We start from the raw sequence: 115,343 nt of genomic DNA on the forward strand, positions 1-115,343 counted from the left end.
CTCAGCTGTATATTCATCAGATGCTTGTTGTGGAGTTTGATGGCTAAACATAACGATAGTCCATGAAAATAATAAAATCTTCATTAAAGCTAAAGCCCCTACTGAACTAGGGGCTGCTTGTTATTCTGAATCAAAAGCTATACGGTTGATTGAGAATGGGGGAGATCGTATGATTAAAAAAATAAAATCGCACAAATGGAACATTGTTGTTCAATTTTTAGTTCCTTACCTAATCATTTTAGCCATACCCGTAGGTATGGGTGTGTTTATTTATGAGAAAAGCTCCCAGATGATTACTGATGAAATATTGGCGCAGAATGTTACAGATTTACGGCATAGTCGGGATCTAGTGGATCAAAGCCTGGAGGAAGTAGAACGCTTAGGGCAGGAAATTATCGAAAATAATAAAGTAAGCGCTTACAAATATGAAGATGACCCATTTACAGGTTCTAATATTTATAAAATTCTAGAGTTGCGGCAGCAGTTGAAGGATTATCGGTGGGTGAGCTCCACCATATCCGGATACTATTTAGTGTTTCTCCGCAGTGAGCTGGCCTTGCATCATGACTCGACGTATCGTCTGGAAGCTTTTTTCAACGATATTTACCCTCTCCATGAAGACCAACAGCATGATTTACTATATTCCTATCATCATAAACAATATTTTCCGGCACAGAATGTGAAAATTCAAGGCCGAACACAACGCGTCATTCCCTATTTTCAAACCTTGGGGCATGCTGATCAAGAGCTGGGAACACTGGTGATTTTCTTGGATCACCAAAAGGTACAGGAGCTACTAGGCGGGATGAACGTGTCGGAGGGAGGCTCCGCTTACATTATGAATTCTGACGGCAAACTCATTGCCGGCTTAACGGAGGATGCAGAGCCTGCAATAATATTCACTTCGGAGACTGAGGGCATGCTAATGCCTTCCGACTCGACGCAGAACATGCTTGTGACATACACCACCTCCTCTCGAAATGGATGGAAATACATATTAGTGCAGCCAAAAGAAGTAATTTGGAAGAAAATTGATTTTATTCGGAATACAACCGGGATTGTCCTTATCCTTGGCCTGGTTATAGGTATCTTTGTTTCGCTATTGTTAGCCTATCGAAGCAGTAAACCGGTATCTAGGTTGCTCATTCACCGCGATCAGATGCAAGACCAGTTGATGAAACAGCAGGTGGTTTTGCGAAGTCACGTGGTGGAGCGATTGCTCCGTGGAGAACTGGAGGAAGAAGAAATACCGAGAATGATCGAGCATTACAAGCTCGAGCTCTTGGGACCTTGCTTTCAAGTAATTATTCTGGACTGTAACCCAGATGAGGATAGCCTCGTGAAGTCGTCTTTATTGGAGAGCGAGGAAAGGAGAATTATTGCGAAGAAGCTCGTGGAGCGAATTGCAGGTCAGTCCATTCTATTTCACGACACGGAAGGAGGAAAGGTTGCCTGTCTGCTGTCGGGAACACAGGAATCACTGGCCTTGATCCAGAATCAACGGGATGAGCTTTTTTACGATTGGGATCAGGTAACGGCTTCTTCCCGCTTATTGATTGCCGTTGGCGGTCAATATGAAAGTTACATGGAGCTTTCCCGCTCCTATGAAGAAGCTAAAGATGCTCTGTTTATGAAAAGATGGCATCCGGACCACAGGTTTTTTATTTACGGGGAGTTTAAGCGATCCTTTGTTGGATTTGACTTTCCATTGGACATTGAGCAACGGCTGAATCATCTCACTAAAGAAGGGAAGGGATTAGAGGCCACAGAAGTGCTCGATCAATTATTTCGAAAAAATATAGAGGAACTACAGCAGCCGCCGGACAGTCATCGCTTATTTGTTTATCATTTGTGGGGCAGCTTTATTAAAAACCTCCAGCATAATTTTATTTTGTCAGACGACGAACTTAAGGAAATTCAAACTGAGCTTAACGATCTTCACCTAAATGAAGATCTAGAACCTCTATTTCAGAAGATCAAGGCATTGTACGTCAAGGTTGCAGAGCAAGCGCTGCTGGATAAGAAAAATCGTCAGGAGCAAGTGAAGCTTCGGATGCTTGATTTTATTCATGAGACTTATGGTCAATCGGAATTATCATTACGTACCTTTGCAGAGCAGTTCTCTATGTCTGAAGGTTATGCTTCACAGGTATTTAAAGAATTAGTCGGAATGAATTTTTTTGAATTTGTAGAAGAAAAACGAATGGAGCGAGCAAGAGCATTGCTCACAAATACCGATGATACTGTGAATGATATTGCTTCTCAGACAGGGTATATGTCGTCTAATACCTTTACTCGTGCATTCAAGCGAAAGCATGCTCAAAGTCCGACAGAATACCGGAAACAGCACCACTGCAAGTAAAAATTGTCCCCATGCATTTCTTTAGAAGCCATATTCATGAAGGATTGCAGGTTGAATAAACGACCTTGCGATATTATATTTTAGCTACCTCGAGGGGAATGTGTTGAAAAGGCTTTCATTAAATTAAAAATGAGAAAGGGGGAAAAGAATGAAGCAGAAAATCATGAATTCCTGGCAGCTATATGTGTTGTTGCTGCTTCCGTTAATCCACTTGTTTCTCTTTAAGTATTATCCCATGTATGGAGCGGTCATTTCCTTTCAGGATTTCTCGGCCGTTCGTGGAATTGGGGGCAGTGAGTGGGTGGGCTTCAAGCATTTTATACGTTTTTTTGAGTCTTATGATTTCTGGAACATTATGTGGAACACAATCAGTCTTAGCTTGTACCAGCTGATTGCAGGCACGCCGTTCCCAATCATCTTGGCGTTAGCGCTGAATTATGTTCGAAACAAAGCATTTAAAAATACAGTTCAAATGGTATCTTACGCACCACATTTCATATCAGTCGTCGTTATGGTCGGGATTATGCTTCAATTTCTCTCGCCTAGAACTGGTATTATCAGCAATATTGCAGGTGTTTTGGGATTTGACATCGGCAACTGGATGGGCGTTCCTGAATATTTCCAGTCCCTCTATGTATGGTCCGGGATCTGGCAGAATGTCGGGTTCTCTTGCATCATCTATCTAGCTGCATTATCCAGTATCGATCCTTCGCTCCATGAAGCGGCAGTTGTTGATGGCGCCTCCAAGCTGAGAAGAATGTGGCATATTGATCTTCCGGGTATTATGCCGATCGTCGTTATACTGTTGATTCTGAATGTGGGTAACATGCTGGATATCGGATTTGAAAAAGTTTTGTTGATGCAGAATCCTTTAAATATTCGTACGTCGGAAATACTGGATACCTATGTTTATAAAGTGGGCTTAGTTTCATCGATACCTAACTTTTCATATTCATCCGCGATTGGATTATTCAAGAACGTTATTAACCTCATTTTATTAGTTGCTGTTAATAACCTAGCACGGAAAACAAAACAGTCCAGCTTATGGTAGGAGGTGTTAATTTCACTTGGAAAACTCAGCCATTAAAGAATCGTCTAAAGACCGTATATTTACGGTAGTGAATTATGTAATACTAAGCATTTTCCTGATCATCGTGTTGTATCCATTGCTGTATATTGTCAGCGCTTCCTTTAGTTCTTCTGAAGCTCTTGTATCTGGAAGGGTGTGGCTTTGGCCGGTAGAGCCTACATTAGAGGGATATAAAGCGGTGTTCGGACACAAGAAAATAACAGCAGGTTTCTATAATTCGTTCATTTACACATTGTTTGGGACCATTATAAGTGTAATATTAACAATTTTGGCTGCTTATCCGTTATCACGTAAAGATTTGGCTGGAAAAAATATCATCATGTTTCTCTTCGTATTTACAATGCTCTTCAGCGGCGGATTAATTCCAACCTACTTGCTGATCAAGGATCTAGGAATGCTGGATACCCGCTGGGCCATCCTTCTTCCATCGGCCTTATCGGTCTGGAATATTATCATTACAAGGACGTATTTCATGATGAGCATCCCGGATGAATTGCTGGAGGCGTCCAGGATTGACGGCTGTGACGATTTTAGATTTGTATCCCGGATTGTGTTACCGCTTTCAGCACCCATACTGGCGGTCATTTCCTTGTTCTATGCGGTTGGACAGTGGAATTCTTTCTTTACCGCTTTGATTTATCTGAAGGATCCAGGCTTGTACCCGTTGCAGCTTGTTCTACGTGAAATTTTGGTGCAGAATCAGCTGGATCTGGAAATGATTAATGACGTTCAGGAGCACGCTTCAAAGATCGGGCTGGCTGAGAAGCTGAAATACTCGTTGATCCTCGTAGCCAGCTTGCCAGTTCTCATCATTTATCCGTTTGTACAAAAGCACTTTGTCAAGGGGGTGATGATCGGCTCATTGAAAGGATAGTATCGTAAATACGCTCAACTACTTTGTTTCATTTGGAGGGGTTCAATTGAAAAGATCATTGATGTTCACTCTTGCATTCATCTTACTCATGACCAGTGTTCTGTTAAGCGCATGCTCCAGCGAAAGCGGGAATCCTGAGACAACGTCGAAAGACTCGGAAGCAGAATCTCTAGTATCTGAAAATGGCGTATATCCAATTACAGAAGAGAAGGTCACCCTCAGGGTGATGGTCGGTGCCCGCGAATTTGTTGAGAATTATGAAACGAATGAATTTACGAAATGGTATGAGGAATTGACCAATGTCCATATTGAATGGGATGTCGTACCGGCGAACAGTGTACCTGAGAAGCTTAATCTGATGCTTGCGAGCGGGGATTATCCTGATGTGGTATTAAATATGTTTGTATCTAATGAGCAGCAAATGGTATACGGCGAACAAGGTGTCTTTCTTCCACTAAATGATTTGATCGAGGCCTATGGACCGAATATTAAACAGACTTTTGCAGAGCTTCCAGAAATTAAAGATGTAATCACAGCACCGAACGGAAACATCTACGCGCTTCCGCAAATCGAGCAATGCTTTCACTGTACAATGTCGCAGAAGCAATGGATTTATAAGCCGTGGCTAGATCAGTTGGGACTGGAAGTTCCCACGACGACAGAAGAGTACTACCAGGTATTGAAAGCTTTTAAAGAGCAGGATCCGAATGGAAACGGGGTTCAAGATGAGATTCCTTTAGCTGGCTCTTCTAAAGGCTGGAACACCAGGGTATACGATTTCTTAATGAATGGATTCATTCACAACAATACAGTGATTGCAAACCATCATATGTATGTAGATGAGGGGCAAATCAATGTTGCTTATGACAAGCCAGAGTGGCGCCAAGGACTTGAGTATTTAAATACTCTGTATAAGGAAGGGCTGCTGTCGGCAGAATCCTTCACACAAGATGGAAGTCAACTACGGCAAATGGGCGAGCAGGCGGGTGACCATATTCTAGGATCGGCACCAGGGGGGTCTGTCGGAGCCCTGACTCAGCTGTTAGGAGAGAGTGGCAAATGGCTGGAGTATGTTGCCGTTCCTCCGCTAAAAGGACCGAATGGCGTTCAGGTAGCCGGATACAATCCATACGGTGGCAGCATGTTCGGGAAATTTTTGATTACCAAGGAAGCCAAGCATCCGGAAATTGCCATGCGGTGGGTCGACGGTTTCTACAGCAAATGGGACGATCCAAATGAAATTATGATGCGTTCTTTGTTTGGTGTGCCTGAAAAGGATTGGGTAAAAGCAGAAGCTGATATGATTGGCATTAACGGGGAACCCGCATGGTACAAAACGATTACTAATCCAGAGAGCAGCAATCAAAATACACATTGGTCTCAGACCGCGCCGACGGTGCGTACTTCTGATTTCCGGCTAGCGGCAGCCATTGACAAGGAAACGATGGACGAAAACATTGAAGTGCTTCTCTATGAAGCCACTACACTATATGATCCTTTCAAGCCGGAAATTGATGAAGTTCTTCCTCCATTGTTCCTGACTGAAGAGCAAAGCGCTGAGCTTGCAGACCTTCAGAAAACCATTAGTGAGTATGTGGAACAGATGGTTGCCAGGTTTGTAACGGGCGACGCCGATCTAGGCACTGAATGGGACAAATATCTTGAAACCCTGAATGGGATGAATTTAAAGCGGTACCTGGAAATATATCAAGAAGCGTACGACAAGCGGTAGCATCTTGAAACGATACTCGTCAGATGGAGTTTTCGTCTGACGAGTGTTTGCTAATACTCTGCATCAGGGGGAGGAAATCTTGAACTTTCGAAATTGGGTGAATGTGATCGAATGCTTCCTTGAAGATGGCTCTGCCTTAAATTTGTATGTATTAGAGGGAGAGAAGCTTGTACTCATTGACAGCGGAATGGCTACAACACCGAAGCAATATATATTTCCCTACTTGTATGCCAGAAATAGAACCCCGGAAGATCTGTCTGCCCTAGTCATTACTCATGCACACGTGGATCATTTTGGAGGAAATGCATCTATATATGCTGCTAATCCATCTGTTTCTTTATTCATCCATCGAGAGGATTGGGAATGGGCGGAGGATCGACAGAAGCATCTTGCAGAACTGTATGATGTTTACCCAGATCAGTGGAGACTATCGGATCATGCCAGGAGCGAGTTGCTTCGAATGTGCGGGAGTGACGTTCCCATCACCAATGTGTTGGAAGATGGCGAGATTGTAAGTACGGGAGACGTCGCATGGACCTGTTTACACCTGCCAGGGCATTCTCCGGGGCACATCGTGCTGCATCAGGCCGATCTCAGAGCAGCGATCTGCGGTGATGTCATCCAGCAGCGAGGGACGGTGCCTCAAGGAACGATGGTGTTTCCACTGTATAACCATGTGGGCAAATATTTAGAGTCGCTGCAGAAGATACACGATTTACAGCTGGATACAGCAGCAACTTCTCACTTTGGTGTATTAGAGGATGAAGAGGTTGGCCGGGCTCTCTTCGTTTCACGGAACTTCGTTACTCAGCATGATGAGATCATAGTAGAACATCTTCGAAAAGCAAAAGAGCCTTTAACACTGAATGAGCTTGTATTCCAAATTCATGCCCTTTACTATCCTCAATACGAACGTGAGTTCCAAATACATGCAACAACTCATGCGCACTGTATGCATCTGCGGGAGCAGAAGGAGGTTGCAAGAGTACTTCACAATAATCAACTTAAGTGGTGTATAGGAGATTAGCTAAAGTGATAAGGAGTGTGGACAAAGGATGCCAAGTATTTATTACGAGGATTATAAGCTTGAAGCTAGCAGGACGACCGGTGGCCGTACGCTTACAGAAACCGATATTGTTATTCATGCGGGACAGACCGGGGATTTCTATCCCCATCATATGGACGCAGAGTGGTGCAAGACGCAACCATTTAAACAGCGAATTGCTCACGGTACACTTACCTTCAGTGTTGGCATTGGCTTGACAGCGGGTGAGTTAAATCCTGAAGCGTTCTCTTACGGTTATGACCGGCTTCGATTCATTAAACCGGTGTTTATTGGGGACACGATTCATGCTGACGTCACCATTATAGAGAAACGGGATCATCCGAAAAAGTCTGACATGGGCTTCGTTGTAGAGCAGGTTCGCATTATTAATCAGCATGATGATGTTGTGCTGGCTTGTGAACATCTGCTGCTCGTGAACAAGAAAGAAGGTGAGTCAGCTTGCTAGAGAAGCTCGAGCTAAGCTATAAACCGAGACTGCCCCATAACCGTTCAAGAGGGATTGGCATCATTGGTGCTGGAGAAATTGTGAGAGAGGCGCATCTGCCGGCGTATCGCATGGCCGGGTTTAATGTAGTCGGGATTACAAATCGTAATGCTGCCCGTGCAGAAGAGCTCGCCAGCGCTTTTCAAATCCCCAAAGTTTATGAAACGGTTGAGGAATTGCTGTCCGATCCGGATATTGAAATTGTAGATATTGCCCTCACTGCTGAGCTGCAGCCGGAGATAGTGAGGCAGGCTACCCTTGCAGGGAAGCATGTATTATGTCAGAAGCCACTTGGAGCAAGCTATGAAACAGCCAAAAGCATCGTAGATATGTGTGCAGCCGCACAGGTTGTCGGTGCGATTAATCAGCAGATGAGGTGGGCTCCAGGAATTCGAGCGAGTCACGATTTGATTACGAAAGGGTTGCTAGGTGAGTTAACTCAGGCCTCAATCCAGGTTAACATCAAAACCAAATTTGAAAACTGGCCGTTTCTGCAATCTATTGAAACCCTCGAAATTATGTACCACAGCATTCACTACATGGATTCAATTAGGTTTCTGGTAGGGGATCCAATTGCGATTTATGCAGATGGCGTGAAATATCCGGGGCAAGCCTGTACAGGAGAAACCAGAACTTTAATCCATATGATTTTTCCCGGTGAAACGCGAGGCCTGATTCATGACAACCATAACAATTGGGCTGCGCAGGACGATTGGTATGCAACGTTCCGTTTTGAAGGCACTAAGGGCATCATCAAGGGTACGAACGGTGCACTGTACAATTATCCGCAAGGTCGAGAGGATACGCTTCAATTCATGTCCAAGGATATAGTGTCTGATTGCTGGATTGCACCCAAGCTGGAGGGCAAATGGTTTCCGCATGCTTTTATGGGAACGATGGGCGAATTAATGTGTGCAATTGAAGAAGGACGGGAGCCGGAAAATAGTGTAGCAGATAATCTAAAAACACTGCAGATGGTGTTCGCAGCATATCGCTCGATGAAGGAGGGGCGGCTAGTTGCCCTCGACGAAATTCAATGAAAATGGAGACAACGTGCATGAAACGCTACGGCAGTGTGATTCGCGTTCGACCCGAGAAGCTAGATGAATATAAGCAACTCCATACTAATGTGTGGCCCGGTGTAAGGCAGACCATTCAAGATTGTAATATTCGGAATTATTCTATTTTCTATAAAGACGGATATCTGTTTAGCTACTTCGAATATTTCGGTGAAGATCTAGAGCGGGATTTTGAAAGGATGGCAGCCGATCCGATTACACAGGAGTGGTGGAGTCTCTGTAAACCATGCCAGGAACCGCTGGAGACAAGAGCGTCAGGGGAGTGGTGGGCCGTCATGGAAGAGTTATTCTATCAAGAATGAAGCATATAGCTTTCGCGCAAATAAATTACAGCCAGCAGCTTCGCTAATATTCTTCCAACGTTAATGCACAAAAACAGCATTGACGCCCACTAGGTTCAGCAGTATAATCATTAAAAAATGGAACAGTATTCCGAAAAGAATATTATTTTGTTTTTTTATGATTATTAGTTTTGATTTTTAAATTATATCATAGTGGAGGTCGGAAGATGTCTCGAATCGTAAAGGATTTAAGCGGCAAGCTATGGCAAATGGAAAAAATGAGAGTTGGTGAAGGAGAGCGGGAAGGATTTCATATCCTGCCTGCGGAACGTCAAGGCGTCATCTTCAGCTGGAATTATGCGAGCGTTCCTGGGGATGTGTATACCGATCTTCAGCGTGCAGGTGAATTGGAAGATCCCTATTATGGGCGCAATATGCATAAAGCGAAATGGGTACAGGAATATGAATGGTGGTATATTCGCAGCTTCAACGTTTCTCCGGAAATGAAGGGGAAGAAGATTCACCTGGAGTTCGAAGGCGTTGATTATAGCTGCACCGTGTGGCTGAATGGTCAGCTGCTGGGAAGTCATGAGGGTATGTTCTCCCCATTTTCTTTCGAGGTCAGTGAGTTTCTGAATTTTGATCATTGGTCGGGCGGCTCGAATCAGCTCGCTGTCAAGCTGGACCCGCCTCCTAAGAATTTCCGCAACGTGGGCGGCAAGAAAGTGAATTTCTCCGGTGATTATTTTACGGGCCTGGTGCCCTTCGGGATCTGGCGTCCGGTACGCCTGATTGCAACAGACCATGTACGCATCGTGAACTATCGCAGTGAGTCGGAGCTGAAAGAAGGAGGCGCTGCTGTTCATTTGCAGATTGAACTGGACAATATGACGGCAGAGTCTCAAACGGTTCAGATCGAGGTTGCAATGAAAGGCCACAACTTTGATTCAGACACCATCACCCAGACGGTGGAGGTAGAGGTTCCCGCCGGCACTCAGATGGCCAATGCCGTCGTGGACGTTTCAGACGCGAAGCTGTGGTGGCCTTGGGACATGGGAACGCCGAATCTGTATCATCTGGAGATGAAGGTGCTGAATAGCGGCACGGTGCTGGATCGAGTAGAGGATGTAATCGGGATTCGGACCCTTGAAATGGAGAAGAACCCGGGCTTCACGGATGAGGAATGTGAATACCCATGGACCTTTGTAATTAATGGAAAACGTCAGTTTCTGCGCTCTGCATGCTGGGGTGGACAGCCGTCCTTCTTCTACGGCCGGAACAGCACGAGTAAATATGAGCATCTTCTGACTCAGGTGAAAGAAGCTAACATAAACAATCTGCGAATTTTCGGCTGGCACCCGCCAGAGATTCCGACCTTCTATAAGCTGTGCGACGAGCTCGGTATTACCGTATGGACGAACTTTACGTTCTCTACACAAGCATTTTCCAATGATCCCGCATTTGTAGAATCTGTAGAGAAGGAATGTATTGAAATTGTGAAGCTGCGGCGCAATCATCCCTCGAATATTTTTTGGATGGGCGGAGAAGAGGTTTTCTTCACAGACGCTCACATCGAAAGCGGTAACAAAGAGCTGATGGAGGCAATTGGGGTAGCCATTGAAGATTACACATCGACGCCTTACGGACTGGCATCCCCGCTCAGCAATGAGTTCGGCCAGAGCATGGGCTTCAAGCCTAAAGAGTCACAGCATGCGAATGACCATTACTACGGCGGCGGCCACAGTTTTATGGAGGAATATTATCCGGCTCTGGATTGCTCCATCATTCCTGAATTAACGGCTGCATCAGCCCCATCGATCGAGAGTCTCAAAAAATTCATTCCAGAAAATGAGCTATGGCCGATGGGACCCAGCTGGGGCTATCATTGGGCAGATATTCATATCCTTCAAGGACTGAATATCGAGGTGTTTGGAGACAAAAGAATGGATTCTCTGGAGCAGTTTGTAGAATCGACTCAGATTGCGCACGGAACGATTTTGCAATTTGCGCTTGAGCTGTACCGTCGACGGAAGCCGCGGATGAGCGGGGTATCTCTTTGTCACTTCATTACACACTGGCCAGACATCAAGTGGGGCCTGATTGACTATTACGGTCAGAAGAAGATTAGCTTTGATTATGTAAAGAGAAGCTACCAGCCGCTTCTACCAAGCTTGGCCTTCACTAAGAGAAGATGGAATTCGGGCGAAGCCTTCCAAGGCGAGCTGTGGATCGTTAATGATTATCATGAGGATTATCATGATGCGGTGCTGGAATGGACGTTAGCAGATGCTGGAGGCGAGGTTGTCAAGAGTGGGATTCTGCACGCTTCCGTGGCTTCCAACAGCTCCGCCCGATTCGGCGAGATTGACTGGAAGGTCCATGCAAATGCTGCAGGCCAGTTCACGATTACACTTACGCTGAAGCAAGGCGGCGTGGAATTAGCCAGCAATGAATATCTGCTGCTGATCGGTGATCAGGCAGAAGCAAAGCGTCAATGCCTCAAGCATCTCCAGGAGAGCAATACGCTGCGTGAAGAATACGGACATAGCTATTATCGATATAACCCGGAGCTCTGGGAACTAGAATAGTTGCGGGTAACATAGCTTGATCAACAAAATACGACCGCATTATCGCTAAGGAGGGATCCATTGCTTCCATTAGAAGGGATACTCGTTGTGGAGCATAGTATGGGGCTCGCAGGACCCTTTGCCGGCGTAAGACTCGCGGATCTTGGAGCCCGTGTCATCCGGATTGAGCAGGCAGAGGAAGGCTCACTGCCTCTGATCAGCTTGTATCGTAACAAGGAACGCTTTCTGTACAATGCTGCCTGTGACCAGGATACCCGCAAGCTGAACCAGCTGATTGCTGCAGCTGATATTTATTTAGACGGTCCTTCTCTTCAGGCGTTACCTTTCGGAGGGGCTTTCAGGGAGAAGTGGCGCTCCAATCATCCCCAGCTCATTCACGCTATGATTACGAGCTGCGGTGGCCGGGACATGGAAGACACCAAGGCCTATGATGACCTCTTTATTCAGGCCTTGACCGGTATGCCTTGGCTCAACGGGAATGCAGATGATCCACCAATTCCCTTTCCGCTGTCCACGGTAGAAATGTTTGCAAGCGCTAATCTCGTGCAGGGGATTCTGGCTGCGCTTGTACATCGTGCCCATACCCGCTTGGGGATGCTCGTTGAGGTTAGCCTGCTGGAATCTGCAATTGATGTTCAGTTCGAGGTGCTGACTACGCACTTGAATGATGGTGGACTGCAGCCGCAAAGAAGTGCTGTCAGCAATGCGCATGCTTACCTTGCAGCGCCTTACGGAGTGTATGAGACGAGTGACGGATATTTGGCGCTGGCCATGGGCTCTGTATTAGAGCTGGGAAAGCTGCTGCACTGCGATGCATTAGCGAAATATAAAGATCCTGCGAGCTGGTTTGTTCATCGGGACGAAATCAAGCTTAATCTGACGGAGCATCTCAAGAGCAGGCCCGCTTCGGCCTGGAAGAAGGATTTGGAAGCTGGCGGGTACTGGTGTGCTGAGGTGCAGACTACTCAGGAGCTTCTTCAACATGAAGGGTTTCGGGCTCTGCAGCATCTGCAGCAGATTGAGGTGGAGGATCAGGGCTTATTTGTAACTCCACACTGCCCGATAAAGATCGACAGCACTCACCTGAACAGTCGCCGCGGCATTCTCCGGGCCGGTGAGGATAATGCAGCCATTGAAGAGGAATTCAAGCTGATTTAGCTGCGTCACCGCAGAATACCATGAAGCGAGAGTGGAGTGTCATGATGCCAAGACCGTTAGAAGGCTTGCTTGTGCTGGATTTCAGTCAATTTCTTTCGGGCCCATACGCCGGGCTGCGATTAGCTGATTTAGGCGCGAGAGTCATTAAGATTGAACGCACCGACGGCGGAGATCTATGCAGAAGGCTGTACATATCCAACCTGGAGCTGGACGGTGACAGCACGCTGTTTCATTCCATTAATCGAAATAAGGAGAGCTACGCGGTGGACTTGAAGTCGGAAGCAGGCAAGATCAAGGTGCGCAAGCTATTGCAGCATGCGGACATCATGATCCAGAACTTTCGACCAGGTGTCATTGAAAAGCTGGGGTTCGGGTATGAAGAGGTCAAGCAGATCAACCCGCGGCTCATTTACGGCTCCATTAGTGGATACGGAAAAGAAACACCTCTGCGCAGCAGACCCGGACAGGATTTGCTGCTGCAGGCACTGACCGGACTTCCGTGGCTGCATGGCGGCAATCACCGGCGGCGGCCAATCCCGTTTGGCTTGGCAATAGCAGATATGATAAGCGGTGCACATCTGGTTCAGGGCATTCTGGCGGCTCTAGTAAGACGATCTGCTCAAGGTAAGGGTGCGCTGGTGGAGGTCAATATGCTGGAGTCTACGCTGGATGTGATGCAGGAGGTATGGGATGAGCTGTGGATGCCAGCCGCCCATGCTCATGCATCCTCGGGGCGGATTCAATTCAGGCGCACTGTCAAAGGGCTGTATCCAACAGCAACGGAATATATCGCTCTAAAAGATATGCCTTTAGAGGTGCTCGCGGCTGCACTTGATGTGGAGCTGGCATCCTCGATGAGCGGAGATGAAGCGGTCATCTTCATGCAAGAGAGGCTGTTGACACAGCCTGCAGACTACTGGGTGGATATCTTCATAAAGCATGGCATTGCCTGTGAGAAGCTGCTGAACTGGGAGCAGCTGCGGAGCCAAGACGTATTTCACAAGCTTCAGATGACGCAAAACATAAAGAGAGATCCTGACATCGACATGATCGCATTAGCGTGTCCTATTCGATTCAATGGGTATCGCCTCCAATACGCCAAAGGGGCTCCACGGATTGGAGAGCATAATACTTGGATCGAATCCGAAGCGTGTTCTCTGAATACAGCTGACCATCATCGTAATATTTGAGTAAAGAGAAGGTGCTGATATGCAATTAAAAGGAATGACCTGGTCTCACGAGCGAGGCCTAAACCCGCTGCTGGCCGCCTCCGAAGCATTCCGCAAGCTGGAGCCTGACGTTGAAATACAATGGGACGCCCGTTCTCTGGCGGACTTTGAGCTTTATCCGCTGGAGCTGCTGGCAGAAACCTATGATCTCATCATGATTGATCATCCCCATATCGGGACGGCTGTGGACAAAGAGCTCCTACTGCCCTTGAATGATCTCATGGAAGCCTCGTTTCTGCAGGATCAGGAGCTTCACTCCACGGGTCAAAGCTATGCCAGCTATACGTATGAAGGAAAGCAATGGGCGCTGCCTGTAGATGCAGCAGCTCAAGTGAGCGCTTACCGCCAGGACCTGCTGGATAAGGCAGGACTGGAGCCGGCTCGTAGCTGGGAGGATGTTCTCACCCTGGCCAGGACGCTGCCGAAGGGGCAGCAGATCGGTCTGCCGCTTGTGCCGGTACATGCCTACTCCACTTTTTTCACATTGTGTGCCCAGCTGTCAAACCGGGCGTACTGGAGTGAGGGGCTGGATCTTCCATTAGAGGTTGGCATACAGGCACTTGAGCTCATGGAAAGCTGGATGCCTTATGTACTCCAAGAGTCTCTCTATCAGGATCCCATCCAGATGCTGGACCGAATGGGGAGCAGTGAAGAGATCGCCTACATTCCGCTCATTTACGGCTACTCCAACTATGCAAGGGCAGGCTTCAGGCCATTTGTGACGAGCTTCGGAAATATTCCATCGGATCGCAGCAACCCTTGCGGCAGTATGATCGGCGGCGTAGGGCTTGCCATCTCTTCACAATGTCAGTATGCCGAGCTTGCGGCAAAATTTGCTGTCATGGTTGCGTCTGCGGATTTTCAGCGGACTTCATTTTTTCAACATGGAGGTCAGCCGGGCCACCGGATGGCATGGCTGGACCCGGAGGTGAACCGGCTGTCCGGCGATTTTTTCAAAAATACGCTGGATACCTTAACCCATGGCTCCATGCGCCCACGATATCCCGGATATATCGACTTTCAGGAGCAGGCCGGACATTTGATTCGTAATCGACTGATGAATGCATTGCCAGACCGAAGCAAAGTGATTCAAGACTTAAATGAAATGCAGCGCCAAAGCAGGGGAAATGATGCAAGAGTCAGGGGGGAGATGAGATGAAGCTGCTGGAAGGCATTGTTGTATTGGATTTCAGTCAATATCTTGCAGGTCCTGTATCTGCGCTGCGCCTGGCAGATTTGGGAGCCCGCGTTATTAAGATCGAGAGACCGAATGCAGGGGATGGCAGCCGTCAGTTAACCCTGTCGAATCTGCGGGTCGACGGTGAGAGCACGGTGTTTCAATCCATGAATCGGAACAAGGAAAGCTATGCCGCTAACCTCAAGGACCCAGACGATCTGGCCAAAATAAAGAAACTGATTCAGCAGGCGGATATCATGATTGAGAACTTTCGTCCCGGCTCGATGCACAAGCTTGGTCTCGATTATGAGTCGATGAAGGCATTAAATCCCGGTATTATTTACGGAAGCATTACCGGCTATGGCACAGAAGGTCCCTGGAAGAACAAGCCGGGGCAGGATCTGCTCGTACAGTCGATGTCCGGTCTGACCTGGCTGAATGGAGACGGAGATCAGCCGCCCGTTCCTTTTGGCCTCGCGACCATTGATCTTCATACAAGCTCCATGTTTGTTCAAGCCGTGCTCGGACTGTTGTACCAGCGCGAAAAGACCGGTGTCGGGGGGCAGGTGGAAATCAGCCTGATGGAGGCTGCCCTGGATTTCCAGTTTGAAGTGTTGAGCGCTTATATAAACAAGGAGCCCAGAGAGCTTCAAGGACGCAGTCAGTTCCGCAATGCCCATGCTTATTTAGGCGCACCGTACGGTATTTACGAAACACAGGATGGTCACCTTGCTCTGGCTATGGGCTCGATAATCGCTTTAGGTGAGCTGCTGGGGTGTGCAGATCTGCTGCAATACACCGACCAGACCTCCTGGTTTCATGAACGGGATGAAATCAAGCAGCGATTGAATGAGCATCTAAAGACGAGAACGACACAGCACTGGCTGGATATTCTGGAGCCGGCTGATTATTGGTGTGCGGAAGTGCTGGATTGGGAGCGGGCTCTCCAGCATGAGGGTATTCAAGCCCTGGACATGTTTCAGGAGGTCGTAAGGCCGAGCGGTGCTGTGTTTAAGACGACCCGATACCCCGCAAGAGTGAACGGCCATCTGCTCAAGCATGGCAAGGGCGCGCCTCCAATCGGCGAGGACACGTCTGCTATTAATAGAGATTTTGGTCTTGAGCGCGCAGCAGAAAACGCTGGCGGGAGCTAGGTCGATGGAGCATTCGGGGATCAGATATGAGCTGTCCAATCACATCGGAACGATTACTCTAGACAGACCCGGGAAGCTGAATACGGTCACCCGGGCGATGGGGATACGCCTTAACGAGCTTTGCCAAGAGATCAATCAGGACCAGAACGTCAGGGTCGTCGTGCTGACGGGGGAAGGGGAAAAGAGCTTCTCAGCGGGCAGCGATATTGAGGTGCTGGACGATTACGGAAGTCCCTGGGAGCTGAGCAATCGCGAGGATTATTGCATGGCCGTTCGCAGCATTCGCAAGCCAGTGATAGCGATGATCCGTGGATATGCTATTGGCGGAGGGCTGGAGCTTGCCTTGCATGCAGACATCCGGTACGCCTCCTTAAGTGCCAGGTTCGGCGCGGGGGAAATCAAGCTGGGCTGGATTGGAGGCAGCGGGAGCACACAGCTGCTTCCTCGAATTGTGGGTCCGGGAAAAGCAGCTGAAATGGTGCTGACAGGCAGGCTGCTAAGTGCCGCAGAGGCCTTGAGCTACGGCTTAGTGGAGCAGGTTGCAGAGCAAGGGGAGCTGCAGAAGCTGGTCTATGAAACGGCTGAAGCCATTGCCGCCCACAGTCCTATTGCGGTCCAGCATGCCAAGCTCGCGCTGCGCGCAGCGATGAACATGCCGCTGGATGCCGGATTGCAATATGAGAACAGTCTCTTCTCCTTCTGCTTTACCACAGAGGATGCACAGGAGGGCAAGGCGGCTTTTCAAGAGAAGAGGGCTCCAAAGTTTAAAGGGTGTTGAGTGCTGAGAAATGAAATGCTGGATATATTCATGAAATGAAGCCTGTGGTCCTATGGGACTGCAGGTTTTTTTAATGAGTCTAAAATATTGGGATACAGAATTTCATGTTCTTCCCGCGAGGAATCTAACCCCGATGACGACGTCGAAACGCTGTCGGAGACAAACCATAGGTTTTAGTAAATTTGAATGAGAAATAGTGAATGGACTCGTATCCAAGCTGCTCTGCGATGAGTGTAACTGAAAGATTGCTTTCTAGCAGCATAGAAACAGCTTTCCTCATCCTTACGTTAAAAGCATACCCCTGTGGCGTTGTACCTGTTTGCTGTCTAAATAATTTATGCAAATGCGACTTCTCTAAACCACTGATCTCTGACAGCATCCGATTGTCATATCGACGTTCCGGATAACGCTCCATCTCAGCGATGACCTTCCCGATTCGAGAATCTTCAATCGTCGGGTTTTGCAGGACGTTATACCATTTCAGCATCCATACAAGCAACATACTGTCAAGGAGTAAGCGTTTGAACACGGATTCCAATGGTTGGTTGCAGGTACGGTTCATGTCGATGATCATGTCTGATAAATAAGGGTAGCCATTAAGAGAATGAACCGTTGGTAGCGCATCTACTTGTGGGCATGGTTCTATAGCAGTGAGCAATTCTTTCTCCATCATCACCGGCAGAAAGGTGAAGCGCGGCATGGCGGGAAGCTGCGGCGTATTAGAGGCTTTCGGCCATAAATCAAAGTAAAAGTTATATGAAGGGGATTGTTGCTTCTTGTCAAAATGAAAGCTATGTATCTGGCCTGGTCGAATGAATACGAGCATACTCGATTTTACTGGAAAGGTCGTGTTCTCTACCTTAATAGAGCCTTGCTCTTGCAAAAAAAAGTGAAGACTATACAAATTACATTGTCTCTTGGCATCTGAAGGCGCCCCATGGTAATTGTAATAATCAGAGTAGCGTAAATGCGGTTGAACACTTGGGTCTATACTGGAGGTAAGTATGATTCTAATGCCAGGGCAGTCGTTGCCAGCATGGATCAACTTATGAAATTTGCAGTCATGGAATACAATAAGACTTTTGACGACATACAGGGGAATTGGGCTCAAGCTTATATTGAAGATTTGGCATCAAGGCACATCATTAACGGACAAGGCTCTGATCATTTATTTAAACCCGAGAGTGCGGTGACGAGAGCGGAGTTTACAGCAATGATGGCGCTTGCTTTAAATCTAGAAACAGAAGGCTACACAGGAACATTTATAGATAGCGCTAAAGGAAAATGGTATACACCTTATGTAGAGGCAGCAGCAAGAGCAGGTATTGTGCATGGAACCGGAAACGGAGAATTTGCTCCGGAGGCAGAGATTAACAGACAAGCATTAGCTAAAATGAGTGCTTTGGCATTCGCCAAGTATAGCGGAACAGAACTGTCTGATTTAGGAAAATTAAACAGGGTATATGCTGATCTCGATGCTATTGATGATTGGGCAGTTCCGTACGTTGAAGCAGTGACAAGGCTCGGATTAATGAATGGTGTGCCGGATGGAAGATTTCTGCCTAAGGAAAGTACGAAGAGAAACGAGGCCGCTGCAGTTATATATCTGCTTCTCGTGGAATTGGATTTGCTATAACGAAGACATTTTAAAGGGCTGTTCCAAAAATAGTTTTTTGAATGACGAGACAATTCCCTTTATGAAAAATTAAGCCAGAAATGAAGAAATGGTGATGTTGGGGAGGTTATCCCTGCATCGCCATTTCTGACTTTTGGTCTATTGCCGCCTTCTTAAGCAAATTATGGGCGAGCGAAAGCCATCCGACCTCAAGGCTTACTTTTGGCAGGCCTCGAAGCAAAAAGCGCCGGATTCCCCGGCAGCTGCTACGGCTGCCTTTCACTCAGGATATGCCAATTCTATCGATTACTCGTGAAGGAAGCAATAAGTCGAGATCTGAACATTGGATGTCGATATTGCTCCTTATCTATGAAGCTCTATCGCGATATGATGTGCGAAAGAGCAACTCCGTTCTTAATATGAATACGTTTCCAATATAAATTTAAGGAGGTGAATGTATGCTCATCGGAATCCCCGGCGTTTTGCCGCCAAAGCTGCTCAAGGTCATGTGTGAGATGGGACATGGGGATGAACTGGTGCTGGCCGATGCTCATTTTCCGGCTGCAAGCCATGCTCAGCGGTTAGTCAGATGTGACGGTCAAGGTACTGTAGAGTTGCTCGAAGCTATTTTGCAGCTGCTACCGCTGGACGACTATGTAGATCAGCCCGTAGCGGTCATGAGTGTTGTTCCAGGCGATCCTGTTGTACCCACCATATGGGATTCATACGCATCAGTCATAAAGCAGAAAACGGAATTAACAGTTTCCTTGGAAAAGATAGAGAGATTCAGCTTCTACGAGCGAAGTGCAAAGGCTTATGCTATTGCCACAACGGGAGAATGTGCACAATATGGGAATCTGATTTTGAAAAAAGGAATCGTTCGATAAAAGCAAAGCCGCAATGATGGAAAAAACAATAACGAACATGAAGGAGTAGATGGAACATAATGATGGACATAAAGCAGATCGATAAGGTCATAAACCAGGGGCCGTTTCAGGACAATTGGGAATCCTTAAGCAGCTATTCCATACCGCAATGGTACAAGAATGCCAAATTCGGTGTTTTTATTCACTGGGGAGTATACTCCGTTCCCGCTTACGGGAATGAATGGTATGCTCGGGAAATGTACTTGAAAGACAGTGCGAATCGGGAGAATAAACAGGTGGTGAGCATTTTTGATCATCACCTTCAGACTTACGGGCCGCAGCATGAATTCGGATATAAGGATTTCATTCCCCTGTTTAAAGCAGAGAAGTTTGACCCCATGGCATGGGCAGCACTGTTCAGCAAAGCGGGAGCACGATATGTAATGCCTGTTGCTGAGCATCATGATGGCTTCCAAATGTATAACAGCAAACTGTCACCATGGAATGCCGTGCAGATGGGACCGCAGCGGGACGTGATCGGGGAACTGAAGAACGCTGTAGAAGCTAAGGATATAAATTTTGCGGTCTCTTCACATCGGGCTGAGAACTGGTGGTTCTTTGACGGGGGCATGGCGTTTCAATCTGACGTACAGGATGACAGCTACCGGGGCTTATACGGACCGGCACAGCCGCGAGACCCGGAATGGACCATTCACGGGGAAGGGCCGGACGAGGCCTTCCTTACCGATTGGCTGCTTCGCACCTGTGAGCTTGTGGATCTCTACCAGCCCTCAATTGTATGGTTCGATTGGTGGATCATGAACGTCCGTTTCAAGCCGTATCTCAAAAAGTTTGCTGCGTATTACTACAACCGCGCTGCCCAATGGGGAAGTGAGGTTGCAATCAATTACAAGCTGGACGCCTTTATGCACGGGACGGCAGTCTTTGACATTGAGCGGGGGCAACTGAATGATATTCGGCCTCAGCTTTGGCAGACCGACACCTCGGTCGCGCGTAACTCCTGGTCGTACAGCGTGAACAATCAATATAAGGACCCCGCAGACATCGTATGTGATCTGATCGATATTGTAAGCAAGAACGGCTGCTTGTTATTAAATGTGGGACCCAAGGCAGATGGAACCATCCCGGAGGAGGATGAGTCGATTCTGCTCGCTATAGGTGAATGGCTGGCGGTGAACGGAGAAGGCATTTTTGATACTACGCATTGGAAAATCTATGGGGAGGGCCCCACACAGTCGGGCGAAGAGATGCATACGGAAGGGAATCGCAGTCCCTACACGGAAAAAGATATCCGCTTTACCTTCAAGGGAGGGACGTTATATGCCTATGTCTTGAAGCTGCCAAGCCATGGAAAAGTGGTCATATCATCCTTATCTCTGGATTCACGGCATTTTCGGAGCGTGATTAAAAACGTAGCCGTGCTGGGACAAGGAGGAGTGGCATGGCAGCTTTCTGAGGATGGTCTTGTGATCGACACCTCCAATATCCCACCCACCCCATATCCGGTAGGCTTTGCAATCACGATGGATTAACAGCTGCGGCCACGGAAGAGGTCCTTTTATGGTATGGAACCAGGCGCAGAGCATAAACAAAATCTGATTCAAAAGGCTTAAGGCGAGACCTCTCATCGAATTGGTGTTGTAGCGACTCCATCTTTCATGAGTAGGTCTTCCTTTTGCTATTAACACAAATTGTTTTTCTCTTCATATGTGCAACATTTAAATATATATCGATATTGACATATTACATTTTGGGTTAATGAATTGTGAATGTTAGATAATATGGAAAAATGGAAAAGTTGTACTGAAAGGAGAAGTTCAGGTTATGTGGATGGCGCTCATGTGGGGCAGTATTGCCGGATCCTCGGTTGTAATCGGGGCTTTGGCATCTTTGTTTATTCGGATTCCCAAGCAAGTTATCGGCTGGATTATGGCATTTGGAACAGGCACCCTGATTGGAGCGGCAGTTTATGAACTGCTCGAGAATGCGCTGGACCGTGGAGGAGCACTGGCTTCAGCTGTAGGCTTTACCGGGGGGGCTATTGTTTTTACGGCAATTGATCTATACATTTCAAAAAAAGGGGGGGCTAATCGGAAGCGATCCGGAAGCAGGGATAATAAGGGTCAGAACCAGCAGTCTCAAAGTGGACTCGGTATTTTTGTAGGTAGTGTGATGGATGCCATTCCGGAATCAATTATGCTCGGTGCCAGCCTTTTGACAGGGAATGGAGTCAGTATCGTTCTTGCCGTTTCCATTTTCCTCAGCAATATTTCAGAAGGGATATCCAGTACAGACGGCTTAGTCAAAAGTGGCTTTTCCCGCCGCAAAATCCTGTTGATGTGGGGCGCTGTGTTCCTGTGTGCCTCTCTATCCTCCATGGGAGGATTTTTGTTTCTCGAACAGCTCACAGATGAAATGGAGGCCGTCCTGGGAGCTTTTGCGGGAGGAGGTATCATTGCCATGATCTGCTCCACGATGATGCCTGAAGCATTTGAGGAGGGAGGCCCTGTGGTTGGTTTTATCGCTTCAATGGGATTGCTTGTCTCTCTGCTCCTCGACCTCTAATAAGAACCGCACCTGTCTCATTTCAGTATTGGTACGGTTTCTTATATAATAGTGTCAAACAGATCAAGGAAGGAAGAGCTGTATCATGAATGCACCGTATCCCATCGACCAATTCAAGAAATTCAAATATGACATTACGCGATTTCTAATGACGTATAAATTTGCACTCGATCACATGGAGACGAAAATTGATGTGCTGAAGGAGGAATTTCAGTCCCTCCATGACTACAATCCGATCGAGCATACCAAGTCCAGGCTCAAGACCCCGGAGAGCATCATGAACAAAATGTTCCGCAAAAACCACGAGCTCTCCTTCGACAGCATCAAGCATCACATCAAGGATATCGCCGGGCTCCGGATCACCTGCTCCTTCATCTCCGACATCTATCGTGTCCAGGAGCTGCTGTGCGGGCAAAGTGATCTGCGGGTGCTGGAGGTCAAGGATTATATCAAGAACCCGAAGCCTAATGGCTATCAGAGCCTGCATGTTCTGGTTGATGTTCCGGTCTATATGTCCGATGGTGAGCAGCGGGCCTGCGTAGAAATTCAGATTCGTACGATTGCGATGGATTTCTGGGCTTCCTTGGAGCATAAAATATTTTATAAATACAACAAAGAGGTGCCGGAGCGGCTGACCCAGGAACTGAAATGTGCCGCAGACGCCGCGAATGCACTGGATCTTCAGATGGAGCGGCTGCACCGTGAAATCCAGGAGATTAAGGATGCGGATGATGCGGCAGAGCAGGAGCTTCAGCGAATCGTCATCCAGAATCAGCAGTTTGCGCTTCCGAGCAACCTTCTCAAGCTGCTTGGCGGCGGGGGAGGAGACTAAGATCTTCTAGCAGCCTCGGCCGAGCTTGCCCCGAAACAGTCTCTTGCATTCAACAGAGGGAAAATCCTAAAAAATTTATGTTTTATTAAAAAACTAGCAGGATTCGACAATATGTTATCGAACTATTATACTAGGTCTATAAGATCATATTGTCGGTATACTTAGAATTTGTTGAATGAAAGAGGTGTTTCAATCGTATGAAGCCGGCCGGTGTTGTACGTAAAGTGGATCAGTTGGGGAGAATTGTGCTGCCAAAGTCTCTGCGTAAGAGATATCAGATGAATGAAGGAGACCCTGTCGAAATTCTGGTTCAGGGTGACCATATTATTCTGGAGCGCTACCGCCCGAAATGTGTATTCTGCGGCTCGATGGATGGAGTCAGCGAGTTCAAGGATCGTTATATCTGCTCTTCCTGCATGAATGAGATGACCCAGCTTCCGAAGCACGGTTAATAGAGCAGCCACGGCACCGCAGAAGCGGTGCTTTTTTATATATAAGGGCCTGAAATAACTGCTCCATGACATGAAAAAAAGCTTCCCCGATTGAGGAAGCCGCGCCTTACAGGCCGTTGGTTTTGTCTTCATTGTATGCGGCGGTCAGAATACCGACGGTATACAGTGCAAACACCAGCATGATAATCCAGAACGTTAATGAAAAGGACATTTAAGGCCACCTCCTGCTAAGCTACTCTCTATTATACCCAGCATGCCCCAAAAAAGAAATGGCAATATGCATGTAAGTTCATGCTACCTGTGTGCTATTTAAAAAAGAGAAAGTGTGTCGGTACCGGGCGAAGCTGTCCATCCGAAGGTCGGTTTACTACCCGGCCGTTCAGAATGAGGGAGGAGGAGCCTCCTCCATCCAGATTGTAAGCGTCCTTCACGCCGAGCTGCTCCAGCTTTCGTTGAAGCTCCTGCAGGGTTGCACCTGAATTTCCGGTTTCATTATATCCTTCCGTGACGAGAATCAGCAGCTGATCATCCTTGTAGTTGCCAATCACAGTGCGGGGCGCGCGCGTAGGATCGGTCTTCCACTTCGCCGGAATTGGCGTTTTCACCCCGTTTTTCATAAGGACAGGCACGAAGGTTGCGCCATATTTCGGCTTCAGTCGATCCAGCTCATCCCGGCTCTTGAACTTCCCGCCGATGAGCTTGCCGTCTTCATTCAAGCCGACAAAGGCAAGATCCTTGAAGCTGGGCTGAAATCCGGTAACATAGCTTCCGTTGATGAAGGTGGTGCTTAAAGGGTGGCGTCCGCCATTACCATCCGCATACCCGCCAGCATTAATGCCGGCCACCGCTCCATGATTTCGTACCGCCTGCAGGGTGGTGATGGCTTTGCCCGGCTGGCCGTTGCCGAGAACCATGGTCATGGCGTTCGGATCCTTCAGCTTGATCTTCAGTGCATGTCCCTGATAATAGCCCGGATTCACCTTATACAGCTCCAGCGTGATCCGTTCGGTATTCACCGTTTCGATGGGACGCCCCAGCTTGCTCGTAATCCGGCGGTTATAAATGTATTCCGGTAATCCGGCCTGAGACTCCGCCTGGGCCCGGATGCTGTTCATGGCAGAGGTGGTCTGACGATATAGCTGACCTGTTCTTTCAATAGAAGCAATCGTCTGATCGACTGTAGCACTGGCAAGCTCCAGCCCTCGACTGACGTTTCCGGTCTGCGTCTCCAGGCTCTGCTGCGGAGTATAGCTCGAAATATCCAGCTGCAGCCGCGGAGGCTCGCTCAAGAGCCAGATGCTCAGCCCGATCCCGATAAAAGGGGCCAGCACCAGCAGGAACAACCGGTTGACTTGCTTGGGTGTCATCTGAATCATAGATCTCATTTCAACAGCTCCAGCTTCTTCTCCAGCTTGGAGAGCTGCTGCCTGACATCATTCAGCTGTGTATACAGCTTGTTGCTATTGTCCGTCTCCCCGGTGGCCTGATCCTTCGTAAAGGTAAGCAGCTCATTAAACGACTGCACCTTGCTGTCAATCTCACTCATCTGTGCTGAAAGCTCTGCAAAACGGCTGTCGTACTGAGCTTTCAATGCTGCCATTTCTCGCTGTGTATCCTGTTGAAGCCCCAGCATCATCTCCTGCTGCAGATGATTACTGTAATAGTAGGCGGCAGCCACTCCCGCTCCGATCATGAATAGCCAAAACAACCAAAAGTAACGCGCTTTCGGGCTCTTTCTGGAAGCTTCGCGGGATGGATAGGGAGATTCATTCTCTGTTTGCAGTATTGGCATCTCTTCACCCCTTGTAATTCCTATCAATTTTTCCAATCATCATTCTATCACGCGTGCATATATTTCGCAAAGACGAACAAAAAATGACATTTGACGAAAAAGAGATTGCCTATAATAACAAGAATAGGATACAATCTGTATAGATTTGCTAGCAAAGAGAGATACATATAAGCCATTTGCCATGTTATAGATGCATGAACTGAGCCTAATGCCTTACTCTGCCTGCGCTGGATAGGATCTCTTCGTGTCTGATACGCCAAAGCGGCAAACAACCGGAATTCGTGCGAAGGCGGCTCGGAGATCTGCTGGTTTTAGGGCACACTACATTGTTTAACGAAAATTACCACGTGTTGAAACAGGAAACAGGGGGGTTAACATGAGTCAGGTTTGGAAGATCGCCATCATTGGAAGTCATCCTACGAGTATGCTGGGCACCAAGTTGATTCTGGAGGAACAAAAGGACTTGCAGGTGATCGGAATGATACAGAATGGCCAGGAGGGTGTGAAATTTGTCGAAGACCACAGGCCGAATCTCGTGCTGCTGGATTATCGTCTGGGCGAGCAATCCGCAGAGCAGGTGCTGGAGAAAATGAAGCAGGTGTCTCCACAAAGTCATGTCGTGATGATGACCGATCATGATGGCTTATCGCTTCTCCAGGGCCTGATCAGCCGGGGGGCAAGCGGGATGCTGTCCAAGCAGGCATCGCCCTTTCAGCTCATTCATTTGATTGCCGGCCTGCGCGAAGATGTCACTGCACTGCCTTTGGAGTGGGTCAAGCAGGCCATCTGGCCGCTCCCTGCCTCGCCGATCGCCGAGGGCAATCTGCCGTTAACTGAAACAGAGACCTTCATTATGGAACGAATCGTGCAGGGCATTACGTATGATAAAATCGCAGTTGAAATCGAGGTCAGCCGCCGTTCTATCGACAACTATCTGCGTAAAATTTACGTCAAGCTGGGTGTGAATACGAGAGCTCAAGCGATCGAGAAATACGCTCTTTACACCCGCAAGGGGCGACAGCAGTATGCCTAGGTGCTTCGCTGAGTTATAATCTGGATGGTCCAAGAATAGTCTTAGTGGGTGTGATATTCACGTATTCACGTATTCACGGATGAAGGAGGAGGCCTAGATGCAGTATTCCTTTGCTTCCCGTACACATTCTCTACTAACCTCCCCGCTGCGCAGTGTCCAGAAGCTTGCGAAGCGGGATTCTTTGATTTCTCTGGCGGAAGAGCTGCCAGCGGAGGAGCTGTTTCCGGTATCCGCCTTGGCGGAGGCCGCCGGCTCTGTGCTTTCCGCCGATCCCCGCTCCCTGCAATACGGGGAGGCGGAGGGCTACGGACCGCTGCGGCAGTGGCTCAGCGAGAGCTGGAGCCGGCGCAAGGGACTGCATATGGAGCCGGACCGCATTCTGCTGACGACGGGAACCCAGCAGGCGATGGATCTGCTGGTCCGCTCCTGCACGAACCCCGAAGACACCGTACTGGTCGAGAATCCGACATCGCCGGGCCTCCTGCAGGTGCTGCGCCTTCATGGTGTCCGCATGATCCCCGTTCCCGGCGACCATGACGGTGTGCTGCCGAAGCAGCTGGCCGAGCTGCTGCTTAAGCATCAGCCGAAGCTGTTCTTTGCGGCCCCGAACTTCAATAATCCGACAGGTGCCCTCTGGTCGCTGGAACGGCGCCTTGAGGTGCTCAAGGTCATCGCCGGAACTTCTCTGCTGGTCGTAGAGGATGATTCCCTCGGCGAGCTTTGCTTTCCCGGCAGTCCTGCGGCCCAGCCTCTTCCGCCGCTGGCGGCGCTGGAGGAAAGGCAGGGCGAGCAGGTGCTGTATGTCGGCTCCTTTAGTAAGACGGTGGCGCCGGCGCTGCGTACGGGCTGGGCAGCGGGGCCAAGCGAGGTCATCTCCATGATGACGGCTGTCAAGCTTATGGCAGACTGGCAGTCCAGCATGCTCATCCACCGGATGCTGCATCATTTGCTGTTATCCCGGCACTTCCATCTGGAGGAGCATCTCAGCGCTCTGAACCGGGAGTATGTCACCCGCCTGAAGCTGATGGATCAGCTCCTGCGGCGCAGTGCCTGGAGCGGTGCTTCCTATGAGCTGCCGAAGGGCGGCATGTTCCTGTGGGTCAGGCTGCCGGGCGGACTGAGCGGCGATGTCCTGCTCAAGGCTGCGGCCTTGAAGGGGGTCAGCTTCCTGCCGGGCTCCATGTGCTCGCCGGACGGAGAGAATCATGATTATATCCGCCTCAATTTCACCCATCCCGGCCGGGATGAGCTCATGCTCGGCATGAATCTGATCAGCGAAGCGCTGAGAGAGTTTACGGCCCGCAGCTAGAGATCAGAGAAATCAGAGAGATCAGGCCTTCGGGGCAGGGAGCACCGCAGCATACTTGTCCAGCGCCGCAAAGCCTTCGGAGGTCAGGACGTACCGGCCCCGGCCAGTCCGCTCAAACCACCCGTAATAATTGCGCTGCAATATAGCGGCGGCATTCCCGATGCCGCTCGCCTCTTTGGCCGCCGCCGGAGACGTCCCCTTCAGGCTGTCTGCCGCGTCCTCTGCATGGGCATTCAAGGCGGCAACGGCTTGCGCGACGCGCAGCGCCTTCTCGCGGTAGGCGGTAATCAGCTTGGCGCGCGTGACGCCGCCGGTGTTATAATCTCCGCTCCGCTCGTGAAACTCCAGCAGCAGCCGGTCCCGCTTGCGGACAGAGCCCCGCGGGGACGGAGGCTCCTCGGCAGGACGGCACAGCTTCTCGACAAAGGGCGGCTTTGTTTTGTAGAAGGTGACCGTCACGAGCCCCAGTCCCAGCCGCCGGCACAGAGCCGTAAGCTCGCCCCAGCGCTGGTTGACGGCCCCCTTCTTGGCGCGGGACTTTTCCACCGCCAAATACACAAACGGACTCATCTTCAGGCGTTCGACGCCCTGCAGCAGCAGAGCGAGGTTGAACGTTTTTTTCATTTCTACAATGAGCAGCTCCCCGCTGCCTTCCTTTATGCCCACCAGATCACAGTGGCGTACCTCACCCTTGACAGCATACCCTTCTTCCTCAAAAAAAGCCTTTAATGGAGCATACAGCTCGGCTTCGTGCTGAATCGCCATGGCTTCTCTCCTTTATGTCCATACATAGTCTGTTTAGGCCGCTTGTGCCGCGAAATATTTGTTCCATCAGTATAACATGCTGGGAACAGGTGCGGGTCTCCTTGCCGCAAATCCGGAGGCTCTAGGCGAAAAAAGAGCGGCTTTCCTATGAAATGAGGTCAACTATTCCGCGCCTGCCGCATAGGTATGTAATACACTTTTTTCGGTGGCTGAAGGCGTGAAGGAGTCTTGGGAAGCGAAAAGAACCAATCCTCAAAGTTTGAAGTCATAGGAGGTCATGGGATGGATATTTTTGAACGCATCGCATCGTATCAGGCAGAAAGCGACCGCTTGGCATGGAAAGGTACATTCAAAGATTATATAGAATTGTTGAAAACAAACCCGGCGCCGGCGAAAACCGCCCATGCGCGGGTCTATGACATGATTGAATCCTACGGCGTGGAGGAGAGCGGCGGACGCAAAAAATACAAGTTTTTTGAGCAGGAAATCTTCGGGCTGGACCGTGCGGTGGAAAAGCTTGTGGAGGAATATTTTCATTCTGCGGCCCGGCGACTGGACGTTAGAAAACGGATTCTTTTGCTGATGGGACCTGTCAGCGGCGGCAAATCGACACTCGTTACACTGCTGAAGCGAGGACTGGAGAAGTATTCCCGAACGCCCGGCGGTGCAGTATATGCGATTGCGGGCTGTCCCATGCACGAGGAGCCGCTGCATCTGATCCCGCTGGAGCTAAGGCCCGAGGTGGAGCAGGAGCTCGGCGTCAGAATTGAAGGCAATCTCTGTCCCTCCTGCCAGATGAGGCTAAGAACCGAATACGGCGGTGACATCCAGTCTGTGATGGTAGAGCGCGTGCTGATCTCGGAGGAAGGCCGCACCGGCATCGGCACATTCAGTCCTTCCGATCCCAAATCACAGGACATTGCCGATCTGACGGGCAGCATTGATTTCTCAACGATTACTGAATTCGGCTCGGAATCAGATCCCCGGGCGTACCGCTTTGATGGAGAGCTGAATAAGGCGAACCGCGGCCTGATGGAATTTCAGGAGATGCTGAAGTGTGACGAGAAGTTTCTGTGGAACCTGCTGTCCCTGACACAGGAGGGTAATTTCAAAGCCGGCCGCTTTGCACTGATCAGCGCGGATGAGCTCATCATTGCCCATACGAACGAGTCCGAGTACAAGGCCTTTATTGCGAACAAAAAGAACGAGGCGCTGCAGTCCCGAATGATCGTGATGCCGATCCCGTACAATCTGCGCGTCACCGATGAGGAAAAAATATATGAGAAGCTGATCGGCCAAAGTGATATGCGCCATATCCATGTGGCTCCCCATGCACTGCGGTCGGCTGCGATTTTTACCATTTTGACAAGATTAAAGGAAACGAAGAAGCAGGGCATGGACCTCATCAAGAAAATGCGTATGTATGACGGCGAGGAAATTGAGGGCTACAAGGAAGCAGATTTGAAGGAAATGCAGAATGAGTTCCTGGAGGAGGGGATGTCAGGCGTCGATCCGCGATATGTCATCAACCGGATCTCAAGCGCACTGATCAAGCAGGACCTTCAATGCATCAATGCGCTGGATATGCTCAGAGCGATCAAGGACGGTCTGGACCAGCATCCTTCCATTACCAAGGAGGAGCGGGAGAGGTACCTCAACTTTATTTCGGCAGCCCGCAAGGAGTATGACGAATTGGCCAAAAAAGAAGTGCAGAAGGCGTTTGTATACTCTTTTGAGGAGTCGGCCAAGACGCTGTTCGAGAACTATCTCGACAATATTGAAGCGTTCTGCAACTGGACCAAAATCCGCGATCCGCTGACCGATGAGGAGATGGATCCGGATGAGCGCCTGATGCGTTCCATCGAGGAACAGATCGGCGTGTCTGAAAATGCCAAGAAAGCATTCCGCGAGGAAATTATGATTCGAATCTCCGCGTATTCCCGCAAGGGCAAAAAATTCGACTATTCCAATCACGAGCGTCTGCGGGAAGCGATTGAGAAGAAGCTGTTTGCAGATCTGAAGGATATTGTCAAAATTACGACATCCACGAAAACTCCGGATGCCGTCCAGCTGAAGCGGATCAATGAGGTCAGTACTCGCCTGATTGATGAGCATGGCTACTGTCCGGTCTGTGCCAATGAGCTGCTGCGGTATGTCGGCAGTCTGCTGAACCGGTAAATTCATTTCCATAGCCATCTCCCTAACGGCCTCTCAAGAGGCCGTTTTTGGCATGTTCTGGTGCATATGTACGACCAATTAGGTCTTTAGGCTTGGGAAATTCAGGGTATCTTGGTCTATAATGAACCGGGGGACGAGGTAAAGAATGTAAGAGAAGGACTACCGGACTACAGCCTTAGGAGATGAGTGGATGATGATTAATGTTTCGCCGGAGAGACTTCAGCAATTGAGCTACATGGGTCTGCAGGAGAAGGAGCTCCAGCTTCTTACGGATCACAAGCAGGTATTTGAGAAGATTGTCAACGAGGTCGTGGACCGGCTGTATCAGCAGATGGCAAGCCGGCAGGAGCTGAAGGCGATTATTGAGCGCCACTCCAGTCTGGAGCGTCTGAAGGAAACGCAGCGTCAGTACTGGATGTCTCTGGCGGCAGGTATGATTGATGAGGCCTATATTAACAACCGGATTTTCGTGGGTCAGATTCATTCACGGATCGGGCTGACGACGGACTATTATCTCGGTTCATATATGATATATCTGGATATTGCAGCGGAGCTGCTTCAGCGGGAAGCGCCCGGAAGCTGGATGCAGGTCGTGCATGCACTTAGTAAAATGTTTAACCTGGATTCCCAGCTGGTGCTGGAAGCTTATGAATTAAAGGAGAAGGAGCATATTCAGCAGCTGGCGGACGAGCAGCAGCATATGCTGGAAACCATTACGGCGGCAGTTCAGGAGCTCAGCGCGATGATTGTGGAGCTGGATCAGAGTGCAGCGGTCATGGCAGATAATGCAGCCCGGGCCGCTGAAGCGCAGGACAAAGCCTATGAGCTGACGGGAGAGCTGAACCAGGAGGTCCGCCAGATTGACGAAATGGGCATCCTGATCCGGGAAATTGCCGATCAGAGCCATCTGGTGGGCTTGAATGCTGCGATTGAAGCGGCACATGCCGGGGAATTTGGACGAGGCTTTGAGGTGGTAGCCGGCGAGGTGCGCAAGCTGGCCAGTCACTCGCGCGGTGCGATGGAGCAGATCCAGGATAAGGTGAGCAGCATTATCGCCAAGCTGGAGCAGGTGGAGCAGGACTCGGAGCAGTCGGCGATGAATGCACGCCATCAGGCGGCCAGCTCGCAGGAGCTGTCCTCATTCGTCAAGATGATGGAGAAGCTGGCGAATGATCTGGAGGCGCTGCAGCGTACCGGTCAGCCGGATGAAGGCGAAGTGCGGACAGCGGCAGCAGCCGAGCCTGCAGTCGGGATTCTTTAAGAAGCGCAAGAAGCAGGGCTGATCTGCGGCAGATTTATTCTGACCGCGGATCAGCCCTGCTTCGTATGGATTTATAGAAATTTGCGGCTTACCTTTTTGCCATCGTATACCATGAGCAGCGGCTTCTCCTCGACCACCGTTTCCAGGTAAACGGTCTTTCCCCACAGCTGATATACATAGGGCAGTGTACGCTCTACATACTTCAAATCCAGCTCCTGTCCTTCGAACTGATGCAGCAGGTACAGCTCGCCATGGCCGAGGTAGTCTCCGTTCTTGACGACAAGGTAAGGAAAGCCGCCGTTAACGCGGGCGTAAACGAGCTGATCCCGGATGTTCTCCCAGGATTTATCGGTAATTTTCCACTCCGGGCCCTTTTTCTCAAACACATACAGATCCAGCTCCTTAACCAGATCCTTCGTCAAATAATTGCGGATGAAGGAGATATCGGCATCATTTTCGCGGACCTCGAACATCTTTTCCCTGCCGCTGCCGGGAACCCGGCCGAACCGTTCCCTTTCCTCCGGGGAGGGATGATCCCACCGCTTCTCAATATCCTCGAATATTTTCAGGCCCAGATAATACGGATTCAACGTATGCTTGGAAGGCTGGACGACGGAGGCATTCAGCTTGGCATATTCCACGGTTTCCTCCGCGGTCAGATCCAGCTCCCGCATGATTCGCTGGTGGAAGAAGCTGGCCCAGCCTTCATTCATAATCTTGGTTTCAATTTGTGCCCAGAAATAGAGCATTTCATCGCGCAGCATGGTCAGAATATCCCGCTGCCACGGCTCGAGAATGGATGAATACTCCTCAATAAACCATAGAAGATCCTTTTCCGGCCGGGGAGGGAATATCGGTGGCGCTTTTTTCTTCTCCGGCTCCTTGGAGTTCTCCAGCGACCACAGGTCGTCATAGGGTGAAGCGGCGGCAGCCTTTCCTTTAGAAGAGGCGCGCTGATGCATGGAAGAAACATAATCCTCCTTCGACATCCGGTAAGGCTTCACGATGGAAGGATCGACATGCTCCTGGATGGCGAGCACGGCATCAATAAACTGCTCCACGACCAAGGCTCCGTGCTGCTTCTCGTAGTCACTGATTCGTTCTGCAGTCGCGGTCATGCTCTCGACCATATTGCGATTGGTCTTGGAGAAGCGGGCATTGTTCTTGAAGAAATCGCAATGGGCCAGCACGTGCGCCACAATGAGCTTGTTCTGAACGAGGGAGTTGCTGTCCAGCAGAAACGCATAGCAGGGGTTGGAATTGATAACAAGCTCGTAAATTTTACTTAGGCCCAGGTCGTACTGGAGCTTCATTTTGTTAAACGTCTTTCCAAAGCTCCAATGAGAAAAGCGGGTAGGCATACCATAAGCTCCGAACGTATAAATAATGTCCGACGGACAAATCTCATAGCGCATGGGATAGAAATCCAGGCCAAGGCTTGCGGCGACCTCGGTAATTTCGGCAATAGCATACTCCAGCTTTTTCAGGTCCGTGGATGGCATTTTGTGTTCCTCCATTTCTTCGCAGGGCTATTGATATGTATATTCCGCCGCCGCCGGGAATAGTAGAAGAAGCCGCATAAGTAATGCTTGACAGGTTAAACGTAATGAATTATGATTCATTTCGGGTAGCAAGTGATAATGATAATCATTTACATAAAAAAGGGAGTGTCGAGATTGAAATTTCGGAAGTTTGTAGCGCCTATGGTAAGTATTGTGATGGCAGCAGGCCTGCTGGCAGGCTGCGGTGCTGAGAAAGAAGCAGAGGAGAGCACCGGAGGCGCAGCCGGCACGGCTGCGGAAACCGAGAAAGTGGTTCATGTTTACTCCTCCCGCAGCTATGATGTAGACAAGCTATTGTTCGAGAAGTTTAAAGAAGAAACCGGCATTGAGGTCAAGGTGATTGACGGCAAGGCGGAGGAATTAATTGAAAGATTGAAGCGCGAAGGTGAAAATACACAGGCAGATGTGTTCATGACCGTTGACGGCGGTGTGCTGAACACGGCCAAGCAGGCGGACATCCTGCAGCCAATTACGTCTGAAACCGTAAATCAGCAGGTGCCTCAAGAGCTGCGCGACCCTGAGAATCAATGGGTTGGCTTGTCCAGCCGTGCCCGTGTCATCGTCTATTCCAAGGATCGGGTGAAGCCGGAGCAGTTGTCCACTTATGAAGATCTCGCAGGTCCCGACTGGAAGGGAAAAGTGCTGGTTCGTCCATCCTCTAACCTGTACAATCAATCGCTGCTGGCTTCCTTTATCGAGCTGAACGGTGCGGAGCAGGCAGAGCAATGGTCCCAAGGTCTGGTGGCGAATATGGCCCGCACGCCGGAAGGCAATGACCGCGATCAGGCCAAAGCCGTTGTAGCAGGCGTTGGCGATGTAGCGATTATGAACACGTATTATATCGGCTTGCTGCTGAACTCTGCAGATCCGGAAGAAGTGAAGGTTGGGAATCAGGTTGGCGTATTCTTCCCGAACCAGGAGACGACCGGAACCCATATCAACGTCAGCGGTGCAGCCCTGACCAAGCATGCCAAGAACAAGGATTATGGAGTTCAGCTGATTGAATTCTTGACAGGTAAGGAAGCTCAAGGTATGATCTCGAAAGAGAATTACGAATTCCCAGTGAACCCGGAAGCTGAAGTTCCGGAGCTTCTCAAATCCTGGGGCAGCTTCAAGACTCAGGTGATTGAGCTTGGCAAGCTGGGTGAGCGTAACGCTGAAGCTGTAGAAATCATGAATAAGACAGGTTGGAAATAATACATGCTTTTTAGACAGATACGTTCGTATTTTATAAATAAGCTAAACGGCTGGTGGCTCATCAGCATGTTGGGGGCGGCAGTGATACTGCTGCCTATTTTGTTTGTATTTCTATCGATCTTTGAACCACCGAGTGAGCATTGGGCCCATATTAAGCAATACTTGATTAAGGATTACATGCTGGAGACGCTGATTCTGACTGGAATAACAGCGGTTACAACGATGCTGCTGGGCGTATCGCTGGCGTGGTTTGTGACCGTGTTTGATTTTCCGGGAAGATCCATTCTGCGCTGGGCGCTGGTGCTGCCTCTGGCGGTTCCGCCCTATATCGGGGCTTATACGTACAGTACGATGTTCAGCTACACCGGAGTGGTACAGGTTACGCTGCGGGATTTCGGACTTGAGCCCTCTCAGGAGTGGATCAGCCTGACCTCTATGCGCGGCGCCGTCGTCGTATTCACCTTATTTCTGTATCCCTATGTGTATCTCGTAACGCGAGCCTTTCTGGAGAGGCAAAGTGCGGCCTTTATTGAGAATGCAAGACTGCTGGGAAGAGGCAGCCTGTCGATTTTTTTTCGTGTCGTCATGCCGATTAGCCGCCCGGCGATTGTTGGGGGGGTGAGTCTGGTCGTCTTTGAAGTGCTTAGCGACTACGGGGTTACCCAGTACTTTGGACTTCAGACCGTTACAACGGCCATCTTCAAAACCTGGTTCGGGATGTATGATGTGAATTCAGCCATGAGGCTTGCCGCCTGGCTGATGGTCGTTCTGGCCGGCATATTCCTGCTGGAGCGCCTGCTGCGCCGCAGCCGCCGATTCAGCTCCAGCACCAGCAAGTCTAAACCGCTGCAGCCAGCGAAGCTGAGCCGGGTCAAGGGAATGGGTATTCTGCTATACGGGGCTGCTGTACTGGCGGCAGCGTTTGCTGTACCGATCGTGCAGCTTTCTGTCTGGGCAGGCTGGACGTTCCGGGATGTGTGGAATGATCAGTTCATGTATTATGTAGGAAGAACCTTATATACAGCGGCTGCCGCAACAGCCATCATCATGATATTGTCGCTTGTGGTCGGCAATGCCACCCGCTCACGGACCTGGGGGGCTGCACTGCTGTCCCGGCTGGTTATTGCCGGCTACTCTATTCCCGGTGCTATTATCGCAATCGGTGTGCTGGGCGTCTTCCTCCGTCTCGACCAGGCTTATATCAAGCTGCATGCTGCATTGGGAGGAACAGGAACCCCTGTGATCCTGAGTCTGACAGCCGGGATGCTTATCTTCGGGTATGTGGTCCGATTTATGGCGACAGGCTATAATGCCGTGGAGGTTGGCTTCGAGAAGACAGGCACGCGCTATACGGAAGCCTCACGATTGCTTGGCAGAAGCAGACTGGCGACCTTTTGGAGGATCGAGCTTCCTTTGATTCGAGGAGCTGTCCTCAGCGGCTGCATACTGACCTTTGTTGAAATCTGCAAGGAGCTGCCGCTGGCGCTGCTGCTGCGTCCGTTTGATTTTGAAACGTTATCTACGAAGACGTATCAATATGCCAATAATGAGCAGATTCATGAGGCCTCGGTGCCGGCACTGCTTATTATTAGCATCAGCTTTATCTCGGTATATGTACTTCACAATCTGGATAAGAGGTGGGAAGCATGAGTATTGTTGAGATTGAGCAGCTGACCTTCAGCTATGCTCGAGCGATAAAGCCGGTCATTCAGGAGCTGAGCCTGGCGGTGGAGCAGGGAGAAATCGTCGGCATCGTCGGCAGCAGCGGGAATGGAAAAAGCACGCTGCTGCGCCTGATCGCCGGCCTGGAGGCGCCGGACTCCGGCGTCATTCGGATCAACGGGGTTCAGGTGAATGGCGCTCACACCTTTGTACAGCCGGAGCACCGCGGGGTCGGCATGGTCAGTCAGGACTACGCCTTGTTTCCGCATATGAATGTAAGAAGCAATATCGCTTTTGGACTGCATAAGCAATCCCGCAAAGAACGGGCACAGCGGGTCGCCGAGCTCCTGGAGCTGATCCGGATGGAGGGCTTTGAGGATCGTTATCCCCATGAGCTGAGCGGCGGACAGCAGCAGCGGGTTGCACTGGCACGCACGATGGCCCCGCGGCCGAATGTGGTGCTTATGGATGAGCCGTTCAGCAGCCTGGATGCAGAGCTGAAGCACTCCATTCGGCGGGAGCTGCGGGACATCGTCAAAGCAGCCCAGATGACTTGCCTGTTTGTTACGCATGACCAGGCCGATGTGGAAGCGATGAGCGACCGCTACATCCGCTTGTGCAAGCCGCAGCTGGTAACTTTGTAACAGGTGATGCAGTCTTTTTTTCAAATATAGGATACGAGTTGGATACAAGCTCTCCAGGACTATGCGCTGGGGGGCTTTTGGCTTAGAAGAAATAGACGGGAACATTTTGGATATGGTATGCTTTACGAATATTGTCGAGGACAGGAAAAGTCAGTAAAAAGGAGCAATAGAATCCATGACAGGCAAGAAACCACAGCGAAGCACATTTCATAAACGGCTGGATCATATGATCGCCACGCTGAGAAATCAGATCGTAAGCGGTAATTATGCTCCGGGAGAGATGCTGCCGTCGATCGCCGAGCTTGGAGAGCAGTATGGACTGAGCAAGAATTCGGTCCGCAAGGGGCTGGAGCTGCTAAGCGAGGAAGAGCTGATTATGAAGCTGCCCAAGGTAGGAGCGCGGGTGCTGCACCCCGTCCCGGAGCGCCAGATCAAGATCAAGCTTGGCTGCTATAAGAATATAGCCAAGGAAGCGAAACTGGATGCTCTGCTGCAGGCTTTTCACGCTAAATATCCCCAGATTGAGGTGCAGAGCTTTCTTCTGCCGTATGATCCCTATCATACGACAGTGAAGGAGTTCATGGACAATGATTGGCTGGATGTCATGACGATGAATTACAGTGACTTCAAGCTGTTCAGCACAGACACCGAGTCGGAGTATCTGGAGGAGCTGGATTCCTTCCCGGGAACCTATAAATTTCTCTCAAAACTATTCACCTATAATGAACGGCTGCTGGCCGTTCCATGGATTTTCTCGCCGGTCATCCTGGCTTATAATCAATCTCATTTTACACAAAGCGGACTGACAGAGCCGAACAGCAGCTGGACCTGGGAGGATCTGAAAGCAGCGGCTGCCAAGCTGGCTGCCGATCATGGCGGCTTCGGATTCTATTATCATATGCCGTCGAGCAACCGATGGCCGATCATGCTGCTGCAGAACGGATTTGTAAACGGTGCGGAGAACGCAGAGACAGAGAAGGCGAAGTTCATAGCCAGCATTGAGCAGTGCCGGGACCTGATTGTTAACCAGAGCTACTCACCGCTTCATTTCTCCGAGAGCAATGCCGATGTGGAAGAGCTGTTTGCAAGAGGCAAAGCCTCCATGATTCTGTGTACCTATTACAGCCTCAATAAAATGCAATCGGCCGACGTCGATTATGACATTGCGCCGATCCCGAGAAGGGACACTCCCGCAACACTGCTGCTGACCACCGGGCTCGCGGTCAATGCAAGATCCAGGCACAAGCATGCAGCCAAGCTGCTGGTGGACTTTCTCCTCTCCGAGGAGGCGCAGCTCATGATCCGCAGGCAAACACTCTCGATTCCGAGTTTGGAGCGGGCTGCAGAATGGAAGGGCGTGGATGAGCTTCATCGGCCTTCCCGGTTTCATATGTATCGTGAAATTATCCCCACTTTCAAGCTGATGACAGATCTGGGTCTGCATCACCGCGATATTATTGCTATTCGGCGGGAGCTAATGCTATTCTGGGCCGGCATGGAGGAGGCGGAGGCCGTGTGGGAGCGGGTTCAGCGACTGCTGGAGTTGAGAAACCCGGTGAATAAATAGTTCAATTTATCCAAAAGAAAATAATAGTGTAGCTCCCTAACAGCACAGGCGAATGAGATAAGCCTGCTCCTCTGGAGGCCACTGAAGAACTACCATAATTAAGTTTCAAAAGACTTTAATATAAAAAAAGGGGCACCGAGCTCGCAATAAAAGCGATGATATGCTCCCCTTTGGTGTAGATCAGGTTGTCTTTCTCCGAATACGCGTGTCGCCCATCAGGGTTTTACAGTTACGCCAGCCGCGACGCTTTTTTGTCTTTAGGCACGATCAGGTCATACAAGGACGTGTACGGGCTGAATGAAAACGAAGGTTGATTCTGGAACAGAGGGCTTCCATTCTATCTTAACGGTTTTGCAGTAGATGACGAAGGAGCGATCGGAAGCCCCCTCTTCCTGCAGCGACCACGCCTTCGTTGGCGGATACACCATCTTTTGCGTTAACCTTATTTAACAACAAAAAAAGGTACTGCTCCCTTAATTATTTCGGGTGCAGTACCTTCTTCGATTTAGTCAGGACTTTTTCAGCGGCCCCCTCCGCTGCGGGAGCTTTTTTGTATGCCGAAATTGAAATACCAGAAGAGTCTATGCTCTGGTGCAAATATTTATGGTCATATTTTGGTCATTGTAAATACATTACATCAAGGTTGTGCAATCAAAAAACGGCTGTTATGATCATCATATGATCCAGTTGAGGGGACTGCAGCTCTCACGTACATACCTGGATCTGGGGATCCGGCGGTGCCTAAAGGCAGTCAGCACGGTCTAAGGATCTACCTTTGTAAGCGGATTCAAAGCTGGTGAACCCAAATACGAAGCGAGGAGATGAAGGAAGATGACGTTGCACAGAGCACTCCGCAGAAGCATGGCTGTCTTACTGACGGTCGCATTGACTCTGACTATGGTTCCATGGAACATGCCGGACAAGCAGGTGTATGGAGATTCCAGTCCACAGCTGCTTCCAGTGGGCTTGGAGAATGGAGACTTTGAGGGCGAGCCGAACGATAAAGGGCTTCCGATGGATTGGAGATATTGGATCAGCGGGGTTTCAGCTGGCGTTACGGTCAGTGATTCCGTGTATGCCACGGGGAATCAAAGCATTCATTTTGACGTTGATCAGCAGAATGTAGGTGTTGAAAGTAAGGCATTTGCTGTTCAAGAGGGCGAGATTCTGAATGTTACAGCCAGTGTATATGCAGAGCAGTTCAGCACGACGGGATCAGATGGCGGTATCGATATGTGGGTTCGCTATTTCAACTCCGATGTCATTACCAATGCCAACCGAATTCAGTACCAGGACGTCAAATTTAAAATTCCGGCAGCCGAGGTTGTTCAGGGGCAATGGGTGCAGCTAGGCGGAGATACACCGCCGGTTCCGGAAGGGGCGCAGTACGCGATTGTGTTCCTGTACTCGCATCGGGACAATACGTTCAAAGGCTATTACGATCATGTTCAGGCGTATAGATACCAGGTGAGCGCGGAGGAAACTACACCTCCCAATGCCGGGTTCGAGCAGCCGGTGAATGACGGTGTCATCCCGGGCTGGACAACGAGCCCGAATCCATTGAAGGCAAATACGATGGTAGAGGTGAGTCAGGTACAGGCAGCCAGTGGCAGCCACAGCCTTAGAATTACCGATGATAACAGTGAATCTGCGGTCTTGGTTTACAGTGACTATATGGATGTCGAGGCGGGCAAGTCATACGGGGCTTCTACCAATCTGTACATTGCCGAGGGCTCTGGGCGAATCTATATTAAATATTACGATGCATCAAACGATGAGGTCGGCTCCATGTCTCAGGGCGCAGAGGCCCCTGTACAATCCTGGAACCGGGTTACCGTTGAAGGCAAAGCCCCTGCCGGAGCGGTAAAAGCACGCATTTTGCTATATTCGGGATACAGCACGATTGATGTTGATGCTTATTATGATGACGTCACCTTTGAGGAAGTGACCGTGCTTACGATGACCACCGAGTTTGGTGAGCCTGTCTCTTTGGGAGATGCAACGGTAGTCGCAAAGACGAACGGCGGGGCGATCGGTAACGGTGAAATTTATTTTGGTGCGAGTGGCTCCCCCGCGCAGTTCTACGCACTTGACGCTATAACGGGGGATGTGAAATTCACAGCGGAGATTCCGTCTACTGACGTGATCTGGGCCGTTACGGTAGGGTCGGACGGAAACCCTTATGTTGCGGGGACGCAGTCCGGTATTATGTATCGTTATAATCGAGTGACGCAGGAGCTGGAAAGCCTGGGTGAAAATCCGTCGAACAAATGGATCTGGGATCTGGACGCCAGCGCAGACGGTAAAATTTACGGCTCCACGTATCCGGATTCCAAAGCATTCGAGTATGACATTTCGACCGGACAGTATAGTGACTACGGCACCTTGTATCCGGGACAAGAGTATGTGCGCGGCTCCGGTGTGACGGACAAATATTTCTATGCCGGCATTACGACAGAGGGCCATCTTATCCGGATTGACCGCCAAACCGGTGACAGGATCGAGATCAATACACCGATTACCGGAATCCGGGCAGGGATCTCCAGCATTGAGGTATATGATCAGAAGCTGTACCTCACTCATGGCACCTCTCTGCTCATTATGAATGAAGATGAGAACAATTATGACGCTGGCGGAGAGACCATTACCTATACTACAGTTAAACGTCTTCTTTACGAGGATCCGGAGGCATCCGATGGCAAAATCTCACCGCCATCTCCTCACAACAGTGACCTGATGTATTATCGCAATCAGCATACGTCTGAGTTGTGGACCTATAACCGGGCCACTAATGAAGCGGCAGCGGTCACGCCTCAAGTGATTCTGCCAGACAAGCGATTGATGGCGATGGATTGGGTGGAGCTGACCGAGGGTCCGAATGCAGGACGCAAGGTGCTGTCCATGCTTTCCAATGAAGTGGACCTGGCTATATTCGACCCTGTAAGCCATACGCTGGAAACGAACGTTCCGGATGTAGCGAAGAGCGGGATTGAGATCAATTCCTTCGAGCTGGGACCGGATAACAAGTTCTATATGGGCGGGTATCAGGGTGCTATGAGCATCTATGATACGAATAAAGGCTATTTTGAAAGACAAGAGAAGGAGCCGCATCAGATCTCCAGCACGGGCTTCCTGAATAACAAGGTGTATTTCGGACTCTACGGAGGGGCCAAGATCTGGCGCTATGATCTATCTCAGCCGTACAATCTGGGGGTAAACCCTGGCTTCTATCACGATATACCGGCAATGCAGAGCCGGACGATGACCTTTACAAGCGGAGATGACCGCCTGTTTATCGGCTTCGTGGCGGATTACGGACAGCTTGGAGGAGCACTGACGGTATACCACGAGCCAACCGATGAATGGAATACGTATCAGAATGTCATTCAGAATCAGAGCATTATTGGTCTTGCGTATCATAACGGGAAGCTGTATGGAGGCTCTTCCATCTGGGGCGGGCTTGGTATTGATCCAAGTGAAACCTCCGCAAAAATGTTTGAATGGGACGCGGCCACAGCGAGCAAAACAGCGGAGTTTATCCCGAATGTGCCTGGCTTTGAGCCTAAAATGATCGGAGAGCTCAGCATCGGTCCGGACGGCAATCTGTACGGGATCATGTGGGGCACGTCCTTGGAGTCGGAAAATTCCTCAGCCCTGTTTGTGATGGATCCGGAAAATAAGGATATCCTGCGTTACCGGATCTTAACGACCGGACAGAAGGCGAGCAACTGGCGTCCGTTCTTCCTGTACTGGGCTCCGGATGGTCTGCTGTATACAACCATTGGCAGACAGCTGATGGTGTTTGATCCGCAGACGCTGGCTTACAACAAGCTGATTACGCCGGATGTGCATGTGATGGCTTTGGGTCCGGACGGCAGCGTGTATTACAAAAAAGGCTCCGAGCTAATGAAGCTTCCGGTGCGGATGACCGGAGCATCGCTCAGCGCTGAATCGACTTCCGTTCCGGTAGGACAGTCTACGGAGCTGCCGGTCACCTTACAGCTGATGAACGGCCTTAATGGTAACTCCGATGGAACGGACATTACGTACCAGATTAGTGATGCTTCGATCGCTTCAATAGAAGACGGTGTGTTGACCGGTTTGAAGGAGGGCACGGTTACGATTTCTGCGTCTGTGCTCCAGGATACCGCTGCTGCTACTACGAACACGGTTGAAATTACGGTCACCGCAGCGGAGGAGCCGGCTCCTCCGGGGTCACCGAATCCTCCTGTAACGCCAAATCCGGCATCGCCTGCACCTGTAAGTCCGCAGACTCCGCAACCCCCGGTTAGAGAAGGGGAGCAGAGCTTTGGCTCTGCGGAGCTGCAGAAAAAGGATGCTGATCAAGGAGGCGTATCCATCTCTCTCAAGCAAGGAATGGATGCAGCAGTCTTGCCATATCAGGCCGATGAATGGCTGGATGGGAGTCATCTTCAAGTCCAATCGGAACATGGAACGTTACATGTACCCTTTTCTACATTTCAAGAGCTGAAGAAACTGTATCCGTCGGTAACAGACGCACAGATGATTGTCTCTTTGCAAGAGCCTGATGAGGAAGCACCGCGAACAGACAGTGACGTCTTAAAGGCAGGCTCTGAAGTATTGGAGGTTCATATGTACCTTCGGAGCTCAGCGGGAGAGGAGCTGCATATGAATACCTTTAGCGAACCGCTGAGACTGGAAATGCCGTACCTGAGTACTCAGGTAGATGAGGAATTGATCGGTATGTATAGGTATAACGATTCAAGCAGCACCTGGGTGTTTGTCGGTGGCGAGATCATGGAGGGACGCAGTGAGGCAGCGGCAGAGCTGGATCGTCCGGGAACCTACGCGATTCTTGAATATAACAAAACCTTCGAGGATGTGCCAGAGACGCATTGGGCTCACAGGACTCTGCAAATCTTGTCCGCCAAGCATATTGTAGAGGGCATGACCGAGGAGAGATTCGTTCCCCGGGCAGTAACAACGCGAGCAGAATTTACCGCGCTGCTGGTCAGAGCCTTGGGACTGGCTACGTCTGCAGGGGATACAGACTTTACAGACGTGCCGGACAATGCCTGGTATGCAGATGACATTGCGGCCGCAGTACAGGCAGGGCTGGTGCAAGGGATAACCGACAGCAGCTTTGCACCTTCTGAGCCGGTTACTCGGGAGCAAATCGCGGTATTGCTGGTAAGAGCCTATGAGTGGCTGTCTAATGAGGAAATGGCAGGGGGGAATCTCCTTTCTAACTATATGGACAGCACTCAGGTGTCACCTTGGGCTGGGGAGGACGTGAACAAAGCGATCTTATTGGGCCTGATGTCCGGACGGGGAGAATCCGTCTTCGATCCGGCATCGGCAGCCAATCGGGCAGAAACCGCTCAGTCGGTTCTGAACCTGCTAAAGCGCATGAAATAAACCCGGCAGAGCCCAAACCCAGTCAAGCACTCCCGCATACTGTGTATCAGCCTACTTTGACAAGGAGTGTTTGAAATGGGAATGTTCTCACCCTTTAGCCTGCCAGGGTTTCCGCCTGGACCGCAAGGACCCGGATTTGGACCTGGGCCCGGACCTGGACCTGGAGGACCCTTCGGTCCTCCAGGATTTGGACCCGGCCCCGGAGCACCTGGCCAGCCGCCAACAGCGCCGCCGCCAGCCGCTGTACCGCAGCAGTCTTCACCTTCGCTGATGGCGGTCGATCCGGGCGGGATCCGCGGCTGTCTTTACCGGAATACTTATATCTGGTTGAATAACGGCGAAAGCTTCTGGTATTACCCTACGTTTGTAGGCCGGAATTCAGCTGCCGGCTTCCGCTGGTCAGGCCGCTTCTGGTATTATTTCGGGATTGATTTACGCAGGATCAGCTCATATTCTTGTTTCTATTAATCTATCGGTTAATAGACAGAGAGATATTGATCAAGGAGGCTCCGGTGCATGACTGCCGGAGTTTTTTTGATTGTAAAAGGAATCTCAGTGGCTTATAATAATGAAAAACTTGTACAAAAAAAGTTGAACTTTTAAGGGGGTTTATAGATGCTGCAGTTTCCCAAGCCTGACGTGGAGCAGTTCTTCCAGACTTATATTATTCGCCATTTCGGTTTAAGCAGGGATGAGAGGCGATTGCTGTTCAGCAGTAATCTGAACGGAGCATTCAATCTTTGGGCGATGGACCTGGATGGAGGAGGCTCCTATCCGTATCCGCTTACATATAATGATCAGCAATGCCAATTTATGAAAGCCGATCCGCTGGAAAGGCATATTCTAACTTCATTTGACCGAGACGGCGATGAAAATTACCAGCTGTATGCCCTGCCTTGGAATGGTGGTGAGCCCCTGCCGTTGTTTGATGATGTGTCACCGGAGGATAAGCATTATTTCGCTCATCTCTCGGAGGACGGGACAAGGCTGTACTACAATACGTCGAAAGACAATCCATCCTGCCTGAACACTCGCAGATATCACCTGGATACGGGTCATGATGAGCTGCTGCTGGAAGGGAAGGATGTCACTACAGAGCTATCGGCTGTAAGCCCGGATGAAAGCAGCCTGGTATATACCCAATCCTATGCGAACACTTATTATGTCAGCTACTTGCTAAAGGATGGGCAGAGCACCTGCCTGACTCCGGACCCAGAGCAGGTGCATATGTCCGGGGATGCGATTTACCTTGACCATGAACGCTTGGTGTTTGTGACAGATTATAATGCAGAATATGCTTATGTTGCGGAATATAGCATACAGAAGGAGCAATTCCGTCCTCTGGTTCAGCTGGAGCGGGAGGCTGTCAGCCGAATAAAGTATGACAAGGGCTCCGGTATGCTGTACATTCTAACCGACAAGGGTGTTGAGGATCGGCTCTACAGCTATCAACTCCGTACCGGCAGGCTTGCTGCTATAGCACTTCCTGGAGATATCGTGGACCAGATCGTCGCGGCGCGCTCCGGTGCATTGTACGTGCTTGCGAGAGGTGCAGCAAAGCCTCATAATATTTATCGTTATCAAGATGAAGCCTGGACTATGCTGACCAAAAATGTTATTACCGGTCTGACGGATCATGAGCTCTCCTCTCCGGAAACCGTCACCTATTCTTCTTTTGATGGCATGCAAATCGAAGCCTTGCTCTACCGGGCGAAGGAAGAGAATAAGAATGGCAGAACAATTTTCTGGCCGCACGGGGGACCGCAGGCTGCAGAGCGGAAGCAGTTTCGTGCCATGTTTCAATATCTTTTAGCGAGAGGGTATCATATTTTCTGCCCTAATTTCCGCGGCAGCACCGGGTATGGCAGCTCCTTCGTCAAGCTGGTTGAGCAGGATTGGGGCGAAGGTCCTCGGAAGGATTGCCTTGCTGGAATGGAGTGGCTGTTTGAACAGGGGATCTCCGAACGGGAGAAGCTCTTTGTTATGGGAGGCAGCTATGGAGGATACATGACACTGCTGCTTGCCGGGCGCAATCCGGAATATTTTCGGGCTGCCGTGGATATCGTGGGCGTAAGCAATCTATTGACCTTCTATAATTCTGTACCGGAGCACTGGAAGCCGATGATGGAACGCTGGCTCGGGAATCCTGAACGTGACCGGGAACGATTTATCAAGGATTCCCCGATCACTTATTTGGATCAGATGACAAATCCTTTGCTCATTATCCAGGGTGCAAATGATCCCCGGGTCGTGAAGGAGGAGTCGGATCAGATCGTGGAAGCGCTGCGCGAGAAGGGGAGAGATGTAGAATACCTCGTCTTTGACGACGAAGGCCACGGCATTGCAAAAAAAGATAACGAAAAAATAGCATACGCCAGAATCGCAGATTTTCTCGACCGGCACAGCATCTCTTAACCTTGGTATACCATCAAAACAGGCTGTCTCCTCCTGCCCGCTTGGGCAAGGGAGACAGCCTGTTTTATTACTCCAGATCATATTTGGGATTCCACATACGGACTCCGTCGTCCTCCAGAATGCCCAGCACAACATCTGATACGTCATGATCTGACGTTAATTTTGCGGCGATGCGAGTCTTGGTTTGTGTGGCTTCACTCAGGGTCATGCCGGATCTCAGCTCAATATAAGCTTCCACATGATAGGTGCGGCCTTCCTGAATAATGTGCAGACGGCGAATGTCGGTCACATCCGGATTTCTAAGAATCAGACTCGATATTTTCTCCTCCACATCCCGGGGCGCCGACACACCAATCAATCCGACCATATTATCATAGCCTACCTTAAACGCAACGCCGATCATCAGGAAGCCGATAAGTATGGTGGCGACGCCGTCCAAAAGGCTGAAGCTGAAGAATTCCGCAAATACGATCGCAACAAGAGCGAATAAGGCGCCTGATGTAGCAACAATATCTTCATAAAACACTAGTCGGGTGGGAGGCGCTGCTCGGCCGACATTCCGGAAAGCAGACCGCACCAGACCGCCTTCAGTGAGATCGGCCTTGGTTTCCTTCACGATTTCCTTCATCGCTTTCAACAAAATGGAGCCGTCAATGACGACTGCAACAAGTAGTACGATCAGATTCAGTAAAAAATTGCTTGATTCTTCCGGGTATTGCAGCAGCTTGAAGCCCTTTAGAATCGTTTCATAAGCCATCACTGTAACGACGATAACAGCGACCATGCACACGAGGTTAATGACCCTTCCGAATCCTCCGGGAAATTTCTTCGTCGGTTTTTTCTCAGCGAGCACGCTTCCGACAAAGACGAAGCCCTGATTCACCGCGTCTGCGATGGAATGCATGGCAGACGCGAACATCGTTCCGTTGCCGCTAATCCCGGCGGCAATCGCTTTGATAATAGCCAGGCAGGTGTTGCCTAGTGCAGCAATGCCTGATGAGGTGTTGCCCTGTTTAATCATTTGACCAAGCTGGCTCAAGGTGATTCCTCCAATATATGTATTTTAGATGTCATGCTCCATTATACTTCAGGATTATGGCTTCCGTTGCATAATAAATCACGCATAACATCTTTTACACCAAAATACAATAAGGTAAGCAAACCAAGAACAGTCCCGGAGCATGAGCCTTGCCGGCTGTCCATCGGGAGCAGGGAGGAAACTTATGAAAACGCTCGCAGGCATGGGTGCACCACAGCGACAAAATGAGTGCAGTAAGGATTGGGGGCTGGTCATTTGTACCCGCTGTGGAGAAATGATCGATACGCTGCCGACAGATGGGGTAAAGATCTTTCACAGCTATTGCGGACGGGATGAGTGCAGGAAACATAGTTCAACATAAAGGCTTCAAGCTTCCAAATACAGCTCAATGAGATGGAATGACCGTATGGCTGATAGAGCCGTGCGGTTTTTTTACGGTCCCGATGATTATGCCGGGAAAAAATAGGTTAAAATATGTTGCATAATAAATATATATGACGTATTATATAATTAAATCAACAAACAGGATGATTAATTCAAATTTGAGGAGGAGCAATCATGAAAACAATGCTTAACGAGGGTACTGGGTCGCTGCAAGGGCAGCACAATCAGGATTTAGGGTTAGTGATCTGCTCCAAATGCGGAGAAATGGTGGATACCTTACCGACAAATGGAGTGAAAATCATCCACGGACTGTGCCAATCTCCGTCCTGCAGTCCTCAAACCGAGGCGTAATCAAGTCTCTGATAAAAAAGATGTATCAGGATGATTAATAATTTTCAGCTTTCAATATATTGCACATTCCTTATATATGACGTAATATATCGTTAATTATGAAATATGAAATGCATATTGATGACTGTAAGGCGCAGCTGCATTTCACGTGTTGAATGTTGAGGTCCGGTCCGGCTCATGGAGCCAGAGGGTCGGGTGCAGGAGGGATAGGACATCGAACTGACAGCGAGGCAAATGGAAATTGTGAATGTTGTGAAGAAGCATGCTCCCATTACAGGAGAGCAGATTGCAGAAATGCTCAATGTCAGCCGCGCGACGCTGCGAACGGATTTATCCAAGCTGGTTATTCTAGATTATATTGATGCGAAGCCGAAGGTCGGATATTTTCTCGGCAACCGGGGAGCGGCAGAGCGGGAGCAGAAGCTGAGCCTGCTGAAGATGAAGGTCGGAGACCTGCACAGTGTTCCCATTATTATTCGGGAGACGACAACGATACAGGAAGCGGTTGTGTCCCTGTTCCTTGAAAATGTAGGCAACCTGATCGTGACGGACGCGGAGGGTCATCTCGCCGGGATTGTCTCCCGGAAGGATCTGCTCAAGGTTACTCTGGGTAATCCATCCGCCTCGTCCATGCCGGTCAGTCTCATTATGACGCGCAGGGCGAATGTGACCACGGTTGAGCCGGAGGACACCGTACTGGATGCGGCCCGCAAGATTATTGCCCAGCAAATTGATAGCCTTCCCGTGGTTGTCAAATCCGAAAGTGACAATCCGGATGCCTGGAAAGTAGTGGGCCGGATCACCAAGACGAATATCATAAAAATGTTGCTCGACATGGTTTCAGAAGAGTAGTGGGAGGAATGGGATGTATCAGTCACCGGCTCATTTTATTGCAATATGCTCGGACTCCATCGGAGAGACGGCAGAAGCCGTCGTTCAGGCGGCGCTAAGGCAGTTTGAACTGAAGGGTGCCGAGATCAAGCGTTATATGAATGTGCGTGAAGAGGATGAAATTGTTCAGCTGATGAATGAAGTTTCCGCCAGAAATGGCGTTGTAGCTTATACGCTCGTGCAGCCGGAGCTGCGCGAGGTCATTCGGGAGGAAGCGGTGCGGCTGAATGTCAGAGCTGTCGATATTATGGGACCGATGGTTCAGGCCATTGCCGATACCTTCAATGATTACCCGAAACGGATGCCAGGATTGCTGCACCGGCTGGATGAAGGCTATTTCCGCCGGGTGGAAGCGATGGAATTTGCGGTTCAATATGATGACGGCAAGGATGTTGGGGCTATTTTGAAAGCAGATGTTATCTTGCTTGGAGTTTCCCGCATTTCCAAGACCCCTTTGTCCATGTTTCTGGCTCATAAAGGCTACAAGACCGTGAACTATCCCGTTGTACCAGAGCTGTCCACCCCTTCACAGCTGAAGGAGGTTAGCCCTGGCAAGATCTTCGGACTGACGATGGATGCGCGGCATCTGCTCAAGATCCGCACCGAACGGCTCAAGGTCATGGGGCTACCCAATGAGGTACAGTATACGGCGCTGGAGCGTATTCAGGAAGAGCTTCAATATGCGCATAATTTGTTTCAGCAGCTGAATTGTCCGGTCATTGACGTTACTGATAAAGCTATTGAGGAAACCGCAGGACTCATTATTCAATCATTATCGCAAGAAGGAAGCACGCCGAGCATATAAACAATTCTCCGGGAGGGATTTACGATGGAAAGTCCATTGGCATTGGATCTGGTAAGAGTGGCAGAGGAGGCGGCGCTGGCTTCAGCCCGCTGGACAGGCAGAGGGGACAAGAACAGCGCAGATGGCGCTGCAACGGCAGCCATGAGAACTCACTTTGACAAAGTGGTGATGGATGGGACCGTGGTAATTGGTGAGGGAGAAATGGATGAAGCCCCGATGCTGTTTATCGGAGAGCGGATCGGCAGCGGGAAAGGGCCGCAGATGGACATTGCGGTCGATCCTTTGGAAGGCACCGAGACGGTAGCTAACGGACTGAATAATGCGATATCGGTGATCGCCGCCGCGCCTAAAGGCAGCCTGCTTCATGCACCGGATATCTACATGCATAAGCTGGCGGTAGGACCTGCGCTGGCGGGTAAGCTCAGCCTGGAGGACCCGATCGAGGTGACGCTCGCCAAGGCATCCCAGATCTTGAACAGATCTCTTGCAGACATTACCGTGTCCATCCTGGACCGGGAACGCCATCAGGAGATGATTGCCGCGCTGCGTCAATCCGGTGTGAGAATCAAGCTCTTGAGTCATGGAGATGTCATGGGAGCTATCGAAACCTGCACAGACAGCGGAGTAGATCTGTATGTGGGATCTGGCGGAGCTCCGGAAGGAGTACTCGCAGCGGCAGCGTTAAGCTGTCTGGGAGGAGAGATTCAAGGAAAGCTAATTCCGGAAACAACGGAAGATCACATTCGCTGCCGGAGTATGGGGCTTCAGGATCCGAGACAGCTGCTTGGCATGGAGGATATGGTTGGCGGAAGCGGGGTACTGTTTACGGCAACCGGCGTGACCTCTGGAGACTTCTTGCCTGGTGTCAAGTTTCTGCCGGGCGGACGCGCGGAAACGCATTCTGTGATGATGTACTCTCGTACCCGGACCGTTCGCTACATCCGGAGCGTGCACACGCTGGAGTCATTGAACAGCCCGCTCTATGCTGCCGTTTCGTTCTAGCATCGTTAAGAAGGCTGCTGTCTGTGGATCATTCTGCAGGGAGCAGCCTTTTTGTGATGAGGTTTTGGCCGATGATTGGAATTCACATCCACAACCTAAAAAAGCCCGTAGCATGTGAGAATTCGTATCTCAAAGCAAGGGTTATCCAGATCTGGAAGATTTCATTTTGAAGGAATCCAAAATATTTGGCATTATACCAAATCATTTGGTTGTATTATAGTTTAAAAGCGTTACAATAGATAAGAGAAGCTGTTTATATGTATTCTGTTTGGTAGGAGTGAAATTTTGGTTACCCAGTCCCTAATAAACCAGATTGCCAGCTACACGGGGAAGCTGCTCAGAGACCGCTTTGGTAAAGGTCCTGAATCTGTGCATGTTTCCATCGGAGATGGCTGCATATCGCTGCACATCCGCAATTTTATCGGTCCCGTGGAGAAGTTCCTGCTCAGTAAGGAGGAAGAACAGGCATTTCGCTACACGCGAGAGCTCTTAATGAAATCTCTTCTACCTGAATTAACGCAATATCTGAAGAATGAAACAGGTATTGATGTAAAAGAGATGTATTACGACTGGGGCCTTCAAAATGCAACCGGAATTATTGTGGGTTTGTTTGAAAGCTCATCTCTAACCGAGTACACCTATGACGAGCAAGCCGAGGTTCACGAGCAAGTCGCAATCCTGACAGCAAGGGTGCAGAAGCTGCCGGAACGAATCCGTTCCTGGTGGGTTAATCCCAAGACATTGATTATCGTCCGTGAAGGCATTCTGATTCTGCTGGAGAAGGAGCTGCTGGAGCTCGGGTACGGGAACGTCCTGAGAACGACCAAGCGCAAGCTGGAGAAGAGAATGTTCGGTCAGGATATTCAGGTGAGCGAAATACTCGGGAAAGAACTATCGGATGTTTATGTGGATTGGGATTTTGACAAGGATAAAGGTATTGCGGCTTACGTTTTTAACTAACCTATTTAGATAACATAGAAAAATATTTGGTGGTAATGAATCGGACATGTACCGTACCATGAGCCGGACACAAGCCAAAAAAGGGCCTGACTGTGGTTTCTTTTTGGTTTTTTTGTGTTTAGGAGGAGGGTGAAGATTTGACACGAAGCGTGCTGTGTGTGGAGGATAACCGGCTGAACATGCAAGTGATGCGCCACGTTATCAAGAGGCTGCACGGGGTCATACTTCGAGAAGCAGTAACGGCGGAGCAGGGCATCGAGATCGCTCAGTCAGAGAGGATCGATTTGATTATCATGGATATCCAGCTGCCGGGAATGGACGGGTTTGAAGCGCTGGAGCGTCTGAAGGAGCATGAGAAGACTCGGGACATTCCGGTCATTGCTTTAAGCTCGTTTGCGGAGGCAAGAGACATTGAACGAGGGCTTGAAGCCGGCTTTGTAGAGTACGTAACCAAGCCGATTCGTGCAGTCCAGTTTATGAAGCTTTTGGAGGAACTGCTAGGCGTGAAGGAAGCCGGATTGAGCTAACCTGTGAATGAATTAATTCTGCATGATATAGAAGTAGATATGGCGATACCGGGAGAATGCTCTTGGGATCGCCTTTATGTATTTGGGGGGATTGCTTCACTCTAAAGGAGTCAATGCTTTAGATGGAGGCATTCAAAACAAATTTGAGGTTTTATTACGCATTTATGCCGTATTTAGATATCATCTGACAAGAAATGTGGTATATTCTCTGTGGTACTACTTCTGAGAGGATGAGGCTGCTTTGATTCAAAATAATCAAGTACTGGAGCAATTGATTTCTGAGGGCAGTGCTTACCGTTCACTATATATGAATCATCCCGATGCGATCTATATTATGGATACGAAGGGCGCTTATCTGGATGCGAATCCGTCCACGGAAAAGCTCACGGGATATTCAAGAGAAGAGTTTCTTCAATCATCTCCGAAGGACTTTCTCGCCGAGACGGCCCAGGATCACCGATCCAGTAAGATGAGGGAAGCATTGAAGGGGTCTCCACAAGATTATGAGACCGTGTTTAAACATAGAGACGGCAGCATCCGCAATGTGCATGTCACTTATGTACCGATTATCGTCCAGCAGGAAACGATCGGGGTTTATGGCATTGCCCGGGATGTGACCGAGGAGAAGCGAGCGCAGCTCCGACTGTGGGAAAGCGAGAACAAGTTAAAGATTATTGCGGAGCATTCCATGGATTTTATATCCCTGCATGAACCGAGCGCAGAGGCCAGATATACATATGCTTCACCCGCTTCGTTAAAGCTGCTTGGATATGAGCCGGAGGAGCTGATCGGCACTAGTGCGTATGAATTACAGCATCCGGATGACCGGATTCTGGTGGTGCAGTATTTGCAAAAGATTCTGGATCGGGATGGAATGTATACGGTTTCCTATCGTCTCAAACATAAGGATGGTCACTATGTGTGGGTGGAGAGCACGGGAAGATTTTTTTATGACCAGGCAGGTCAGGTGATGCAGATTGTAGCAGTGTCAAGGGATATCACCGAACAGCGGGAGGCCCGGTTAAAACTGGAGGAAAGTGAACAGCGATATAAATCCCTGGTGGAGTTTAATCCTTCCAGCGTATATTCCTTTGATCTGGATGGGAATTATCAGACTGCGAACAAGCAGTTGGAGGCTTTAACAGGCTATACCCATGCGGAGTTGGTATCTATGAGCTTTCACAAGCAGATCAAGGAAAGTGACTTGGCGCACACTCTTGCACATTTTAACCTAGCGAGAGAAGGGCATCCCCAATACTATGAATGCACCATTATCCGTAAAGATGGAGAAGAGCGCCGGATCCATGTCACGAACGTTCCCATTATCATCAACGGCAATATTGTTGGGGTCTACGGAATTGCGATGGATATTACAGAGCGGATTCACTATTTAAGGCAGTTAGAGGAGCTGAGCAGCCGTCACAGTCTTATTTTGAATTCAGTTATGGAGGGAATTTACGGTCTCGACAATGATGGTCAAGCGATCTTCGTCAATCCTGCCGGTGCCCGGATGCTCGGCTTTACGCCGGAGGAGTTCATGGGGTCAGCTCAGCACGATGTCATCCATCATACCCGGGCCGATGGTCTCCATCATGATATTGGGGAATGTCCAATTCATCAGACACTGAGAGACGGGCTGCCGCGGATCATTCATGAGGATGTATTCTGGCGTAAGGACGGCTCAAGCTTCCTCGTTAGCTATCATACCAATCCGATTTATGATCAGGGTGAACTGAAGGGTGCGGTTGTCGTGTTCAACGACATCACCACCGAGCGGGAGATTCTGAAGGCGAAGGAATCGGCCGAGCAGACGGCACGGGCCAAATCGGAGTTTATGGCGGTGATGAGCCATGAAATCCGTACCCCGATGAACGGAATGATCGGCATGGCAGATCTGTTAGTGGACAGCGGCTTGACGGAGGAGCAGCAGCAGTATGCAGAGGTGCTGAAGAGCAGCTCGGAATCGCTGCTGAGCATTTTGAATGATATTTTGGACTTCAGCAAGATTGAGGCTGGCAAAATGCAACTGGCCCCATCCGTATTTGAATTGAGTCCACTCGTTCACGACGTCGTCAGTCTGTTTCATAGTCAGGCAAGCGATAAGGGATTGGCGCTGGATATGGCGATGAAAGAAAATGTTCCTCAGATCATTCATGCAGATGCTCAACGGGTGAAGCAAATCCTCGTCAATCTGGTCGGGAATGCGGTAAAGTTTACAGAACAAGGAAGAATCAGTATTCATGTAGAGACGGTTTCTTATCAAAAGGACGACGTTGCGATCCTCAAATTTACAGTATCCGACACCGGAGTAGGGGTTCCCGAGGAGAAGCTGGATGAGCTCTTTAAATCCTTCTCCCAGCTGCATCCGGTCATGAACCGCAAATATGGAGGCACCGGTCTGGGCCTGGCCATCTGCAAGCAGTTGGTGGAATTGATGGGCGGATCTATCTTTGTGGACAGTAAGGAAGGGGAGGGCAGCACCTTTGAGTTTCTGCTGCCGGTTGAAACTGTAGAAGCATAACGAAGAGAGCAGCCTGTGAAGATCATCTTCACAGGCTGCTCTTATAATATCGGGCTTTAAATTTTCTTAGTATACATCAAGCCGACGGTCTGCGGTCCACAGTGGCTGCTGATGACGCAGCCTGCGGTGGATAAGACTACCTGACGCGCGCCAGTCTTCTCTTGGAGAGCCTGCTGGAGGAATTTCGCCTCAGACTCTGCCATTGTATGTACGACAATGATCAAATCATTATCCATGTCCCCGGCTTTGGCCAGAGCATTCGCGAGCATTTGCTCTAGAGCCTTTTCCTTCTTGCCTCTCACCTTATAGGCCGGTGTCATGACGCCGTCATCGACCTTAATCACCGGTCTGATCTTGAGCAGGCTTCCAATGAGGTTCTGCATGCCGGAGCAGCGTCCGCCCTTGTACAGATATTCCAGCGTATCAATAACAAATTCACATTCTACCTGGTTAATCGTGCTTGTCAGCATGTCCACAATCTGCGGCATGTCGGAGCCATTCTTCACAGCCTGCACAGCTTTCATGACCAATAGCCCAATTCCGCAGGAAAGATTGCGGGAGTCAATGACGGTGACCTGACCGGCTGGCAGCTCTTCAGCCGCTACCAATGCATTCTGGTAGGTGGAGGACAGCTCCGAGGAAAGGCTGATATACAGAATCTGATCTCCTTGCTCAATATAAGGAGTGAACGCAGCCATAAAATCTGAAGGAGACGGGGCTGCGGTCTTCGGGAGTGCGCCCGTCTGATCCACCTTGGCGTACAGCTCAATAGGGGTAATGTCGACGCCATCCCGCAAGGAATCCTCCCCGAAAACTACATATAAAGGTACTATGCCAATCTGATGCTCACTAATCCATTCCGGCGGCAGATCACAGGTGCTGTCGGCGAATATTTTAATTTGTCCAGACATAGATAATCTCCTCTTTATTAGCGCTCTGAAATTCATTCTTTATATTATATCAAGATCACGCTGTCATGCCTAGATAAAAACAGAGGCTGTCCTCTATGAGTAAATAAGAATCTACTACTATTGGGACAGCCCCCGGGAGGGCGCGCAGTCGGCTATTGACTTGGCACAGCTTCCAGGTAGGCCTGGATAAAGGTGAAGGCTTTCTGTTCATTCTCTGCGACAGGGCTGATGCCGGCATACATTTCATTCTTGGCTACGGGCAGCCCCTCTACCAGCGAGCTGTCTGTAATGTTGACCGCATACACCCTTTCCGCAGGATCTTCATCCAGCTGGCCTTTAATGTGCAGTCCGGGATCAGCGATGTCCTTCCAGTCCTGATTGATCTTCTCATCCAGCGGCTGGAATATTCCCTGATTGCCAACCCACTCATAGGAATTCTGATCTACGATATACAGATCAGGGCGCTCGGAGCTGATCATGAGCAGCGCTTTCTGCAGCAGCGCGGCGTCGGATGGGTTAGAGGAATTCAGTGGCGGAACGTAGGTCATATTGACCTCCACCCGCTTCCATTCTGGGAACTGCTCCAGAATGGCCTGCTCCAGCGGCTCGGTCTCTGTGCCGCCGTCCGGCATCATATACGTGCCGAGCAGCATGATGGAAAGATCGACTGGAGGCAGCTGGGCGAGACGCTCCTGCTCCGCGCGGTAGTTCAAAATGCTGATTACAATGTAAATGGCAAGCCCGAGCAAAGCTAAGGCGCCCAGCACATGATAGCGGTAGTAACGGAAGAAGTGCTCGGTTTTCTCAGCCGGGCCGGCGAGACCTCTGAACTTGCCGTATTTCTGGCGGCTGATTTCTTCCAGTGATTTGCGATCGTCTTCCTCGGTAATATATCGGTAGGCCCGGGTCGCTTCCGAGAACCTGGCTTCTACCGCCTCGGCTTTCTCCGGGCTTCTGCGCTGCTCGGAACGGGCCTGGCGCATGAGAAGGGTATAGCGCTCTTCGACTTCCTCCCGGCTAGCGGTTTCCGGAAGGCCAAGCTTCTCATAGGCTTCTTTCATCTGATCCATAACAGGTCACCTCTTCTGTACTGTGAACGTTTTCTTCTATTAGTATAAGTTTAAAACCGGTGGAGCACAAACGGAGAATGGCATCTAGCAGGGCTATATAAAAATCAGTCCCCGATCAATATTTGCCAAGAGACAAGCATATACATAGGTATTCCTGAAATGAAAGGCTGTGCAAGATGCAAATGTCTTGGGTCAAATATTGCATAATGGTATTGGGCAGCCTGTTCATCGCCATGGGAACCAATGCTTTTCTCGTGCCCAGCCATGTGCTGGATGGCGGCGTGATCGGCATTGCGCTGATCGTTAACTATTTGAGCGGCTTGCCAATCGGCTTTGTCATTATTGTGTGCAGTGTGCCGATGTTTCTCGCGGCCTGGCTTTTGAATCGGGATATTTTCTATAACAGCCTGACAGGGATGCTCATCTCTTCGCTCATGATTGATCTGCTGGCTCCGCTGCAGGCTTGGGCACCCTCCTATATTGGCGGCAGCACTGCTTTCAATGCGGCGGCGGGGGGAGCCTTCATCGGTGCCGGACTCGGCCTGATGCTTCGATTTGAGACAAGCACGGGCGGGACAGACCTGCTGGCACACTTTCTGACGCGATATGTGCCGCTGAATGTCGGGATCATTATTCTGATTATGGATCTGGCTATTATCGGCGCCGGCGGGGTGCTGTTAAGCGGCGGTACCTTTGTCCAGTCGCTGGTTACGATTTTGGCGGGTGCACTGGCTACGGGTCTGTGTACCCTTCATAAGCAGGTCTATAAATAAAGAAGCAGCGATCCGGCCCGATGAGCCGGAAATCGCCGCTTCTTCTAAAACAGAAAGCTATACGTATATGAAGCCGGAACGCCGTGCAGCTTACGCTTGCTTGGTTTTTTGGAAAGCTTCAATATAGGCTCTCGCTTTGTCCGAGATCATGGAGAAGTCACCCGTTTTGACAGCATCCTTCGTTAAATCGGAGCCGATGCCTACCGCAAACGCCCCGGCCTTGAACCATTCTCCCAAGTTGTCCAGGTTGACGCCGCCGGTTGGCATGATGTTGGCCTGTGGCAGTGGACCCCGCAGGGATGGGATGACCGAAGGAGAGTAGAGGTTGCCCGGGAACAGCTTCAATACGTCAACGCCAAGCTCCAGAGCCACAGTAATATCCGATACAGTTACGGCACCCGGCATCACCGGCACCCGGTAGCGGTTGCACAGCAGAATCGTTTCGCGGTGAACGCCTGGAGCCACGACGAACTCCGAGCCAGCCAGAATGGCTGCACGCGCGGTTTCAGGATCCAGGACGGTGCCGGCACCGATGATTGCGTAATTGTCTGCCGCAGGGTCAGCAGAGGAATAGGTCTTCGCCAGCTCGGTAATGGCTTCCAGAGCGAAAGGCACCGTCAATGTAATCTCGATCACCTTGATGCCGCCTTCAATGGCATGCTTGGCCATAGAAACGACTTCTTCCGGTGAATCGGCACGAAGAACGGCGACCACGCCGGCTTCGTGAATTTGCTGAATCAATTTTAGCTTTTTCATTAAGAGATACACTCCATTCTTCAATTTAGGTCATTCTTCAATTTAAGTAAGCGGATGCAATGAAATGGGTTCCGTGCGTTCTATCGCTCGATGTGAGCGGTAATGCCCTGTTCCTGCTCAACTTCTTCCCAGGTCGGAAGCGCTTCCCAGTCGCCCACAGCTTCTACAACCATAGAGCCTGTCAGGGCAGCCAGCTGAAGTGCTTCTTCAGGGGAGTGTCCTTTCGAGATGCCTGCGAGGAAGCCGGCACAGAAGCCGTCTCCGGCGCCTACGGTATCTACCACGTGCTTAACCTTGCGGAAAGGAACTGTATTAAGGCGGTCCGGCTCAACGATCACATTGCTGTCGTTATAGCTCTTCACGACCGTTACGGCGTTCAGCTTGCGCAGCTGTTCGAAAATTTCCTGCTCGCTTTCCGTCTGATACAAAAGCTTGCACTCATCGTAGCCTGGCAGGAAGTAGTCGCAGTGATTCGCCAGCTCTAGCAGCACGGGTCTCGCCTGCTCGATGCTCCACAGCTTGAGGCGCAGGTTCGGATCGAAGCTGATCTTCGTGCCGTGCTCCTTGCAGAGTGCGATGACGCGGCGGACTGTGTCCAGGCAGCTCTGGCTCAGTGCGGGCGTAATGCCGGTAATATGGACGATACGGCTGTTGGCAATATAAGCGGGATCCACAAGCTTCGGTGTCATTCTGCTTGCGGCAGAGCCGGCGCGGTAATAATAAACCGAAGACTTGCCCCGGACTTGCTCCCGCAGCATTAGGCCGGTCGGTGCATCTGTCGTATAGTGGACCCTGGAGACGTCAACGCCTTCTCCGCGAAGCGTTTTCACAATACCTTTACCTAAAGGATCGCGGCCCAGCTGGCTGAACCAGCCTACCTGACAGCCCAGTCTTGCGAGGCCAATTGCAAGATTGCTTTCGGCTCCTCCGAAGGACTGGCTCATAGTGCCGCCTTGGCCGATTCCCCGAGGTCCTTCTGGATAAAGCATCCCCATCGACTCACCGAACGTGATGACATCGAAGCGGCGTTCATTAAATGTCATGAATGCAAGCTCCTCTCCAATATGTAGTTTTTCTTTTAACTTTACCTGTCTGAGGCCAATAACTCAATAAAAAACGCTTTCTCCATAAGAAAAAGTTATAAATATTATTTTTTTGGTGAAGCTTTTTCGACGGGCAGAATAGGTGCAGACCGTTTTCCTTATACTACAGGTTATGACTGACATGGAAAGGAGCCTCTTTGGCATGCCGATGTGGCTGGAAGTATCTGTACGCACATTAAGCTCGCTGGTGATTTTATTTCTGCTTACCAAGCTGCTGGGCAAGCGGCAGGCATCGCAGCTGTCTTTTTTTGAATATATTACAGGCATTACGATTGGCAGCTTGGCGGCCTACATTTCGCTCGACCTTGAAGGAAACTGGTATCTGGGTATTGTGGCCCTGGTGGTATGGGTTATTCTCTCTTTAGGCATCGAAATGCTTCAGATCAAGAGCAAGCGAATCCGGGATTTTATTGATTTTAAAGCCCGTGTGCTCGTTCGAAACGGAAAAATTCAGGAGGCTGCACTCAAGAAAGAAAAAATGAGCTCGGATGAGCTGATGGAGCAGCTCCGGAATAAAAGTGTGTTCGACCTGGCAGACGTTGAATTCGCGATTATGGAATCCAGCGGTGAAGTGAATGTGATGCTCGCTCCGGACAAGCAGCCTCTGACACCCGGAGATCTAAATCTGCGCACTCAGAAGCTGAAGGAGCCCCAAATAGTGATCATGGACGGGCAGTTGATGAAAGAGCCGCTGCAGGCAGCGGGCCGCAGCGAGCAGTGGCTTCAGTCTCAGCTGGAGCCTGCCCAATTAAAATATAAGGACGTATATCTGGGACAGGTCGGGAGTGACGGGTGTTTGCATCTGGATCTATATAATGACGCTCGGCCCTTGCCGGCGCCAAGCCGGTCCCGGACGCTGTATGCAGCGCTGAAGCAATGCGAGGCTGATTTAGAATTGATGAGTCTTACCGCTGAGTCTGAGCACGAGAAGAACCAGTTTCACGACCTGACCGGACGCTTGAATCAGCTGCTTACTGAGGCGAGGCCGTTGCTAAAATCCAGAAAGCAAGGATAGATCGGCATTGGACTGGCTTGACGATCTGGATGGGAAAGAAAATCAGGGGACAGGTCTCTTTTTCGTGTGGTATAGTAAATATCAGTGATATACGTGATATACGAAAAAAGGCAGGATAACCATGAACAAAAAAACAGGAAAGCTATTTGAGCAGGTGAAGGAGCAGGTCATTGGCATCATTCTGGAGCAGGGCTTAAAGCCACATGACCTCATTCCGTCCGAGGGTGAGCTTGCGGCAAAATTCGGGGTCAGCCGTATGACCGGAAAGCTGGCTTTGCAGGCGCTGCAGGACGAGGGGCTGGTCTACCGCATGCCAAGGCGGGGGACCTTCCTCGCGGATGTGGACCGGTCTCAGCTGGAGCAGGCAGCAGGGAGCACAGAGGGAGCTTATAACCAGGAGGAGCTCGCGGCAGGAAGGCAGATCGCGCTGATCGTTCCAGGCATGGATGATTATATTGGCAGGCTCGTGGTGTCTATTGACCGCGCAGCTCACCGGCAAGGGATTGCTATCGTGCTTCGTATCGCAGGTACGGAGGAAGAGGAGATGGCAGCCGTAGAGGCATTTGCCGCCCGGAGGGACATCATGGGCATTCTGCTCTTTCCGGTGGACCGGAAAATCTGCGGTGACCATCTGCTTCGGCTGAAGCTGCAAAAATATCCCGTCGTCATTCTGGATCGTCAATTTAATGAGATTGATTTCGATAGTGTGAGCCATGACCATTACCAGGGCTCTTATAATATGACAGCGCATCTGCTCTCTCTCGGTCACCGGGAAATCGGATTTATCGCGGGTCAGCTGCATCAGGTGCGGAGTCGGGAAGAGCGGTATCAGGGCTATCTGGATGCACTCCTGGCCGGCAAGGTCGACATTCAGCAGGAGCGGATCTTGATCCGGGAGGAGCCTGGCATCCTTTATGAGGGGGATCTGGAGCGGGTGAAGCTCATTGGCGATTTTTTAAAAAGGGCGAGCGGCCTCACCGCACTGGTATGCTGTGATGATTACCTGGCCATGTCCGCGATGAATGCGGCGCTCCGGCTCGGTTATCGGGTTCCGGAGGACCTGTCGGTCACCGGCTTCTCCGACCACAGCATGCTGGAGTATGCGCCGGTGCCGATGACGACCGTGGCCCAGCCGCTGGATGATTTTGGTGCCGAAGCGCTGAAGCTGCTGCTCCATAGGCGGCAGGAGCCGGAAGCCAAAGCTCAGTCCATCCGGCTGCAGACGAATCTGGTGCTCAGAGACTCTGTAAGTCGACCTCATTAAAGCAGGTAGTGCAGTATTTCTTAAGAATTAGGATTTATATCTTCTAGCCAGCGAACGGTAAAATATTGCCGGGCGTTGGCTTTTTTATTTTTATGATGATCTTTTATTTCAATATCACATAATATCTGATATATTTATACCTGTGATATTAATCTGATATATAAACTGATTTATTGATATAGAAAAGGAGATCTTAACATGCCATACGAACCGTTTAATCTGGATCGACTCCGGGAAATGAAGGATATGATTGAGCAGCACATTTATGTTGAAAGAGCATCGTTGACCGTTAATGCTTGGGTAACGAAGGAGCCGGTTGCTTTTGAGGACCGCATGAGCGGTAAGCCGGTTCAGGATTTAAAGCCGGGCTCCAAGTGGGGAGAGCTGTGGGATTGTGCATGGTTTCATTTTGAGGGGACTGTTCCCGCCGAGTCTGCCGGTCAAAAGGTCGTTCTGCTGATTGACGTTAACGGTGAGCTGTGCCTGGTGGATGAGGAAGGAACGCCGAGACAGGGCCTGACCAATGTGAACTCTGAGTTTGAAACTGCGCTGGGCAAGCCCGGCAAACGCGTAGTGCTGATCGCAGAGCAGGCTCAAGGCGGCGAGGCTATTGATGTATGGGGCGACGCTGGCTGTAATGATTTGTTCGGGCGGTATCGTAGCGGGACGCTGAAGGAAGCGGTCATTGCAACGTGCCGGGAGCAGGTGCGCGGGCTGTATTATGACGTCGAGGTGCTGCTGGAGCTGGGCAGGCTGCTGCCGGAGGACTCCTCGCGCCGGGCTCAGATGTTGCAGGCGCTCTACGAGGCTTCGCTGATCTTCTCCGAGCATTTCACCGATGAAGAGGTAGCCCGGGCCCGTGACCTGCTGGCTCCGCAGCTGGCGAAGAAAGGCGGAGACCCGACGCTTACGGTCAGCGCGGTGGGCCATGCGCATATGGATTTGGCTTGGCTATGGCCGATTCGGGAGACGATCCGCAAGGGGGCAAGAACGTTTGCTACCGTGCTGAGAATGATGGAGCGCTATCCCGATTATGTATTTGGAGCGAGCCAGCCGCAGCTCTATCAATGGATTAAAGAGCATTATCCGAAGCTGTATGAAGAGATTAAAGAACGAATTCAGGAAGGCCGCTGGGAGCTTCAGGGTGCGATGTGGGTTGAGCCCGACTCTAATGTTTCAGGCGGGGAAGCCTTGATTCGTCAGATATTGTACGGACAGCGTTTCTACCAGGAAGAGTTCGGACAGACGGTTAAATCGCTGTGGGTGCCGGATATTTTCGGATATACGGCCAGCTTGCCGCAGCTGCTTAAGAAATCGGGCATTCAGTATATGGTTACGCAGAAGCTGTCCTGGAACCAATATAATGACTATCCGCATCACACCTTTTTCTGGGAGGGTATTGACGGCAGCAAGGTGCTGACGCATCTTCCTCCGGAGGATACTTACAACTCTCCGGCCGCGCCGCGTTCCTTGATCAAGATCGATAAAGAGTATCACGACAAAAATGTATCGGACCGGGCGCTCATGCTGTTTGGCATTGGAGACGGCGGCGGCGGACCGGGTGAAGAGCATCTGGAGCGCCTGGAGCGGGAGCGGAATCTGCTGGGGCTGCCTCCGGTTGTGCAGGAGCCGTCTGCGGTCTTTCTGGAGCGATTGAATGAGCAGAGAGATCGTTATAAGACCTGGCGCGGGGAGCTGTACCTGGAAAAGCATCAGGGAACGCTGACGACGCAAGGGAAGAACAAGCGGTATAACCGCTTGATGGAGAAGGCGCTGCGGGAGCTGGAGTTCGCCGCCGTGCTTGCGAAGCAGCTATGCGGAATTCCTTATCCGCAGCAGGAGCTGGAGCAGATCTGGAAAGAAACCTTGCTATACCAGTTCCATGACATTCTTCCCGGCTCCTCGATCAAGAGAGTATACGATGAGTCTGTCGCCAGATACGAAGTGCTGCTGGATCAGACCGAGTCGCTGATTGCGGAGCGCTACGAAGCCATTGCTGCACATGCTTCCGGCGGTGCTATGGGAAAAGTGGTGTTATTTAACTCCCTGCCATGGGAGCGGAAGGAATGGCTTAGCATTGGCGGGAAGTGGCAGCAGGTTCAAGTGCCGTCGATGGGATACAGTGTGGTTGCCCCTTGTGAGGAAGCGCCTCAAACGGCACTGTCCGCATCCACTCAGACGCTGGAGAATGAACTGCTGAAGGCAGAGTTCTCTGCTGACGGCACGATCGTCTCCATCCTTGACAAGCGCCATGGCCGCGAGCTGCTTCGGGCCGGAGAGCCGGCTAACGTGCTGACGCTCTATGACGACCGGGGCGGAGATGCATGGGATTTCCGGGGCGACTATCGCAGCCGTCCGAGCAGCCAGCTGCGTGTCACCTCGGTTCAAGCTGGTGTAGACGGGGCTAAAGCTTATGTAGAGCAGACTTACGTATTCGGGAACTCCCAGCTGATTCAGACCATTTCTCTGACGGCTGGAAGCGAGCGTCTGGATTTTGACACCAAGGTGCATTGGCAGGAGAATCAAAAAATGCTGCGCGCTGCTTTCCCGCTCGATGTACGCGCCGGAGAGGTGACCAGTGAGATTCAGTTCGGCTACTTGAAGCGTCCGCTGCATCGCAACACCTCCTGGGATTTTGCCCGGGATGAAATTTGTGCACATCACTGGATCGATCTGTCGGAAAGTGGCTACGGTGTTTCTATACTCAATGACAGCAAATACGGCTACCGTGCCGATGAATACGGACTGGATATCAACCTGCTGCGGAGTCCAGGCTACCCGGATGAAACCGCGGACCGCGGGGACCATGAGTTCACATATGCGTTGTTCCCGCATGAAGGGGATGTTGCCACTGCTGCCGTATACAAGGCGGGCTATGAGCTGAATGTTCCGCTCCGTGCCGTATCTGCTGCAGTTCAAACGCAGCAGGGTCCGGAGGGTGCGCCGGCTTCCTTCTCTGTCTTTGAGGTCAATCACAGTCAGGTGATGATCGAGGCTGTAAAGCAGGCAGAGGACAGCGAAGCCGTCATAGTCAGGCTGTACGAGACCTCGGGCAGCCGGGCGGTCGGCAAGCTGAAGGTCCATCTTCCAGCCGCCTCGGCAACGGAAGTGAATCTCATGGAGCAGAAGCTGGCTGATGCAGCCATAACAGAGAACAGCGTGGACTTCACGCTGAAGCCGTTTGAGATCAAAACGTATCAATTTGATTTGAAATAATGTCCACATTTTTACCCTTTTTCCTGCCAACTCCGGTATGATAGACCTATGAATCGGGTTACAGGAAGGATATGTGTGATAATGAATAAACTGATCGGCTCCTTGATGGCCTCAATCCTGCTCTCGACCGTTATTCATTCGGGAGGAAGCGTGAATGGAGCGGCTCATAGAGAGCAGCCCTACACGATGGATTATTATATAGATCACCAGATGGTAAGCGTGGAGGTTGCTCCTGCAGTTCAGCAGGGGGAGCTGTACGTTCCTGTTTATATAATGAAGGACTGGCGGGGAATCTCTCTGCAGTGGAACCACAATGCCAAGGAATTGAGCATGACAGCAGACGGTCAGCGCTATGTAGTGAAGAGCGGCAGCGCGAGAGTTTCCCTTCCGGATGGCAGCTACTTCACCTTAAAGTCTCCGGTATATATTGATCACCATCGAATGATGGTTCCACTATCTTTGTTTGAACAGATTTCCGGCGGAAAGGCGAGTGTCAGCGAGGATCCTAAAGCGCTTGTCATTGACAGCCGCGGCAAGCGTCCGCTTGCTTTCGGGGAAGCAGACAAGAGCATTGCAATATACGGAGAGCAGGAGCAGGAAGGCCGCTATCAAGCGCTGACCCTGGACATGAACGGGAACCAGCATACGTATCCTTGGGCGACGCCCGTCTCCTGGAAATCATCGCCGCAGCTGCTGGATATGGATGTGAACGGAGATGGAAGCTCCGAGATCGTTGTGCTGCTGAATCAGGGCTCGGGTACGGGTGTGCATGCCCAGGACGTTCATGTCATCAGGGCGGATTTTTCAGAGGTGTCCGTGGAGTCCTTCCAGGACATCCTGAAGGAACAGGTAAGTTCCAGTATTCAGCATCAGGAGGGGGTCCTGCTGTTGTCTGTGCAGGTGGATGGCAAGGAAACCCTGCTTGCCCTTCCGGATGAGGAAGGAAGCCGCACGAACTTTACCCATGTTGGATTCGGGGCGGTGGTATACCATGCTGTAGAGGATGGCAGGCTGGTGCTCCGCCTTGCGGGAAGTATTTCTCCGAGTGAATTCATTGGGGAGTTGGAAGTGGTCTATGGCTGGTCAGAAGGCAGGCTGGCTGCAGAACGAATTTCCTTTAGGCCATACGATGAATATATGCAATATATGAAATAATGGACGCTTAACCTTAAGCCGCCTCCGGAGGAGAGATATACACCCTTCTACGGAGGCGGCTTTTTAATCCAGCCTATGCTTGCTCAGCAGGCAGACTGGTGCCAGCGGAGGGACTTTCGCTGGAGGAAGGGCTCTGCTGGCTAGAGTTATTTCCGGAATTAGAATCGGATGCTGCGCTGGAAGAGCCGGGCTTGGATATTCCGCCCCGAAGCTTCAATACGATCCAGTAAATGACAGGAATGCAGTCTACGAGCAGCCAGAAAACAACGGCGACCATGGAATCGAAATTTTCCTGATACAATGCCGGGTTCTGTGCGAATTGATAAGCGGCCACGCTGGCGGTGCCGCCCAGCAGAGTGATGAACGGTTTTTCCATTTCAGAGTCATGGATGGACAGCAGCCTTGTCATGATCCGGGCCCCGACCTGCAGCAGAAATGCGCTGTGAATAAACATGGAGGTGGCCCACAGTCCGATAATGAGCGGGTCGGCATTGCCGAGGACGCCGGTAATGGAGCTGCGCATGAGCTCAATCAAGGGATACTGGATCTCGCTAGACAGCTTCAGCCCCAGGTTCAGCAGAATCAGCATCCATTCCAGCAGCACGGACAAGGTTAGAAGCAGAAGGGCACAGCTCAGATTGCGAAACGCTCGCCGGTCCATCTGGATTAATGGGGCCAGAACCAGGAACACGAACCATTCCCCGATAAAGGATAAGGTGATAAAAATCCCTTTAGCTGCATCGCCGTAATAGGTATGTGTAATCAGTCCGGGCAGCCAGTTAAAGTGGGCGTCGCCAGCGAACGTGGATAGCACCAGCACCAGCGTCGCGAGTGTAAGGAAGAACAGTCCATCCGCCATATAAATCAACGGCACCAGACCCCAGCGGGCTGTGATGATAATAACGGGGCCGAGAATGAGCTGGATGACCCATTGTGGTGTGGCTCGCATATAGTTCGTGCCGTAGAATAGCGTGTAGCTTTCAATGTCAATGGCTACGTAGATGATGACCCATAATATAATGATCACCAGAAACAGGCGGTGAGGCCACTTCCCGACAATCTTCTCGCCGAAATTCAGCCAGGAATCCTGGGGAGAAGCTTTTCCGACGGCCATGGTGCACCACAGGATCAGGAGGCTCAGTATCAGCGCGCCAAGCACGGAGATCCAGCCCAGATAGCCGGCCACGGTCAGCAGGGTTGGCAGCAAATAAGCCGTTGGCTGGGTGTTCAGGTATATGAAGGCGAACCGGAATAGCTGCCAGGGAGTTTGGCGCATCAATGCTTCATCCTTTCCTGCTACATGAGATTGACCCATCCCAGCACCAGATTGAGCAGGTCGAAGGGATTGGGCCACCATTCAAGCTGGGAGGCTGCGGCATTCCAGCCGAACAGCGGAATCATAAACCACAGCATCTTAGTAACGCTTCGTTTTCTCTGCGGGCTGCCAGAGCTTCTTCTCAGTAAATACCAGTCCAGCAGCGCGAGTGAGCAAAAGATCATACAGTACATGCCGCAGTCCCTCTCCTTCAGGTGATGACCGATCTAGCTGCATTCTGGCTTGATTTCCTTCATTGCAAATCTCCAAATTGGGTATCAAAAGAAGGCTGCGGCTACATATCAGTATTCCGAATTTTAATATGCAGCTTGACCTGAAACTCAATATCATTTTTATAGTGGTTTCCCCAATCCTCTCTCCATTTATCCCAAAGCTGGGGATATTTAGATTCAAGTAGCTGGCCTACGCCGAGCACATCAGCCCCGGCCTCCTGGGATACCCGCAGAGAGGCTGTCAAATCCTCATGAAGCTGATCCTTCAGCTCCTGGATGATCAGCTTGTTCGTCTCTGTAGCTTCTCTTTGCTGGTCGTCCTCCAGAGAGAGCACATCCCCCGTACCATCGAGCTTCAGCTGAACGACGGGACCTGACGGGGTCATCGTGATCTGCTGGCTGGATTTGCTGTTCGTCATCAGTACGCTGGCCTTGCTCTTGCCTCCATCCCAGGTTGCATAATAAACCGGTCTGTAGATCGGTGTATTGCGCCGGCCAATTGCCCAAGAGGTGACCTTGGATTGTTCCTCATTGAGAGTGGCTTTGGCTTGAAGGTCATTGAACAGCTGGATATTACCAACACTGACCCAATTTCTTGTTCCTTTGGCATCTTTGACATTCAGCTGGCTCAGCGCGAAGCCGGTGCCTTCCAGATAGGCGGACAGGCATTCTTTCAAGGTTGTGCCCAGCAGATTATTCTGGACCGCAAAGCGCATCAGCACGGTGGATGGCAGGGATTCAAATACGGGCTCCAGCTCTGCCACATCCTTAGCCTGGGTGGTGGAGGACATAATAAAGGTGCTGAAATCAAGCGTACGCTCCCGCAGCACCCAGTTGAACAGTTCCTCCATGCCGTCTTCAGCCATTGTGCTCCCGACCACGATGACGCGTGTATGGCTGAAATCAAGCTTGCGGGTCATTTGGCGCTGTAATTTGCCCACGGCAAGAGGGAGGGTCTTTCCGGAGCTGTCAGCCAGGGAGAAAGGATCTCCTTGTCCCCCGGAGCTGCCCGCCTGCTCGCCAGAGCTGAGGCGGTTAGGCAATGGGCTCGCGATCGTGACCTTGTACTCCCCGGTATCCTTGTCCATATCGACGAATAAGGACAGCACAAACACCTGGTCATTGATCTCAATCTTGGCCATGCAGCCACACAGAGGCAGGAGGCAGAAGAACAGCAGCCATGCTTTGAAAATGCGCTTCATTTGGATGTCTGCCTCCTTTTATCCTGGGCATGGTAAGCGTCGGGGCGCTTTTTCTTCTGAGGTGACGGAGCGCGGTAGATCATATCCTTCCAATCCGAGAACACGAGCGGCGCCAGCGGCTGCAGGTACGGTGTACCGAAGGTGTTCAGGGAGCACATTCTGGAGTAGATCACGAAGCTGGCTGCGAGAACGCCCAGCAGCCCCAGCGTACCACCGAGAATGAGCAGCACGAAGCGCAGGAGCCGCAGCGAGATGCCGAGCTCATAATGCGGCACGATAAAGGTCGCGATCCCGGTAATCGAGACGACAATGACCATTGGTGCCGACACGACGCCGGCGGCTACCGCGGCCTGGCCGATGACGATAGCCCCGATAATGGAAATCGTCTGTCCGACCGGCTTGGGAATGCGGGCGCCAGCCTCCCGTAATGCCTCGAACGTTAACTCCATCAATAACGCTTCAATTAATGCTGTAAATGGAATATTCTCTCTTGCCGAGGCGATGGTTAACAGCAATTCTGTCGGTATAATTTCAGGCTGAAAGGTCGTGATCGACACATACAACGAGGGCAGCACGACAGAGATGACGGCGAACAGCAGCCGGACCAGCCGGATCCAGCTGGCATAGATAAAGCTTAAATAATAATCCTCCGAGGATTGAAGCAGGCTGAAGAAGGTAACGGGCACGATCTGTGCGGAAGGCGTCCCTTCCAGCAGAATGCCGGCCCTGCCTTCGAGAATAGCGGATGCAACAGAATCCGGGCGCTCGGTATACTGAAACTGGGGAAAGCTTGTCTTGCGGCTGATTTGAAAATATTCTGACACATTGCTGATGCCGAACACCCCGTCGGTGTCAATCTGCTGGAATTGCGCCTCCAGCGTCTGGAGCAGCTTGGGATCACATAAACCCTCAATATAGACGACGTACAGCGGCGTCTTCGTATAACGCCCAAGCTGAAACTGTACGATCTTCAGATCGGGATGGCGGATTTTATGGCGAATGAGTGACAGATTGACGTCTACATCCTCGATAAAGGACTCCCGCGGTCCGATCACAACCTGCTCATTCTGAGATTCCTGGACGGCACGTTTATGGTATTTCGGAATGCTAAACAGGAACGCTTCGGGCAGGCCTTCGACCACCAGAACTACATGGCCGGAGGCCACGGCTTCGGCGGCACTGGCCGGATCACTGTTTTTGCTGGCAGGCCATGAGAAAAAAGAGCTGTCCTTCAGGCATTCCTGCAGAGACAGGGCATCGCCCTGGTTGAGACGCAGGAGAGGCTGGACGATGCTGTCCTGCAGTAATGCCACGTTAACGATAGAGCGGACATAAATAAAGGTGCACTGCACCTGCTGAATCTGGACCGGGAAATAGGTGACATCATCATTATTGTGAAGACAGGATCGGAGGTCAGAGAGCAGGCTGCTGGATGACATAAATAATCATTCCCCCTTGAAAACCTCATTATGGAAAGCTTAGGTTTTTATAGGATGCCGGGAAGCGGCGGGGGTTATGCATGGCGTGATAGGCTATTGATGCAGCCTCTGGGCAGATCAGGGTTGCCCGGGGGAGTCTACTAGGGTACAATACGGGGAAGAAACGATGGATTGGCTCTGAGGTCCATTCGACGTATACAAGGAGGGTGCCGTTCATGATGAGCAAGAAACCCATTGGCTGCCCGTCCACCTACAAAAGCTTCAGTCTGGCCCTGCAGGCGCTCACGACCTTGGCCGTTCATGCAGGAACTTGCTCCAGCAGCGATCTTGCAGCGAGCCTCAAAGCAGATCCTACCTTGTTAAGGCGGATTCTGAAAGCATTATCCCTGGAGGGGATGATTGAATCCCGGGAGGGAAGGGACGGAGGTTACCGTTTCGTACGAAGTGCGGATCACATTACCCTCGCCGAGGTATACAGCTGCCTGCATATCCACCGCGCCGTAACTGACAGCATGCTGGATGCCGCGAAGGAGCATTGCGGAGGTGCAGCGCTGAAGGCGGTATTTTCCGAGGTGCTGGATGAGATTGAACAGAGCACGTTGAAGGTGCTGAGCTCGTATACCGTAGGGGACATGGTGCGTAAAGCAGAGACAGGTTGACAACAAATTTCATCATGGTATATACTGTGCAAAAAAGAACACAGATAAGCACGTCTTAAACTGTGCATAATCATACACAATTAGAGGAGTGGAGAATATGTCTACTGCAACATCCCAGGATTTCTTTAAGGTGATCAAGGAACGTCATTCGGTACGCAAGTACGACCCGAGCGTTAAAATTTCCCGAGAGGAAATGACTGAAATTTTGGCCGATGCATCCCTGGCACCGTCTTCCAGCAATCTGCAGCCTTGGCGCTTTCTCATTATTGACGACCAGGAGCTGAAGGAGAAGCTGCACCCGATTGCTTTTAACCAGGAGCATGTCCTGACCTCTTCGGCGGTGATCGCTGTGCTGGGCGACATGAAATGGTATGAGCAGGGCGAGAAGATTTATACGATGGCACAGGAAGCAGGTCTGATGACCGAAGAGGTGAAGGAGCGCTTTGTGAACAACGCCCTTAACCTGTACTCCGGCCTGAGCGAGGAGATGAAGAGCAGCATTGTGGATGTGGATTCCGGTCTGATTTCGATGCAGCTGATGCTGTCTGCCCGCGCACGCGGCTATGACACGGTTCCTATGGGAGGATATAATAAGCAGCAATTCGTTGAAGCCTTTGGCATTCCGGCCCAATACCGCAGTGTTATGCTGATTGCGATCGGCAAGGCTACAGAGCCGGCACGGGCAACAAATCGTCTGCCGTTGAATGACATGGTGTCCTGGAATTCCTTCGATCTGTAATCATAGATTCCGAGCTAATAACCAAAAAAGCTGTCCCCAAAGATCATGAGATCTAGAGGGGCAGCTTTTTTTTCGTAATCGTTTCGTTTGTACATGCTTCAGGAGGCTCCATCCACTTGTCTCATATGCTGCACGTAACGAACCAGCTCCAGCTTTTGCCGCTCAATGTCCTGAATGCGCCGGGCAAGCTCGGAGAAGAACACTTCAATCTGGTCCCGCAGCACGTTCGCAGATTGTCCCTTCCAGTCGCTCAGAGAAGCATACAGCACCCGGGCTTCCTGCTCATCTCGATGGAGCCGGCTGATCAGCGCCGATAATTCCCGCTCGGTCTGGAGCAGCTCATCCAGCTCTAGCCGTATTTCATAATTCATTTCAAGATCCCTCCTCAGGCCCGGTGAGGCGGCTGACACGCAATGATGAATTGCGTTAACCGCTCCGGTCCGTCTGCTCGAACACATCTGCTTTATGCTTGATGTAGCTTACGATGTCTCCTGTATGCTGCACATGCCACTGGCTCATAGAAACGACAGACTGATCCAGCTGCTGTAGAATCGGGGTGAGCCGGGTACTATGGCTTGTGAACATATACCGGTTCATCCGCTGGCGGATGCCCTGCAGCTCGTGCTGGCATTGCAGCGCATTGCTGTTCCAGCGCTCTGCCACACTTCGCAGCTCTGCCGGAGTGACTTCAATGCTTCCGGCTCTGGCACCTGCTGCAAGCCCTGCCAGTGAGCCCCCGGCCAGCCCGGCCAATGCGGACAGGGAGCCGCCGAGACTATGAGCCGTGTCGGCAAGCCTGTCAAAGATGCTGCCGCCGGAAGCCAAACGGGGCGGTGACACCTCTTCACCGGTCACGGGATCAAAAATTTGGTTGGCAAGGGTACCGTTCTCATCAAATTGATATCGGTCCAACTGATGATAGTTCGGTCCGCTGAAGGAATTCTTGGCCTTGTCAATCAGACTTACGCCGTCGTTCGCGGCCTCATAGCTGGAGTCAATGTAATAGGTGGAGCCGACATGCCGGTCATAGCCGCCCAAGGCTCCGCTTCCTACGACATCACCAGGATGCACGTAGTTAATAATCTGACCGTCAAAATGACCGTTCTCCGCTTTACTTCGCATATCACCGGTCAGGTTCGGAACGACCGACGGGGCACTGAACGTGACCGCATTCATACCGGTATATGCCGCAGCGTATTGCGCGTTCCCGCCGCCAAGGGAATGACCGGTCAATGTAAAGTGGTAATCACCGTATTTGTTCTTCATCTCCTTGGCGTAATCCTCGGCCTGGTAGAACTGGTTGCTCTCCGGCAGCACATTGACATTCTTGTCGACAAATTTGACGACGTTATCCTTAAGATGATCGATATGATCGAGCCCCGTAAATTCCTTGAAGCTGTTAATCGGTCCGTTCAGAGGATTGGCGGCCTCTATGCGGCTGCCGATCTCTCCGGCGCCGATGACGCCATCCTGTATCAAATCCGGTACGAGATGCTGTGCGGACGCACTGCCTTCGGTTCCGCGGTAGGCAATGACGGCTTCGCCCGAGCCCTTATGAATGAACGTGACGGCATCAAAGCCGGAGCGGGAATAGCTTTTGAAATCCTCAGCGACCTCCCAGCCGGGGAGATCCTCCAGTGTCTCGCCTTTCTTCAAGTCAAGGTAGGCGGCCTCAGACATTTTGCGGTACGTTTCGTCATCGACATGTGAGCTCATGACGTCTCCCTCCTTACTTATAAGATGTGCCTGCACGGGGCGACTTCATCTTGTCGCCTGCTTTTCGCGCAGAAGCTATTTGCCTTCTACGGCCTTTTTCAGCTCCGGGCTCAGCACGAAGTTGGAGGTTTCCTGCGTGTTATAGTTCACGGAAATCTTAAAGCTTTGCTCCGGCTTCCCGGTGACATGTCCTTCCAGATTCACTTTATCAGCGACGGTGGAGGGCATGAGCTTGGCATCAGTAATTTCAACATCGAGGTTGTATTGATCCTTGAGATAGCGAATGGCGGAGCTTTCGGCTTGCTGTCTGGTTTCGCTGCTGATTTCTTCAGCAGACATTTCATTGCCGCTCTGTGGAGCGGAAGCTGGTCTCTCCATGTCCTGGCACCCTCCTAGCAGTAAAATAAGCAGCAGTGATCCTGCTGCGTAATGCAATGACTTCTTCATCTATTCTTGTCCTCCACTCCTTAATATAGGTTGGCTTTGAGGCAGCCTCTTGCTGATCGCGCTACAGATGACAGCCATTCAAGCAGTAAACAAGACATGAATTCGCTATTATCATAATCCAGGATTTGGGACGATTCAACTGTTTGCGAGGTTTCGGGATCAACTTTGGTGCCTGAGAGGCAGGGAGCTTGGGTCTTTAGCCTTGATGGATTTGGATCTGGGTCTAGGTTCTAGGTTTCCCTCAATATAGATGACAGTCATATTACTTTGACAGACATAGTTCTGTGTGTTACATTACACTGCGAGAAGAGGAGGTAGGTGTGATTGAGCGTCCCCATACATAACAGTGATCTGATCCGAGGCAGCATTGATATGTTGATCCTGAACCTGCTTTCGGAAAAAGATAACTACGGTTATCAGATTATTAAAGAAATGCTAGTGCGCAGTAATCATCAGTTTGAATTGAAGGAACCGACGTTATATTCCAGCCTGAAGAGACTGGAGAAGCAGTCCTTGATTATCTCCTATTGGGGAGAGGAATCTCAGGGAGGACGGCGCAAGTATTATCGCCTGACCGGAGATGGGGAGAAGAGGCTGAGTCAGAGCCGGGAAGAGTGGGTGGCTGCCAGGGACGTTATTGATTTGTTAATCGGAAAGCCGAAGGGGGAAGCGGATTATGAATAAGTCCAAGGAGCTGGAGCGCTTTGTAGAGCAGCTGTTTGCAGGTCAGCGCAGCACGCCAGCGGTGGAGGAGCTGAAATATGAGATTTTGACCAATCTGGAGGACAAGGTACGTGATTACGTTGAGCAGGGCATGAGTGATGCTGAGGCGATAGCGGCTGCGACACGGGATTTGGACTCTATTGAGCCTTTCCTGGAGGAGGATGGACGTCAGCCTACAAATCTCAGCTCCTTGGCTCGTGATCTGCTGCAGCATGGACTTCTATTGCTGCTGCTGGCATGCATTGTGACCTTGCCGGCCCGGTTAAGCTACTCCGGAAGCATGCTTCACAACGTCCTGCTTCTGCTGGCGGGAATACTTGGGGCGGGGTATGTCGTGTACGCCATTTTGGCGCCGAGAAGGAGCGCAATCATTGTGAACATACCGGTTAAGCTGCTGTCTACTATCAGCCGGTGGACCTGGCTGCTGTGGGGAGCGTGGCTGGCGGTCGTAACAGGCTTCGCCCTGCTGCTGCGGTTTGGCAGTGACCTGTGGTTTGGGCGAGGGCTTTCCTTCAGCGGTCCTTATGAGCTGTATGCACTGGCAATGGAGCTGCTGGCGCCGCTGGCCGCCATCTGCATTCCGCTCCTGGTGGGCAGAGCCCGGCGGCGGGTTTCCTTGTATGAGGTGAGCAGACCATGAGGAGGAAGGATTACTGGATTGCAGCCCTGTTTGTCATCGCCTTAGCAGGTTTTTTTTACATGGAAGGAGAAGTAAAGCCATCCAGGGCGCTTGATGCTGCACGGTATGAGCAGGCTCAGCAGGATCCACTTACGCACAATATTCATGCTGCCTTGCAGCAGCGGGGGCAGTATATGGGGAGCGTCTCCACCCTTACCCGCCTGAATCAGGAGCTGCCTTACCGGGATCTGGAGTATACGTATCAGCTGTATCCGGAGAAATTGACCGCCCAGCTTCACTTCAAGCGTCCCTCTGACGAGGTAGAGCAAGGTTTCTTTCGAAGAATGATCATGTACAATGCTACCGCCAATCTCGGACTGGTCGATAACATGGAGGCGATGGATTTTCATTTCCCGGATGCCGTCTATAGCGTACAGCGAAGCCAGCTCATGTCCTGGTACGGCCTGCATTCACATGCCGAGCTGACGCAGATTGAGGTGTGGAAGGCTGTTGTGCAGGAGCAGGTGCGGCGTCCGGACAGGGTGGATGCTTTTTACGAGCAAGTGGTAGAGATATCCGTTCCATAGAGGCGAAAGGCTGATTGGATTATTTTTGTGCAAAAGGTTTAGCCGGGCCTGAAAAATTGATAGAATGAAATAGACTCGCTTAAGATCAGGTCCTAATTCATGCTGGATCACGAACGACCATTACGAGGTAAAGAGGGGAAATGAAGGATGATCATTAAACCGAGAACGCGCGGTTTTATTTGTACCACGGCACATCCTGCGGGATGTGCGCGTCAGGTCGAGGAGCAGGTGAATTACATTCAGGCCCAGCCGAAATGGGAAGGACCAGCCAATGTGCTGGTGATCGGCGCCTCTACAGGCTACGGGCTGGCTGCGCGGATTACAGCGGCTTTTGGTGCCGGCGCGAGCACAATCGGAGTATACCGTCCGAGCCAGGGAACCGAGAAGCGCACCGCTTCGGCAGGCTGGTACAATTCGGCTGCGTTTGAGGCCATGGCGAAGGAAGCCGGGCTGAAATCGCTCAGTGTAACGGGGGATGCCTTCACGGATGAGACGAAGCAGAAGACGGTACAGGCTATTGCGGAGGAATTGGGCCAGGTCGATCTCGTGGTGTACAGCGTCGCTTCGGCGCGCCGTACGGATCCCGTGACGGGAGAAACGGCGAATTCCGTGCTGAAGCCGATCGGCAAGCCGTTCACGAACAAAACAGTGAATTTCCATACCGGAGAAGTGAGTGAAATTACGCTGGAGCCAGCTAGCGATCAGGAAATTCAGGATACCGTAACGGTGATGGGCGGCAGTGACTGGGAGCTGTGGATCAAGGCGTTGCGTGACGGCGGCGTGCTGGCCGACCATGCCACAACCATCGCCTACTCCTACATCGGATCAGAGATTACCATGGCGGTGTATCGTGACGGCTCAATCGGGCAGGCAAAGGATCATCTGGAGGAAACGGCGCATCGGTTGAACGAGGAGCTGTCCAGCGGCGGCGGCCGTGCCTTTGTATCGGTCAGCAAGGCGCTGGTAACGCAGTCCAGCTCTGCGATCCCGATTGTACCGCTATACGTATCAGCACTGTATAAGGTGATGAAAGAGAAAGGGATTCACGAGAACTGCATTGAGCAGAGCTACCGCTTGTTTGCAGAACGGCTGTACAGCGGCAAAGAGGTGCCGGTCGATGAGAAGGGCCGCATCCGGATTGATGACTGGGAGCTTCGTGACGACGTCCAGCAGGAGGTTGCACAGCTGTGGGAAGCTGTGACCAGCGAGAATGTGGAGGACATTACCGATCTTGCGGGCTACCGCAAGGAGTTCTTCCAGCTGTTCGGCTTTGAAAGTGACGGTGTGGACTATGACGGAGATGCCAATCCTGTGGTGCCTATTGAGAACGTGCGCTAGACAACCATAGAGGATGAGATCACAAAAGCGGGTTTCTTCATGAGAGGCCCGCTTTCTATTTAATCTGGCTTTGGAGCTAAAGGGAGAGGGAATGCGCAATGAAACAGTTAAGCCTTGGACTGGACATTGGCGGTACCAATACCGTCATCGGCTTGTTTAATGAGAGCGATGAGTTAATATCCAAATCAGCGATGAGAACAGAGCATCAGCAGGGAATATCGGATTATGTGAAGCGGCTGAATCAGGAGATTCGGAGCCTGCTGGAGCAGCAGAAGCCGTATACACTTGCCGGCATCGGTGCAGGTGTCCCGGGACATCTGCACGCGGAGACAGGAACCGTGCTGCGGGCGCCAAATCTGGGATGGTATGATGTCAAGCTGGGATCGCTCCTGGAAGAGCACTGGAGAGTGCCGGTGGCCATCGACAATGATGTGCGGATGTACGCCTGGGGAGAATACACCGCGGGTGCAGCGCGCGGCTGCCAGAACTTCATCTGCGTAACGCTCGGTACGGGCCTGGCCGCAGGAGTAGTGATGAACGGTGGGCTGATTCGGGGCGCACACGGCTATGCCGGAGAGATCGGACACGACCCCGTCGAAGGAAACGATTTGCCATGCAAATGCGGGAAGACCGGCTGCCTGGAGACGGTGGCTTCGGCAACCGGGATTGCGCGTCTTGCTGAAGCGGCCATGATCCGGGGGGAGAGAAGCATACTGCAGGATCAGGCAGCTGCCATCTCGGCCAAGGACGTATGTATTGCCGCTGAGCAGGGGGATGCTCTCGCTCTGGAGGTGTTTGAGACCATCGGGTCGGTGCTGGGAAGAAAGCTTGCCACGATGACCTATCTGCTGGACCCAGAGCTCATCGTGGTCGGCGGCGGTGCCGCCAACGCCGGTGAGATGCTGCTGGCTCCTATACGCCGCACGCTGCATAGTCTTTATCCTAAAGCCCATCAGCCGGACGTGGTTCAAGGACAGCTGGGCGATTCGGCCGGGCTGTACGGAGCGGCACTGAGCCTGGCAAGAGTGCGGGGGGAGGGAAACCAGGCATGAAGACGCTATGGAAAAATGCAGATATCATACGGCCAGGCCAAAGGCTGTCCGGGGGACAGCTGCTTATTGACAGCAATGGAGTCATTGAGGCCATCGGAGCCCGGATTGAATGTCCATCGGAGCCGCTGCATGTCCGGGACGGAGAAGGCTTAACGCTTGTGCCGGGCTTTATTGATGTGCATGTTCACGGCGGCGACGGCTGCAATGTCATGGATGCGCGGGAGGAAAGCCTGGAGAGAATGAGCGTCTTTCATGCGGCTCACGGTACGACAGGCTTTCTGGCCACGACGAATACCTCCAGCCAGGAGCACATCGTGTCGGCTCTGTCCTGCGCCGCAGGTGTTATCCAAAAGGGCACGGGCGGTGCTGACATTCTTGGAATTCATCTGGAAGGGCCCTTCATCAGCCTGAAGCGCAAGGGAGCCCAGCTGGCTGACGATGTGCGCAATCCTTCACCGGAGCAGATTGAAGAGCTGCTTCAGGCAGCCGAGAATCGGATCAAGCTTGTCACGCTGGCGCCAGAGCTGGAGGGAGGCATGGACGCCGTGGAGCAGTTCCTGGCTGCAGGAGTTACGGTCTCCGCCGGCCATTCCGACGCTACCTTCAAGCAGATGGAGGCAGCCGTCGCGCTGGGCGTCAATCACACGACGCATCACTTTAACGGGATGAGCCCGCTGCATCACCGGGAACCGGGACTTGCCGGAGCAGGACTGATGCTTCCGCAGCTTACCGTCGAGCTCATTGCGGACGGGTATCATGTTCATCCGGCAGTCGTGAAGATGATGTATGATCTCAAGTCCTCCGACGGCATCTGTGCCATCACAGACGCGGTAACCAGCTGCGGCCTCCCGGACGGGGATTACGGGCATAAGGTGATGAAAGATGGACTAGTCTTTTTAAAAGGGACGGATACATTGGCCGGAAGCTCGCTCACCATGATCCAGGCCGTGCGAAATGTGCTGGCGTTTACCGGCCTTGCACTAGAGGACATCATCTCTTCCTTTACTTCGGTGCCGGCAAGGCAGATCGGCGTCGATGGCTTCAAGGGCTCGCTAGCGCCCGGAAAGGATGCCGATTTCGTGGTGCTGGATGCCGGGCTGAATGTGGTCTCCACCTGGGTCCGGGGAAAAGCGGTGTATGAGGCGGGAATGTAATTTTTCCCATTGTCATTCGTGGCGGTGTTGTCTATAATCAACTTAATTAATTTAATTCCAATCCGGAAAGTTGGTTTATAGATGAAGGAGATTCCCGTTCCATATGTAAGAAGCAATCAGGCAGGGATTGTGCTTATGGTTTCCATCTTTCTCGTTACGCAGTCTGCAACGGTGATTGCCGCTTTGCTGGCGATTCAGGCGGCAGGTCTGATCTTTGGTGTCCGGGGTAATCTGTTTATCCGGCTGACCCGCACGTTTCTGTCCGGGCGGGTTCGCCGCTCCGGAACAGAGGCTGCCGAGCTCCAGCGCTTTAACAATACGATTGCTGTCAGCCTGCTGGGGCTATCCTTACTGAGCCTTCTGTTAGGCTGGACTTGGGCAGGGAACGTGCTGGCCGGCATGACAGGAGCGGCAGCGCTGGCTGCGCTGCTGGGATATTGCATCGGCTGCACCGTCTATTTCCAGTACAAGCAGTTTCGGGCACGCCGGCTTCAGCGGGGATAAGGTTCCGCTGGGCTTATAAGGCAGACGACTCGCTCACCTGCAGCACAGCTCAAAAGGACTGTCCCGCCGGATCACAGATCCAGCAGGACAGCCCTTTTTTACATGCTCTCATGCTCCGGGACACCTCGATAATCTCCGGGGGAGGAAATTACTTCGTGGATGCCGCGGCGTTTCTCAGCTGCTCATTCAGCTTCATTGCATCGACGATACGGCCAAAGCCGCTTCCTTTTTTCACATCTTTCATACCATAAATTGGTGGAACCATTCTGCTCACCTCCCTTCCTGTACGGATATGGTTTCACCTCAATAAAACCTTAAATCATGCAGCAGCCCCTGTAGATCTGCAGCATATACATTTTCTGTGCGCCCACGGCGCTGTGTCACATCAACCAGCCTGGCAAATTTGCGGTATAGTCGGTTTACATATGGATTGTCCGCAGCTGCGAAGAAATACATAGACTTTACTTCCTTGTTATTCTCTAGGATGCACTTGATCAAATCCTGAAGTCCGTAATAGAACACGCTGGTACTGCGATACTTCTCTTCCAAAATGGCCGCATCCACAAACACAGTCCCTTTCTCTTCCTCCGTACGGTACTGTACAAAGCCGATCAGATGCTCCTGAGCATCGTGATAGGTTATAAACTGAAAATCATTCAGCGTCGTTAAGATGTGGAATAGCCCGTCCTGGAGAGAATAGCTTCTGTCAAAATCCCGGGTATGCTTGATATAAAACTGCGTTAAACCTGCATAATCCCGGTCCGTGGAGCAATGCCTTACTATAGCTCTCATCCTTGCCTCGCGCCTCCTTTCTTCTCTTGAAGCGGAAAGTTCACTAGACGGTAAAGCCTTGCTTCCTGTCCCGGAGGATCGCCGTACCCAAAAGATAGTCAAAAATTCCTTCGACCGTAACCCGGTATCCTTCCATATCACCGCTTGGTGCCCCTTCGCCCTTCAATGGGACCGCAAACTTGGAGAACAGTCTCTGGCTCCTGACATCTCCGGGCACCCAGAATTGAATGTCTGTTACCTCTTCCTCCTGATCATGCAGATGCTCCGCCAGAAACCGGAGGCCCTCCACAAACCAGCGGCTGACACGATAGGCTTTATCCAAATAGGCGGCTTGAATCTGGATCATATGACGGTCCTGATAATCGTGCTCCCCGGTTCCGTGAATATAACTGAATGCTCCGCATATCTGATCCTCCTCGTCATAGCACAGCACGGCTGTACCTGCCATGAGAAGGGGACTGGCGAGGTAGCCCAGGGCTGCGGAGAAGCTATATTTTAAATTCAAATCCTCATAGCGGCTTAGCAAAAAGTCGATATAATGGTGCTGGGATCTTTCGGTACAGCAGACCGTGAAATAACCATTCATGATGGACCCCCCTACTATTTTCCTAGCTTTTCATTCTTCATTCCCGGTTGTAGCTTTCCTGTAATCCATAATACCTATGGATGTTTAAGTTTTGTTTAAGTAATGGCAAAAAATGATGCTTTCTGTCAACATCGATGAGAGTCCCTGATATAATATAACTAATTTAGTTTCTGTAACCGGAGGTTACCTGCTATGAGGCTTGTCCAGTTCGAGCGAAAGGACAAACGGCGGCTTTTCATGTACGGCCTCGCTGCTGTAATGTTGGGCGCTATTATCATTCTTGCCGCACAATTAAATCCAAAGTTCAAAGACATCGAAAGCCCGGACACTTTAACGATCATCGCGGCACCGAAGCAGGGCTATGCCGACTTGTCGGCATGGAACCCCGGCAGTCAAGGGACTCTTTTGCTGGATGGGGAATGGGAATTTTATTGGGATCAGCTGCTGGAGCCGGCGGACTTTGCTTCGAATGAGCCTTCCAATCTGGATCCGCTATGGGTTCAGGTGCCAATGCCGTGGACGGAATACATCATGAATGGACAACCTCTGCCTCACGAAGGCTATGCTACATACCGACTGCGAGTGCTGCTGCCCCAAGCCTGGACCGCCCCCCGCCAGACGCTCGGCATTTACCCGAAGAGCATTGCTTCGGCATATGAGATCTGGATTAATGGCTCGCTGAGGGGCGGCAACGGAACGGTGGGAACCGAGCGGGAGGACACCCATCCCAAAAGCTATCCCGATACGATTTATTTCGAACCTGTAACGGGCTGGAATGATATTGTGATTCAGGTTGCGAACTTTCATCAGCGCAACAGCGGAATCTGGCAGGGAATGGAGCTTGGTACCTCGGAGTCGATCTCCAGGCTGCGGACGTCCCGGGTGGCGGCCCAAATTTTTGTGATCGGGATTTTTTTCATGATGTCAATGTATTATTTCTTTGTGTATTTTAACCGGAGAAAAGAGGTTTCTGTGCTCCTGTTTGGCGGTCTCTGTCTATCCGTGGGTATCCGGACCATCGTATTGGGCGAATCCACAGCACTCTACTTTCTGCCGGGACTGTCTTGGGAGTGGGCGGTCAAGGCGGAGTACATCTCGATTTCAATGGTCGCGCTCACGCTTGTTTTCTTCGTGAACCGGGAGTATCCGCAGGAGTCAGTGTCCTGGGCGCCTCGTACAGCGGGGATTGTGCTTGCCGGCTTTATCCTGTTCTTTCTGCTGACCCCTGCCCGGATCTACACCCACTATTTGTCGCTGTTTATTTGGGGGCTGCTGTTTCCGGTTCTGATGTACACGCTGTTTGTTTATATCCTCTCTGCCTTGAGGCGCAGAAGAGGCTCACTCACGACGGCGCTCGGATTTCTGTTCTTTACGCTATTTGCACTCAATGACATGCTGTTTTACACCGGCCTGCTGGCAACCGATGATCTGCTGTCCATCGGTCTGCTAGGCTTTCTGATCACGCAGGCGTTGAATTTATCCGCGCGATTCTCCCGGGCGATTGCGGAGAAGGAGCAGCTGGCCGAACAGCTTTGGCAAAGTAACCGTTCCCTGGAGCGGACGGTGGCAGAGAGGACGTATTCTCTGCAGCAGAGTAATGCCAGTCTTCAAGAGGCCAATCACAAGATGGCAGATTTGGAGAAATTCCGCGTCCGGCTGCTGTCCAACATCTCGCATGAGCTTGGCACTCCGATTACGTCGATCAAGGGCTTTGCCAAGGCGCTGCGGGATGGAATCATAACGGCTGATGCGCCTAAATATGCCAACCGGATTTATGAGCGCTCTATTCTAATGGAGCGGATGATCCATGATCTCATCGAGCTGAGCAAGCTGGAGACAAATCAGATCACGTTCCAGATGGAGGAGCTTGCCCCCGTTGTTTTTTTCAAGGAGCTGTTTCAGAAGTATGAGTGGGAGATCGAAGACAAAGGCATTCAATGCGTTATCCTCGTTCCGGCAGAGCCTGCGCTGCCCTGGGTTCTTTCGGGTGATCCGCTCCGCCTGGAGCAGGTGCTGTCCAATCTGATTTCCAATGCACTCAGGTTTACCGAGCCGGGGGGCTGTATTACACTGCGTCTTGTGCTGGGTGGCATCGAAGGAAACAGGCCTGCGGCGCTGGTGACTGTAGAGGATACCGGGATCGGAATTGAGCCGGAGCTTCATCAGCACATTTTTGAACGGTTCGCCCAGGCGAGACAGCCTTCATCCAAAGCTCAAGGCTCCGGATTGGGGCTGGCGATCTGCAGAGAGATTGTTCATTACCATCATGGAGAAATCAAGGTCAGGAGCGATCCGGGAAAAGGCAGTGCTTTTTGCTTGGAGCTGCCATTGAAGCTTGCACAACAAGGGGAGGTACACAGTAAATAATGAGCTATGTGGAACAGAAGCAGATCCTCATTGTGGAGGATGATGCGGACATATCCGACCTGGTGTCTATTTACTTACGCAATCAGCAATTCAGCACCAGGATCGCATCCACACTTACCGAAGCATCCATTTGGCTGCAATCTTCAAGCTTTCATCTCATCATTTGCGATATTATGCTGCCAGATGGCAATGGGACGGAATGGGTCAGGGAGTGGAAGAGCAGCAGAGACATTCCAGTAATATTTCTAAGCAGCCGTAACGAGACCGAGGATATTGTTGAAGGGCTGGAGCTGAGTGAGGACTATATTACTAAACCGTTTGATCCGGATGTTATGGTAGCGAGAGTGAGGGCAAGATTAAGAAGGCCCGGCATTCCGCAAGGGAATACAGAGCCAACTGAAAAAGTATGGAGTGATGGACGCCTGCAGATTTTCTTCGAACGCTGGGAGGTGCGGCTGCAGGGGGAGGTATTGAATCTGCCGACGAAAGAGCTGCAGCTTCTGCTGCAGCTGGCGGCTCATCCCGGAAGGGTGTTCAGTGTCGAGCAGCTGTTCGATTCCATCTGGGGGCTTGAAAGCGGCAGCGATCACCGAACCGTGATGGTGCATATTCATCATCTTCGCCGCAGAATTGAAGAGAGCGAAGTCCGATACATTGAAACGGTAAGGGGGATCGGCTACCGATTTCTGAAGCGCTGAGCCGCCTGGGCTTACGTTGCGATGATCTCGTCCGCCGTGTGCGATTTCAGCTCCTCGTAGGCAGCAAGCAGCTGCTTGTGCACAGGGTGATCCGGATGGATACCCATATGCTCATGGATCACCTTCGAGACGCCATGCTCTGCAATCCGCTGCTGCAGCGCTACCGCTTCCTTATCGGCAGGGTCATGGAACATCAGGGCTGCTGCAATCGCAGCTTGAAGTCCTGGTGTTTCAATACCGGCATCATAGGCCTGCAGAAGAGGTCGAACGAGACGATCGTTCGGTGAGAGCTTGCGCAGCGGTGAACGTCCGACGCGAGTCACCTTATCACTGAGATGCGGATTGGCGAAACGCGCCAGAATGGCATCTATATATTGCTGATGCTGCTTTGCGTTGAAGCCGTGCTTGGTCGTAATCAGCTGTCCGGTTTCGTTCATCACCTGGCGGACCTGTGACACAAGGTGGGGATCTTTCATGGCCTGGCGGATCGTGGTGAAGCCCTGAAGAGAGCCCAGATACGCGGCGCAGCAATGCCCAGTGTTCACGGTAAACATTTTGCGCTCGATGTAGGGCTCCAGCGAGTCCACATAATGCACGCCCTTGATCTCCTGGAAGCCCTCCAGCAGGGCAGGACGGTGAATAACCCATTCAAAGAAGGGCTCAACCGTTACCTGCAGCGGGTCCTGATGCTTCTGCAGCGGGACAATCCGGTCAACAGCAGCGTTAGGAAAAGAGATACATGTATCGGCTTGCTGGCGTTCCGCTTCACTTAATAGTGGATACACATGCTTCTTCAGCCGGGTGCTTCCGGCGATCGCATTCTCACAGGCGACAATGTGCAGGGGCTGAGACACTTTCTGCTGCAGCCTCAGTGAGATGCCTTGCGCTATGGAACGGGCGATATCCTTCAGGGCATTGACGCCCACAGCGGTTGTAATGATTGCGGCCGAAGCGATCTCGGCAGCAACTTGCTCTTCTTCATGAATGCTAATCGCGGTAACATTGCTGACCAGTGTAGTATCCTGCTCGTCGTTGGCCAGCGTGATCGGGTACTCCTGCCGCTTCTGCAGCAGGGCAATCTGTTTCTGATTTCTGGCGACAAAACAAACCTCATAATCCGAGGCGGACAACATATGGCCGATAAACCCGCGGCCGATATTGCCCGCACCAAAGTGTACGGCTTTCATCTATGAATTCCCCCTTGAATGATCAGATCTGTTGGATGTCAATGTCATTTATACGGTGTTAGCGAGCGGCTTGGTTAGTAAATCGTTGAATTCCAGCTCAGTCAGGCAAGAAAGGCGCTGGTGCGGCATATCAAACTCCAGTGTACCGGTAATCGTGTTCGGGATGACGACACAATGTATGCCGGCCGCTGCTGCTGCTCGGGCTCCATTGGGTGAATCCTCAATAGCCACAGCTTCATCGGCAGTCACACCCAAGCCTTCAAGAGCTTGTGTATACAGCTCAGGATCCGGCTTTACATTAGCGACATCGTCTGCCGTGCGAATCACCTCGAAATAGTCAAGCAAGCCCAGCTGCTCCAGATGCTGCTCTACCCAAGAGCGGGTCGAGCTTGTCGCGAGTCCGATTTTCAGTCCCTGCTCCTTGGCCTGCTCTAAATAATGAAGAATGCCGGGACGTACCTGCTCCTGATTCATCAGGGCAGCATGCTTCAGCTGAATGGCTTCGCGGAAAGCCTCCTTGTCGAGCGGCAGGTTCAGCTCCGTCATTAAATATTCGTAAGGATTAAAGGTCTTAAGGCTGGTGCCGATGCATTGGGAATACATTTCCAATGTCAGCTCCACACCGTGCTTCTGGTAGGCATCGCGGAATGCGCTGTACCACGCTGTCTCCGTATCAATAATCGTTCCGTCAAAGTCAAAAATCATCGCTTTAATCATCCGATAACCCTCCTGTTCAAATTTCGTATCTGTTTGTTCCCTCGTACTCATTTGTCTCTGTTAGATTAGGTGACGTATTCGATGTGAAAAATCATGTAAAAGTGATGAAAACGCTCCGTGCAACTACTAAAACCGTAACATAGGACAAAGAAAAGGGTCAACCGTGTGACAAATCATAACACAAGAAAACAAGCTATATAAAGCGCTTACAATACAAATGGATGAAAACCGCAAACTCCCTAGTACTTCTAAGGATGTAAGCGGTTATATTCTGCCAAATGGAAGTCCTTCTCAAAAAAAATGAAAAAAATTACGCTCTCCCTTGCTTGCCGGCATGAATCGTGCCGGGATGAGGGAATTCGACATGGAGAAGACGGGAAGAGTCATCCTCATTCAATTGGGCCCATTGCAGCGTTGCTACTTCGGCCGCGATGGTGGTACACTGAGTGCCAAAAGCATGAGCTAAAGACAGGGTGTGGTCATCATCTGGAAGCTTCGCCGTTTTTATTCCAATCATTTAAAGAGGAAGATGTTTAACAAAATCGTCGTGCTGTACTCTACTGTAATGATCGTGCTGTTCGGGGTGGCGGCAGTGCTGGTGTATCAGTATCAGACCCAGCGTATTTTACAGGAGCATACGGAGGCCAACCTGAAATCGGCACAAGTGCTCAGCGTGTATCTGACCCGTCAGTACGAAGGCGTCCTTGGTATGTTTCAGCAGATTTACGGAGATGCGACGCTAAGTGATGAATTGATCTATTTCCTGAACAACGAATACGAGAATTATTTAAATTACCGGCTCGATCTCTATTACAAGAACGGCGAGCAGCGGCTCCGTTCCTTTACAACTTTGCTCAAAAATTACCTGGAGCAGGATCATGGTATCCGCGAGGTGTCCATATCCAGCAGCGTGAACCACTTCGTCATGCACTTCAGCCGCACGAATCAGGAGCTTATGAATGAAAACGCTTCCGGTCAATCGCGGATCAGTCATCAGCAGCGTAATCCGCAGGGCTGGAGCTTTAACCGGGAAGAGGATGTCTATGTGTACTCACGGGAGCTTCGGGATCCATGGACATTGAAGCAGGCAGGGGGCATCAGCGTGAAGTTTGACCACCGGCATATTGAGGCATGGCTCGATAGCCAGGCCTCGGTAAAAGGCAGGCTGCTGGTAATGACCTCGCAGGGTGGCGTTTTGTATGATTCGAAAGGCGTGTATGGTGGTCAGTTGTATCCGTACGGGCTGAGCCGAAGCCCCGGGGACGAATGGGTGATGCTGGATGAGCCGTCTAAAGTTATATGAACGCGAAAAACCGAACTCGATGCACCGATTTGGCGTATCATGACCAAACCTAATAAATAACACGATAATAACACAATATGTTATGTTTACTATCTAGCGTACTCTATAAAATTACTAAATCCGCTCCTCGAATCTACTAACCCCTACTAATTCTTTCGAAATCACCCATAACTGATACTTATATGTTACATAATATAACATTGATTTAATAAAATACTTGACGTATGAAAATTTTCGGTGATAGAATCACTTCAAAACCGCTTGAAGGAGTTGGAGCACCATGATTAACATCCGGAATACGTCAGTGTCCGAGAAGAAACAGTCCGCGAAAGATCCGGGAGACCCCAGAAAGAGGAAGAGAAGCAAGAGCAAGAAGCCGGTTTTTGCGGCAACTCTGGCACTCAGTATGCTTTTTGCAGGAGTTGTCCCGTTCAACAGTGTACACGCGTTAACTAAGGTTACATCAACGAGCGGTACAGAGTGGGAGGTTCACGATTCCTACGCACCTAACCTCGACACAGGCAGTATTCGCAGAGCGGTCAATACGCCAATTCAGGGCTTCGGCAATATTTTTGTTCAGGTTTCGACTTCACCGGAGCCTCGGATGAATGGTCAAATGATGAGAGGCTTTGGGCTGGTATATGACGGTGAGGATGAATTTGCAACAACTCAAGCGGTAAATCTGGGGGATGTACATATTACACGTGATATTTTCTTCAACAGTGCAAACAACCGTGTGCGTTATTTTGATACTTTTACGAATACAACAAGCTCTCCGGTAACCGTTGATGTCTCGTTCGGGGGCTCGCTGGGTTATGGAACGGGCGACTACCAAGGCGCGGTAAAAATGACTTCCAGTGGAGATGCTTCCATCCAATCCGACGATGCATGGGCGTTAATTGCAAATTCCAGGTCATCTGATCGACCGATTGGCGTAGTGCTGGGATCCGCCGCTCCGTTTGCAGGAGCACTGCAGGGGACGGGGAATCAGCAGCAGGATCCATTTACGGTTTCTTTAGCCACATACGGCAATGATTCCAACTTCTATGGCTTCATCCACAGCTTGACGATCGAGCCCGGCGAGACTCAGTCGCTTGCACGATTTGTCGTGGCAGGGGAGACGGGAACAGACGGGTTAACTCAAGCTGCGGATTCACTGAATCAACTGGTGATGAATCCGGATCTGACTGAGTTGACCGCTGAAGAGGTATGTACCATCAGTAACTGGGACCTGTCGAGCTTGGACCAGTTTGATGCATCAGCCTGTGCAGCGCCTACACGACTGAACATTCCTGCCGCGCCGGCCTCAGCACCGCTGGTGACAACCTCCAACTACGATGTGTTCAACAAAAGCATTGTTCAAATGCAGCGAGACATGGAACTTGGCGTCACCACCTCGGAGGCTATAACTCGTGCATATCTGGACCGCATTGCGGCTTATGATATGGGTCAGCTCGGCTTCCATTCCTTCCTCCATGTGTCGGAAACGGCAATTCAGCAGGCCATTGAAGCAGATCAGGCTCGCCGTGGGGGTCAGCGGGGAGGACTGCTAGGCATACCGATTGCGGTCAAGGACATTTATGACACGAAGGATATGCCGACTACCGGCGGGTCCAGAGCACTGGAAGGCTGGCAGCCAAGCTCTGATGCCTATCAGGTTCAAAAGCTGAGAGAAGCGGGAGCTGTAATCATTGGTAAGACGAATACATCTGAATTTGCAAATAGTGGCAGCTTTAGTGAAAGCGGCTGGATGCAAACCTGGAATGCACTTTATCCTTCCAAAACCTCATTCGGCTCTAGCGGTGGTTCTGCAGTAGCTGTTGGAGCAGGTTTTGCAGCCGCTGCGATGGGCACACAAACTGGCGTTTCCTTGTACGCGCCTACGGTTGGAGCAAGCCTGACCACATTCCGCGGGACAGATGGAATGGCAAGCGTGAGTGGCGTGATGCCGCTGACCTGGGGACAGGATTATGCAGGCCCGATGGCCCGTACAGTTACAGATCTTGCTTATTTGCTTAATGCTACAACAGGCACGGATCCCTCAGATATACTGACTGTAGAAGCAGATGCCAAAAGACCGGCAGACTGGACTGCAGCCCTGAATATCAATGCCCTTCAAGGGAAACGAATTGGCTATATTCCATCATCGTTTAACTCTTCTTTTGCAGATGATGGCACAGGTCAGGCAATCATGGATCAATTCAAGCATTTGGAAGATGCAGGAGCTATTATGGTTGAAATGGCCACCCCACCTGGAGGAGGACAAAGACCTCCGGGCAATGCAGGTGCAGAAGGCTGGGCAAGGTACCTAGAGCCTCATGCCAACTTCCCTTATGCTTCAGGGGATGAGCTGCTCGCTTCCGAAAAAGTACTGCTGTATAACCAAAGAACCTATCAAGAAAGATCACGAATGACAGAGACTCAAGTACAGGATTATATTGATTACAGAACGAATTACAAAACTATTATCGCAGGCTGGATGGACGAATATGAGGTAGACAGTGTGGTTTACGCCGGTTTTATTAGCGATATGTATAACAATGATGCTCAAACGGCGCAGTTGAGTGCCGACCGAGGAACCGGAGTGCTGACATCCAGTGTCGGTCTGCCGACGGTAGTAGTTCCTGTAGGCACAAGTCCTAATGGATACTCCATCTCCATGCAGCTGGTTGGTAAAGCATGGGATGATGCCAATGTACTCGCTATGGGATATGCGCTGGAGCAGCAAAGCATGGCTCAAAGTGTAACCACGTTTGCCCCTGCTTTGAGCTACGTGCCGCCAACGACAACACCAGGAAATGGCGGAGGTGAAACGCCAACCACGCCACCAGGAAACGGTAGTGGCGGTGAAGCACCAACTACACCGTCACCAACTACACCACCTGCAAATGGAGGCGGTACGGAGACTCCGACAACTCCGGAATTACCAGGAGGAGAACCAGAAGTGCCGGTTACGCCGACACCGGAGCTGAAAACTTTTGCAGACACACAGGGACACTGGGCAAACAGCAGCATTCAGTTCCTGATCCAAAGAGGGCTGATCTCCGGCTATCCGGATGAAACTTTCCGGCCCAACCTCAGCATTACCCGTGCCGAAGCATTAAAAGTGTTGGTTATGGAGCTGGGACTGAATCAGCAAGGGGGCAGCTTCAAAGACGTACCGAGCACTCACTGGGCCGCCGGTTATATCGGTGCAGCTCAGCAAGCTGGCCTGATGACGGGGTATACAGACGGCACATTCCGTCCGAATGATCAATTGAACCGTGCAGAAATGGCGGCGTTGGTAGTTAGAGCCTTCCAGCTTGGCGGTAATAGTTCGACGTCCTTCCCGGACGTTCAAGCCGACTCCTGGTCAGCTGGTTACATTCATGCACTTTCTGCCAACAACATTGTAACAGGCTACACAGACGGCACCTTCCGCCCTGCAAAAGCAATTACTAGAGCCGAATTTGCCACCATGGTCACTAGAGTCTTACAGCGCTAACCTATGTAACCGGTACTTGGAGCTTTCCAGGTGCCGGTTTTTGGTGTGTTGTAATCGACGCTGTGGGCGGATGCGGAGCAAACGAACGCGAAAAACCGAGCTCGTTGCAGCCACAGGCCGCGCACGCGCCAAACGAACGCGAAAAACCGAGCTCGTTGCAGCCGCAAGCCGCGCACGCGCCCAACGAACGCGAAAAACCGAGCTCGTTGCGCCCGCAGGCCGCCCCCGCGCCAAACGAACGCGAAAAACCGAATTGGATGCGCCCGTAGGCCGCCCCCGCGCCGAACGAACGCGAAAAACCGAGCTCGATGGAGCCACAGACACCACGTCGCGGATTCAAAAAAATAATACCCATTTACAAGTTGGCTCAGTTGTATTAAGCTCTAAATACGCTAATGTTAATTCATGTGTGATGGATGCTGAGAGCATAGATACAACGAGGCAAAGCATGCCCCGTCTTTTTTCTCGAGAGAGAGAAAGGGCGGGGCTTTTTACATGTTTATGGGCATAACCAATAAAGCGAGGGATGAAGTGTGGGATATGAGGCGGAGCATGATGAGTGGTTGAACGATCATCTCAAACGTAGAAAGGGGGAGCGGCTAGACGCCCTAAAAAGAGGGCATGGCTACGGGAATCGTCTGTTTGTCGAACGAGTTTGGTGGCCGCTTGCGGGGCATTTTGACGGACTTCATCCCGAGTATGAGGTTCGGGACTGGCGCGGCAGGTCCTATTATGTAGATCTGTTATGGGAAATTGGCGGCTCGCGAATTGCTATAGAGGTCATGGACTACGGCTCACACGGCACGGATCGTACAAAATATCGAATGGATTTAAATCGTGGACTGTTTCTTCAATCTCAAGACTGCACGGTGCTTTATGTCTCGCTGGATCAGTTAAAGGAAGATGCATCGTTTTTGCAGACAACCCTTCGAGCGATTTTGTTTCCCTACCTGTTTGCTTGGCAGCCCGCCAAAGCATTGCCAGAGCAACGGATGTATTCCAAAATAGAGCGCGATCTCATGCGAGCAGCCATTCGTCACGACCGGGTGCTTCGTCCGTACGTTGCCGCGAGGGATTGGAGCTGCACACCACCACCGTGATCAAATATTGCAAATTGCTGGTGGATAAAGGTAAATTGAGATCATTAGGCAAAGGGATATCCGGGAGGGTAACCTCCTATGAATATATCGGTGTGATTCAGCATCCGGATCTCGTTTGAGCCTCAGCCCACACAGCAAAATCATTAAAAAACCCCCTCAACGGCAATTTCTTGCAGAAGAGAGGGAGGGGATTAGTTGACGCTTCCCTTATACATGTTGCCGGAAGGGCTGCGGGTATTGTTTGAAGCTGTTGCCGTAGCGCCGGTGTCAGCATTGACCACGTAAGGCGTAGCATTATCCAGATACAAGGTGTTCCCGGTGAAGCTCGCATTTTGTCCCCATCCGCTGACGCGCTCGTGCACCTGGAAGGCGTCTACAATCTTGCTGTTGCCGTTTCGGTAGCCGACGTTATTTTTGATAACATCATTATTGCCCTTTACATCAATAAAGCTGTCTGCATAATTGGCACCGGCGATGCCTGTCCCGTTAAAAGTACAGTTCTCAACCGTAGTTCCAGAAGAGCCTTCCTTGATATCAACATGCTCGGCCCGGACATTAGGACCGAAAGTAACGGATGAAATCCTGTTGTTATTCGTCTCTTTAATGTAGCTGCCCCACTTACCAACGTCCGAACCGACATAAACGCCTTCGCCATACTCAGGGTTCAGCTTTCCGGTATCGGATACAGTCGAATTCTTAATGGTATTATTAGAGCTGCCGTCCCGGTAATGCACGCCTTCCTCGCCAATGCTGTACACATCCACATATTCTATCCATGTGTGGTTGGCATGATCGAGCATGATGCCTTTTTTGGCATTGGTCACCTTCACGTTGCGGATATCGTAATGATCTCCGGTAATATACAGCGCATAGCCGCTGGAGGTCGTGCCACCGTTAATAATGGGTTTGTTGGTGGAGCTTGCGCCTTTAATGGTGATTTTGGCAGAGGCTGTGCCGTTCTTCGCGGCGACGAAGTTACCTGTAAACGTAACCCCTGCAGCAAGAGTGATCACATCGCCAGGCTGTGCATTCGCAAGGGCTGAGGTGAGGCATGATGCCGTACTGCATGTGACCGATGCGGCCTGAGAGACCGTTGGAGCGGTAAACAAGGTGAGCGAGAGCATCACTGCATAGAGTACAGACTTTCGTAATGGGGGTAAAGCGCGTTGAAGATTAAACATGACATCACTTCCCTTTCTGAGTAAAATAATGTGGTGCGGTTACCCAATCCGTGAATGCAACCCTCCTAATCCCCTTGTATTAAAGCGCTTACAATTATGAATTATAAGGAATACGTTCGTTACTTCTTGTATAAATTTTATGTCTTCTTGTTCATTTTCTATATGGGGGACCCAATTTCCCATCTCCTTATTGCACGTATAAACAGAGGTCGTTATAATAAAACTAAAGAAGGAGCCGTGCGCGAACACGACTCCTTGGAACGATAGACCGCTTCAAAGGCGGTCGGCTTCGGTGAAACGATCAGTAATAGACCGCTACCTTGCAGGGGGGCGGTCTATTTCTTTTGGTTCAATGCAGTGACAATGGCGACGACCAGCGTAAGCAGCGCTACAATGAGCGCACCAAAACTAATCATCAATGTCAGTGCATCCTTAACCTCCATGAGCATCCCTCCCTTCTATAGAGAGGTAGCCGACTCCAAAGGATTCCAAAACTGATTTTGGACCGATAATCGATTACAAATCTAACGCTGTATTATAATTTATTGTTGAACCGGAACGAAGGTAACACTAAAACTTAGTTCCGGTTTCTGTCTTTATCGATGATGTATACAGCTACGCTTTAGTCTTAATCTTAAAGCTGGGGTGATCTGGTGATGAAAAGTAACTTACAATGGGTTAAGTATACTGCGTCCTGCTTAGCCATAATTTTAGGGATCTTACTGTTTTACTGTATTTATCTGATTGTTAACTTGAAAGGGGATATTAAGGACTACAATCAATACTTCTTAAACCGTTCAGACAGTATAACTATTTTAGTTCAGGAAGAATTGAAAAATAACAGTGACTTGCTCGTGTCGATAGAAAAGAATAAAAGCTTAACGGAATTTAATTCTAGCCAATTGAGTAATAGCTTTCTAAATATATCCAAAGCCTATGCTGAATTGCTCCAGATAGAGAGCATAGTCGCCAAGAATCACCAGGGTAATATGAATAACCTATCCAGTAAAATTGCTCAGGATATTAGTTTGTATTTCCAACAGCATCAAAATCAATCGTATTCTGACGAAATCATAAAGAAAATAATTAGTGTAAACGATGAATGGGTTATTATATTTAATAATACGAATTCAAAGAACCAACTTACACTCAAGTTATCCTCATCTGCTAAAATACTTTCACCAAATCCTACTGTGAAGGTGTAAATGTCATGTTTTTTGGCCTTGTTCGTATTTTTTACGGTCCGAAGACAGCGCGCAAACGTTTACAGAGCGCGAGAGTTGACTCCGTGTTGGCTCAAGAGCCTCTGAGCCCAGCACAAAGAAGTACATCGCCACTTGGGCAATGTACTTCGAGTCATACACTATTCTCTATCTTATCGGTTTTACTCGTCCCCCACCGCAACAGGATTCTCCCTATACGAAATCCAATCGCTCCAGCTTCCCGGATACAGCTTCACGTGGGTGAAGCCGGATTCCAGGAGGGCCAGGACGTTGGGGCAGGCGGAGACGCCGGAGCCGCAGTAGATGATAAGCTCCTGGTCCTTCGGGAGCTCCTGGAAGTGGTTGGACCACTCCTCCGGGCTCTTCCAGGAGCCCTGCTGCGTGAGCAGGTCTTTCCAGAAGTAGTTGACGGCTCCGGGAATGTGGCCGGCTGCTGCATCAATGGGCTCTTCCAGGCCGAGATAACGGCTCGGCTCGCGGGAGTCGATCAGGGTGGCGCTGCCGGTGAAGGAGGCCTTACGGACATGCTCCACGTCAGCCACCATCTCGCCCTGAAGCTCCACGTCATAGGTCGCCGGTATGACGACCGGCAGATCGGCCGTGACCGGGTACCCGGCCTGACTCCAGGCGGTAAAGCCTTCCTCCAGCACATAGGTCTGTTGATGACCTGTGAATCGCAGCATCCACCAGAGGCGGCTTGCGACCATGCCGTTCTGGTCATCGTAAATGACGACGCGGCTGTCACGGCTTATTCCGGCCTGGCCGAATACCTTCGCCATGTGCTCCGCATCTGGCAGAGGGTGTCTGCCGCCGTGGTCTGTCACCGGAGCAGACAAATTCCTTTCCAGGTCCAGATAAACGGCCCGTGGAATATGGGACTCCTCGTAAGCATGCTGGCCAGCATCGGCCTTCCCCAGTGCAAATCGACAATCCACAATGACGAGATCCGGCTCATACAGCCGGGCAAGGAGCCATTGCTTCTTTACTCTGAAGCTCATTAGGAGCACCACCCTTCACTTTGATATGGAAGCATGTATGTTAACCCGCTTGTCCAAGCTGTCCCATGAATTGCTGCAGCTGAGTTGAGCATTTGGCAAGCGTTGTGGCCGCTACATCATGCTTGGCTGCGAGCTCATTCTGCGTTGCCGGGATATCGAGCGCCTTCGTGCACAGCTGGTCCAGCGCGGCCTTGAAGCCGCCCGCTTTGCGGAACTTCGGAGCTTCCTTGCGGCAAAAGCCGTTCCAGATGATCAACGCGTTATAGAGATAGAACAGCTTCTCCGGCTCATTATATTCGTAATCGTGGAACAGCTGAGGGAACAATTCTTCAGCCAGCTCCCGATAGGAATTCTGGTCCCACTTCATCTGACCGATCCGGGCTGTTAGCTCATCCAGGCTGGAAGGAGCGTTGAGCATGGCCAGCTTCTCTTCCTGTGAAGGTTCGACATGACGCCGGGGTCCACCTGAACGGCGATCTTTCTCCATACAGCATTTTTTATATTTTTTGCCGCTGCCGCAGTGACAGGCATCATTTCTACCTATCTTTTCCAAAAACATTCACTCCTCGGATTGGGGTTAAGAGTTAGTTAGTAAATCTATATGTCTATCATAAAAGATTATGCGAGGTTTGACCACATGTTTAAGGGAGCTGGCAGTAAAATATACCTACTTACGGGCTGAATCCCGTCACCCTTCTTCACATAAACACCTGATTCCTCAAGGATTTTTTTGAAAAAGGAGGGGAGAGAGGCGGAGGAATGCCAGGCCTGGGAAACTATGATAAAATGGTAGACATTGGTCGTTTGAGCATTCGCCACTGGTGAATTGAATACAATTGGATTGGAGCGGTGAAGATGGATTTCGAGATGAACAGCATACAAAAGAGCCTGCAGCAGATGCAAGCCCCGGATGCAGAGCAGCTGGAGCAAAGAGCGAAAGAGCTCGAAAGCAACCGGAGTGTGCCGATTGAGCAAATTCTGAATCCGGACTTCATGGGCCGGCATACACGGTTTGCTTCTATTGAAGCCTTTTTCGAGGATGGAAGGTTTGTCGTCGAGAAGGATGAGGACTTTGAGGCTCTGCCGCAAACAGCGCTGGATCAGCATGCAAGGGCGGTGACGCCGTTCGATTCCTTTCAGGAGATGGTGGACAAGGCCGTAGGAGAATACATCATGCGCAGCCTGGGCTTTTGAGCAGCGGGCTTTGCTGCTTGGCATAAAGCTTGTGATTTTTATAGATATTCGTGAAGATATTTATACCTCCCCTTCCTGGACACGCCTTATATTCAAGACATTATCCTCTTCAACGGCATCTCATTTCACCAGCGAAGCTAAGTGTTTAGCGCCTGACTGAAGCACTTGGCTCCTCTGGAAAAAGGTGCTCTTTTCCGTTTCTACTTCAGCCTTTACAATGGACATTATAAAGTGCTTCGCAACGGGCACCATCGGACAGATCGACAGGAAGGGGGCAGGGATGTGCGAGGCTTCATGTCTTCGGTGAGCCGTTATATCGGCAAATCGCTTTATCGCAAAATTTTACTGTCTTACCTGCTTATTGTCCTGTGTATCGTATTCGTGCTCGTTTTTGATTTCTACTTCCGGACCGCAGAGGACTTGAGGACTCAGGCCGTAGATCATCAGGTTCGCATGACACAGCAGGCCGCTTCGACGCTGAATGCCAATCTGACGAACGTCAAAAGCTTTGCCTGGAACTATTTCGGGGATTTTGACTTTCATCAGTTTGTGATGGGTATGGGGACCGATCCGGAAGGGCAAAGCTCGTATCGCGGCAAAATCTCCAACTTTGTGTACAATCATCCCATTGTGACCAATGTCGTGATCCTGCAGCAGGATGGCTTCTCTCTCCGGGTGGGTGGACTGGTATCCACGACCATTGCCCAGAATGAGATGCAGCGTCTGACTGACGCCGCGATGGAGGCGGAAGGCAAAGGGCTGTGGCTGCCTACGGATATGTATAATCCGAATACGTCGGGGGAGCCGCCGGGCTATACGCTGTCCTATGTGCAGGCGATCCGCAACATTTCCTTAACTTCCCCGGGCCGGGTCATCGGGGTGATGGTGTTTACGCTATCTCCAGAAGCGCTTGCGCAGTGGCTCAGTGAGAGTGAGTCGTCCGTAGGCAGCCGCACGTATCTCGTGGATAAGCAGCAGGGGACCATTGTCTATTCGCGGGAGATGAAGGAGCGCGGTGCAGTGATTTTGCCGGCGGAGGAAATCGCGCTGCAGCAAGGCCAGCTGAAGGGACACTATTTCAGAGAGCAGGACTCCGGCGGCCAGCTGATTGTCTTTGAGAATCTGGGCCAGACGGGCTGGGCGGTCGTCTCGGAAATTCCGTCCCGGCAGCTGACGCTGTCCATTGATGATTTTACGACGAGGACGATCTGGATCGGGGCCTTTACGCTGCTCATCTCTATGCTGCTGGCGGGATTCATATCCTCTCGCACGATTAATCCGCTCAAGCTGCTCAGCAAGGGAATGAAATCCATCGAGAAGGGAAATTACTCCGTGGTGCTTCCGGTTCGTACCGAGGATGAGGTTGGATATTTAAGCGCTTCCTTTAACCGGATGACCCGGGAAATTAATCGCTTGATCAGCAAGGTGTACGAGGCTGAAATTGTGAAAAAGAATGCGGAGATCAAATCGCTGCAATCCCAGATCAACCCTCATTTTTTGTACAACACCTTGGGTGTCATTGACAGCATTGCCTCCCTGCAGGGAGATGACCGGGTTTCCTTTATTAGCAGGTCGCTCGCCAAGATGTTTCGCTATAACATCAGCGGGGACGATATTTCAAGCCTGGATGCCGAGTTCGAGCAGATTCGACTGTACCTGGCCATTCAGAAGATCCGCTTTGACCACCGCCTGGATTATTCCATCTATCTGGAGCCCGGTCTGGAGCAGGTGCCGATCCCGAAGCTGCTGTTTCAGCCGCTGGTGGAGAACAGTGTGAATCATGGCATCAGCCGCAGCCTGGAAGGGGGTATCGTCCGTCTGGAAGCTATTTCCGGCGGAGAGGACGAGGTGCAGGTCAAAATATGGAACAATGGTCTTCCCATTGATGCCGAGCGGCAGGAGTGGCTGAACGGTCTTTTGCAGGACGCCAGCCAGGAGGATGGCGGGGCACCAAGAGGTGCTTCCTCCTCCATAGGTTTAAGCAATGTGCAGTCCCGCATTCAGATGCTGTACGGACGTCAATGCGGCATTACGTTTAGCAGTGATTCGGAATACGGGACAACGTTTACCTTGACGATCAAGACCTGTTTGCCGGATCAGGAGGGATGAGAGTATGAACATCATGGTATTGGATGACGAGCCGATCATACGCCAGGGCATTATTCACAAGATTGCCCAGACCGGTCTGCCGGTCACGGTGATTGCGGAAGCGGGAGACGGTGTACAGGGGCTTCAGCTGATGAAAAGTGTCAAGCCGGACCTGATCCTGACAGATATTCACATGCCGGGCATCGACGGACTGGAATTTATTCGGCAGGCCCGGCTGCTCGACAGCGAGGTCCAGGTCGTCATTATTACGGGCTTCGATAACTTTGACTATGCGAAGCAGGCGATCAAGTACGGGGTAGCCAATTACATGGTGAAGCCGCTGGAGGAAGAGGAGCTGTACGCCACGCTGTCGAGTCTGCTGGAGCGCAAGGAAGCGGAACACCAGACGGTGCAGATGATCCAGGAGCTTCGAAACGTAGCGGAGACCAGCCAGGAGGCGTTCCGACAACAGGCGCTGACGCAGTTTCTGCAGGAGGAGGATTTCGTGGCAGCCACCGCGGAGCTGGAGGAGCTTGCGAGGCATGGAGCCTATTTTACAGCCGTTGTCATTCAGCTGGAGTCGTTCAAGGTGCCGCATCAGTCCTTCGGGTCCCAGGAGGAGAGTCTGCTCTGGTTTGCAATCAAGAATATTGTCACAGAGCGGTTTCTTTCCAACAGCATCCAGGGCATTCTGGTGCATCACTCGCTGCGGCGCTTTGAGCTGGTTTACGTTCTGGGTCTGCGAAAAGGACAGGATAAAGCGGGCGTAACCTCTGCGCTGGAATCCATCTCTTTCGGTATTCGCAAGTATTTGCGCCTTGAAGCGACCATTGGTGTAGGGCCTTATCAGGAGCAGATTACGCGCGTGCAGGAAAGCTACCGGGAGGCGAAGCAGATCGCTCGTAATTCGATTTTGCACGGAAGCAGCCGAATCTATCAGACCCCGACGATCACCTCTACCGGGAAGGAGGCTCAGCGCAAATCCTTTATCAGTCATGAGGATATCAGGCTGCTGGAGGACTGGCTGGGCAAATGGGAAAGAGACAAAATCCATAAATGGATTGAACGCCGCCTGGGCGCCATTGTGCAGGAGCCGTCCTCCAGCTATGTGATGGTCGAGTGGTTCTGTGTGGATCTGTACCTGTTCCTGAACAAATACTGGCTGGTCCATACGGAAAACTCTAAGTGGGCGATCGGGGAGCTGACGGATCTGCAGCGCGAGCTGGAGCAGACGACGGCGTGGCAGGACATTGTAGATATGATGAACAAGCTCGTTACGAATATGATCGGGCTGCTCTCCCACACCAGCAATCTGGATGGCAAGGAGATTATGGAGGCGGTGCGTGTGTATTTGGAGCAGCATTATGCCGAGCCGATTCAGCTTTCGGTCATTGCAGAGCGTTTTTTCATCCATCCGAATTATTTCTCCAAGCGGTTTAAGGAGAAGTACGGTGAATCCTTTGTCGATTACTTGAATGGATTGCGGATGAAGGAGGCCGCCCGGCTGCTGGTGGAAACAGACCTCAAAATCCGGGAAATCAGCGAGCGGGTGGGATTTGAGGATGCTGCCTACTTCGGCAGTGTGTTCCGCAAGCGGTTCAAGATGACACCGGGACAATACCGGGAGCAGAGCTCCGATCAGACCTAAGGGGGAAACGGCATGAAGAAGGGCTCCGTTTTGAAAAAAATGCTGCTCCTGGCGCTCGCTCTTCCTCTGCTTGCCTCCTGTACAGGCAGCAAGCCCTTGAAGCTGGAGGGCGGCGTGACAGAGCAGGTGGTCGAGATTGTCGTCTGGGATAAGCCATTTGCAGGCTCGGCGGACAAGCCGTACTATGACTTGATGTTTCAAGAGTTCGAGAGGCTGTATCCCCATATTCGGGTCATTCACATGGAAGCCGCCTACCAGAAGGAACGTGAGCAGTTTATGACGGCAGTGGCCGGCGGTGAGCAGCCGGATTTGTATAATGCTGCCTTTCCGGATATGGAAACGTATATCGACCAGGGCATTCCAGCAGATATCACAGAGCTGTGGGAGGCGTATCCGGACCGTGTTCATTACTCGCCGATTGCTATGGATACGGCCTCCCAGCAGGGCAGGGTGTACGGCATTCCGAACCTGATGTATGTGACTGCTCTTGCCTATAATAAGCGGATCTTTCAGGAGCAGCAGCTTCAGCCGGAGGAGGTGCTGCAGGACTGGGATACCTTCGCCAAGGCGGCCCGGGACCTGAAGGATGCTTCAAAGGATCGTTACGGCTATGCCATTCTGGGCACAGAGTGGGCCGACTGGTTCTATGAGTATTATGTGTGGCAGGCCGGAGGCGATCTGACCCGGCGGCATGCGGACGGAAGTGTGGAGCTAACGTTTAATTCCGAGGCGGCGGTCAGAGCACTGGAATACTACCAGGATCTGAGATTTCAATATGAAGTGACACAGCCCGACGTGCTTCAGAGCCTGGATGACAGCAAAAAGGATTTTTACTTCGGTCGTGCCGCGACAATGATTGTGGCCTCGAACTGGTTTGGAGAGATGCGGGAGTCGGGGGTACATCTGGAGGATATCGGAATTGCTATGTTTCCTGCGGGGCCTGCCGGCGTATCGCTGTCCCAGGTTGGCGGGGGCATCTGGATCTTCAATCCGAAGGCTTCCAAGGAGAAGCAGCAGGCCGCCTTCACGTATGCGACCTTCATGACCTCCAAGTATGCCCACGAGGAAATGCTGCGCTTTCAGCAGGAGCAGGGGAAGCTGCCTAATCTGCTGTCCTACCGGGATGATGTGAACCCGGCAATCTATGCTGAGGGTATGCCGGGGGAGCTGGTCCGCAACATTCAGCAGGCGGCTGAGCAGAGCCGGCTGGAGTATTTTTTGAAATCAAGATTGAGCCCGTATGTCTCAAAGGCCGTGCAGGAAGCATTGCTGCACGAGGAGGCAGATCCTTACGAGCTGCTGACAAGAGCGCAGGAGAAGGCGGAGAAGGAAGTGGTTCAGCAGTATAATGAAGACATCCGGTGAGCGTGAGCGCCGCCCGAACAGGAGATGATTCCTGGACGGGCGGCGCTTTCTTATTTCGCGGTATTTTGCGAGAATGATTAAGATTTTCGTAGCCGCTGCTTAATATATTCGTACGTGCCTCCTTCCGGTGTTCTTTACAATTGAAAGAGTAAAGACATCTCATGAATGGGGGATTCAACGATGAAGAGAAAGATCAGATCTAAAGCGCTTCTTACCCTGACGCTGCTGACATCCATGTTCGTATCGGCATGCTCCGGCAATGGCACGGGCACTACTGGAAGCGATTCCAGCAGCGGGGAGGCTGGTCAAGAGGCAACGCCGCAGGCATCGGGCGAGGTTGTCGAGATTGTAGCATGGGATATGCCGCAGGACGGTGATCCTGCCAAGCCATACTGGGAGCAGGTTTTCAAGGATTTTGCCGAGAAGAATCCCAACATTAAGGTCGAGCATGTAATGCAAACACTGACTAAGGAAAGAGAGCAGTTCATGACAGCCGTGGTTGGCGGGAAGCAGCCGGATTTGTACGCGAACGCGTTCCCGGATATGGAGTCCTATATTGATCAAGGCATTGCTGCCGATATTACAGAACTGTGGAATAACTACGCAGAGAAGGACCAAATTTTGCCTTCAGCTATGCAGGCCGCAACCCGCGATGGCAAAATTTACGGGATTCCGAATCTGATGTACGTCACGGGCCTGGCTTACAACAAGCAGATGTTTGCTGATGCAGGCCTGGATCCGGCCGAAGCATTAAAGGATTGGGAATCGTTCGGTGAAGCGGCTCAGAAGCTGTCTGATCCTTCCAAGAATCAATATGGATATGCACTGCTTGGAATGGACTGGGCAGACTGGTTCTTTGAATATTACGTCTGGCAGGCGGGCGGTGATTTGACAGAGCGGCAGGAGGATGGAAGTGTCAAGCTGACCTTTACCTCCGAGCCGGCGGTGCAGGCACTGCAGTATTATCAGGATCTGAAATTCAAATATAATGCAACTCAGAAAAATGTCGTGCAAAGCCTGGACGAAAACTCCGATGATTTCTATCAGAATCGTGCGGCTTCCATGATTGCGGCGTCCAACTGGTTTGGCGGTATGGTATCTGCCGGTATGGATATTGAGAACATTGGATTCTCTGCGCTTCCACCGGGACCTGGAGGGTCCTCTCCTGCACAGGTAGGCGGTGCGGTCATGATCTTTAACCCGAAAGCGACTCCGGAGAAGCAGCAAGCGGCGTTCACGTACGCGACTTACATCGTATCGAAGGAAGTTCAGGACGGTTTGCTGCAGTATCAGATGGATAACGGTATTTTCCCGAACCTGCTGAATGTACGGAGTGATGTAGATGCTTCCCAGTTCGTTGAAGGGATGCCGGAAGAGCTGATCCAGAATGTCCAGAATGCTGCTCAGGAAGGGCGTCTGGAGTACTTCCTGAAGGCTCGCTTGAGCCCTTATGTGGTCAAGGCTGTACAGCAGGTGCTGATGGATGAGAGTGCTGACCCAATGAAGGTTATGCAGGAGGCTCAGGATTTGGCTCAACGCGAAGTCGTCGACAAGTACAACAAAGAAATCAAAAAATAATAGCGCCAGGGATTCCCCCTTTCGGGGGAATCCTGAACGCCGTTTTGGGGATGAGGGAGACTTATGCTGCGTAAATTAAACATTCGCTGGGTGCCTGTGCTGTTCTTGCTGCCTTCCATCATATGCTATGTGCTGTTTAAATATTATCCGCTGGTAAACATGGCGTACTTGAGCTTGTTTGACTATAACATTGTAAACCCGCCGGGCAAATTTGTGGGGCTCGCTAACTATGCCGAGTTCTTGAAATCCACGACCTTCTGGCAGGCGATGTCGAACACCTTCGTGTTCTTCGTGCTGTACCTGGGGCTTACGTTCTGGATTCCGATTGTTCAGGCTTTGTTTCTGATGGATATTCGCAAGGGGAATGCGTTCTTCCGGTTTATGTATCAGCTGCCGGTTATTATGCCGCTTGTCGGCGGAGTGCTGGTCTGGAAATGGATGTACAATCCGGATTTCGGATTGCTGAATTACTGGCTTGAATTCTTCGGACTGGGTCCTTATCTATGGCTGAATGATGCCAGCATGACCAAGCTTGCTATTGTATTGCCTGCGGTGTTTGCGGGCAACGGGATTTCACTGCTGCTGTATTACTCGGCCTTGAAATCGGTTCCTACGGAAATTCTGGAAGCGGCCAAAATGGACGGCGCCGGGCCCTGGAGAAGAATGTGGACGATGCTGCTGCCAAGCATCCGGTTCATTATTATTATCCAGTTCATTGCGTTCATGTCCAGTGTACTGCTTGCTTACGATAATATTTATATTATGACACAGGGCGGGCCGGCCGGAAGCACAACGGTCGTATCCATGCTCGTCGTCAATTCCGCCTTTCAGCAGTCCCGGTTTGGCATCTCCGGTGCCATTTCCGTATTTATGTTCTTCGTGATTGCACTGCTGACCATTGTACAGAATAAAATTTCCGCAGAAAAGGATTGATCTTATGGAACCGACCACAATCAAGGAAAAAGGAGGGCGGTCGCTGAGAATTACGGCGTATGTCGTCACGATCACCTTCGTCATCTTTGCACTGATTCCGACGCTGTGGATGTTTGCCTCCTCTCTGAAAACGGAGAAGGATATTAACTCCTATCCACCCAAATGGCTGCCGAGTATTCCTCAGTCGATCGACGTCACCATTGATTATACAGGCACTAGCGAAAATGATCCGGAATTCTATGAGAAGGATGCCATGCGGGCCATGTGGTATCCGTGGATGAAGAACATTCGCGAGAGCATCGGGGATGTTCAGGTAACGGGCATTAAGGACGGCAAGGTTATCTATACTGCTGAGACGGTATCCTCCATGTTTCTTGTCGGTCAGCCCAAGGTTGTGCCGACCACGATTTTCAATGAGACGATGATGGACCGGAAGCTGCCTGTGATTCGGGAGCAGAAGCTGTCAGAATTTCAATGGAAGGGGGAGGACGGGGGAGCGGCCGAAGCTACGGCGGCCATTGCTGGAACTGATCTGGCGAATCGATTCTCGGCCTTTTATCAGTCCAATGAGCTGGTGAAGGGACAAGTGGTGTCGATTCAAGAGGACGACAGCTGGATTCGTGTATTCAGCAGCTATCTGGCCTTGAACAAAGTCGCACAGGATACAGCAGGGCCTCTCGGATTTGCACAGTATTTCCTGAACAGCACGATTATTACGGTGTCCAGCGTGCTTGTCCAGCTTGTGCTCGGTGGATTGGCCGGATATGCTCTGGCCCACTTGATCGAAAGCAAGAAGTGGAAGTTTATCTGGGTGATGTTCTTTCTGGCGACGATCATGATCCCGGATATCTCGTTGCTGCTGCCACTGTATCTGCTGATGAAGGATTTAGGCCTCGTCAATTCTCTGCTTGCCGTCATCTTGCCGCATACAGCCTGGGGGATTGTCATCTTCCTTTTTAAAGGATTTTTCGAGCAGATCTCGAAAGAGCTGCTGCAGGCTGCCAGAGTCGATGGAGCCACAGAATGGAGAACCTTCATTCAAATTGTAACGCCACTCTCGATTCCCATCTTTACAACGGTGGCAGTTATGACCTTTATTCCAGTGTGGAACGAATTTCTGTGGCCGCTCGTCGTGAATAGCTCTCCGAAATACTGGACGTTTACCGTTGCGCTGAACGATCTTCAGAACCAGCCTAGCGTGCTGCAGAACATGCTGATGGCGAGCGCTCTGGTGTCCATGATTCCGCTGCTGCTGATCTTTCTGTTCGCGCAGAAATACATCGAGAAGGGAGTTTCCTTCTCCGGAGTGAAAGGCTGATTGCCTAAGCATAAAGGACGTTTCTCAAGGTCGAAGGATCTTATGGGGAACGTCCTCTTGTTGGTTGAATAGGAGCATCCGGTGAACCGGCATGCATCACATGTCACGGAGCCAGGCGCTGTACGAAAGCGGGGAATGAAAGAACTCCTCCTCCGCTGTAGGCATGGCTATAGCAGGCGGCAGAATTTACGATACTCTCCAGGAGGCATACCCTCCCATTTATGAAAAATACGTACGAAATAATGAACATCCTTATAGCCCACGGCATAGCCGATGGCTTCAATCGTGTCGCTGGTTTCCCGCAGCAGGCGCTTGGCTTCAGCGTGGCGGATTTGCTGGACGAATTTATTGGGGCTCCGTCCCGTGCACTTCTTAAATAACCGTCCCATATAATCCACATTAATATTCAGCAGGTCGGCCATTTTCTCGTTACACCAGTGTTCGGCGACATCCTGTTCGATGGCTGTGGCCAGACGTGTGATCGCCAGCTGCATGCCGGCGCTGGCTCCTGCCCGATGATGCTGGTGAATAGCTCTCGACATCTGAGCGAACAGCTGCAGCAGCAGGCCCTGGCAGCACATCATATAGCCGGCTGGACGCTGGGTGAATTCATGGATAATCGTGCTCAGCAGGCTATACATCTCGGGAGTCGCATGCAGGCTGCCGGGGGAGAGCCACTCCTGAAACTCAGGGCTCTGCGGCATGCTGCAGTAGTGAACCGGTTCATCGGGATCTCCGTACACGATAATGTCTTCATCCTTGGCGATCAGCAGCTCATTGTAGAAATCAAAGTGGACTCCAATAAACAGGGCGTCAGGCTGGGAGAGAACCTGTACCCGGTGCTTGAGCTCTGCGGGCAGCAGGAAGAATTGACCGGATTGAACGAGAAAGGGCTCTCTTCCTTGTATTTCAACCAACACCTCTCCGTGCTCCAGCAGCAATATTTCAAAATCGCGGATCCGCCTCTGTATGACTCGTTCCTTGGCTTGACGATGCTGCTGTGCCCAGTGCACAACAGGATTTAACGGGGGTTGAATGGCCGCTTGCAAATGAGATCGCCTCCTAAGATGTATAAGTCGGTAATGTCCAATATCTAGCCTCGATTGTTCAAATACAGTGGTTTGAAACCATGATAACATAAGGATTATCAAGAGTTAAATCATTTATGAAGGAGTGAAGAAGCATGTCGGATTTGAGTAATCTTCCAGAGCTGTCCAGCGAATATTCCCTGAGTCAAGAACAAATCAAGCAATTTCAAGAGAAGGGACATCTGAAGCTGGCGGGTGTGGCAAGCCAAGAGGAAGTCGCTGTATATAGAGAGTTGATTGGTGAGAAAGTGAAGGAGCTGAACTACCACGACAAGCCCGTGGAAGAGCGGGATACGTATGGCAAAGCCTTCATTCAGATTTCGAATATTTGGGAGAAATCAGCGGAGATTCAGCGCTTTGTGTTTGCCCGCCGGTTTGCGAAGATCGCAGCCGACCTGCTCGGTGTCGATGGCGTACGGGTTTATCATGACCAGGCCCTGTTCAAGGAGCCGGGTGGGGGCATTACACCTTGGCATCAGGATCAAATATACTGGCCGGTGGATACAGATAATTTTGTGACCATGTGGATGCCGCTTGTACCGGTATCTCAAGATGTAGGCTCCATGAATTTTGCCAGCGGCTCTCATAAGTATGGATATATTAGCAAGCTTGCTATTTCTGATGAGTCCCAGAAGACACTGGGTCAGTACATTGAGGCAAAAGGGCTGGAGGTCGAGAACTACGGCGCACTGGAAGCAGGAGATGCAACCTGGCATTATGGCTGGACACTGCATAGCGCACCGGGTAATCCGACGAGCACGATGAGAGAAGTGATGACGATCATTTACTATGCCGATGATGCCAAGGTGCTGGAGCCGGATTCCAATGCCCGCAAGTCTGATCTGAAGCGCTGGCTGCCAGAGCTGTCGCCAGGGGATCTGGCGGCAAGCAAGCTGAACCCGGTTGTATATAAGAAAGGCATGTAATGAAATAAATGAAACTGCTCTTGATTAGATGGTGGTTTAGTGACTTCCGTTCTAAGGAAGAGCGGTTTTTTTATGTGACCTGTTTCTTGGAAAAAGAACAGATCGGGATTGACGGCTAAGGGCTCGCAGAGTATAATTTACTTAACTATAAAAACGAAACTAGTTCCAATTAAATTTATTTTAATTAATTTTATTGGTAAATCGTTTCATTAATAAGTAGAGGAGTAAGGGATCATGAAAAAAGAAAGCGCTGCAACGATTAGAGCTCGGCAATATACCAAAAACGCCGACTGGTTTTGTGATTTTGCGTATGAGCCTATCACCGGCCTAGAATACGAGGAAGGAGTTCACCGGAGAGACCCCAGCAGTGTAATCAAGGTTCAGGATCAGTACTATGTCTGGTATACCAGATCCGTAGGCGAAGCGGTTGGCTTCGGGACCGGAGATCCGGAGGCGAAGGTGTTTCCATGGGATCAGTCTGAGGTCTGGTATGCTGTCTCCCCGGACGGGACCCATTGGAAAGAGCAGGGACTGGCCGTTGGACGCGGACCGAAGGGCTCCTTTGATGACCGGAGTGTATTCACACCAGAAATTTTGCATCACGGGGACAAGTTCTATCTCGTGTATCAAGTGATCGAGGGTCAGTATTTGCTCCGCAAATACGAGAATATCGCAATGGCGGTGGCAGAGTCGCCGGAAGGACCATGGCGGAAGCTGGATGCGCCGATTCTGCGCCCGGCCATGAACGGTGAATGGTTCGGAGACGATGACAATCGTCTGACGGTTAAGCATAAAGGCGACTTTGACAGTCTGAAGGTGCATGACCCGGTGCTGTTCCATTACAACAATCAGTTCTGGCTGTATTACAAGGGGGAGCAGAAGGGAGAGGAAATGACCTTCGGCGGACGCACGACCAAGTGGGGAGTCGCGATTGCTGACCATCCGGAGGGTCCTTATGTGAAATCAGAGTACAACCCGGTAACGAACAGCGGCCATGAAACCCTGCTATGGCATTACCGGGGAGGTATGGCTGGCCTGCTCTCTACAGACGGACCGGAGAAGAACACGATTCAATATGCGCATGACGGCATCAACTTCGAGATTGAGGCCGTAATCAAGAATCCGCCGGAAGCAGCAGGACCTTACCGCACAGACGAAACGGATCGGGGACCGCTGGAGGGAATCCGTTGGGGCTTGTGTCATAACGTGCATTCCAAGTGGAATTATATTTTGAAATTCCGTACGGTTGAGGATTACAAGCATCACTATGGAAACAAGGTAAATCCAGAAGTGCTGTGGTTAGGCAAAAAAGCAAAGCATCAGGACTAAAACAAGTAAGGCCGGGCGCTCACGCAAGCTCGGCCTTTGCTTTTGACTTGAGGTCGAAGGCTCTTAGCATTGAAAAAACCGGCGCCCTGAAGGCGCCGGTATGCATTAAGAGAGATATACGGAGCGCATAGCCGGGACGAAGCCGAGCCGTTTGGAAATGAGCGAGGACTTCTCCTTGACGAGCGCCTCGAGCTGCTCCTGCTTGTCAAAAATTCTAGCCGTTGGGCCTGCAACGCTGATTGCCGCGATGACCTTGCCGGTATAGTTGAACACTGGGCCAGCAATGGAGCTAAGGCCATCATCATATTCCTCCCGGTTCACCGAGATGCCGCTCTGACGAATTCGGCTGAGCTCCTCCAGGAATTGCTGCCGATCGGTAATCGTCGTTGGTGTGTATTGACGCAGTCCTTTGTCACTGACGATGTTATCGACCGTTTCCAGCGAGAAGTAAGCCATGATGGCTTTCCCCAGACCCGTGCAGTGCACCGGATTTCTGGAGCCGAGAATCGCATTCATAATGACGGATGCGCTGCCATCCACCTTATAAATGTAGATGACTTCACCCTCGTTATATACAGCCAGGAAGGCGGTTTGGCCGGTCTGGGCTGCAAGATCCTGCAAATGGGGAATTGCGGCCTCCACCAGGTCAATATTATGCAGTCCAGCCATTCCGATTTCAATGGACTTCAACCCGACAAAATATTTCTCCGTGGACGGCTCCTGCATAACGAAGCCTGCTTTCATTAACGTCTCCAATATACGATGGGTGGTGCTCTTAGGAAGCTGTGTCGCCTCGGCCAGCTCACCAATTCCAGCGCCGCCCTTGTTCAGGGCAAGCTGCTCCAGAAGAAATAATGCGCGTTCTAATGTGGAGTTCGTTTTATTCCCGTCCATCATCAATAGTGCACCTGCTTTCGAAGTTCTCTTATTCCATTATTTTAAATAACGTTTCGAAAGTAGTCAATCTCATAATTAAAATGATATAGTGTTCCGTTTTAGTATTGACCATCTCAAATATTTGTAATAGTATTTGATTAATTGGAACGAGTGATTTGGAATATGAGCGTTTCGATGAATGATCATAGAGGGTGAAGATATGGCTAATGGAAAACAGATTACCGATATTCAAACACAATATTTTCATGTTCCCTTATCGGAACAGCTCGGCGATGCCAGACACGGCATTCATTCACATTTTGAACTGGTAACCGTCACGATTGTTCAGCAGAACGGTCAGCAGGGGGTTGGCTACACGTACACGGGCGGGATTGGCGGCCGGGCAATCTGTCATATGATTGAGCATGATCTGAAGCCTTGTCTGCTGGGAAAGGAAGCCAGCTGTATCGAGAAGCTGTGGGAGGATATGGTCTGGAAGATTCATTATGTGGGCCGGGGTGGAATCGCTTCCTTTGCAATTTCGGCGATTGACATTGCCCTTTGGGATCTGCGGGGGCGGAGCTTTGATGAACCGCTGTGGAAGCTGCTCGGCGGAAATGCCTCCTCAACGAAGGCCTATGCCGGGGGGATTGATTTGAACTTCTCCCAAGAGAAGCTGCTTACTAATGTACAGGGCTATTTGGACAAAGGGTTTCATGCCGTCAAGATCAAGCTTGGCCAGGAGCGGCTTGCCGAGGACATTGAACGCGTAGCGGCAGTCCGAGAGCTGATCGGACCTGAGTGCGTATTCATGGTGGACGCGAACATGAAATGGACCGTTGAGACGGCCGTCAAGGCTGCAAGATTAATGCAGCCCTTTAACATCTATTGGCTGGAGGAGCCGACCATTCCGGATGACTATGACGGCTTCCGCCGAATCGGCAGCGAAGGCGGGCTCCCGCTTGCGGCGGGGGAGAATTTTCACACGGTCTATGAATTCGTCAATATGATTACCCGCGGACAGATTGATTTCCCGCAGCCGGACGCCTCCAATATCGGCGGAATTACCGGGTGGCTGAAGGTGGCTAACCTTGCCTATGCCTATAACCTGCCAGTGTGTACCCATGGCATGCAGGAGCTTCATGTCAGTCTGATGGCTGCGATGCCAAATGCCTCGTATCTGGAGGTTCACAGCTTTCCGATTGATCAATATACGAAGCGGCCGCTGGTCATTCGTGACGGGCGGGCGATCGCGCCGGATAAGCCTGGTACGGGCGTCGAATTTGACTGGGAATTGCTAAAGCCTTATCAGAAGGGATTTTAATTTCTTTTCACGAGAGGAGCAAATGATGATGAGTATTCAAGCGGCTTTTTATGAAGGGAATAAACGCATCACCGTAGGCACGGGTTCCCGCCGGGAACCTGGACCGGAGGAAGTCGAAATCAAGGTTGGTTTCGCGGGGATTTGTGGAACGGATCTTCATATTTACCATGGAAACATGGACCATCGCGTCAACATGCCGCAGGTGATTGGACACGAAATGTCGGGCGTCGTCGAGCGGACCGGCGCTCAGGTTACGGCGTTCAAGCCCGGTGACAAGGTCACCGTGATGCCGTTGGATTCTTGTGGAGAATGCCCGGCATGCAAGGATGGCTGCAGCCATATATGTCACAATCTGAAGTTTATGGGTATTGAGACGGATGGCGCTTTTCAGTCGTTCTGGACCGTTCCGGCCAAAACGCTGCACCGCTTGCCGGAGGAGCTGAGCCTGAAGTACGGCGCACTAATTGAGCCGCTGGCGGTAGCGTGTCACGATGTCAGACTGGGTAAGGTGACCACGGGTGATCAGGTTGTCGTAATCGGCGGGGGACCGATCGGGACCTTGATCGCCATGGTAGCCAAAGCCGCTGGTGCCATCGTCACCGTCGCTGAAATCAATCCTTACCGCCTGAAGCTGCTGCAGCAGCTCGGCCTTGAGACCTGTAACTCCAAGGAGCAGGATCTGGCCGAGTACGTTCAGAAAGTGACAGGCGGTCGTGGCGCCGATGTGGTGTTTGAAGTGACCTCCTCTCTTGCAGGAGCAGAGGTAATGACAAAGCTGCCCAAGGTTCGGGGGACGATTGTGATCGTTGGCATATTCAGCAAACCGGTACCGGTAGATCTGCACCGCTTCTTCTGGAGAGAGCTGAAGCTGATTGGTGCGCGGGTGTACGAGCATGAGGATTTTGAGAAAGCTATCGCACTGGCGGCGGGCGGAGAGCTGGCTCTGGATCAGATTATCAGTGAGGTCTATCCGTTGAACGAAATTCAAGCGGGCTTTCAACAGATGGAATCCGGCAGTGGAGCGATGAAGGTGCTGATCCGCTGCAATGAAGGGATGCAGTAATATGAGTATTCAGCAATGGTTTGGACTGGAAGGGAAGAAGGCGCTCGTGACCGGATGCAAGCGCGGCATTGGCAAATCTATGGCGCTCGCGCTGGCACAAGCCGGGGCTGATATTATCGGAGTCAGTGCGACATTGGAGGAATCGGGAAGCGAGATTGAGCAGGAGGTTCTTCAAACCGGTCGTTCTTTTTCCGGCTATGCCTGTGATTTCAGTGACCGTGCAGCCTTGGCAGCATTTGCTGCCAGGGTGAAGGAGGAGCATGGGCCAGTGGACATTCTGGTAAACAATGCCGGAACCATCATGCGCAAGCCCGCTGCAGAGCATCCGGATGATTATTGGGATCATGTGATCGAGGTCAATTTGAACTCACAGTTTATACTGGCCAGAGAAATCGGGCAGGGCATGCTGGAGCAAGGCAGCGGCAAAATTATCTTTACGGCCTCATTGCTCACATTCCAGGGGGGCATTAACGTTCCGGGCTATGCCGCCAGTAAAGGCGGAATCGGGCAGCTGACGAAGGCATTGGCGAATGAATGGTCTTCCCGGGGAGTTCAGGTCAATGCGATTGCACCGGGGTATATCGAAACAGACAATACCGAGCAGCTTCGTAATGACCCGGAACGGTATGAAGGAATTCTCGGCCGTATACCTGCCGGCCGCTGGGGCAGACCGGAGGACCTCAACGGAGCGGTGATCTATCTGGCCTCGCCAGCCTCCAATTATGTAACCGGCACCATTGTAACGGTAGACGGCGGCTGGATGGGTCGATAATAGCAGCTGAAGATGTGCCGAGGAGAGCACTCGAATTCCACAGGGAACGAGTGCTCTTCTTGTCAAAGAATAAGGAGTGAAGGTGAATGTTGAATCTGGAAAAGTATTGGGAAAATCCTGAGGTCGTTGAAGTGAACCGGGAGTTACCGAGGGCCTATTACATCCCCTACTCAAGCAGGGAAGAGGCCGCTTCGTTAAAAAGAGGCCGTTCTCCGTACTATCAGACCCTGAACGGGGAATGGAAATTTCAATATCATCACAGCGTAGAGCAGGTTGAAGAGCGATTCTATGAAGCAGAGTATCCGGCAGAGGGCTGGGATTCGCTGCTGGTGCCTTCCTGCTGGCAAACCCATGGCTACGACCAGATGCATTACTCTAACGTCAATTACACGATTCCCTGTGACCCGCCTTTTGTTCCGGATGACAATCCGGCAGGCTTGTATATCCGGGATTTTCAGGTTTCGAAGGCGTGGCAGGATAAGGAAGGCTATGTTGTTTTTGAAGGCGTGAACGCCTGCTTCTACGTATGGGTGAATGGCCAGCTGGTCGGCTACAGTCAGGGCAGCCGGGTACCGGCTGAATTCTGCCTGACGCCATATCTGGTTCCGGGTAGAAATCGGATGGCTGTGATGGTGCTGAAATATTGCGATGGTACCTATTTAGAGGATCAGGATTTGTGGAGATATTCCGGCATTTTTCGGGATGTCTATTTGCTTGCTCGAGACCGCAATCATGTGAGGGATGTGTTTGTGCAGACTACCCTACAGGCAGATGATCAAGAAGCGCTGCTTGACATCAGGCTGGAAACCACGGGTGCCGCAGAGGTTTCAGCGGTGCTGTCATCCTCTGATGGACTGGAGCTTGCTGTGGTGCAAGACTTCATAGACTCTAGCGGTGCTCTCGCCATGAAGGTAGAGAATCCCATGCTGTGGAGTGCGGAGTCACCGGTGCTGTATGAACTGCTGCTCTATTGCGGGGATGAGGTTCTCCGGTTTACAGTCGGCTTCCGGCGGGTGGAAATCTCTGAGGGCGTCTTCCAGATTAACGGCGTGCCGGTAAAGCTGAAGGGTGTGAACCGCCATGATTCTCATCCCAAGCTCGGGCAGACCATTCCGCTGCAGCATATGATTGAAGACTTGAAGCTGATGAAACAACATAATGTGAATACGATTCGTGCCTCTCACTACCCGAATGATCCCCGGTTTCTGGAGCTGTGCAGCCAATATGGCTTCTATGTGATTGACGAAGCAGATCTGGAGTGCCATGGCCTGGCGATTGCAGATAACTGGAGAAACATGGAGAAGGGCGAAGGAATGCAGTCCTATGACGATTTCCACCAGCTGTCCAATGATACCGCTTGGGAGCATGCTTTCGTGGACCGGGCGAAGCGGATGGTGGAACGTGACAAGAATCAGCCTTGCGTCGTCATTTGGTCGATGGGGAATGAGTCCGGCTATGGGGTGAATCATATCGCCATGGCGCAGTGGACCCGTCAGCGCGATCCTTCCCGTCCCGTGCATTATGAAGGCGCTGCCCCGCAGTACAGGGGGAATCCCGACACCGAAGCGCTGGATATGGAAAGCCGGATGTACGCATCCGTATCTCAGATTGAAGCCTATGCCAAGGATGCAGGCAGCAAGAAGCCGCTGTTTCTGTGCGAATACAGCCATGCCATGGGCAACGGGCCGGGTGACCTGATGGACTACTGGAACGTCATTTATGCTTATAAGGAGCTGATGGGCGGCTGTGTATGGGAGTGGTGCGATCACGGGATCGAGAGGAGAACAGAGCAGGGCGAGCGCTACTATGCCTATGGCGGCGATTTTGGCGACAAGCCGAATGATGGAAACTTCTGCATTGACGGTCTGGTTTCCCCGGATCGGAAGCCGCACAAGGGATTGCTAGAGCTGAAGCAGATCATTGCGCCGGTACGGATCGAGGCGGTAAAGCTGCAAGAGGGCCGGCTGAGAATTCATAATCTGTATGATTTCAATGACTTGTCTCACCTGATCTTCTATTGGAAGCTGGAGTGCGAAGGAGAGGTCATTCAGCAGGGTCAATTCCAGCATGTGCCTGCACCCCCTCATGCTCATGCAGAGGTGAAGCTTGAAGTGGATTTTAATGCTGCGATCCCGGGGGAGCTGGTGCTAACGATTTCCTGCTGCCTGAAGGAACAAAGCGGCTGGGCTGAACGCGGACATGAAATCATGTTTAGCCAGTTCATCGTGAAACCGGAAGGTACAAGAAGTCTTCAGCCTGCAGGGGACAGCCCTTGGAGGATGCTGACGGCGACAGAGCAGCGGGGCATGCTGAGCCTTGAGGGCTTGGATTTCCGGCATGTGTTTGACCTGAAGAAAGGCATGCCCGCGGAATTATCCAAGCATGGTGTGAAGCTGATTCAAGAGCCGCCTTCATTTAATATGTGGCGCGCACCGATTGATAATGATATGAATTTGACCCGGCGCTGGGCTTACGAAGGGCTGGAGCATGCCGGCATGAAGGTGTACGCCTGTGGATGGAGTCAATCTCCGGAGCAGGAGGTTCGGG

At 51.0% G+C, this 115,343-nt stretch carries 101 protein-coding genes and 1 pseudogene (2 of these 102 cut by a window edge); 73 read left to right on the forward strand and 29 right to left on the reverse strand.

Annotation, left to right across the window (positions count from 1 at the left end):
• The 15 genes from ACH6EH_RS05010 to ACH6EH_RS05080 form a co-directional block, all read left to right on the forward strand.
• On the forward strand, nucleotides 1-47 hold the 3' end of the coding sequence (locus ACH6EH_RS05010) for a hypothetical protein (protein ID WP_397331376.1). 1,969 nt of this gene lie to the left of the window's left edge; 47 of the gene's 2,016 nt are visible here — the last part of the coding sequence; its start codon lies off the left edge, out of view; the stop codon is at nucleotides 45-47.
• Nucleotides 48-169: 122 nt separating this feature from the next.
• Nucleotides 170-2,362 carry a helix-turn-helix domain-containing protein gene (locus tag ACH6EH_RS05015; protein WP_397331377.1) on the forward strand — a complete coding sequence of 731 codons (2,193 nt, stop codon included), beginning with the start codon at nucleotides 170-172 and terminating at the stop codon, nucleotides 2,360-2,362.
• Between the two features lie 148 nt (nucleotides 2,363-2,510).
• Nucleotides 2,511-3,413, forward strand: coding sequence for an ABC transporter permease (locus ACH6EH_RS05020; protein ID WP_397331378.1), 903 nt, complete (start codon nucleotides 2,511-2,513; stop codon nucleotides 3,411-3,413).
• A 16-nt stretch (nucleotides 3,414-3,429) separates the two neighbouring features.
• Entirely contained in the window at nucleotides 3,430-4,326 is an 897-nt protein-coding gene (locus ACH6EH_RS05025; RefSeq protein WP_397331379.1) for a carbohydrate ABC transporter permease, read from the forward strand.
• 46 nt (nucleotides 4,327-4,372) lie between these two features.
• Complete coding sequence (locus tag ACH6EH_RS05030) at nucleotides 4,373-6,058, forward strand: ABC transporter substrate-binding protein (RefSeq protein ID WP_397331380.1); 1,686 nt, start codon at nucleotides 4,373-4,375, stop codon at nucleotides 6,056-6,058.
• Between the two features lie 79 nt (nucleotides 6,059-6,137).
• A complete protein-coding gene (locus ACH6EH_RS05035; RefSeq protein WP_397331381.1) occupies nucleotides 6,138-7,085 on the forward strand; it encodes an MBL fold metallo-hydrolase in 948 nt (315 codons plus the stop codon).
• A 28-nt stretch (nucleotides 7,086-7,113) separates the two neighbouring features.
• Entirely contained in the window at nucleotides 7,114-7,569 is a 456-nt protein-coding gene (locus ACH6EH_RS05040; protein WP_397331382.1) for a MaoC family dehydratase, read from the forward strand.
• Nucleotides 7,563-8,648, forward strand: a complete 1,086-nt coding sequence (locus ACH6EH_RS05045) for a Gfo/Idh/MocA family protein (protein WP_397331383.1) — start codon at nucleotides 7,563-7,565, stop codon at nucleotides 8,646-8,648. The genes ACH6EH_RS05040 and ACH6EH_RS05045 overlap by 7 nt, the downstream gene beginning before the upstream one ends.
• Before the next feature lie 17 nt (nucleotides 8,649-8,665).
• The gene (locus ACH6EH_RS05050) at nucleotides 8,666-8,989 is read left to right on the forward strand and encodes an L-rhamnose mutarotase (RefSeq protein ID WP_397331384.1); all 324 of its coding nucleotides are present in this window, start codon (nucleotides 8,666-8,668) and stop codon (nucleotides 8,987-8,989) included.
• Between the two features lie 206 nt (nucleotides 8,990-9,195).
• On the forward strand, nucleotides 9,196-11,556 hold the full coding sequence (locus ACH6EH_RS05055; protein WP_397331385.1) for a glycoside hydrolase family 2 protein: 2,361 nt from the start codon (nucleotides 9,196-9,198) through the stop codon (nucleotides 11,554-11,556).
• A 60-nt stretch (nucleotides 11,557-11,616) separates the two neighbouring features.
• Nucleotides 11,617-12,714: a CoA transferase gene (locus ACH6EH_RS05060; protein WP_397331386.1), complete on the forward strand. Its 1,098-nt coding sequence runs from the start codon at nucleotides 11,617-11,619 to the stop codon at nucleotides 12,712-12,714.
• 20 nt (nucleotides 12,715-12,734) lie between these two features.
• Entirely contained in the window at nucleotides 12,735-13,904 is a 1,170-nt protein-coding gene (locus ACH6EH_RS05065) for a CaiB/BaiF CoA transferase family protein (RefSeq protein ID WP_397331387.1), read from the forward strand.
• A 19-nt stretch (nucleotides 13,905-13,923) separates the two neighbouring features.
• Nucleotides 13,924-15,102 carry an ABC transporter substrate-binding protein gene (locus ACH6EH_RS05070; protein ID WP_397331388.1) on the forward strand — a complete coding sequence of 393 codons (1,179 nt, stop codon included), beginning with the start codon at nucleotides 13,924-13,926 and terminating at the stop codon, nucleotides 15,100-15,102.
• Complete coding sequence (locus ACH6EH_RS05075; protein ID WP_397331389.1) at nucleotides 15,099-16,274, forward strand: CaiB/BaiF CoA transferase family protein; 1,176 nt, start codon at nucleotides 15,099-15,101, stop codon at nucleotides 16,272-16,274. The genes ACH6EH_RS05070 and ACH6EH_RS05075 overlap by 4 nt, the downstream gene beginning before the upstream one ends.
• A 4-nt stretch (nucleotides 16,275-16,278) precedes the next feature.
• Complete coding sequence (locus tag ACH6EH_RS05080) at nucleotides 16,279-17,052, forward strand: enoyl-CoA hydratase/isomerase family protein (protein ID WP_138226660.1); 774 nt, start codon at nucleotides 16,279-16,281, stop codon at nucleotides 17,050-17,052.
• 124 nt (nucleotides 17,053-17,176) lie between these two features.
• Here the strand turns inward: ACH6EH_RS05080 and ACH6EH_RS05085 are convergent, their stop codons facing one another.
• Complete coding sequence (locus tag ACH6EH_RS05085) at nucleotides 17,177-18,163, reverse strand: AraC family transcriptional regulator (protein ID WP_397331390.1); 987 nt, start codon at nucleotides 18,161-18,163, stop codon at nucleotides 17,177-17,179.
• Here ACH6EH_RS05085 and ACH6EH_RS05090 point away from each other — a divergent pair.
• Entirely contained in the window at nucleotides 18,089-18,688 is a 600-nt protein-coding gene (locus tag ACH6EH_RS05090) for an S-layer homology domain-containing protein (protein ID WP_397331391.1), read from the forward strand. The genes ACH6EH_RS05085 and ACH6EH_RS05090 overlap by 75 nt on opposite strands.
• A gap of 106 nt (nucleotides 18,689-18,794) precedes the next feature.
• Here the strand turns inward: ACH6EH_RS05090 and ACH6EH_RS20220 are convergent.
• Nucleotides 18,795-18,926 (reverse strand): annotated as a pseudogene (locus ACH6EH_RS20220) (transposase); the annotation flags it as partial.
• A 199-nt stretch (nucleotides 18,927-19,125) separates the two neighbouring features.
• On the opposite strand from ACH6EH_RS20220, the gene ACH6EH_RS05095 reads away from it, so the two are divergent.
• From ACH6EH_RS05095 to ACH6EH_RS05115, 5 genes are all read left to right on the forward strand, one after another.
• On the forward strand, nucleotides 19,126-19,554 hold the full coding sequence (locus ACH6EH_RS05095) for an RbsD/FucU family protein (RefSeq protein WP_397331392.1): 429 nt from the start codon (nucleotides 19,126-19,128) through the stop codon (nucleotides 19,552-19,554).
• A gap of 59 nt (nucleotides 19,555-19,613) precedes the next feature.
• Complete coding sequence (locus tag ACH6EH_RS05100) at nucleotides 19,614-21,086, forward strand: alpha-L-fucosidase (protein ID WP_397331393.1); 1,473 nt, start codon at nucleotides 19,614-19,616, stop codon at nucleotides 21,084-21,086.
• Between the two features lie 292 nt (nucleotides 21,087-21,378).
• Complete coding sequence (locus ACH6EH_RS05105) at nucleotides 21,379-22,119, forward strand: ZIP family metal transporter (RefSeq protein WP_397331394.1); 741 nt, start codon at nucleotides 21,379-21,381, stop codon at nucleotides 22,117-22,119.
• Between the two features lie 85 nt (nucleotides 22,120-22,204).
• Nucleotides 22,205-22,951 carry a GTP pyrophosphokinase gene (locus ACH6EH_RS05110; protein ID WP_138226658.1) on the forward strand — a complete coding sequence of 249 codons (747 nt, stop codon included), beginning with the start codon at nucleotides 22,205-22,207 and terminating at the stop codon, nucleotides 22,949-22,951.
• Between the two features lie 197 nt (nucleotides 22,952-23,148).
• Entirely contained in the window at nucleotides 23,149-23,403 is a 255-nt protein-coding gene (locus ACH6EH_RS05115) for an AbrB/MazE/SpoVT family DNA-binding domain-containing protein (protein WP_138226657.1), read from the forward strand.
• A gap of 305 nt (nucleotides 23,404-23,708) precedes the next feature.
• Here the strand turns inward: ACH6EH_RS05115 and ACH6EH_RS05120 are convergent, their stop codons facing one another.
• Both ACH6EH_RS05120 and ACH6EH_RS05125 read right to left on the reverse strand, forming a co-directional pair.
• Entirely contained in the window at nucleotides 23,709-24,788 is a 1,080-nt protein-coding gene (locus ACH6EH_RS05120) for a phosphodiester glycosidase family protein (protein WP_138226656.1), read from the reverse strand.
• Nucleotides 24,785-25,195 (reverse strand): hypothetical protein, encoded by a 411-nt coding sequence (locus ACH6EH_RS05125; protein WP_175415329.1) that lies wholly within the window; start codon nucleotides 25,193-25,195, stop codon nucleotides 24,785-24,787. The genes ACH6EH_RS05120 and ACH6EH_RS05125 overlap by 4 nt, the downstream gene beginning before the upstream one ends.
• A 376-nt stretch (nucleotides 25,196-25,571) precedes the next feature.
• Between ACH6EH_RS05125 and ACH6EH_RS05130 the strand changes: the two genes are divergently transcribed.
• Nucleotides 25,572-26,228 (forward strand): response regulator, encoded by a 657-nt coding sequence (locus tag ACH6EH_RS05130; protein ID WP_397331395.1) that lies wholly within the window; start codon nucleotides 25,572-25,574, stop codon nucleotides 26,226-26,228.
• Nucleotides 26,229-26,325: 97 nt separating this feature from the next.
• A complete protein-coding gene (locus tag ACH6EH_RS05135) occupies nucleotides 26,326-27,537 on the forward strand; it encodes an aminotransferase-like domain-containing protein (RefSeq protein ID WP_397331396.1) in 1,212 nt (403 codons plus the stop codon).
• Between the two features lie 21 nt (nucleotides 27,538-27,558).
• On the opposite strand, the gene ACH6EH_RS05140 is transcribed toward ACH6EH_RS05135, so the two are convergent.
• The gene (locus tag ACH6EH_RS05140) at nucleotides 27,559-28,302 is read right to left on the reverse strand and encodes a DUF2161 family putative PD-(D/E)XK-type phosphodiesterase (protein WP_397331397.1); all 744 of its coding nucleotides are present in this window, start codon (nucleotides 28,300-28,302) and stop codon (nucleotides 27,559-27,561) included.
• A 282-nt stretch (nucleotides 28,303-28,584) separates the two neighbouring features.
• On the opposite strand from ACH6EH_RS05140, the gene ACH6EH_RS05145 reads away from it, so the two are divergent.
• On the forward strand, nucleotides 28,585-30,480 hold the full coding sequence (locus tag ACH6EH_RS05145; RefSeq protein ID WP_397331398.1) for a PrkA family serine protein kinase: 1,896 nt from the start codon (nucleotides 28,585-28,587) through the stop codon (nucleotides 30,478-30,480).
• Nucleotides 30,481-30,670: 190 nt separating this feature from the next.
• Nucleotides 30,671-31,741 carry a protoglobin domain-containing protein gene (locus ACH6EH_RS05150; RefSeq protein ID WP_397331399.1) on the forward strand — a complete coding sequence of 357 codons (1,071 nt, stop codon included), beginning with the start codon at nucleotides 30,671-30,673 and terminating at the stop codon, nucleotides 31,739-31,741.
• Nucleotides 31,742-31,812: 71 nt separating this feature from the next.
• Here the strand turns inward: ACH6EH_RS05150 and ACH6EH_RS05155 are convergent, their stop codons facing one another.
• Complete coding sequence (locus tag ACH6EH_RS05155) at nucleotides 31,813-33,243, reverse strand: SpoVR family protein (protein WP_397331400.1); 1,431 nt, start codon at nucleotides 33,241-33,243, stop codon at nucleotides 31,813-31,815.
• Nucleotides 33,244-33,417: 174 nt separating this feature from the next.
• Here ACH6EH_RS05155 and ACH6EH_RS05160 point away from each other — a divergent pair, with 174 nt between their 5' ends.
• The 7 genes from ACH6EH_RS05160 to ACH6EH_RS05190 all read left to right on the forward strand — a co-directional run bounded on the left by ACH6EH_RS05160 (nucleotide 33,418) and on the right by ACH6EH_RS05190 (nucleotide 46,188).
• Complete coding sequence (locus tag ACH6EH_RS05160) at nucleotides 33,418-34,500, forward strand: Fe(3+) ABC transporter substrate-binding protein (protein WP_233281027.1); 1,083 nt, start codon at nucleotides 33,418-33,420, stop codon at nucleotides 34,498-34,500.
• Between the two features lie 99 nt (nucleotides 34,501-34,599).
• Nucleotides 34,600-36,150: an ABC transporter permease gene (locus tag ACH6EH_RS05165; RefSeq protein WP_397331401.1), complete on the forward strand. Its 1,551-nt coding sequence runs from the start codon at nucleotides 34,600-34,602 to the stop codon at nucleotides 36,148-36,150.
• Nucleotides 36,147-36,806 (forward strand): ABC transporter ATP-binding protein, encoded by a 660-nt coding sequence (locus ACH6EH_RS05170; RefSeq protein WP_397331402.1) that lies wholly within the window; start codon nucleotides 36,147-36,149, stop codon nucleotides 36,804-36,806. The genes ACH6EH_RS05165 and ACH6EH_RS05170 overlap by 4 nt, the downstream gene beginning before the upstream one ends.
• A gap of 175 nt (nucleotides 36,807-36,981) precedes the next feature.
• Nucleotides 36,982-38,373: an extracellular solute-binding protein gene (locus tag ACH6EH_RS05175; RefSeq protein ID WP_397331403.1), complete on the forward strand. Its 1,392-nt coding sequence runs from the start codon at nucleotides 36,982-36,984 to the stop codon at nucleotides 38,371-38,373.
• 831 nt (nucleotides 38,374-39,204) lie between these two features.
• The gene (locus ACH6EH_RS05180; protein WP_397331404.1) at nucleotides 39,205-43,773 is read left to right on the forward strand and encodes an S-layer homology domain-containing protein; all 4,569 of its coding nucleotides are present in this window, start codon (nucleotides 39,205-39,207) and stop codon (nucleotides 43,771-43,773) included.
• Nucleotides 43,774-43,843: 70 nt separating this feature from the next.
• Nucleotides 43,844-44,044 carry a hypothetical protein gene (locus tag ACH6EH_RS05185; protein WP_397331405.1) on the forward strand — a complete coding sequence of 67 codons (201 nt, stop codon included), beginning with the start codon at nucleotides 43,844-43,846 and terminating at the stop codon, nucleotides 44,042-44,044.
• 344 nt (nucleotides 44,045-44,388) lie between these two features.
• Nucleotides 44,389-46,188 carry a S9 family peptidase gene (locus tag ACH6EH_RS05190; protein WP_397331406.1) on the forward strand — a complete coding sequence of 600 codons (1,800 nt, stop codon included), beginning with the start codon at nucleotides 44,389-44,391 and terminating at the stop codon, nucleotides 46,186-46,188.
• A 67-nt stretch (nucleotides 46,189-46,255) separates the two neighbouring features.
• On the opposite strand, the gene ACH6EH_RS05195 is transcribed toward ACH6EH_RS05190, so the two are convergent.
• Nucleotides 46,256-47,209 carry a cation diffusion facilitator family transporter gene (locus ACH6EH_RS05195; RefSeq protein WP_397331549.1) on the reverse strand — a complete coding sequence of 318 codons (954 nt, stop codon included), beginning with the start codon at nucleotides 47,207-47,209 and terminating at the stop codon, nucleotides 46,256-46,258.
• A gap of 202 nt (nucleotides 47,210-47,411) precedes the next feature.
• On the opposite strand from ACH6EH_RS05195, the gene ACH6EH_RS05200 reads away from it, so the two are divergent.
• From ACH6EH_RS05200 to ACH6EH_RS05235, 8 genes are all read left to right on the forward strand, one after another.
• The gene (locus ACH6EH_RS05200; protein WP_233281025.1) at nucleotides 47,412-47,588 is read left to right on the forward strand and encodes a GapA-binding peptide SR1P; all 177 of its coding nucleotides are present in this window, start codon (nucleotides 47,412-47,414) and stop codon (nucleotides 47,586-47,588) included.
• A gap of 197 nt (nucleotides 47,589-47,785) precedes the next feature.
• On the forward strand, nucleotides 47,786-47,962 hold the full coding sequence (locus ACH6EH_RS05205) for a GapA-binding peptide SR1P (RefSeq protein WP_397331407.1): 177 nt from the start codon (nucleotides 47,786-47,788) through the stop codon (nucleotides 47,960-47,962).
• Nucleotides 47,963-48,196: 234 nt separating this feature from the next.
• Nucleotides 48,197-48,814 (forward strand): helix-turn-helix transcriptional regulator, encoded by a 618-nt coding sequence (locus tag ACH6EH_RS05210; RefSeq protein WP_138226568.1) that lies wholly within the window; start codon nucleotides 48,197-48,199, stop codon nucleotides 48,812-48,814.
• Nucleotides 48,815-48,827: 13 nt separating this feature from the next.
• A complete protein-coding gene (locus tag ACH6EH_RS05215) occupies nucleotides 48,828-49,658 on the forward strand; it encodes a pyruvate, water dikinase regulatory protein (RefSeq protein ID WP_397331408.1) in 831 nt (276 codons plus the stop codon).
• 24 nt (nucleotides 49,659-49,682) lie between these two features.
• The gene (gene glpX, locus ACH6EH_RS05220; RefSeq protein ID WP_397331409.1) at nucleotides 49,683-50,660 is read left to right on the forward strand and encodes a class II fructose-bisphosphatase; all 978 of its coding nucleotides are present in this window, start codon (nucleotides 49,683-49,685) and stop codon (nucleotides 50,658-50,660) included.
• A 285-nt stretch (nucleotides 50,661-50,945) separates the two neighbouring features.
• Complete coding sequence (locus tag ACH6EH_RS05225) at nucleotides 50,946-51,620, forward strand: Na-translocating system protein MpsC family protein (protein ID WP_138226565.1); 675 nt, start codon at nucleotides 50,946-50,948, stop codon at nucleotides 51,618-51,620.
• A gap of 137 nt (nucleotides 51,621-51,757) precedes the next feature.
• Nucleotides 51,758-52,147 (forward strand): response regulator, encoded by a 390-nt coding sequence (locus tag ACH6EH_RS05230; protein WP_138226564.1) that lies wholly within the window; start codon nucleotides 51,758-51,760, stop codon nucleotides 52,145-52,147.
• Between the two features lie 241 nt (nucleotides 52,148-52,388).
• Nucleotides 52,389-54,668: a PAS domain S-box protein gene (locus tag ACH6EH_RS05235; RefSeq protein WP_397331410.1), complete on the forward strand. Its 2,280-nt coding sequence runs from the start codon at nucleotides 52,389-52,391 to the stop codon at nucleotides 54,666-54,668.
• 56 nt (nucleotides 54,669-54,724) lie between these two features.
• Here the strand turns inward: ACH6EH_RS05235 and ACH6EH_RS05240 are convergent, their stop codons facing one another.
• Nucleotides 54,725-55,579 carry a DegV family protein gene (locus ACH6EH_RS05240; protein WP_397331411.1) on the reverse strand — a complete coding sequence of 285 codons (855 nt, stop codon included), beginning with the start codon at nucleotides 55,577-55,579 and terminating at the stop codon, nucleotides 54,725-54,727.
• Nucleotides 55,580-55,731: 152 nt separating this feature from the next.
• Nucleotides 55,732-56,649, reverse strand: coding sequence for a J domain-containing protein (locus tag ACH6EH_RS05245; protein WP_397331412.1), 918 nt, complete (start codon nucleotides 56,647-56,649; stop codon nucleotides 55,732-55,734).
• Between the two features lie 182 nt (nucleotides 56,650-56,831).
• Here ACH6EH_RS05245 and ACH6EH_RS05250 point away from each other — a divergent pair, with 182 nt between their 5' ends.
• Nucleotides 56,832-57,422, forward strand: coding sequence for a YitT family protein (locus ACH6EH_RS05250; RefSeq protein ID WP_397331550.1), 591 nt, complete (start codon nucleotides 56,832-56,834; stop codon nucleotides 57,420-57,422).
• Nucleotides 57,423-57,512: 90 nt separating this feature from the next.
• Here the strand turns inward: ACH6EH_RS05250 and ACH6EH_RS05255 are convergent, their stop codons facing one another.
• Nucleotides 57,513-58,178 carry a bifunctional 2-keto-4-hydroxyglutarate aldolase/2-keto-3-deoxy-6-phosphogluconate aldolase gene (locus ACH6EH_RS05255; RefSeq protein WP_397331413.1) on the reverse strand — a complete coding sequence of 222 codons (666 nt, stop codon included), beginning with the start codon at nucleotides 58,176-58,178 and terminating at the stop codon, nucleotides 57,513-57,515.
• Between the two features lie 80 nt (nucleotides 58,179-58,258).
• Nucleotides 58,259-59,221, reverse strand: a complete 963-nt coding sequence (locus ACH6EH_RS05260; protein ID WP_397331414.1) for a sugar kinase — start codon at nucleotides 59,219-59,221, stop codon at nucleotides 58,259-58,261.
• A 202-nt stretch (nucleotides 59,222-59,423) separates the two neighbouring features.
• On the opposite strand from ACH6EH_RS05260, the gene ACH6EH_RS05265 reads away from it, so the two are divergent.
• From ACH6EH_RS05265 to ACH6EH_RS05280, 4 genes are all read left to right on the forward strand, one after another.
• Nucleotides 59,424-60,296 carry a DUF421 domain-containing protein gene (locus ACH6EH_RS05265; protein ID WP_397331415.1) on the forward strand — a complete coding sequence of 291 codons (873 nt, stop codon included), beginning with the start codon at nucleotides 59,424-59,426 and terminating at the stop codon, nucleotides 60,294-60,296.
• 121 nt (nucleotides 60,297-60,417) lie between these two features.
• Nucleotides 60,418-61,560 (forward strand): substrate-binding domain-containing protein, encoded by a 1,143-nt coding sequence (locus ACH6EH_RS05270; protein ID WP_397331416.1) that lies wholly within the window; start codon nucleotides 60,418-60,420, stop codon nucleotides 61,558-61,560.
• A gap of 198 nt (nucleotides 61,561-61,758) precedes the next feature.
• On the forward strand, nucleotides 61,759-64,776 hold the full coding sequence (locus tag ACH6EH_RS05275; RefSeq protein WP_397331417.1) for an alpha-mannosidase: 3,018 nt from the start codon (nucleotides 61,759-61,761) through the stop codon (nucleotides 64,774-64,776).
• Nucleotides 64,777-64,857: 81 nt separating this feature from the next.
• Nucleotides 64,858-65,931 (forward strand): stalk domain-containing protein, encoded by a 1,074-nt coding sequence (locus tag ACH6EH_RS05280; protein ID WP_397331551.1) that lies wholly within the window; start codon nucleotides 64,858-64,860, stop codon nucleotides 65,929-65,931.
• A gap of 73 nt (nucleotides 65,932-66,004) precedes the next feature.
• On the opposite strand, the gene ACH6EH_RS05285 is transcribed toward ACH6EH_RS05280, so the two are convergent.
• The 4 genes from ACH6EH_RS05285 to ACH6EH_RS05300 form a co-directional block, all read right to left on the reverse strand.
• Complete coding sequence (locus ACH6EH_RS05285; RefSeq protein ID WP_397331418.1) at nucleotides 66,005-67,207, reverse strand: GerAB/ArcD/ProY family transporter; 1,203 nt, start codon at nucleotides 67,205-67,207, stop codon at nucleotides 66,005-66,007.
• 20 nt (nucleotides 67,208-67,227) lie between these two features.
• On the reverse strand, nucleotides 67,228-67,440 hold the full coding sequence (locus tag ACH6EH_RS05290) for a hypothetical protein (RefSeq protein ID WP_397331419.1): 213 nt from the start codon (nucleotides 67,438-67,440) through the stop codon (nucleotides 67,228-67,230).
• 101 nt (nucleotides 67,441-67,541) lie between these two features.
• On the reverse strand, nucleotides 67,542-68,681 hold the full coding sequence (locus tag ACH6EH_RS05295; RefSeq protein ID WP_397331420.1) for a Ger(x)C family spore germination protein: 1,140 nt from the start codon (nucleotides 68,679-68,681) through the stop codon (nucleotides 67,542-67,544).
• Nucleotides 68,678-70,120, reverse strand: a complete 1,443-nt coding sequence (locus tag ACH6EH_RS05300; RefSeq protein WP_397331421.1) for a spore germination protein — start codon at nucleotides 70,118-70,120, stop codon at nucleotides 68,678-68,680. The genes ACH6EH_RS05295 and ACH6EH_RS05300 overlap by 4 nt, the downstream gene beginning before the upstream one ends.
• 215 nt (nucleotides 70,121-70,335) lie before the next feature.
• On the opposite strand from ACH6EH_RS05300, the gene ACH6EH_RS05305 reads away from it, so the two are divergent.
• The gene (locus tag ACH6EH_RS05305) at nucleotides 70,336-70,779 is read left to right on the forward strand and encodes an RrF2 family transcriptional regulator (RefSeq protein ID WP_397331422.1); all 444 of its coding nucleotides are present in this window, start codon (nucleotides 70,336-70,338) and stop codon (nucleotides 70,777-70,779) included.
• A gap of 97 nt (nucleotides 70,780-70,876) precedes the next feature.
• The gene (locus ACH6EH_RS05310) at nucleotides 70,877-71,518 is read left to right on the forward strand and encodes a nitroreductase family protein (protein ID WP_397331423.1); all 642 of its coding nucleotides are present in this window, start codon (nucleotides 70,877-70,879) and stop codon (nucleotides 71,516-71,518) included.
• Between the two features lie 98 nt (nucleotides 71,519-71,616).
• Here ACH6EH_RS05310 and ACH6EH_RS05315 read toward each other — a convergent pair whose 3' ends face one another.
• The 3 genes from ACH6EH_RS05315 to ACH6EH_RS05325 form a co-directional block, all read right to left on the reverse strand.
• Nucleotides 71,617-71,889: a hypothetical protein gene (locus tag ACH6EH_RS05315; RefSeq protein ID WP_397331424.1), complete on the reverse strand. Its 273-nt coding sequence runs from the start codon at nucleotides 71,887-71,889 to the stop codon at nucleotides 71,617-71,619.
• A gap of 55 nt (nucleotides 71,890-71,944) precedes the next feature.
• Nucleotides 71,945-73,234, reverse strand: coding sequence for a Tle-like phospholipase domain-containing protein (locus ACH6EH_RS05320; protein WP_397331425.1), 1,290 nt, complete (start codon nucleotides 73,232-73,234; stop codon nucleotides 71,945-71,947).
• A gap of 75 nt (nucleotides 73,235-73,309) precedes the next feature.
• The gene (locus ACH6EH_RS05325; RefSeq protein WP_233281023.1) at nucleotides 73,310-73,612 is read right to left on the reverse strand and encodes a hypothetical protein; all 303 of its coding nucleotides are present in this window, start codon (nucleotides 73,610-73,612) and stop codon (nucleotides 73,310-73,312) included.
• A gap of 393 nt (nucleotides 73,613-74,005) precedes the next feature.
• Here ACH6EH_RS05325 and ACH6EH_RS05330 point away from each other — a divergent pair, with 393 nt between their 5' ends.
• The 7 genes from ACH6EH_RS05330 to ACH6EH_RS05360 all read left to right on the forward strand — a co-directional run bounded on the left by ACH6EH_RS05330 (nucleotide 74,006) and on the right by ACH6EH_RS05360 (nucleotide 79,658).
• Nucleotides 74,006-74,365, forward strand: coding sequence for a PadR family transcriptional regulator (locus tag ACH6EH_RS05330; protein WP_397331426.1), 360 nt, complete (start codon nucleotides 74,006-74,008; stop codon nucleotides 74,363-74,365).
• Nucleotides 74,358-75,044: a permease prefix domain 1-containing protein gene (locus ACH6EH_RS05335; RefSeq protein WP_397331427.1), complete on the forward strand. Its 687-nt coding sequence runs from the start codon at nucleotides 74,358-74,360 to the stop codon at nucleotides 75,042-75,044. Before ACH6EH_RS05330 ends, ACH6EH_RS05335 begins: the two co-directional genes overlap by 8 nt.
• On the forward strand, nucleotides 75,041-75,610 hold the full coding sequence (locus ACH6EH_RS05340; protein ID WP_397331428.1) for a DUF4825 domain-containing protein: 570 nt from the start codon (nucleotides 75,041-75,043) through the stop codon (nucleotides 75,608-75,610). Before ACH6EH_RS05335 ends, ACH6EH_RS05340 begins: the two co-directional genes overlap by 4 nt.
• A gap of 147 nt (nucleotides 75,611-75,757) precedes the next feature.
• Nucleotides 75,758-76,948: an enoyl-ACP reductase FabV gene (gene fabV / locus ACH6EH_RS05345; protein ID WP_397331429.1), complete on the forward strand. Its 1,191-nt coding sequence runs from the start codon at nucleotides 75,758-75,760 to the stop codon at nucleotides 76,946-76,948.
• Between the two features lie 98 nt (nucleotides 76,949-77,046).
• Nucleotides 77,047-78,000: an ROK family protein gene (locus ACH6EH_RS05350; protein WP_397331430.1), complete on the forward strand. Its 954-nt coding sequence runs from the start codon at nucleotides 77,047-77,049 to the stop codon at nucleotides 77,998-78,000.
• Entirely contained in the window at nucleotides 77,997-79,154 is a 1,158-nt protein-coding gene (nagA, locus tag ACH6EH_RS05355) for an N-acetylglucosamine-6-phosphate deacetylase (protein ID WP_397331431.1), read from the forward strand. Before ACH6EH_RS05350 ends, nagA begins: the two co-directional genes overlap by 4 nt.
• Before the next feature lie 81 nt (nucleotides 79,155-79,235).
• Nucleotides 79,236-79,658 carry a DUF4395 domain-containing protein gene (locus ACH6EH_RS05360; RefSeq protein ID WP_397331432.1) on the forward strand — a complete coding sequence of 141 codons (423 nt, stop codon included), beginning with the start codon at nucleotides 79,236-79,238 and terminating at the stop codon, nucleotides 79,656-79,658.
• 303 nt (nucleotides 79,659-79,961) lie between these two features.
• On the opposite strand, the gene ACH6EH_RS05365 is transcribed toward ACH6EH_RS05360, so the two are convergent.
• Nucleotides 79,962-80,450, reverse strand: a complete 489-nt coding sequence (locus tag ACH6EH_RS05365) for a hypothetical protein (RefSeq protein WP_397331434.1) — start codon at nucleotides 80,448-80,450, stop codon at nucleotides 79,962-79,964.
• Nucleotides 80,451-80,493: 43 nt separating this feature from the next.
• Nucleotides 80,494-81,036, reverse strand: coding sequence for a hypothetical protein (locus ACH6EH_RS05370; RefSeq protein WP_397331435.1), 543 nt, complete (start codon nucleotides 81,034-81,036; stop codon nucleotides 80,494-80,496).
• 192 nt (nucleotides 81,037-81,228) lie between these two features.
• Between ACH6EH_RS05370 and ACH6EH_RS05375 the strand changes: the two genes are divergently transcribed.
• Entirely contained in the window at nucleotides 81,229-83,403 is a 2,175-nt protein-coding gene (locus tag ACH6EH_RS05375) for a sensor histidine kinase (RefSeq protein ID WP_397331436.1), read from the forward strand.
• Nucleotides 83,403-84,101 (forward strand): response regulator transcription factor, encoded by a 699-nt coding sequence (locus tag ACH6EH_RS05380; RefSeq protein WP_397331437.1) that lies wholly within the window; start codon nucleotides 83,403-83,405, stop codon nucleotides 84,099-84,101. The genes ACH6EH_RS05375 and ACH6EH_RS05380 overlap by 1 nt, the downstream gene beginning before the upstream one ends.
• A gap of 11 nt (nucleotides 84,102-84,112) precedes the next feature.
• On the opposite strand, the gene ACH6EH_RS05385 is transcribed toward ACH6EH_RS05380, so the two are convergent.
• From ACH6EH_RS05385 to ACH6EH_RS05395, 3 genes are all read right to left on the reverse strand, one after another.
• Complete coding sequence (locus tag ACH6EH_RS05385; RefSeq protein WP_397331438.1) at nucleotides 84,113-85,288, reverse strand: mannitol-1-phosphate 5-dehydrogenase; 1,176 nt, start codon at nucleotides 85,286-85,288, stop codon at nucleotides 84,113-84,115.
• A gap of 48 nt (nucleotides 85,289-85,336) precedes the next feature.
• Nucleotides 85,337-86,005 (reverse strand): HAD family hydrolase, encoded by a 669-nt coding sequence (locus ACH6EH_RS05390; protein WP_138226534.1) that lies wholly within the window; start codon nucleotides 86,003-86,005, stop codon nucleotides 85,337-85,339.
• Nucleotides 86,006-86,315: 310 nt separating this feature from the next.
• Nucleotides 86,316-86,522 carry a hypothetical protein gene (locus ACH6EH_RS05395; protein WP_397331439.1) on the reverse strand — a complete coding sequence of 69 codons (207 nt, stop codon included), beginning with the start codon at nucleotides 86,520-86,522 and terminating at the stop codon, nucleotides 86,316-86,318.
• 12 nt (nucleotides 86,523-86,534) lie between these two features.
• On the opposite strand from ACH6EH_RS05395, the gene ACH6EH_RS05400 reads away from it, so the two are divergent.
• The 3 genes from ACH6EH_RS05400 (at nucleotide 86,535) to ACH6EH_RS05410 (ending at nucleotide 91,892) form a co-directional block, all read left to right on the forward strand.
• Nucleotides 86,535-87,308 (forward strand): hypothetical protein, encoded by a 774-nt coding sequence (locus ACH6EH_RS05400; protein WP_397331440.1) that lies wholly within the window; start codon nucleotides 86,535-86,537, stop codon nucleotides 87,306-87,308.
• 280 nt (nucleotides 87,309-87,588) lie between these two features.
• Nucleotides 87,589-90,792 (forward strand): amidase family protein, encoded by a 3,204-nt coding sequence (locus ACH6EH_RS05405; protein ID WP_397331441.1) that lies wholly within the window; start codon nucleotides 87,589-87,591, stop codon nucleotides 90,790-90,792.
• A gap of 533 nt (nucleotides 90,793-91,325) precedes the next feature.
• Nucleotides 91,326-91,892 carry a hypothetical protein gene (locus tag ACH6EH_RS05410; protein WP_397331442.1) on the forward strand — a complete coding sequence of 189 codons (567 nt, stop codon included), beginning with the start codon at nucleotides 91,326-91,328 and terminating at the stop codon, nucleotides 91,890-91,892.
• 191 nt (nucleotides 91,893-92,083) lie between these two features.
• On the opposite strand, the gene ACH6EH_RS05415 is transcribed toward ACH6EH_RS05410, so the two are convergent.
• Nucleotides 92,084-93,073: a right-handed parallel beta-helix repeat-containing protein gene (locus ACH6EH_RS05415; protein ID WP_397331443.1), complete on the reverse strand. Its 990-nt coding sequence runs from the start codon at nucleotides 93,071-93,073 to the stop codon at nucleotides 92,084-92,086.
• 335 nt (nucleotides 93,074-93,408) lie between these two features.
• Nucleotides 93,409-93,516, reverse strand: a complete 108-nt coding sequence (locus ACH6EH_RS05420; protein ID WP_138226523.1) for a putative holin-like toxin — start codon at nucleotides 93,514-93,516, stop codon at nucleotides 93,409-93,411.
• A 213-nt stretch (nucleotides 93,517-93,729) separates the two neighbouring features.
• Here ACH6EH_RS05420 and ACH6EH_RS05425 point away from each other — a divergent pair, with 213 nt between their 5' ends.
• The gene (locus ACH6EH_RS05425) at nucleotides 93,730-94,278 is read left to right on the forward strand and encodes a hypothetical protein (RefSeq protein WP_397331444.1); all 549 of its coding nucleotides are present in this window, start codon (nucleotides 93,730-93,732) and stop codon (nucleotides 94,276-94,278) included.
• Nucleotides 94,279-94,457: 179 nt separating this feature from the next.
• On the opposite strand, the gene ACH6EH_RS05430 is transcribed toward ACH6EH_RS05425, so the two are convergent.
• Together ACH6EH_RS05430 and ACH6EH_RS05435 are read right to left on the reverse strand one after the other, a co-directional pair.
• Nucleotides 94,458-95,294: a sulfurtransferase gene (locus ACH6EH_RS05430; protein WP_397331445.1), complete on the reverse strand. Its 837-nt coding sequence runs from the start codon at nucleotides 95,292-95,294 to the stop codon at nucleotides 94,458-94,460.
• Nucleotides 95,295-95,334: 40 nt separating this feature from the next.
• Entirely contained in the window at nucleotides 95,335-95,847 is a 513-nt protein-coding gene (locus ACH6EH_RS05435) for an SEC-C metal-binding domain-containing protein (RefSeq protein WP_175415312.1), read from the reverse strand.
• Between the two features lie 314 nt (nucleotides 95,848-96,161).
• On the opposite strand from ACH6EH_RS05435, the gene ACH6EH_RS05440 reads away from it, so the two are divergent.
• From ACH6EH_RS05440 to ACH6EH_RS05470, 7 genes are all read left to right on the forward strand, one after another.
• Nucleotides 96,162-96,488 carry a hypothetical protein gene (locus tag ACH6EH_RS05440; protein WP_397331446.1) on the forward strand — a complete coding sequence of 109 codons (327 nt, stop codon included), beginning with the start codon at nucleotides 96,162-96,164 and terminating at the stop codon, nucleotides 96,486-96,488.
• A 294-nt stretch (nucleotides 96,489-96,782) separates the two neighbouring features.
• Nucleotides 96,783-98,597 carry a cache domain-containing sensor histidine kinase gene (locus tag ACH6EH_RS05445; protein WP_397331447.1) on the forward strand — a complete coding sequence of 605 codons (1,815 nt, stop codon included), beginning with the start codon at nucleotides 96,783-96,785 and terminating at the stop codon, nucleotides 98,595-98,597.
• A gap of 4 nt (nucleotides 98,598-98,601) precedes the next feature.
• Nucleotides 98,602-100,224, forward strand: a complete 1,623-nt coding sequence (locus ACH6EH_RS05450) for a response regulator (RefSeq protein ID WP_397331448.1) — start codon at nucleotides 98,602-98,604, stop codon at nucleotides 100,222-100,224.
• A gap of 12 nt (nucleotides 100,225-100,236) precedes the next feature.
• On the forward strand, nucleotides 100,237-101,589 hold the full coding sequence (locus ACH6EH_RS05455) for an extracellular solute-binding protein (protein WP_397331449.1): 1,353 nt from the start codon (nucleotides 100,237-100,239) through the stop codon (nucleotides 101,587-101,589).
• Between the two features lie 180 nt (nucleotides 101,590-101,769).
• On the forward strand, nucleotides 101,770-103,167 hold the full coding sequence (locus tag ACH6EH_RS05460) for an extracellular solute-binding protein (protein WP_397331450.1): 1,398 nt from the start codon (nucleotides 101,770-101,772) through the stop codon (nucleotides 103,165-103,167).
• Nucleotides 103,168-103,230: 63 nt separating this feature from the next.
• Nucleotides 103,231-104,100, forward strand: a complete 870-nt coding sequence (locus tag ACH6EH_RS05465; RefSeq protein ID WP_138226506.1) for a carbohydrate ABC transporter permease — start codon at nucleotides 103,231-103,233, stop codon at nucleotides 104,098-104,100.
• A gap of 4 nt (nucleotides 104,101-104,104) precedes the next feature.
• Nucleotides 104,105-105,418, forward strand: a complete 1,314-nt coding sequence (locus tag ACH6EH_RS05470) for a carbohydrate ABC transporter permease (protein WP_397331451.1) — start codon at nucleotides 104,105-104,107, stop codon at nucleotides 105,416-105,418.
• 167 nt (nucleotides 105,419-105,585) lie between these two features.
• Here the strand turns inward: ACH6EH_RS05470 and ACH6EH_RS05475 are convergent, their stop codons facing one another.
• Nucleotides 105,586-106,467: a helix-turn-helix transcriptional regulator gene (locus ACH6EH_RS05475; RefSeq protein WP_397331453.1), complete on the reverse strand. Its 882-nt coding sequence runs from the start codon at nucleotides 106,465-106,467 to the stop codon at nucleotides 105,586-105,588.
• A gap of 134 nt (nucleotides 106,468-106,601) precedes the next feature.
• Between ACH6EH_RS05475 and ACH6EH_RS05480 the strand changes: the two genes are divergently transcribed.
• Nucleotides 106,602-107,432 (forward strand): phytanoyl-CoA dioxygenase family protein, encoded by an 831-nt coding sequence (locus ACH6EH_RS05480; protein WP_397331454.1) that lies wholly within the window; start codon nucleotides 106,602-106,604, stop codon nucleotides 107,430-107,432.
• 234 nt (nucleotides 107,433-107,666) lie between these two features.
• The gene (locus tag ACH6EH_RS05485; protein ID WP_397331455.1) at nucleotides 107,667-108,761 is read left to right on the forward strand and encodes a glycoside hydrolase family 117 protein; all 1,095 of its coding nucleotides are present in this window, start codon (nucleotides 107,667-107,669) and stop codon (nucleotides 108,759-108,761) included.
• Nucleotides 108,762-108,866: 105 nt separating this feature from the next.
• On the opposite strand, the gene ACH6EH_RS05490 is transcribed toward ACH6EH_RS05485, so the two are convergent.
• Complete coding sequence (locus ACH6EH_RS05490; RefSeq protein ID WP_243895771.1) at nucleotides 108,867-109,658, reverse strand: IclR family transcriptional regulator; 792 nt, start codon at nucleotides 109,656-109,658, stop codon at nucleotides 108,867-108,869.
• A 199-nt stretch (nucleotides 109,659-109,857) separates the two neighbouring features.
• Between ACH6EH_RS05490 and ACH6EH_RS05495 the strand changes: the two genes are divergently transcribed.
• From ACH6EH_RS05495 to ACH6EH_RS05510, 4 genes are all read left to right on the forward strand, one after another.
• Nucleotides 109,858-110,961, forward strand: a complete 1,104-nt coding sequence (locus ACH6EH_RS05495) for a mandelate racemase/muconate lactonizing enzyme family protein (RefSeq protein ID WP_397331456.1) — start codon at nucleotides 109,858-109,860, stop codon at nucleotides 110,959-110,961.
• Between the two features lie 22 nt (nucleotides 110,962-110,983).
• Entirely contained in the window at nucleotides 110,984-112,024 is a 1,041-nt protein-coding gene (locus ACH6EH_RS05500; protein WP_397331457.1) for a zinc-dependent alcohol dehydrogenase, read from the forward strand.
• 1 nt (nucleotide 112,025) lies between these two features.
• Nucleotides 112,026-112,796 carry an SDR family oxidoreductase gene (locus ACH6EH_RS05505; protein WP_397331458.1) on the forward strand — a complete coding sequence of 257 codons (771 nt, stop codon included), beginning with the start codon at nucleotides 112,026-112,028 and terminating at the stop codon, nucleotides 112,794-112,796.
• A gap of 86 nt (nucleotides 112,797-112,882) precedes the next feature.
• On the forward strand, nucleotides 112,883-115,343 hold the 5' portion of the coding sequence (locus tag ACH6EH_RS05510) for a glycoside hydrolase family 2 TIM barrel-domain containing protein (RefSeq protein WP_397331459.1). The gene runs 602 nt beyond the window's last position; the window shows 2,461 of its 3,063 coding nt (coding positions 1-2,461); it begins with the start codon at nucleotides 112,883-112,885; its stop codon lies beyond the right edge, outside the window.

The organism is Paenibacillus sp. JSM ZJ436, assembly GCF_044383795.1.
In the GTDB taxonomy this organism is placed as follows: domain Bacteria; phylum Bacillota; class Bacilli; order Paenibacillales; family Paenibacillaceae; genus Paenibacillus_AQ; species Paenibacillus_AQ algicola.

Bases quoted from the DNA above. Each gene is read 5' to 3' on its own strand.
- ACH6EH_RS05015 (WP_397331377.1), top strand. From the start codon at position 170: ATGATTAAAAAAATAAAATCGCACAAATGGAACATTGTTGTTCAATTT.
- ACH6EH_RS05020 (WP_397331378.1), top strand. From the start codon at position 2,511: ATGAAGCAGAAAATCATGAATTCCTGGCAGCTATATGTGTTGTTGCTG.
- ACH6EH_RS05040 (WP_397331382.1), top strand. From the start codon at position 7,114: ATGCCAAGTATTTATTACGAGGATTATAAGCTTGAAGCTAGCAGGACG.
- ACH6EH_RS05050 (WP_397331384.1), top strand. From the start codon at position 8,666: ATGAAACGCTACGGCAGTGTGATTCGCGTTCGACCCGAGAAGCTAGAT.
- ACH6EH_RS05055 (WP_397331385.1), top strand. From the start codon at position 9,196: ATGTCTCGAATCGTAAAGGATTTAAGCGGCAAGCTATGGCAAATGGAA.
- ACH6EH_RS05065 (WP_397331387.1), top strand. From the start codon at position 12,735: ATGAAGCGAGAGTGGAGTGTCATGATGCCAAGACCGTTAGAAGGCTTG.
- ACH6EH_RS05070 (WP_397331388.1), top strand. From the start codon at position 13,924: ATGCAATTAAAAGGAATGACCTGGTCTCACGAGCGAGGCCTAAACCCG.
- ACH6EH_RS05075 (WP_397331389.1), top strand. From the start codon at position 15,099: ATGAAGCTGCTGGAAGGCATTGTTGTATTGGATTTCAGTCAATATCTT.
- ACH6EH_RS05080 (WP_138226660.1), top strand. From the start codon at position 16,279: ATGGAGCATTCGGGGATCAGATATGAGCTGTCCAATCACATCGGAACG.
- ACH6EH_RS05090 (WP_397331391.1), top strand. From the start codon at position 18,089: ATGGATCAACTTATGAAATTTGCAGTCATGGAATACAATAAGACTTTT.
- ACH6EH_RS05095 (WP_397331392.1), top strand. From the start codon at position 19,126: ATGCTCATCGGAATCCCCGGCGTTTTGCCGCCAAAGCTGCTCAAGGTC.
- ACH6EH_RS05100 (WP_397331393.1), top strand. From the start codon at position 19,614: ATGATGGACATAAAGCAGATCGATAAGGTCATAAACCAGGGGCCGTTT.
- ACH6EH_RS05105 (WP_397331394.1), top strand. From the start codon at position 21,379: ATGTGGATGGCGCTCATGTGGGGCAGTATTGCCGGATCCTCGGTTGTA.
- ACH6EH_RS05110 (WP_138226658.1), top strand. From the start codon at position 22,205: ATGAATGCACCGTATCCCATCGACCAATTCAAGAAATTCAAATATGAC.
- ACH6EH_RS05115 (WP_138226657.1), top strand. From the start codon at position 23,149: ATGAAGCCGGCCGGTGTTGTACGTAAAGTGGATCAGTTGGGGAGAATT.
- ACH6EH_RS05120 (WP_138226656.1), bottom strand. From the start codon at position 24,788: ATGAGATCTATGATTCAGATGACACCCAAGCAAGTCAACCGGTTGTTC.
- ACH6EH_RS05125 (WP_175415329.1), bottom strand. From the start codon at position 25,195: ATGCCAATACTGCAAACAGAGAATGAATCTCCCTATCCATCCCGCGAA.
- ACH6EH_RS05130 (WP_397331395.1), top strand. From the start codon at position 25,572: ATGAGTCAGGTTTGGAAGATCGCCATCATTGGAAGTCATCCTACGAGT.
- ACH6EH_RS05135 (WP_397331396.1), top strand. From the start codon at position 26,326: ATGCAGTATTCCTTTGCTTCCCGTACACATTCTCTACTAACCTCCCCG.
- ACH6EH_RS05140 (WP_397331397.1), bottom strand. From the start codon at position 28,302: ATGGCGATTCAGCACGAAGCCGAGCTGTATGCTCCATTAAAGGCTTTT.
- ACH6EH_RS05145 (WP_397331398.1), top strand. From the start codon at position 28,585: ATGGATATTTTTGAACGCATCGCATCGTATCAGGCAGAAAGCGACCGC.
- ACH6EH_RS05150 (WP_397331399.1), top strand. From the start codon at position 30,671: ATGATGATTAATGTTTCGCCGGAGAGACTTCAGCAATTGAGCTACATG.
- ACH6EH_RS05155 (WP_397331400.1), bottom strand. From the start codon at position 33,243: ATGCCATCCACGGACCTGAAAAAGCTGGAGTATGCTATTGCCGAAATT.
- ACH6EH_RS05170 (WP_397331402.1), top strand. From the start codon at position 36,147: ATGAGTATTGTTGAGATTGAGCAGCTGACCTTCAGCTATGCTCGAGCG.
- ACH6EH_RS05175 (WP_397331403.1), top strand. From the start codon at position 36,982: ATGACAGGCAAGAAACCACAGCGAAGCACATTTCATAAACGGCTGGAT.
- ACH6EH_RS05180 (WP_397331404.1), top strand. From the start codon at position 39,205: ATGACGTTGCACAGAGCACTCCGCAGAAGCATGGCTGTCTTACTGACG.
- ACH6EH_RS05190 (WP_397331406.1), top strand. From the start codon at position 44,389: ATGCTGCAGTTTCCCAAGCCTGACGTGGAGCAGTTCTTCCAGACTTAT.
- ACH6EH_RS05195 (WP_397331549.1), bottom strand. From the start codon at position 47,209: ATGATTAAACAGGGCAACACCTCATCAGGCATTGCTGCACTAGGCAAC.
- ACH6EH_RS05200 (WP_233281025.1), top strand. From the start codon at position 47,412: ATGAAAACGCTCGCAGGCATGGGTGCACCACAGCGACAAAATGAGTGC.
- ACH6EH_RS05205 (WP_397331407.1), top strand. From the start codon at position 47,786: ATGAAAACAATGCTTAACGAGGGTACTGGGTCGCTGCAAGGGCAGCAC.
- ACH6EH_RS05210 (WP_138226568.1), top strand. From the start codon at position 48,197: ATGGAAATTGTGAATGTTGTGAAGAAGCATGCTCCCATTACAGGAGAG.
- ACH6EH_RS05215 (WP_397331408.1), top strand. From the start codon at position 48,828: ATGTATCAGTCACCGGCTCATTTTATTGCAATATGCTCGGACTCCATC.
- glpX (WP_397331409.1), top strand. From the start codon at position 49,683: ATGGAAAGTCCATTGGCATTGGATCTGGTAAGAGTGGCAGAGGAGGCG.
- ACH6EH_RS05240 (WP_397331411.1), bottom strand. From the start codon at position 55,579: ATGTCTGGACAAATTAAAATATTCGCCGACAGCACCTGTGATCTGCCG.
- ACH6EH_RS05245 (WP_397331412.1), bottom strand. From the start codon at position 56,649: ATGGATCAGATGAAAGAAGCCTATGAGAAGCTTGGCCTTCCGGAAACC.
- ACH6EH_RS05250 (WP_397331550.1), top strand. From the start codon at position 56,832: ATGTCTTGGGTCAAATATTGCATAATGGTATTGGGCAGCCTGTTCATC.
- ACH6EH_RS05255 (WP_397331413.1), bottom strand. From the start codon at position 58,178: ATGAAAAAGCTAAAATTGATTCAGCAAATTCACGAAGCCGGCGTGGTC.
- ACH6EH_RS05260 (WP_397331414.1), bottom strand. From the start codon at position 59,221: ATGACATTTAATGAACGCCGCTTCGATGTCATCACGTTCGGTGAGTCG.
- ACH6EH_RS05265 (WP_397331415.1), top strand. From the start codon at position 59,424: ATGCCGATGTGGCTGGAAGTATCTGTACGCACATTAAGCTCGCTGGTG.
- ACH6EH_RS05270 (WP_397331416.1), top strand. From the start codon at position 60,418: ATGAACAAAAAAACAGGAAAGCTATTTGAGCAGGTGAAGGAGCAGGTC.
- ACH6EH_RS05275 (WP_397331417.1), top strand. From the start codon at position 61,759: ATGCCATACGAACCGTTTAATCTGGATCGACTCCGGGAAATGAAGGAT.
- ACH6EH_RS05280 (WP_397331551.1), top strand. From the start codon at position 64,858: ATGAATAAACTGATCGGCTCCTTGATGGCCTCAATCCTGCTCTCGACC.
- ACH6EH_RS05285 (WP_397331418.1), bottom strand. From the start codon at position 67,207: ATGCGCCAAACTCCCTGGCAGCTATTCCGGTTCGCCTTCATATACCTG.
- ACH6EH_RS05290 (WP_397331419.1), bottom strand. From the start codon at position 67,440: ATGTACTGTATGATCTTTTGCTCACTCGCGCTGCTGGACTGGTATTTA.
- ACH6EH_RS05295 (WP_397331420.1), bottom strand. From the start codon at position 68,681: ATGAAGCGCATTTTCAAAGCATGGCTGCTGTTCTTCTGCCTCCTGCCT.
- ACH6EH_RS05300 (WP_397331421.1), bottom strand. From the start codon at position 70,120: ATGTCATCCAGCAGCCTGCTCTCTGACCTCCGATCCTGTCTTCACAAT.
- ACH6EH_RS05305 (WP_397331422.1), top strand. From the start codon at position 70,336: ATGATGAGCAAGAAACCCATTGGCTGCCCGTCCACCTACAAAAGCTTC.
- ACH6EH_RS05310 (WP_397331423.1), top strand. From the start codon at position 70,877: ATGTCTACTGCAACATCCCAGGATTTCTTTAAGGTGATCAAGGAACGT.
- ACH6EH_RS05315 (WP_397331424.1), bottom strand. From the start codon at position 71,889: ATGAATTATGAAATACGGCTAGAGCTGGATGAGCTGCTCCAGACCGAG.
- ACH6EH_RS05320 (WP_397331425.1), bottom strand. From the start codon at position 73,234: ATGAGCTCACATGTCGATGACGAAACGTACCGCAAAATGTCTGAGGCC.
- ACH6EH_RS05325 (WP_233281023.1), bottom strand. From the start codon at position 73,612: ATGGAGAGACCAGCTTCCGCTCCACAGAGCGGCAATGAAATGTCTGCT.
- ACH6EH_RS05335 (WP_397331427.1), top strand. From the start codon at position 74,358: ATGAATAAGTCCAAGGAGCTGGAGCGCTTTGTAGAGCAGCTGTTTGCA.
- ACH6EH_RS05340 (WP_397331428.1), top strand. From the start codon at position 75,041: ATGAGGAGGAAGGATTACTGGATTGCAGCCCTGTTTGTCATCGCCTTA.
- fabV (WP_397331429.1), top strand. From the start codon at position 75,758: ATGATCATTAAACCGAGAACGCGCGGTTTTATTTGTACCACGGCACAT.
- ACH6EH_RS05350 (WP_397331430.1), top strand. From the start codon at position 77,047: ATGAAACAGTTAAGCCTTGGACTGGACATTGGCGGTACCAATACCGTC.
- nagA (WP_397331431.1), top strand. From the start codon at position 77,997: ATGAAGACGCTATGGAAAAATGCAGATATCATACGGCCAGGCCAAAGG.
- ACH6EH_RS05360 (WP_397331432.1), top strand. From the start codon at position 79,236: ATGAAGGAGATTCCCGTTCCATATGTAAGAAGCAATCAGGCAGGGATT.
- ACH6EH_RS05365 (WP_397331434.1), bottom strand. From the start codon at position 80,450: ATGAGAGCTATAGTAAGGCATTGCTCCACGGACCGGGATTATGCAGGT.
- ACH6EH_RS05370 (WP_397331435.1), bottom strand. From the start codon at position 81,036: ATGAATGGTTATTTCACGGTCTGCTGTACCGAAAGATCCCAGCACCAT.
- ACH6EH_RS05375 (WP_397331436.1), top strand. From the start codon at position 81,229: ATGAGGCTTGTCCAGTTCGAGCGAAAGGACAAACGGCGGCTTTTCATG.
- ACH6EH_RS05380 (WP_397331437.1), top strand. From the start codon at position 83,403: ATGAGCTATGTGGAACAGAAGCAGATCCTCATTGTGGAGGATGATGCG.
- ACH6EH_RS05385 (WP_397331438.1), bottom strand. From the start codon at position 85,288: ATGAAAGCCGTACACTTTGGTGCGGGCAATATCGGCCGCGGGTTTATC.
- ACH6EH_RS05390 (WP_138226534.1), bottom strand. From the start codon at position 86,005: ATGATTAAAGCGATGATTTTTGACTTTGACGGAACGATTATTGATACG.
- ACH6EH_RS05395 (WP_397331439.1), bottom strand. From the start codon at position 86,522: ATGATTGGAATAAAAACGGCGAAGCTTCCAGATGATGACCACACCCTG.
- ACH6EH_RS05400 (WP_397331440.1), top strand. From the start codon at position 86,535: ATGTTTAACAAAATCGTCGTGCTGTACTCTACTGTAATGATCGTGCTG.
- ACH6EH_RS05405 (WP_397331441.1), top strand. From the start codon at position 87,589: ATGATTAACATCCGGAATACGTCAGTGTCCGAGAAGAAACAGTCCGCG.
- ACH6EH_RS05415 (WP_397331443.1), bottom strand. From the start codon at position 93,073: ATGTTTAATCTTCAACGCGCTTTACCCCCATTACGAAAGTCTGTACTC.
- ACH6EH_RS05420 (WP_138226523.1), bottom strand. From the start codon at position 93,516: ATGGAGGTTAAGGATGCACTGACATTGATGATTAGTTTTGGTGCGCTC.
- ACH6EH_RS05425 (WP_397331444.1), top strand. From the start codon at position 93,730: ATGAAAAGTAACTTACAATGGGTTAAGTATACTGCGTCCTGCTTAGCC.
- ACH6EH_RS05430 (WP_397331445.1), bottom strand. From the start codon at position 95,294: ATGAGCTTCAGAGTAAAGAAGCAATGGCTCCTTGCCCGGCTGTATGAG.
- ACH6EH_RS05440 (WP_397331446.1), top strand. From the start codon at position 96,162: ATGAACAGCATACAAAAGAGCCTGCAGCAGATGCAAGCCCCGGATGCA.
- ACH6EH_RS05445 (WP_397331447.1), top strand. From the start codon at position 96,783: ATGTCTTCGGTGAGCCGTTATATCGGCAAATCGCTTTATCGCAAAATT.
- ACH6EH_RS05450 (WP_397331448.1), top strand. From the start codon at position 98,602: ATGAACATCATGGTATTGGATGACGAGCCGATCATACGCCAGGGCATT.
- ACH6EH_RS05455 (WP_397331449.1), top strand. From the start codon at position 100,237: ATGAAGAAGGGCTCCGTTTTGAAAAAAATGCTGCTCCTGGCGCTCGCT.
- ACH6EH_RS05460 (WP_397331450.1), top strand. From the start codon at position 101,770: ATGAAGAGAAAGATCAGATCTAAAGCGCTTCTTACCCTGACGCTGCTG.
- ACH6EH_RS05465 (WP_138226506.1), top strand. From the start codon at position 103,231: ATGCTGCGTAAATTAAACATTCGCTGGGTGCCTGTGCTGTTCTTGCTG.
- ACH6EH_RS05470 (WP_397331451.1), top strand. From the start codon at position 104,105: ATGGAACCGACCACAATCAAGGAAAAAGGAGGGCGGTCGCTGAGAATT.
- ACH6EH_RS05480 (WP_397331454.1), top strand. From the start codon at position 106,602: ATGTCGGATTTGAGTAATCTTCCAGAGCTGTCCAGCGAATATTCCCTG.
- ACH6EH_RS05485 (WP_397331455.1), top strand. From the start codon at position 107,667: ATGAAAAAAGAAAGCGCTGCAACGATTAGAGCTCGGCAATATACCAAA.
- ACH6EH_RS05490 (WP_243895771.1), bottom strand. From the start codon at position 109,658: ATGATGGACGGGAATAAAACGAACTCCACATTAGAACGCGCATTATTT.
- ACH6EH_RS05495 (WP_397331456.1), top strand. From the start codon at position 109,858: ATGGCTAATGGAAAACAGATTACCGATATTCAAACACAATATTTTCAT.
- ACH6EH_RS05500 (WP_397331457.1), top strand. From the start codon at position 110,984: ATGATGATGAGTATTCAAGCGGCTTTTTATGAAGGGAATAAACGCATC.
- ACH6EH_RS05505 (WP_397331458.1), top strand. From the start codon at position 112,026: ATGAGTATTCAGCAATGGTTTGGACTGGAAGGGAAGAAGGCGCTCGTG.